A 115,343-nucleotide genomic window follows, 5' to 3' on the forward strand; every position below is an offset into this window, starting at 1 on the left:
TCTGTTTCCAAATACGGTACAGATCAAGGAACGTTCAACACCATTCGCGCCGAAAGCGACAACACTTTCATACAAGCCATCGTTGACGAAAATATAACAGGTTATGCCGATTCCCGCTTGCGAATACGGTTAATGGATGACCTATTGGTCGGCCCGCACGTGGTCAGGAAAGGCACACACGTCTTTGCAAAAATTTCGGGTTTTTCGGGACAACGGGTGCTGCTTACGATTACTTCCATTATGCAGGGGAACAATATATTGCCCGTCCAACTGGAAGTCTATGACAATGACGGCTCACCCGGACTGTACGTGCCCGCTTCGGCATTTAGGGAGTTTAGCCGGGAGCTCGGCGGTAACACCACACAGGGAATTACCCTGCAACAACAGGCCGAGAACAACAGCCAATTGGTCATGAGTGCCATCCAGCGGATGTTCCAATCCACAACGACAGCCGTGTCAAAGCATATTCGGAAGAACAGGGCCAAACTGAAATACAATACGATGGTGTACCTCATCGATCCGCAGGCACTCCGCCAAAGCCAACAGAATTACAAATAGTAAAACCATTTAAGATTTCACCATGAAAAAGAAACATCATTTTCTAATCCTTTTCCTTTTGTGCTGTATCGGATATTCCGCCCATAGTCAACAAGCTACGGAAACCCGGTTGGGAATACTTCCCGAATTAAGCCTGCACCGTGGCCATACGGTGCATATCCTTTCACCCGAACCTATCCAATACGTTGACATCGCTTCGCATCATGTATCGGGCGACCTACCCCTTGAAAATGTACTACGTATCAAATTGCACGAGGATACCACACAAACCGAATACCTCGATTACGAGCTTGGAACAGTTACCATTGTCGGCGATAAATTCGTGGCACAATACCGTCTGACGGCCCCATTGTGGATGAACGATACGAGTATTCCGGCGATGTTGGAAATCAAACCGGAGCACACCCGTCCTTTGGAAATTTCGGAGATCGGGTTGAGCCGTAGCCAGATGAAAAACCTTGCACTTGGTCTGCTTACAAAAAACGTCCATAAGCCTGTACGGAGTACGAGGGATTACGGTGTAGGTATTGCGCTTAACAGCATTAGTACATTGGGCGATTATATCTTTCTTGACGTATCGTTTACCAATACATCAAACCTTTCTTACAATGTAGACGAACTCCGGTTTTTCATTGAAGATAAGAAGATCACCAAAGCAACCAACGTGCAGACCGTTGAAATCAAACCCCTATGGCAATACCAGCCCCTTGCCGAATTTAAGAAAAGACACCGTAACGTGTTCGTGCTGAAAAAGGCAACTTTTCCCGGAAGTAAGGTACTTCGGGTAACACTTACCGAAAAACAGATTTCAGGCCGTACAATAAACCTAAAGATAAAGTACGGAGATATATTGAAAGCCGACACCTTTTAGGTCGGCTTTATCTAACCTCTAATAACAGATACTTATGGAAGAAACCAAAGAGCAACAGGGGCTTTACCGTTCCCTGCAATTTGGCATATACCTGTCCGTTGTCCTTGAAGTCTTTTTGTTTTTCTATGTAGACAGGTTTTTCTTGACGGGAACAGCCCCTAACAGTTTGCTACTGTTTGTGGAAAGACTTTCGAGAGTGCCATTTTATGACGAATTGATAAACAGCAAGCTGTTTACACTTGTGCTAATCTGTCTGGTCTCCGTCGGAACGTTAAGCCGAAAGAAAAAAGACCTCAATCCCAAGACCCAGATCGTATATCCTTTGGCATTGGGGATGCTTATCCTTTTTTCGGGCTTGTGGTTGCAAGGGCGTGAAGCCGTACCTATATGGGGACAAGTTAATTGGTATGACCTTGCCTATATCACGAGTGCTTTTGCCGGAGCCATTTTGGTACACGTTGCAATGGACAATGTGTCTAAGATTATCAGCTCCAACCTGGGTAAGGATCGCTGGAACGTCGAAGAAGAATCATTTATGCAACCAACCAAACCTGTGATAAATCCTTACTCGATAAACATCCCGACACTGTTCTATTATAAAGGGAAAGTCCGCAAAGGTTTTCTATCCATCGAAAACATTTTTAGGGGCCTAATTCTGTGCGGAGTTCCGGGAAGTGGAAAATCGTTTGGGGTCATTGCGCCAATCATCCGGCAAATGCTGGCCAATTCTTTCACGTTAGCACTTTATGATCTGAAATACCCCGATCTTGGCAAGATAGCCTATTACCATTATCTGCTTGCCAAGCAGAACGGTCGTTGCAGGGATTACCGTTTCCATGTTATCAATCTCAACGACCCCGCAAAGAGCAGACGGGTAAACCCATTGAAAAGGGCTTATCTCAACACCCTTGCCGATGCTTCGGAAACGGCCGAAGCACTTGTTGAAGCCTTGAAAAAGGGAGACAAAAGCGGTGGTAGTGACCAATTTTTTACGCAGTCCGCCATCAATTTCCTTGCCGCCTGCATCTTCTTTTTCAGTAGGTACAAAGATGGCCGTTATTCCAGCCTGCCCCATGTGCTTGCCTTTCTTAATCTGTCGTATGAACAGATTTTTACGGTGCTGTTCAGCAACGGAGAGCTTAGTTCCCTTTTATCGCCATTCATGTCCGCCTACAAAGCAAAGGCATTTGACCAACTTGAAGGACAAGTCGGAACGCTCAAAATCTTTATCAGCCGAATGGCCACCAAAGAAACGTTTTGGGTTTTCGGTGCGGATGATTTTGAGCTTCAAGTCAGTAACCCCAAGCACCCCGGTGTTTTGGTGCTCGCCAATGACCCCCGTACCCAGAGCATTAACTCCGCTTGCCTGTCAGTGGTACTTAATCGGGTTACGAAACTTATCAATACGAAAGGCAATTTACCTATCGGTTTAGTGGTGGATGAGGCCCCCAGCCTGTATATTCACCGTGTAGACCTACTCGTGGCACAGAGCAGATCAAATTTTTCTGGGGTCGTTTTGGGGCTTCAGGAGTTGCCTATGTTACGCCAACAATACGGCAAGGAAACAGCGGAGGTCATCACGTCCATCATGGGCAATGTACTGTCTGGTTCAGTCAGGAGCAAAGAAACTTTGGAGTGGTTGGAGCGTCTGTTTGGTAAAGTCAAACAGACGGGGGAAAGTCTAAGCATCGACCGTACGAGAACCTCGCTATCCTTGAATGAAAAACTCGAACCGCTGATTCCTGCCGGAAAGATAGCATCGCTAAAAGCTGGTGAAATTGTTGGCATCCTTGCCCGTGATACGGTAGACACCTATACGGGCAAATACCAGACTTCGGCGGTTAATTGTCGTGTCAATCTGGACATGGAAGCCATCAAAAAAGAAGAAGCGAATTATCGGGAACTACCAACCTATTATGACTTCAGTGATCGAAAAGAAGAAATCCTATTGGACAATTTTTTCCGCATCAACAGAGAAGTTGAGGAAATAGTTGAACAGTTTATTCCTGCCCAAGACAATGTTCAAATTCCCGTACCAACCGAGACGACGGAATACAGCAAAAGAAAATAGTCAATCGACTTTTTAAGGGAGTTAACTCCTACAAATCACAACATCATGAACAACACTCGACGTTCTGCATATCTGCGGATTAGATTTTTTTTCGGTTGGTTGGTGCTTATTCCCTTTATGCTTTGTGGACAAGGCATAGATTACAGTCCTCCATTAGACAAGCTAAAGGTCACATCGCCATTCGGATACCGTGTCCACCCGATCAGCGGTAAGGCTTCACACCACAGCGGTGTTGACTTTGCCGCCCGTTCCGATCCTGTATTTAATGTACTTAATGGTTATGTCAAAGCAACAGGAAGACATAAAGCACTCGGCAAGTACATACGGATAGTACACGGTGAAGTAGAAACCATTTACGGACACCTTTCCCATATACTCGTTTCATCGGGTGATACGGTAATAGCGGGGCAACCTATCGCTATAACCGGAAGCACGGGCAGGGTGACAGGAGAACACCTGCATTTTTCGGTGAAATTCAACGGTAAATTCCTTGACCCCTTGAAATTCCTACGCAGGTTAAGAGAACAATTAGACCAATCCTTAAACATGGAATAATATGGACTATCATTTAAGATCACTGCAGCAAAAACTAAGTGTTCTGGCCAGTGGTGAAGACATTGGTCTGACCCCAGCGGAAGCCGCCATTTATGGCGTGGAATACGCAGACGAATGGCCAGATGACGAATCCCCGGAGGTGGATGAAGATGAGCAGTAAAAATTCTAAATCCCTGCATGAAATAGTTGCGGAGAATATCATCAAGAAACTCGAACAAGGTACAGCACCGTGGCAGAAGCCGTGGAATAGCAATAGCCCAGCTTTTGAATTACCATATAATGCAATTACGGGCAACCGTTACAAAGGTATCAACAGCCTGTCGCTGTTATCGTCAGATCGAGAAGACCCGCGTTGGATGACGTTCAATCAGGCTTCGACAAACGGTTGGAAAGTACGAAAGGGAGAAAAAGCATCCCTGATCCAATTTGTCAAGCCCCATGAACTTGTGACCAAAAGAGACGAGCAGGGCAAACCAATTTTGGACGAACAGGGTAAGCCCGTAAAAGCTAAGGTAGGTCTTGACAGGGCAATCATCACCACTGCTTGGGTGTTCAATGCGGAACAGATCAATGGCATCGAACCTTTGGTGAAATCCGAAGCAAAGCAATTCCAATGGGATTCTATCCAAAGAGCAGAAAACATCATTCAGGCTTCGGGAGCAGATATAACCCATAAAACAGGTAACCGAGCGTATTACAGTCCGGCACTCGACAGTATCACCATGCCTTTGCGTGAACAATTCGATGCACCAGATAAGTATTATTCCACCGTGCTCCATGAGCTCGGTCACTGGACGGGCCATAAAGACCGTCTGGACAGAAGCATGGTTGACAGTTTTGGAACAGAGGGCTATGCCCGCGAAGAACTTCGTGCCGAAATCGCTTCGATGCTTATCGGTCAGGAACTCAACATTGGCCATGATCCCGTCCAGCACATTGCCTACGTGGACAGTTGGATACAGATATTGCGTGACACACCTTTTGAAATACACGCTGCCGCCGCCGATGCGGAAAAAATTCTTAATTATCTATTGGCATTTGAGCAAAAAAGAGAGATCAAGGCCGCTGCCAATGTTCAGGCAGAGGTACAGGGCGAAGCAAGACCACAAAGGACAAAAGAAAGCCGCCTTTCTATAGGTGATGAAATTGCCTATAACAATACCGTCTACAAAGTGCAAGGTCATCTGAAACGTGGCCGTATGCGTGTGGAAGACCTGACTACCGGAAATATTTTCCCACTATCGAGAACTGACGGGCTGTATGGTTCCCTGCTACACGCCAAGCAGAACCCTAACAGTATCAAGCCAAGTGAAGACCTGCACCGCCCGGTACAAGCCGAAATTGAGGCTGTTGCCGCCTATGGCATCAGAAGATAAAAATTATAAAACTTAACAACAATTACATCATGAAATATCCTATCAACGAAAACGAAATGCCCCTAAACGAACTTGAAAAATTGGGGCTTTACAAAGACGGAGGGTTCAGCATCAATCCGGAGAATATCGATGCCCTGCTTGCAGGGAGAAGAACCGATATGTTGAGCATGGCAGGTCTGAACATCGATGGGTTTGCCATCCGTCAATTGGATGCAAAGTTATCCCTTAGCCGAAATACAGATGGCACAGTACAGCTAAACATACATCCCATATATCGTGAACCACAATGGCATCCATTGTTGAGTGATGACGAGGAAAAAGCCCTGATCGCAGGAGAAAAACACGTGGTAAGCAAGGAACAGGAGATTGACGGAAACAAAAAGAAGAAAGTCATCATTGAATATGACGACTTGACAAGGGAGTTTGTGGCGTATGAACCCGACGAAGTGCAGGCCCCCATCCGAGTAAATGGCGAAGAACTTTCGGAAAAGCAACAGGAGGCTTTCCGTAACGGTGAAGTAGTGGAACTCAAAGACGGAACCAAAATCCAACATTCGACAACAGACAATAAGGGTATCCGTTCAGACCGGAAACGGCTTATCCTATCCGTGCTATTAGACGGTGGTATATCTTACTTAGTTTTCCGAGGTATCAATAACCTAAAAGGTAGGATTGAACCGCAGAGCGAGGGATATAGCGAGGGATATAACCGTGCATTGACCGACATGATGATGGCCGATAAAAAACAAAAACACGGTAACGAGAAAACCGTTCAAGACCTTGTGCAAAATCTTCGTGATAAGCAAGAAAGCAGAGGTTACGGACGTACCGTTGCGAGGTAGTGGTATTTCTCCAATTAAAGCCCGAAGTACGGAACTTCTTTGCACCTTATATCCACGTTGTCGAGGATAAAATTCTGTTTCCTTATACATTGGAAAATCAGATTATAGCCCAAGAGCATTGGAGTGAAAACGGTGTCCGTATTCCGGTCTGTAAAGGTATGTGGTTGGTGACGGACAGCTTGCCTATATCTGTCACCCATCTTTTTATCGGTCATTCTGCAAGCGATATATTGTGCTTTTGCCATTATTACCCTAATTGGGTTAATTCACCTTGTTTGAGCGCATTTGTTTCATTGGGTTTGTTGCCAACAAAAGAACAGTTTACGTGGCTAAAATCCCTTTTCACCAATGCAAAAATACATACTGTATTTGATGGGGGAATAAGCGGGCGTGTAGCCGATTGTAAAGTGGCAACGTGGCAGATCGGCAAGAGTGCAAGGTTTAGTCTTGCTGGTGACCACGGAGAATTTTATTACAACAAAAAGAAGTACCGTATTCCGGTCAATATTTTTTCATTGAGCCGTTTTGAAAAATTATCCGGTATCCGTTCGGGTATCCGAACACATAAACCAAAAGCGCCATTTGAAACGTTCTATCAATCCTTTACGAACGTGGGCTAATCTCAACCAGCCCACCGAAACCCCTGATCCTTTATTGGGTCAGGGGTTTTTGTCGTATTTAATCTATTTGTTATAAAAACATATCATTTTCGGAGATATTTTTATAATAAAATGGTATTTTAGCCCCAAATCTTTGCAGTAATGAACCGCATCAAAGAAGTATTGGAAGAGAAGGGCATCAAACAAACGTGGTTGGCAGAACAACTTGGGAAAAGTTATAATATGGTGAATAGCTATGTGCAAAATCGCAAACAACCTAAATTGGAAGTTCTGTATGAAATAGCCCGAATACTTAATGTTGAAGCTAAGGAGTTACTTGTTGACATAAAAAACACATAGGCTTATGTTTATTAAAAGTGTACACATTAAGAAATTTAGAGGGTTCAATAATGTAAGTTTTCATTTAGGTAATAACCTAACAGTTATTGCTGGACAAAACGGTACTCAAAAAACAACCTTGTTAGGTATTTTAAGCCAACCTTTTACTATTACTGATAAGGAAAATCCTCTTTACGGTGAAAAACCTCTTTGTGGAGGCAATTACAAGTCTCTATTTAGTGAAAAATTTAAGCTATCCGATGCATTCGATGTACCTCAAAGCCATGAGTGGACACTTCATATAAATAATGAAGAAGACCCAGAGTTTACTATCGAAAGTATTAAGAGAGATTCTTCGGGTTCCACAGGGATACGCTTTTGGAAGAAGGGAGACCGCTCAAAAGGTTCCGGGTATATCCAGTTACCCGTCATTTATTTGAGCTTATCCAGACTTTTTCCGATAGGAGAAGACTCAGGAATAAATGCAAGTGATGAAATAGTATTAACTGATGATGAGTTTAACTTTTATAAAGATTGGCATAACAAAATCCTAATTATACCCGATGTGGAAATGACCGCAGTTGACTACTTGGTTAGTAAACAAAAAAACACGTTGGGGGTCAATACTGATTTTTATGACTGGAAGATGAACTCAGCTGGGCAGGACAATATCGGCAAGATTCTGCTTGCAATATTATCTTTTAAACGACTTAAAGCTGTTCATGGTGTCGCATATAAGGGAGGAATTCTTGTTATTGACGAATTGGATGCTACTCTATATCCCGCATCTCAAATAAAACTTATCGAAGCGTTGAGGAAATTTTCATCTCAACTGAACATACAGGTCATTTTTACAACACATTCCTTAAGTATTTTGGAAAGAACTTGTGATCTACAACAAGACGAAAATTTAATAAGGCAAGTAAAAGTAATCTATCTTCAAAAGTCCGACGGAAAGGTTAAAGCTCTTGAAAATGTTTCTTTTGATGTGATAAGAAACAAGCTAAACGTTGCATTGGCAATTCAACCACCAACGAAGAAAATTCCTGTATTCACAGAGGATAATGAAGGTGAGATTTTCTTTAGGGCAATTATCAAAAGAAAAAGTTCGGATTTGGAATTCATAAACTGCACTTTGGGTTGTGATAATTTAATTGAGTTATCTCGAAAAAGAATCAAAGGCTTCAAATTTCCTGAATCATTGATAGTACTTGATGGTGATGTTAAATCTGAAGCCTCTAAAATGAGGCGTATAAATCAACTTGACAATATCGTTATATTACCTGGACAAAAATCCCCGGAAAGACTACTGGCCGAATTTCTTTACGGACTTTCTGATGAATCGTCTGTCTGGGACAATATTCAAAACGGCTATAGCAAACAACATGTTTTTCAAGATTTTACATTAAGGGAAATACAGACAAATAGAGATAAAGCTAAAAAATGGTTTAATTCTCAAAAGCAATATTGGGGTAGAAATTGTGCCAATGTGATAAATCCGTGGATAGAAAACAACCGTTCGGATGTCGAAAGTTTTATTATTGAATACGACAAAATATTGGCTAAATATAAAAAACTGTTAATTACCTAAGCCACTATGGAACAAAAAGTTGAGTATATAAATATTAAGGATTTGGTTCTCTGGACAGAAAACCCTCGAGATCCTATTGATGCGAATGCGAAAGATCAAGAGATTGTCGATCGTGCGATTGAAGATAAGTCTCTCAAGTGGTCATTATCCAAATTAGCTAAAGAAATGGGAGATTATTATGATTTTAGCGAACTTCCAACAGTTGTCTATCACGGAAAAAAACCTATAGTTTATGATGGCAATAGAAGAATAGTGCTTGGTAAAATAAAGCACGGATGTGTAACTATTCCGAAAGGAACAGTTATCCAAATTCCGAATTTTCCGGAAAATATTCCGTGTAACGTATGCACAAAAAAAATCGCACTAAATAACGTTTATAGAAAGCATAGCGATTCAGGCTCTTGGCAGCCTTTAGAAAGAGATATATTCGTACACAAATTCATGGGAGAAGAAAAAAGCCCATTTTTGATATTAGAAGAGGATACCGCTATTATAAGTAACAATCCCCATTTAAACCAACGCTTTGTAAAAGATGAAATCTTCAAAGAAGACTCTTTAAAATCTATCGGCTTTTTTATAAAAAATGGACGATTAAATAGTGTACATGATGATAATGATGCACGTGCCATTTTAACTGATATATCAAATAAAGTAAAGTCGAAAACAATAAGTACCAGAGAAAATCGTGGTAAAGTATTAGAGGTCTTGGATCCTTCCTCTCAACAAATTATAGATCGGAATAGAGAGAGTAAAATTCATTTATCAAAAATCCGTTTTGACGAGACAAAGGAAAAACAAAAAGCACCTCGACAAGCCAAACGCGTAGCAAAGAAAGGAATTGAATTGTTTGGTGGAAAGCTTTACTTAAAAATTGGAGAGGTCAGCAATTTATATAGAGATATAACAGATTTATATACATTTTATACCTCGCGAAAAGATGAACTGTCTAACTCCTTTCTGGGTTTAATTCGTATGTCCTTGCGCTTACTTTCTGAAACAGCAGCAAATGGTGTCAAGAAAAAATTTGATGACTATTTGAAAGACAATTTTGATGAGGCAAAAAAAGAATTAGATCAAGATATCAAAACTCTACTTTCAAATCAAAACGTGAAGAAAGAAAGCATTGTACAACTGTTGCATACTGGTGCCCATAACTATCAATCAACCTCGAATATAGAGCAAACGCTTGCTATTTCGATTATTATTGGATCTATTTTATCATTAACATATGGAAAAGAGGGTTAAATCTAATCATTACTCTCCACTAAGATACCCAGGAGGGAAAAACTGTATATTTTCATTTGTATCAAAATTGTTCTACGAAAATAATCTTATTGGATCCAGCTATGCTGAACCGTATGCGGGGGGAGCAGGATTGGCATTGAGATTATTGTTTGAAGGCTATGTTAACCATGTTTACATAAATGACCTTGACCGCTCAATATATTCGTTTTGGTCAACAATATTAAACAGATCAACGGAGTTTTGTAACTGGCTAAATGAAGTTGAAATTTCAATAGAAAACTGGAATTTGTATAAAGGTCTTCAGCGACGATCATACGAGTTAGATGAATTTGAACTTGCTAAGTCAACCTTTTTTCTAAATAGAACAAATGTATCAGGCGTTATAAAAGGTGGAGTAATTGGCGGGCAAGAACAAAAAGGAAAATACAAAATTAATGCTCGCTTTAACAAAGCTGATTTAATTGAACGTATCAAAAAAATAGCAGAACTAAAAGACCGAATAACGTTGTCCTGTATGGATGGTCTCGTCTTTATTGAAAAAATGAATAAAATCAAAGAAGAAGTATTCATTTATCTTGATCCCCCTTATTATCAGAAAGGGGCAGACTTGTATATGAACTTCTATTCCAACAATGATCATAAGAAACTATCAAAGCACGTTCTAAAAATGAAAAAAAGATGGATGGTATCGTATGACCATCATGATTTTATATTAAACCTATACGCTCAGGAAAGGAAAATTGTTTATAAGCTTTCACAAGCCGCGTCGAATCGAATCGGTGATGAAATTATTGTGTTTTCAAAAGACATAGAATTTGGCGAATCGATGAAAGCATTGAAGTCACCTGTTATATTGACTTCCTAATATGGACAGTGCTGAAATAGAGAAATCGTAACAAATACGTAACGGAAGAAAATTTTGCGATTTCAAAAATTGTTCATATATTGCCTCTGTAAAGCAGAAATGGCATTTTTCAACCATTTCCAAGATATATGACCATCAGACTCATAATCTTTTGGTCACTGGTTCGAGCCCAGTTGGGAGCACGGAAACAATCCTCACAGAAATGGAGGGCACTGAAAAAGTCTCAACTTTTTAATGAGATTTAAAGAAATGACTGAGTACAGGATTTACCTTACTCGGTCATTTTTGTTTAAAGGATTTCTGAAAGTGTGTTTTTTAATGGCCTTATTGAAGGTTTAGCCGACTAGGCTTGCTGTTTGAGATTTTAGTATCCCAATTGCCCTGTTTTTGAGGTAATACCTTTCCTTTTTAGATCAATTTCAGGATTCTTTTCAAGTTTACCGTAAAGATGGCCATTGCACCCTGCATTTCCATGTTATGGATACCATAGGAATCGGCCCTGCCATAACCATGGACATTCTTGAGCTCACTATTCTTGGCCTCAATCTTATATCTTTCCCTGGACTTTCTCCGATAATAATCTGATTCTTGAAAAGCCATCTGATCTTTGTAAAGATCGGTTTTTATGGAGATGGAATAGGACTTGGTTCTAGCCCCTTCCTTGTAACATCCTTCTCTAAGTGGGCAAACCTTACACTTCTCTACATTAAAGAAATAGCTATCAACTTGATTGCTCACTCCGTTCTTTTTTCCTCCCCGAACTTTTCTGATAGCCAAATGTCCTGCCGGACAGACAAACATCCCTGCGTCCTTGTTAAAGTGGAAGTGTTCTCCCTCTTTCCTGCATCCCTGGCTAACTGCTGGATTCAATTTAGCGATGATATCAATGTTCTGTTCTTTTGCCAGTTGAAGGTTGTCCTTTCCAGAATATGCAGCATCACCTATTATAGTATCCACTTCCATTCCATTCTGCCTACTGATCTCCAATAACCGGGGCAGTTCCGGACCATCACCTTTTTCGCCCGTAGTAACGACCGCTGCTGTGATGATGCGTTCCTCGGTCATCGCCAGATGTGTTTTATAACCAAAGAAACTACTGTCTACAGATTTATATCCAAGCCTGGCTTCATCATCTTTAGAGAGCAGAAAGTATTCCTTTGTGTCCTCGATGGTTTCCTTCAACAGGTTCAGCTTTTCCTTTACAGCCGGTATTTCACTGATGGATTGATCCTGATCCAGCACTCTCTGTAATTCCCTGCAGTAGGTAAGTTCTTGGTCCAGGTCGTTGGACTCGTTCTTTTGTGGCAGACGCCCTTTGTAGTCCTCATCTATCTGATATATCGCTTTCCTTAACAGCTTGGAACGCTCCTTGAGGACTTCCAATGCTGAATAGGGGTTAGATCTGGAATGGGTATGGGTCGCGTCTACGATGATGGACCTTGATTTTATAATACCCTTTTCGAGAGCGATCGTTACGGTCTTGTTGATCAACAGGTTCAATAGATCCATGTCCTTTAATCGTAGTTTACGGAATTTAGTGAGCGAACTTGGATTGATCACATCCTCCTCAGGGGCCATTTCGAGAAAGTATTTAAAGGACATATCATATCTGGAACGCTCAACGACATCAACATCTGAAACGGTGTAGATCGTTTTTAAAAGAAGGTACTTGAACATCTTGATAGGGCTCTCAGCGGTACGACCATTGGTATGGCAGTACTTTTCCAGAAGCTCGTCATGTATAAAACTGAAATCGATAAGATCGTTGATTTTGCGAAGTAGATTGTCTTTTGGAACAATGATATCGTACAATCCCGAATAGGAACTGAACTGTATTTTTTGTTGGGTAGAAAGCATCCTGATGTCCGTTAAAGCCTACTTTAAGATACGAAAAAAGGAGCAGAAAACTGTTGTTTTCCACTCCTTTTTTTAGCCCAATCTAAAAGAGGACTTTTTCAGTGCCCTACAGAAATGTGGGGATTTTTTGTTTGTAAACCTCTCCTATTCAGATATTTAACCCTAATTAACAAGAAGTGAACCTGTAAACACTCTGTTAATTAATCAAAGCTAATTTTACAAAAAAATAATAAAAAACCCTTTGTTTTGGTTCAATCTTGGTTCACTTTTAGATAAAACATAGAAATATTTGGACTTTATACTTTACATCTATACCCCCTGTAAATTTTCGTGTCCAAATTGTTTATATTTGATTAAGAGCTTTAGTAGTAAATTATGCAATTAGACGAAGACCTAAAATTTGAAATTAATGATGATGGACAGTTCATCAGAATCACTCCAATAGGCAAAATGAATGATGGTTCAGATTGGGATAAAAATTGGATAAAAACTCAAATTGAACTAAAATCAGGAGGTTTTATTGGCTCTTATGAAGCAGATTTAACAACTTTTGACTTTAAAATTCTAAAAGAAGGCTTAAGTCGGTTATATAATAACTTAAATGACAAAATGACTTTTAATGACTTAGAAGGTTATTTGGAACTTATAATTCAGGGTGATAATACAGGAAACTTTACAATTCAAATTACTTGTAATGACAAACCAGGAATATATTCAACACAACTTCAATTTGAAATGCATTTTGACCAGACTTATATAATGCCCCTAGTTAAAAGATTAGAAAATATTACAAATCGATTCCAAATAATTGGGGATTTTAACACTTAAGTTAAATAAGTTCACTCGCCGTCCTGCGAGTTGAGCGAAGGTCGTTGAAGAGAAATGCGCAAGCATGATTCAACATTAACTATGAAATAGATGAAGACTGTTGGCGGTATTTTTGTATCAAAAAAAGTGACAACATTATAGCCTGACCGAGCCGCAGATTAGCCAAACTCTAAAAGCGGTTGGATTTTGATCAGGTATGGTAGTACTTTGTCTAGCTTCAAAAACAACTATTAATTTATTTAAATAGAATATCGGGATTAATCTTCCTAAATAACGATCTACTCGGGGAGTATATATCGCATCCTCTATCATCATAAATATTTACAATTATAGGCTCTACAAAATCAATAAAATAACAGGTTATATTAGCTGATGGAGAATAAGCAAGGTCAAAGTTTATAATTGACAAACATATAGGTAATATCTTTTGAAAAGAGTACTGTTTATAATTAAGGCCTAAAAAATTATTATCATCCTCTTTCCATTCAAGTTTATTATCTGCATAATCAGGATTGATACCTGCAGTTTTTAATGCTATCAAGGCATCATTATCCCACAAAATAATCTGCAACCATATTTCCTTACCTTTAAAACAGAAATCCAAAACCGCTTTGCTCCTTTTTAAAGCTTGGTTTACCCTAGATTTTCCATCCAGATCTTCACCCAGATTAATTCTAATTCTATTTTTCTTGATATTACTCAAAGTTATTTTGCTAATATCCCCGAACCTATCTAGAAACATAGTGTCAAAATCCGATTTATCCTTTATTTCCATTATCCTACCTGCTACAAACTAAAAACCTTTAATACAACTTATTTCACCTATTCTTAGACCTTAAAAGCTATCCTGTCTATTGCTTCGAGGACCACTTAAGCAAATCCGTATAAATGTTCCTTATCTTTGGAAAATCATTCTGATTATAAAGACGAACAAGTTCTTCATTAAATTCTTTTGATTTAGGGAAGCCTTTTAACTTCATCCTGTCATCAATATTTTCTCTGACTTTCGATAGAAGAATTTGATTTTTGGGTTCGGTATCCATGATGTACAAAATGAACAATCCCCAGGTTAAATACTCATCAAAAACTTTAATAGGATTGGGATAATGATTGGTTGATTTGTTCGTTGAATCCACCCAAATTGATCTCCTATCAAAAATAGTATCGATATGGTTCTTAAACGTTGAACTTAGTGGACCTACATAATTATGATCAATTTCTGTAAAAATCACCCTACTGTTCAAAGCCCTATTAAAATCTTGATCTATATCTGCTTGATGTTTGATTACCGGTAAATACAAGAGCATTTCCTTAAAATTATTATCTTCAAAAGTATGTGTTGCATTTATGCCACCTATAAGTCCCGAGGTCAAAACCCGATAACTATTGATTTTATAATCAAATTTACTTTCTAGCCATTTCTTTTGTTTATCTATTGCCGCATATTTGATATAATCATCTATAATAGTTTGATAATAAGGCTTATGAGATTGATAAAATTTCCTAAATCCTGATTTCTTGGCGAAATCCTCAATTTCTTTCCGATATAATACTATTGGATCTTCATGAATCTCCACTGTTCCTACCCCCTTTCCAGGAAATGTATACACATTTGTCCTAATCAAACTGTCGCCATCAAATTGGAATCCATAGGAATTGGAAGATATCAAAATGTAATAAATAAGGCTTTTCTGCAATAATGAATCACATATCTTAATTGCCTTATGGTCTTTGAATTTACTGAAATGACTTAGGACCTCTTGATGGTAACTGTTTTTGTGATTGACCATATTGGAGTCCTTAAGTCCATGATCTGTAATCGCCATCATGATTAAAGTCAACTCCTGTACCTCCGGTATCTCAATATTTACCTTATTATCGTTGAGTTTAATGTAAGCTTCGTTAAACCTGACAGCATTATCTTGTCCATACAAACAAACAAAACTAAAAGTGGATAGGACGATTATTAAAAATATTCTCATGTGTAGACAGAATTATAAAATTAGCTAGTGTTTTTTCTTAAATGAGATATTTCATAGGATATCAAATAATGAAATACCATATTCAAATATACCATGCTCATAAAAATAAACAAGCCAACCTAGGTAATTATATTATTAAATAGAGGTTTTCAATAATTTAAACTAGATACCGCATCATTGTAGCAGAAATAATCCTTTACTCGTTAGCTAAATATTAACGAATTAAAAACCATTTTATTTACAAAGCCCAATTATGTATAATATCCTGTTTAAAAACAAATTCAATCCATTTTTTAAGTTCAGCATTCTGCTTTTACTCGCCATTACCACTTCCCTTTTCCCTAGCTGTAAAAATTCCTTATTCGATACAGATGGAAATGATGCTGAACTGAATTACCATTTACAATTCGGAAGTTCCATTCAAGTAATAAATGGGAACATCCTAATCAGTGGCGTAAAAGCAAAAAACAGAGAAATAAGTTCCAAATTTTGGGTGAATGGAAAATCTACAGAAAAATCAGCTTTCATGAACCAGATTAAAAATCAAAGCGGTTTCCGGGAGGCAATTAATAACCAAAGCAGAATTGTTTATAATTACAAAGATAACCAAGGAAACATACAAGAATTTCAATTTTTCCAATCCGCTTTCAGAGAGAAAGAACTTATGCCCTATTTCCTCAATGGCAAGGAGATAAAACTATCGTCTGATAGTACGGGAACCATTTCAGCAGTAAGCTTTTACCATAATAAACCGATTTTTGCTGGAACCTATGGTAAATTTGTCGGAACAGAAATTGGATCTGCCTTTGCTCCCAAATCGGCTTTCTTTTGGGAAGAAAACAGTGGCTTTACCGAATTGATCATTCCAAAAGAATCCCAAGTATTCAATGGTATCACATCAATATATAGGCATTCTCCAGAAGAGACCTATGTGGCAGGATTGTGTGGAATCCCCATGTACTGGAAAAATACCGAGGCAATTGTATTGAATAAAAACCTACATGGCGAAGTCCATCAAATCATCAAAAACGGCAATGACCTTTATGCTGTGGGGCTGATCAATAAAAGGAATTCAAACAGTACCGGCCATACAGCCTGCTACTGGAAGAACGGAGAAATCCATGAGCTGGAAGATAATGCACAGGCCTATGGAATATTCGTCGATGGTACAGATGTCTATATAACAGGTGCAACTGGCGTTGTTCCAACAGCCTACAAACCCTGCTATTGGAAGAATGGAAAACGAATAGACCTGGAAATGTAATCCCAGGTCTATCCAAATCATCTCAAGAAAGTCTTGATGATTATTTATAAAATTATTTCTTCTTTAATTTCTGTAAACGGTCGGTTGCTGTAGGAATAATATCATCATCACCTTCATAATTTTCGATCACACTTTCCAAGGTACTTCTTGCCTGAACATTATCCCCTTTGCGGGAATAAGTATCTGCAAGGAGGATAAAGCTCTTCGCCACCCAGTAATCATGCGAATCCATATTCTCGATCACATCAAAAGCTGATTTTTGGGCTATGTCGTATTCCTTGTTATCATATTGCATCAATCCCACACGATACCTCGCCTCAGCACTCACAGCCCCTTGGCTCTTCAATGCCGCCAGATTAAACTCTTTTAAAGCATTTTCTTTGTTTTCCTGCTTTAAACTGGCCTTAGCCGCATACAGATGCGCCGTAGCAATTTCCTCTTCCGTAGCCTTTTCATAGCCCTGAACCAACTTCGCATACTTATTCATCTGTTCGTAATCGCCTAATTCAAAATAACAGATCATCAGATTCGTGACCGCATAACCATAATTTTCCTTATAGTCATTATTCAGCTCCAACTTTTTAAGATGCACAATCGCCTCGTTGTATTCCTTTAGACTCAGGTAAAGTGCCGCAGCAGTCATTAAGGTTTTCTCGGTATAAGGGCTGGTCCAATCGTTCAGAATGATATTCAGATCATGCAGGGCTTCCTGGGGCTTATTGGTATGGTATAAGCTCACTCCACGGATATAACGCGCATGTTTCTCTTGTCTAGGTTTTGGAAACTTATCAAAATAAGCATTGATCGCCTCAACAGCTGGTCCATACTGTCCTCTCGCAAACAAGGTTCTTCCTGCTTGGAATGCCATGTTATCCTGCTCTGCCTCACTCAGGTTACTGATATTGTTATTGATGGCATATTCAATATAACTCGGCGCATCGCCTTGATCCAGATAAATACTTTCAATGGAAGCCATGGCCTGTGCGGCCTCTGAAGTTGTACTGAAATCCTTCACCACTTTTTGGAAGGTAGCCATAGCTGCTTCCGTTTCATCCTTATTGTATTGAACCAAACCAATGGTTACTAAGGCTCTAGGCACATAACTACTTCGAGGATATTGCTTGACCATCTTCTGAAGCCCTTCTATTGCAGCATCATACTCACCCATCGTAAAATACATGTATGGGATCTCAAAGGCCACATCATCTGCATAGTTGGATCCTGGATATTTTTCTACAACAGATAGCAAGGTTTGTAATTTTCCTTCATTATTTCCCTGCAAGCCTTGTATAATTCCCTGTTGAAACAAGGCATAATCTTGGTTCGGTGCCTTCTCGCTGATCAATTGATCATAAAAACCTTTAGCTTTTTCATAATTACGCATGGTGAGGTAGGAATCTCCCAATCGAGCCATCACATCGTATTTCACCTTCTTATCTAAAGAGCTTCCCTCCGATGCTAAAAACCGCTCGAAATAATCGGCAGCCACGCTGTACCTATTGATGCGGAATGCCGCATAGGCCAAAGCGTAATTTGCATAATTATATACAGAGGTATTTTTCGCTGCTGGTAGACGAAGGAATCTGCTGAAGTTGTCGACTGCTTCGCTGAATTTGCGGACTTCGTACATGGCTTCTGCTTTCCAATAGGTTGCCAATGCTGCCATTTCGGGATTTAAGGTAGATTTTTCGGCCCGCATGAACATGGAAATACTGTTTTCGAACGCACGTTCGTTATAGAACTCCAAACCTCGATAATAGGTAATCTTCTGGTAGACCTCTTCTGCTTTCTGATCTCGATTACTGAAGGATTCCAACAGATAAACGGCAGTCTCAAAATTGCTACTTCCGGAGAGGATCTCCGCCATTCGCGATTCCGTGGTTTCCTTTTGGTTGGCGCTTAAATCTACGCCCTCAAATCGCAGGGCAAGATAATCCTTTAAAGGTTGTAAGGATACCTGCACCGAATCCAATTCATTTAGCATCTTCGCATAGTTGTATAAGGCATCGGCTTTCAATTCCTTATCGAAACTCAGTTGGGATGCTTTGTAGAATGCATTCCTGGCATTTACTTTATCGCCATTTTCCTGTGCAATCTTTCCTAGGGCGATGATGGAACTCTGATAAAAAGCATCTCCCGGCTCCACCTTCTTCAGGATGGAACTGGCACGTTCATATTCTTTACCCCGATAGGCCATGATACCTATCCGGTTATTATCAATATTATTTCGGGAAGCATTGGGGTATCTTTCCGGCAAAGGACTATGGAAGGGTTCGCGGAAATCGTAGCGGGAATAGAACATGCCGGCAGCGATCTGCCGCAATTCTACTTCCAATGCTTTCCGATCGATGTCCATATCCGGAGTACGCCTGATTTTGACCACATCCGCTAGCATCGGACGGTAATCCCTTACTATTTCTATGGAATCCAAAGTAGCAGGTTCCTGCTTTTCTTTCTCTTGCGCCTGTCCAGCTAATAATAATATAGAAAAGAAACCAGTAAGGATATGTTTCTGGTATCCGGTAAATATATTTTTCTGATAATTCGTATTGAAACCTAGTTTAAGTGTCATCTCTTCTTTTGCTGAGCTTTTCCAATAATAAATTACCTCCCTACAATTTATAAGCCAAGACGTCAATATCCCTCTTAAAAATGACAATAGAGATGTATTATTTTCGCTTTATATGGATATCTGTTTGTGGAAATGGTATCTCTATGCTTGCTGAATCCAAGGCTTCCTTGCAGCTGATGATGAGTTGTTCCTGCATAGCCCAGAAATGTTCATTGCTGGTCGTTACACGTACGGAAAGATTGATTGCGCTGTCTCCCAAACTGGTAACCACCACATCTGGTGCAGGATCGTTAAAGGCATATTCATTTTTGCGGATACACTCCAATAGAATGGATTTTGCCAAACGTAGGTCTGCATCATAGGATACCCCTATATCAAACCAAGTCCTGCGGGTACCCAATTCCGTAAAGTTGGTGATATTACTGTTTGATAATTCCCCGTTTGGAATAATAACCAATTGATTCTGCGGGGTTACCAATCGGGTGTTGAAGATATCGATCACCCTAACAGTGCCGTCCACACCACTAGAGGAAGAAATATAATCTCCCACACGGAATGGTTTAAAGAGTAGGATAAGTACTCCACCGGCAAAATTTGATAGGGAGCCTTGCAGGGAAAGACCAATAGCCAACCCGGCTGCACCGATTACAGCAATAAATGTAGAGGTCTGTACGCCCAACTGACTTACAACCACAATAAACAACATTACCTTTAATATCCAATTGATCAGGTTGCCAAGAAAGGTACGGATGCTTGGATCGACCTCCCGTTTGATGAAGATCTTATCTACAAGCCTTCTAACCATTCGGATCAACCAAAGTCCCAGAAATAAGACTAATGCAGCCGATAAAATGGAACTGATCAAGATCGGCGCATAGGCTATCGCACTATCTATAAATTTTTCTATTTTCCCTTCAACGTTTTCTAACTGTTCTACTTGCATTTTTATATTTTGTTTATACGCTTAATTCATCTGAACTTTCCAATTCCCTCACAAAATCCTTTCCCCAGTAATGGATATCGTAATGTCTGATTTGCTGGAGCGACCTTCTGATCCTGATCCGGGCTTCCTCCTCTTCCATGGTCAATGCTTGGTGTAAAGACTCGATCATGCTCAACTGATCGTAAGGATTTGTTGGAACGCAATAAGGAAGTTCCACTGATGCGCCGGCAAATTCGGATAAAACCAGAACCCCCGCCTGTTTTAGTACTCCTTGCGTAGCAACAAATTCTTTGGAAACCAGGTTCAATCCATCCCTTAATGGGGTGATCCAAGCAACATCCGACAAAGCATACTGGATAAGAACTTCCTCAAACGGTAATGCCTGGTAGAAATACTGTATAGGGGTCCAATCTAAAGTGGCGTATTTACCATTGATCTCCCCAACGGCCTGGTTTACTTGGTCACGAATCTTATCGTATATCCGCATCCCTTTGGAGGGTGGGGTGCATACATTGATCAATTCCACTTTACCCTGAAATTCAGGATGTTGTTTCAAGAATTCTCCAAAAGCCTGTACCTTTTCCAAAGGCCCTTTGACATAGTCCATCCGTTCGATGGAAACGATACGTTTTATACCCGTTTTTGCTGCTTCTGCTTTATACCCTTCAATTCGCTTCTGTATGGATTCCTGGGATAGGATCCTTTCGATCAACTCGAAATTTACTCCAACTGGCTGCGCCCCTAAGCGAATGGTACGACCTTCTACCGAAATGATTTTGGTCATATGCTCCACCCCTAACGCCATGCTATAGGTCAGAAACTGATTGGAAACATTTACTGTTTTTTCTATTTCGAACGGCGTATGGCTCCTTAAAACATCAATAAAATTCTCTACATACCTCGGTATGTGGAAACTGATGAAATCACACATCAAAAGGCTTCCGATGATTTCCCGTCGCCATGGAATGGTATTGAAGATATCGGCGGCTGGGAATGCTGTATGGTGGAAAAATCCAATCTTCAGGTCGGGGCGCAACATTTTTAGGAAAGAGGGTACCATCCACAGGTTATACTCATGAATCCAGACCAGGGCTTCTCGGTCTGCTTCTCTTGCGATCCTTTCTGCAAACAACCTGTTGATCTTCAAATAATGGTCCCAATCTTTGTGATTGAATTTCGCTTTATCGACGAAGGAAAATATCGTTGGCCAAAAGGCTTCCTTTGAAAATACCCGATAGAACTGATCGATATCTTTTTGGGAAAGTGTTATAGCGGATACATCTAAATGGGGATATTTTTCTACATCTACTTTTTGCTTTTCTGTGCTCTGGTTCTCACCGAGATCGACCTCCTCACCTATCCAGACGCCAGGTCTTCCCTGTTCGAAAAGTCCCAATAACGATGGGATAATGCCATTTGGACTTTGAGGAGCCACCTGTTTGAGTTCACCATCTACCATTTTGCGTTCATAGGGTAATCGATGGTATACCATGATCAGCTGTTTGTTTTCTGAAGAATCCAGGAGCATGGGTTCAGATGGTATATTGGAAACGTAGGCCCGAAATCTTTCATGCCTTTCCATACTTTCCAGGATACCTGCAGCCCCAGCATCTTCCGCTTGGTAGACATTGGAAAGTCCCTTGGTAGCTTCTAATAGGGCCTCTTCGGAATCCCCAACCGCAACACCTTCGAACCCGGTTTGAAATAAAGAAAGGTCATTCAGGGTATCGCCAGCTACGAGCACCTGCTCGTATGGGATTTCCAATAGGTCAACAAGTTTTTTTAGTGTATTACCCTTATTGACTCCTTTGGGCATAATATCTAAATATTTATTCACCGATGTGATCACATCACAACCCATTTCATCCGCAATTTCTTGAACCGTTTCAAGATCGGTTTCCGAATCGTAATAATAGGAACAACGTCGCTGTTGGGGTACATTTTGGTACACCAATCCGGGAATATCGGCATAGGCCTCCTGCAGTTCATAAACAGAAGGCCAATTTATTTCTATTTCATGTTGTATCGGGTCGATTGCCGCCAAGGAGTTACCATCAAAAATTGTAGATCCCACATCTGCAATGACATAATCTGGTGTTGGAATGGTGGGGTCGTTCAATAAGGGAATGACCGATTCCATACCCCTGCCTGTAACAAAGACCAGTTGTATATTCTTATTTTCTTTTATGATCTGATAGAGACGTAATCGTTCTTCCATCTGTCCTCCTAGGAAGGTCCCATCTAAATCAGTTGCTAATAACATGTTTTTCATTTCTCTAATTGTTTTTACTTAGGTTTTAAAGCAATAAATAGCCGATGTATTGGTTGACCAATAACATGTATTTCAATCAAACTTTACGGCTTTAATGCAGAATAAAGGTTTAGATTCTGCTGTTCAATTCAATAATTAATGATTACAAATATAGAGAAAATTAAACTAATAAGCAAATTTTAGTGGGTTTTCTTGCTGTACTTTCAGGAGGAAGGAGATCTACGGGAAAGAATTAGGAATTATAATTTTAAATCAATGTGTATCATTTTGCGCTTTTCATCAATGATGATGCTTCTAGGTATGGATTCAATGTTATAGAGGTTCTGAACGATCGGCCCTTTCCATCCCTGAAGTTCAGAAATATGAATGGCCCAATCGAATTTATGATTTTTTATAGCTTTTAACCAATTATTCCGATCATGGTCCAAAGAAATGGCCAATACGGTAAAATTCTCTCTTTCAGCATATTCTTTTAGTTTAGGAAGATTTTCGATACAGGGAACACACCAACTTGCCCAAAAATCCAAGAGTACTTTTTTACCCCTAAAATCACTTAATTTTATGGTCTTTCCATGCATATCTTTCATGGAAAAATCTGGAGCCATCATGCCTACATTTATATGCTTTTTGGCGTTGATAATCTTTTGAAGTCGTTTGCCTTCTTCGCTTTGCCTCAAGCTTTCATCCAACCCATTGAAGAGTTGTTCCAATTTTCCAACATCTTTGTTCAATAGGTTTGGCCGATAATAACTTAATAGATATAGGGAAGTATAATTTGAAGGGTTCTCTTCTATCAATGTGATTAGGTAAGGGTTTTTTTTGTCCAGATAATGAAAGGAAGAATCCATCAATTGATCCTGAATTGTCTCTTCCTTGCTGGAATTGGAAAGCTCCCTAAATTTATCGATCTCCTCCACATACAGATCATATAACTTATCGGTGATCTCCATTAATCGGAACCTTTCGTCTCCTGGGATAGTGAATGAACTGCTTATTCCTAAGGGCTTCCCGCTTTTTGGATTGAAATTTGGCTTGGATAAAACGGCATGGCTGGTACCAGAACTTAACATAAACCATTTCTCAGAGCCATCCTTTTTACTGATCAAACGGGTGTATACCGCTGGCGTATTCATTGTTCCTTGGAAAACAAATTGATGATTCATAACCTGTACCGAGTCATGGACCATAGGATTTATATCACCATTGTTGATATGCTTTAAATAAAAAATTTCATTTTCAAGGTGAAGGGAACTATCGACCTTACAGATTAAAGTATATGCTGATTGAGCATATAACTTTGAAATGCTGAATAAAAAAACAATAAGGAGGAATTGTTTAAACATTTGAATAAATATAAGCATTTATTTAATTATGGTTTAAAAATTTCTATCAACTATACTGTTTTTTGATTGTTCTTAAGGAATGAAACGCCCTAAATTTTTTGATTCTTGGACCGATAGGCAGTATGCTGCTTTTAAATGGTTCTTTTTATATCCAATGGGAATCATCTTACTGGGAAGATTGATTATTTATTTGGTGCTTATTTTGGATAAAAATCAATAGGTTTTTACTTAATTTATAAAGACCGTTTTTAACCAATTTAATGAAAAAATATTTTCACCTTTTCCTATAAATCTTACTGATTGTCTTAATCTTATATTAGAAACATAGCTACAGAAGTTGGAGTTAATAAAGCTATAGCACAGAGATAAAAAAATCTTTTTGATTTGGTCAGGATTGGTTGGGTAGCACCAGCCGATGGTCGGAAACTTTTACCCTTTTATGGAAGTATAGCTTTCACGCATAAATTTTAAGAATTCTACCATTGAAAAACATAATTTTTAATTTCCCTTGTATAACAACAAGGGAAATTTTATATTTCCACTGATTTTCAAACACATACCACATATTTCTATAAAATAAACTACACATACCACATTTTCCCAAACCATGAAAAAAACGGAGCTCTTTATTTTTGCGATCAAAATCATTGGAATCATCCTCTTCTTATGGAGTATCAATTCCCTCAAGGAATTAAGCATGTTCTTTTTTACCATACAAATGGCAAGAGAAACAGTAGTCATTTTGCCTTCATTAATAATTTTCCTGCTTATTCAATGGATCCTGGCTTATTTTCTACTTTTCAGAACAGAAATAATCATTAATCTATTAAAATTAAAGGATGAAAATCAACAAGAAATCCTTCAAAACAGCCAATTCAATTATGAAAAGATATTTCAGATCGCTTTGCTTATTCTTGGACTTGCCATCATCATCCTAAATATTCCAGATTTTATTTTGTCTGTAATAAAAAACATGCTTCTCCTTCGGAAGGATGAACCTTATCAAAAATTCCTATGGAATAATTTCGATATACATGGGCTTAAAATAATCCTGGGTGTCCTTTTAATCTTTAATAGTAAAAAAATTAGTAATTATTCAAAGCTTAATACATAGTTTAAATAAAAGAGCAGGTAAATTTAAAAGATTATATTATTTTTAAATCAATATCAAATTTACCTGATCAAATGAAAAAACTTAAAATTAGCGCTATTCTACTTTTTACCATCCTTTTAAATACCCAAATGGCTTCTGCCCAATTCGGGGATTTATTGAATAAAGCAGGAAAAGCTGTTACCTCCAAAGGTGCACAGGCATTAGGGCTTGATAAAATTTTAAAGGAACCCGAAGCCATTAGCACCAGCTTTGACGATGTGGATCAAGAAGGCAAAGAAATGCCAGAGTTTGAAAGTAGTGCCAAATACTTGCCATTTTCAACATTGGCAAAAAATGGCGATGATGGCTATGTCCTGCAATCTGGACATTTTGAAATGATCAACAAAAGCTATTGCCTAAAAGCAGGAACCTACGCTCCGTCTGCTGGGGATGGATATATGTATGCGCCTATACTTGGTAAGAAAAAGGATATTGTAACCGCTATCCTCAAAAGTGCAGAGAAACATCCTGAAGTGCAACAAACGGATATTCAAATGCTTCTTTGGACCATTATTGCCAAAACAAAGTTCATTGATTACAGTGGACCGGTAAAAGAAACTGCATTACGTCTATTGACTGCAAAACAGATCCTGCAATTGGAAGGCGGTGCCTTGGGCATCCTCCCAATTGACGTCATGGCGAAAGCCAAATCGAGCATGCCACCTGCTATCCAAAAGATTTTCGAAGCTGAAAACAACATCCGCCAATTGGTTTCCTCCGGAAATTACACCTATGCCGAGTTCGAAAAATATGCGATCATGGCAGGAATGGCGCCAGTAAGAGCAGATATTCCGAGTGGAATCTGGACCTTACATCCCGATGGATATTATATCCGATATTACCCTTCAGGATATTCGCAAACCAAAGTGCAAATCTATGTTCCGGAAACATTAATTAAAGATAGAGGATCAAAAAAATTGATCTATGATGCAACGGATGATATTGCTTGCCCTGCAAATACAGGCTCCCAAAGACTAGCCCAAACCAATGAACCGATTAAATAATCGGTTCATTAGTTCCATTTCCATACCGAAGAACTTAAAAATAAGATAATTAAACCCATAAACACTTCCTTAATCATTTGTTAATCTTATTTTAAAGCTGTTTCTTTACTTTTGAAAGAAATAAAAATATAATATAAGATAAATGAAAAATTTATATTGGTCATTAATCGCCTGTATGATGACCGGATCGGTCTTCGCACAAGACCTAGCCAAAGGAACCGTATTTAACGACTTAAATGGAAATGGAAAACAAGACCGTAGAGAAAATGGGATTGAAGGTGTTGCCATCAGTAATGGAAAAGATGTTGTACTAACCAACAACAAAGGGAAATATGAAATCCCTGTCCAAAACGACAACATCATTTTTGTCATCAAACCTACCGGTTATGAATTGCCTGTTGATCAGGACAACCACCCAAAATTCTATTACATCCACAAGCCTAATGGATCACCACAATTGAAATATCAAGGTGTTGCTCCAACTGGTCCATTACCCAAATCGATCGACTTCGCCTTAAAAGCTAAACCGGAATCCAATCAATTTTCGGCATTCGTATTCGGAGACCCTCAAGCGTATACTGAAGAAGAAATCCAATACTTCAGCAAAGGCTTGATCGATGAGGCAAAAGAAAGAAAAGGTCCTTTGTTTGGTATCAGTTTAGGGGATTTAGTAGGTGATAATCTAACCTTACACTCTTCTTATAAAACAGCAGTTGGCAAAATGGGACTTCCATGGTTCAATGTGATGGGAAACCATGACATGAATTATGATGTGACTCAAGATTCCTTAGCTGATGAAGGTTTCGAACGTACTTTCGGTCCTAATAATTATTCATTCAATGTTGGAAATGCACACTTCATCATTTTGGATAATATCATTTATCCACATCCGGAGACAGGAAAGAGCTACCAAGGTGGTTTGAGAGCCGATCAGTTGGAATTCATTGCAAACGATTTGAAATTTGTTCCGAAGGATAAGTTGATCGTACTTGCTTTCCATATCCCATTGAACCCTGAAAACAACAAATCCTTCCGTAAAAAAGACAGAAAAAGATTGTTTGAGCTATTGAAAGATTACCCAAACACCCTTTCTCTTTCGGCACATACCCATTATCAGCAGCAGAACTTCTACACCCAGGAACACGATTGGTTGGGTGCAAAACCTCATCATGAATATAATGTGGGAACAACTTCTGGCGACTGGTACTCTGGTCAGATGAATGAAAAAGGTGTCCCTGCGTCTACGATGCGTGATGGTACGCCTAAAGGTTATGCCATCTTGAATATCGATGGAAACCAATATAACTTCGATTATAAAGTAGCTGGAAAAGCAGATGATTATACCATTGGTCTATTTGGCCCTTCGGTAGTCAAAGAGAAATATGCTGGCCGTTATCATGTCTATGCCAACTTCTTCCTAGGGTCGGCAACAGATAAGGTTACTTACCGTATCGATCAAGGAGAATGGAAAAACATGGAAAAAACAGAAGGTTTCGATCCTGCCTACATGAAGGAATTATTAGCCTATGATGGTGCAAATTCATTGATCCAAGGCCGCAGACCTAGCGATCCTTCCAATTCAGCACACGTGTGGCGATTGAAACTTCCAAAATTAAAAGCCGGTAAACATTCTATTGAAATCCAAGCCGTAGATATGTTCGGAAGAACGCATAATGCAACAAAAGAAATTGATGTAATCAACTAAACAACCGAACCTCAAGGTAAAGCCCGACAACTCTTTGTCGGGCTTTACCTTTTTTAATATATGGGTATTTCATTATAAAAACTTAATTTCGTCTGCATAAAATTTTCAAAAAGAATGAAAAAACTCTTGTTATTGCTCCTTTTGAGTTCAAGCTACGCTTATGGACAAAGGAATTTAACTATTGACGAAACAGTATTTGGCCCTGGAAAATTCGCTGCAAAAAGCCTTCCTGCCGCAAAATGGATCAAAAATACGGATGCCTTTTCCAGCTTGGACAGCACCTACCAGAACTTGGTTTCTTTCGATGTAAAGAACAATTGGAAACCGCAGCAGATCGCTAGCCTATCCGATCTACAATCGGCCATTAAAACCGTACTCCCTAATGAAAAAATAAACCTTCGTAATTTCCCAACCAGCTACCAATGGGAAGACAACAAAAGGATCTCCTTCCAAGTTGCTGGGGAAAACAACACCTATGGTTTGGTTTACGATCTAGCTACCAAAACCGCGCAGGTCAAAAACACCTTGCCTAAGGAACGTGAAGGAGAAGAAATCGGATCATTAAATACACAATCAGCTTATTTGGTTGGTAATAACATCGAAATCAACCAAGCTGATGGCCAGAAGTTGCAGGTAACCCAAGATACCATCGATGGCATTGTCAATGGAACTTCGGTGATCCATAGAAATGAATTTGGGATCGATAAGGGTATGTGGTGGTCTGCGGATAATAAAAAGTTATTGTATTATCGCAAAGACGAAACCATGGTGAGCAATTATCCATTGCCACAATGGGATACCCGGGTAGCTAGCATCAAAGATATCCGTTATCCAATGGCAGGTATGAAAAGTGAGGAAGTTGTCCTAAAAATCTATGACACCGAGACGAAACAGACCATCACTTTACAGACTGGGGAACCGAAGGAACAATACCTGACGATAGTAACCTGGGATCCTACCGGGGAATTCGTGTTTGTTGGTGTCCTCAACCGTGGTCAGGACCATTTAAAACTGAATAAATACAAAGCCTCTACAGGCGAGTTCGTTCAAACTTTGTTTGAAGAAAAATCAGACTCTTGGGTTGAACCTCAACATGCATTGGCATTCTTACCGAATAATCCTAAACAATTCATCTATCAAACGGATAAGGATGGATATAACCAACTTTATCTATATGATACTTCCGGAAAATTGATCCGCCAATTAGGCTATAAGGATGTATTGGTGACCAATTTCCAAGGCTTTGATGAGAAAGGTTCGAAAGCCTATTATATTGGTGCTACCAACAATGGTATGGAGCGTCATCTTTTTGAAGTTGAATTAAAGAATGGAAAAACTACCCAACTGACCAAAACCAATGGGGTACACAATTCCAGCATTAGTAACAGTGGTAAATATGTATTGGATCAGTACAGCAATCTGAACACTCCAAACATCGTTCAGGTCATTGCAACGAAAGACGGCAAAGCAACGCCTATATTGCATGCTACGAATCCTTTTACGGGCAAAATCAACCTTCCTAAAATCGAATTTAAATCATTCGTATCGGCAGATGGTAAAACACCTTTGAATGCCCGCATAACTTATCCGACCAATTTTGATCCAAACAAAAAATACCCGGTCATGGTGTACCTATATGGTGGGTCACACGCTCAAATGGTAACCGATAGATGGTTAGGAGGATTAGGCTACTTCGATATGTACATGGCACAAAATGGTTACATCGTATTCACCTTAGACAACCGTGGCTCGGATGCTCGTGGCCGTGATTTCACACGAGTAACCCACCGCAACCTGGGTGAAGCCGAAATGGCCGATCAATTAGTGGGCATTGACTACCTAAAATCGCAACCATATGTTGATGCAGCTAATATGGGAATCTTTGGCTGGAGTTATGGCGGATTCATGACAAGCTCCTTAATGACGAAGCATAATGATATTTTCAAGGCTGCTGTGGCCGGTGGGCCGGTTATGGACTGGAAATTCTATGAAGTGATGTATGGTGAACGTTATATGGATACCCCAGAAGAAAATCCGGAAGGCTATGAAAAGACCTCTCTATTGAACAAAGCCGATAAACTGAAAGGGAACCTACTGATCATCCATGGAGCGCAGGATCCGGTGGTGGTACAACAACACAGTATGGAGTTTATCCAAAAATGTATTGAAGCCGGTAAACAAGTAGATTATTTCTTATACCCTACCCATGAACACAATGTTTCAGGCAAGGATAGGATTCATATGTACGATAAAATCGCTAAATACTTTGATAATTACCTAAAAAAATAGGGCTAAGGAGTCAATTGAGTCAATAAACCTATTAACGCATAACCAGATGGTTATGCGTTATTTTTTTACCATGATAAAAGAACAATTCCAAGTATAAACTGTTCATTCTATAGAGATAGGTCATTAAATTACTGGCGGACTCTTAGAATTCTATAGAGGATTTAAACAAAATATTATGATACAGACAAAATACCAGGAATGCATAGAAGCATGCAACGAATGCGTGGTGATGTGTAATCAATGTGCAATGGCATGTTTGAATGAGGAAAATGTGGAGCATTTAAGAAAATGTATTCAATTGAATTTGGAATGTGTAGCTATTTGTGAAGCATCCGTAACGAGCATGAGTTTGGATGGCAAGTTCAGCAAAGATATTTGTACACTATGTGCTGAAATATGTGATGCATGTGCGGAGGAATGTGAGAAACATGCTTCCATGGGAATGGACCATTGTAAGGAATGTGCGGAAGCATGTAGGAAATGTGCAGATGCATGTAGACAAATGATGAATGCAGCCTAATCAGGCTGCATTTCTTTATGAAATTTCTGGTGCTTTTGGATCCTTCAATTTATCGATGGATTCGAAAGCACCACTTTTTTTGAGCAACCACATGCCTAACTTTTCTTCCGCAATACCAGGAACGATCTTATAGGTGAAAATAGGCAAGCCCTCAGGGTCACTTTCGATATTCATCTTAAAGAAATCCACCGTATTTATTTTCTTCAATTCTTCCGATAGTTCAGTGATGTGGGAAGATACAATCACAAATGGCCCATCCACTTCTGCCAGGTTCTTCATGACCTTCAGAATCGCATTGGAAGCATCGCTATGATTGGTTCCCTTGAAAAGCTCATCCAATATCATCAACGCATTGGAATGTGGTTCCAATTGATCCACGATATCCTTCAAACGCATGGCTTCCACATAAAAATGGCTATAGCCCATTTCCAGGTTATCCTGCAGATTGATACTGGTAAATAAACCGTCAATAAGATCGGTCTTTATCTGATCTGCGGGGACTGGAAAACCAATATGGGTGAGGTATAAGGCAGAGGATATAGTTTTGATGATAGAGGATTTCCCGGCCATATTTGCCCCAGTCAGGAACCATAACTTTTTATCCTTCGAAATTTTTAGATCGTTTTTTACAGGCGATTTATGGAAAATGTGATAAACACCTTCCATATAAATCTCTCCCGTTTGGTTTTTGGGATATACTTCGGGATAGCAGAATGATCTTGCTTCCGAAACTTTAGCGACAGCGAAATAGGCATCTATTTCATAGAAAAAACTGATAGCTCTCTTTATTCTGCTGGAAAGTTCGAAACGGATCAATCGATCGAATTTATCGATATTGAAAATATTGATTTTGATCTTTTCGGGATCTCTGGGTTTACCATCAAAAATCCTCGCTAAACAGGAATCAATGGTATCGATCATTTCTTTCAGATCCTCATCGGGGGTATGGTCATAGATCTTTTGATAGAACTTCTGGGAGTCCATCAGGAAATCACAGACCTCAAAAATATTTCGTTTTTTATAGTAATATGCGGGTGTCCGGATGCCAAAGATATCCATGAGACCGTTGGAGGTGCTCCCGCCGGAATGCCTGGTTTTAATAAACTTTTCAATGTCTTTGAGGATGACACGGTAGAATGGGAAAACCTCATGGGCTACCGCTTCTAAACGACGTATTTTGGATTGCCTGTTTTTTATGATGTCGATATCCAATACGGGATCGTAGAATACGGAAAGGAAGAATTCTTGGCCGCCTTCGGTTATGACAGCCTCTTCGTAAAAACTGAAAATGGTACGATTGCTAAAATCACGTAGTTGGAGATCCCGGAGGGTCTGTTCATCAATTAAAAACTTCTCGGCCATAGTGTTAAATATACTAATTTGTATGTTGGTATAATGGATTTAATCTTAGGTATATGAATAAAGATTATTTTTTGAGAAATTTCCATAAAAAAATGTCATGTTGAGGGGAGTTGAAGGATCTGTGGGATGGTGATCGTACAGATGCTTCGACTGCGCTCAGCATGACATTTTTGAAGATTGCTTCGTCGTACCTCCTCGCAATGACAGGGAAACCTCCTCGCAATGACGTTTAATCGCAATGACGCTTAATCGCAAGGACGCTTAATCGCAAGGGCGGGATGAATACTAACCTAGGAAGTTAACCCAGTCGGCGTTGTCGGTATAATCCACCAGAGGATCAGCTTCATTCTTAGCATTCAATTGCCCTAAGAACATGGTTAGATCCATAAGCATATGCTTTCTGGTGATTTCCACCAAAGCAGGGTTAAACCCTTGCATTTTCAATACAAATTGGAAACTGATCACCCTTGCAATCATTCTACCGATCGTCACCAAGTCTCTTTGCTTCAAATTACCCTCTACCGAGAAATCCAATTGCGATTTAAAATAATCCGCACTGATATCCGCGGATTTATAAGTTTTTAAGAAATTATAAAGATTAGTCTCCTTGCTCTTACGCATCAATTTCAAAATACCTTCTGCAATCTGGCTATACAGCATCTCATTCGATCCTTCAAAAATCATGAATGGTCTGCTATCCACCACTGCCCTACCGGCAATATGATCCAAACGATATCCATTTGCCCCGGCCAATTGCAAGCTGATCTGAGCAGATTCCTGCATCAAATCGGTAACCAATGCTTTCAAGGTATTAGCTTCTACACTTAAAGTCGCCAAATCATGCTCTATCCCACTCTGTCCAACACTATATGCACACATTCCAGAACAAATCGTATATGCCGCTTGAATTCTTGCCACCTGATACTTAACCGCATCAATCTGCAACAATGGGGCGCCGCCTACGATCCTTTCTTGACAATGCTGTAAGGTCTCGTCCAATAGACGCTTAATGAAACCCATTCCCATCCCTGGGAATTGCAACCTACTGCGGTGCAACATATCTAACATCAATTTGATACCGGTACTTTCAGGAGTCAATTTCTGCTCCTCAGGAACCACCACATCAATTTCATTGATTCCATAAGGAATTGCATATAAACCCAGGTTATTATAACGATGAACCATTGGAATATGCTCTTCCGGTTTATTATTATCTGTTACAAAGAAATCAATATCCCTTGCCAATTCACCATTCGCGCCAAATTTTCGTGCTGTAACCAACCAAAAATCAGCTGCACCACTTAATCCCTGCCAATGTTTCTGCCCTTTGATATGGTATGATCCTTCAACCTGCTGATAAGCTGTCTTCATATTCAAGGCATCACTACCATACGCTTTCTCGGTAATCATTAATCCACCCATCGCATTTTTTTCCAAAAACTGGCTAAAAATCCGCTCCTGTACAGGAAACTGTCCATATTTCGCTAAAGGCTCCAAGAATAAAGCAATATTGATCCCGAACATCAAGGATAAAGGAAGAGATTCATAAGAAGCAGCAGCAAGAACACTTAAACATTCTTTTACGGAAACTCCTCTTCCTCCATGAATTTTTGGAATGGCCACCGCCAAAGGCTTATGCGCCATGATCTTGTTCAAAAACTCCTTCGGAAGATCACGATTCAAACTTAGTTGATTGATATCGTTATCCTCACGGAATAATTGTTTCAGCTCTTTACTGAAGGTATTGATATAAGTATTAAAATCTATTTGTGCTACTACTTCGCTCATTTCCTTTTTCTTTCTTGGTTATTTTCAATGTTGTTAATGCCTGTTTACTAAAAATTTGACAGAAACAAGCAATACAAAATTAATTAATAAGGAAATGCTATACTATGAGAAATAAGATAATAATTAGGACAAATCGTGCATAACCCAAATTTACTTTACACCCTTCCGATATTCACTCGGAGAGATACCTACAATCTTTTTAAAGAGCCTTGTAAAATAAGATGGATCCGCAAAATCAAGTTCATAGGCTATGCTAGCCACACTTTTGTTGGTTTCTAGCAGCAATAATTGACTATGGATAATCGCTACTTCCAGGATTAATTCTTTGGATGATTTATTGAAAACAGAAGATACGCACCTGTTTAAATAATTGATGGAAACCGCCAGTTTATCTGCATAAAAATCCACGGTCTTGTGCTTATTGAAATGTAAATGAACCAATTGCTTAAATGCTAGCGCAATTTCCTGCTTCCTTTCCAAAGACTTATTAGCATTGGAAAGTTTAATGATTTTTAAGGCTACGGTTTTGAAAATACTCTCATACAGTTCCTTATAGGGTTTATCCGTATAGATCTCCCGGTATAACAAATCGAGCATATTGTTCAATTCCTGACTATCTTCCTTACTTAGGTTTAATAAGGGGGCAATATTAAAGATATGGAGGATCTCCTGTTCTCTAAACATAGAGGTCATCGCCTGTTCTTTAATTAGTACACAATAACCCTGGGCTGATTTATCCACCGAATGGATAGCCGAAATATGCCCATAATTACAGATCACCACTGCCGGAGCATTCACCATAAAGGTGGTAGATTCAATCTGTTGGTTAAAATATCCTTCAGTTATATGGATCAACAGATTGTAGCCAAAGAAGATGGGTGGAACTGGAGTTTTAAGGTAGGGCGCAATATCCCTTAATGGAAAAATTTTAATCGGCGTTTGGATATAGGTCAGATGCTTTAAACTCCCATCCATAAATTTGGACACAAACTCATCGGCATTGATCTGATTTTTTTCCATAGCTTACTGTTTATATCAAAGATAAGAATTGCGGTTTGAAACAGAATTAGAAATAATATATTGCTATTATTTTGTCATTAAACCTATTTTTCCAAGAATAAAAAATTAATATTCTTTCTTTTACAATTAAATATCTTACCTTCGTAATGTTACTTGACAAGTCTATAGGCAATAGGTATGTTCATTTGACCTATTGAAGTTATCACAATATTTTCGGCATAGTTTTTTCTATTCAATACATTGTAAAGCTTTAATTGAAAGCAAGGCGCTTTTTGGCCTTAAAAAAACAAAATAATTTATCAATAAAATAATAATACAATGCAAGAAGGAACTATTAAATTCTTTAACGAGACTAAAGGATTCGGATTTATCACTCCATCTAACGGTGGTGCTGATGTTTTTGTTCACACTACAGGTCTTAAAGGTCCAGTGCGTGAGAACGACAGAGTATCTTATGAAGTAGAAAATGGAAAAAAAGGATTAAACGCAGTAAACGTTCGCGTTATCGGTTAATTCCTCACTTTATTAAAAAAGAAAAGCAGCAATCATTCGATTGCTGCTTTTTCATTATTAAAAAAGAGTAGTATTTATAGGACTTCGACCTCCGTAATCTGATTCCCTTGTTTCGTACGTGTGTACTTGTATTTCACAGCCTGATTCAATGAAAGTGATTTACCCGCCAATTTATCATTGAAATAAACGGTCTCACGGCTTTCATTATCACGGATAAATCCATAATTACCGGTTTCATTGTAATAAGACACTTTCCCGAACAAGAATTCATCTTCCTGATCCTGCGGACGCAATAGATCCTCTTCCTTGAATTTGTACTGTTGGGTCGGTGGCGTGCTGGAAATATTTCCAAATTCATCTACATAAGCAAACATCTCTTCCAATGACTTTCCTTTGTCATTGTTCATTTTGTTCTGCTCACGTCTTTCTTGTTTTTCTAATTTCTTTAATTGTTTCTTTTTTGCAGTTTCTTTTTTCTTGAATGTAAGTTGAGTTTTTGACATTAAATACCTTTATGATTAAATAATAATGAGAGATTTGATTTTCTTTTGCAGAATGCAGAATGGAAAAAAATGGAGGTCTCTTTTGAATGTGTACAAATATACAAAAATAAACCATATTTCCGAGAGTTCTTTAGTGTAGACCAAAATAGTCTATTTGAAAATAAAATGGTATAAAACAATGCTTATACCGTAATCTATTCAAGCTTTCTTATTTTTACGCAAAATCTAAACAACGTGAAAAAATACTACCTCCTATTCTGCCTGTTCTTTACCCTTTTTAATCTTCAAGCACAGCAAAATATCCTGTCTGGGCGGGTGGTCGATTCCTTAAGCAACCAAGGAATTCCATACGCCTCTATTTCCATTTTGGATGCGCAACAAAAAGTGTTGGACGGAATGATTTCTGATAGTGTGGGGAAATTTGAATTTAATAAACTGAAGCAGGGCAATTATCAACTACAGATAAAGTCCATCGGCTATAAACAATACGCCAGCAAAATCAACATGACACGAAATGGTCGTATGGATTTGGGCGAAATCCTATTGACTCCAGCAGTCAACCAGATCGGACAGATAAGCATATCTGCCGGACAAACGCCACAAAAACACAGTGCAGATAGGCAAACTTACCAAGCCAGCCAATATAAGAATGCCGTCGGTGGTACTGCTTTAGACATCGTAAAGAATCTTCCTGCGGTAGCTTTAGATGGCCAAGGAAATTTAAGTGTTCGTGGAAATGCTGGCTTAATGGTATTGATCAATGGAAAACCGAGCTTAGTAGATCCTACGAGTATATTGAACCAGATAGCGGCCAACGATGTTTCGGAAGTGGAATTCATCAGCAGCCCATCTGCACAATTCGACCCAGATGGTAAGGCAGGGATCATTAATATCAAAACGAAAAAGAACATCACAAGTGGCTTTTCATGGATCATGAACCTTCAAGGCGGTTTACCAAGCATAGATGACTATGACAATGTTAAGAAACAGCAGCGTTATGGAGCCGACATCGCTTTTCAATTCAAACAGGAAAAGCTAGAGCTCAATGGTTCTGCCAATTACCTCCGAAACGATAATGCAGGATTCAGGGATGGCGATGTCAACACCATCATTGGAGATAGACAGACTTTTTTCCCATCCAAAGGCGAAAGAAGCTTCGATAAATACAATTATGGATTACGACTAAATGGTTCCTATGAATTTAATGACCAAAACAACATCAGCATCGGTTTGTTGGCGTCTAAAAAATACCAAGACCGAATTGCCGACATTCATTATACCAATAGAACCGTAAAACCTTCTACCGGAGAGTTATTGGGCACTTCTAACTATTTCAATCCCAACCTACAGAATAAACAAGGGGAATTCTATTTGGTCGATCTAACCTATCTGTTCAAAGTCAATCCACAACATGCTTTTACTTTAGGTGCTATTTATGAACATGCCAATATCCATGGTTCCACCAAAAACGCCAATATTGAAAACGGAATGGATACCGTTCAATATACCGATAACCGATATACGAATCCGCTGAATGGGCTAAGGCTGCAATTTAACCACCAATGGAAAATGAAGGCTGGTGAATTGTTATCGGGTTATCAATTGCGATCAGACAAGCAGCGAGGAAACTTTGAATATTGGGAATCGAGCAGTGGCAACAATAATTTGCAGTTGATCCCTGAATTTACAGGAAAATTAAAAGCAACTAATCTGGTGCATGCCTTTTATTCCCAATTCGATAGAAAACTGGAAAGAACGCAATATTCCTTAGGGCTTCGTTATGAATATTACCAAAGAGATGTCCTTTTGCTGGATAGAAATGAGGAATTCCCCTACTCCATCCATCAATTGTATCCATCCTTTAACCTGATGCATGATCTAGGAAACAATCTATCCTGGAAAATTGCAGCAGCCAGAAGGGTACAACGAAATAATAATTTTGAATTGAACCCTATTCCAGAAAGGGAACATTCCGAAACTTTGGAGCAGGGAGATCCCGAACTCCTACCCGAATTCATTACTAATGCGGAGACCGGATTGGTCAAAAAACTCAAAAACGGAACCGTATTCTTGAATGCTTATTTCCAACATAGTAAAAACCCGATTCAACGGGTCAATTCAGTCTATGCGGATACCATCCTACACCGGGTATTTACCAATGCAGATTATTCAAAACGTTTTGGTGCAGAACTTGGCGCCAATGGAAAGGTTTTTCCTTGGCTGACCCTGAACTTGGGTATCAATGCATACCATTATTCCATTTCCGGAAAAGTATTGGATTACGAGGATACGAAAACGAATAGTGATTGGGTATACAACATCAATTCAGGCCTACAGGCTTCTCTTGGTAAGAACTGGAGCACGGGTTTACAGGTAAACTATCTTTCTGAAAGACCAACGGTTCAAGGCGTTGATTCCCGCTTTTTAACACCGCATTTTAACCTGAGCAAATCATTCTTAAAAGGTGCAATGACTGCCCAATTGCAATGGCAAAATATAGAATTGGGAGATTGGGGCGTCAATGAGCAACGAATCAGCACTTGGGATAAAGATTTCTATACCACCACCAATTACATCTATGAGAAGAATATCCTCTTGTTGAACCTCAACATCAATCTTCAGCGGTTGAATCAACTGATAAAACTTCCAAAAAGTGAATTTGGCGAAAAAGAATTCTAAGCTTGCTGCATGCGGAAATCCTTCGCACGGATGCCAAGGTTCCGCTTAAAGTATTTGGAAAAATGAGATTTATCGGAAAATCCCAATGCATAAGCAATTTCCGAAATGCTCTTTCCGGTATATAATAAGAGCCTTTGCGCTTCCTTAAGAATATGTTCCGAAAGCACTTCCGAAGCTGTTTTCCCAGACCTTTTCTTACAGGAAGCATTTAGATTCTGAGGGCTGGTATTCAGTAATTCCGCATAATGGGCAACATGGTTCACAATAGGTCGACTTTGCCCAATGAGCTCCACAAATCGATCAAAAAGATTATTATTTCTCGGAAGGCTTAATTCTGGTTTGGGTAGATTTTCCAATGTTTTAAGCAGAACCGCTTTAAAAAGTGCTTCCTGAATCATTGGACTTTCTTCTTCGGCTAATAGGGCCAATAGTTGGTAAATGGATGCATCGTCCTTTAAATGAATTTGATCAAAGTCACTGATCTGTTCGATCAATTTTAGAAATCCCTGATCTAAGCTACTTTCCACAAACGCACTTTTTAATAGAACCACATAACCTTCCACAGGGCGTTCCAATTCCCAGAAATGCACATTGTCCTGTCGGATTACCAATAAACAAGGTGCCTTGACCAAAATTTCCCGCGTATCGATGGTATGTTTACCAGCAGTACGCGACAAGTACACCAATTCCAGATAACCATTATGCTTATGGGGTTTTGTGTTTGTTTTCTCTTGGTCAAATAAGGCTACCTTGAGAAGGCGTTTAGGCTCAAGTTTATCCTTGATAATGATTTCCTTCTTATCCATTGGCTAAATATACTAAAAAGTAAAACCCCCAGCAATTGCCAGAGGTTTAGCATTATTCACTATTAACTATAAAAAATTAAATTGATTTGATGGTCTTATTTAAAATCTGAGGATTTAGAATCTGAAGGATAAAAACACCCTTGGTCCAGAAAGTTTGTATTTATGCGAGACTTTTTCTTCCTGCTCCTCTTCCATATCCTCCACATCCAAGCTAAAATTATGTTTGGCGGTTCCCCAACGCTGTTCTACTCCTATTCCAAAAGCGGAATAATTTATACTTATACCAGCGACATTTAAGCCTGCATATCCACCAGAAAATTCCGAATCCGCAAACATCATGGAATAACTTGGCGCATAACGGTAATAGGTGGAGAAAGTCAATCCATCGATTGGAGCAATATGTACCGAAGGTCCTACCTGCATGCCTGCTTCTGCTTTATGCGTTACGAAGCTTTCTTCCTCATCAACCACCTCTTCCTTATATTGCACATAATTTAGATCAATATAAGTCCAATCAATCCCGAAATAGATCATCTTGGCCACAGGTCTGTTCAGGATATAGAATGTTCTTCCGCTGTTGAACGTTCCTCCTATTTTACTTTTTAATTCGAATGCATCGTTATCATCTGCAAAACTTAAGGTTTGTGAGGAATAACCTACATTGATGTACTTTCCTCCGGGTCTGTTCTGTGCCAGTAAGGCAATTGAAAAGAACATGGGCACTAGCATTAATAGAAACTTTTTCATTTTGATTAATTATGTTGGTTTTATATTACCAGCAAAATTATCACCTACATCAATAGAAATAAATACCCCATATAGGGTAATTTTATTATTATTGCTAATAAATTCATAAAGTATTATGCAAAAGCCAACCAATTACCTTCTCACTATCATAAGCTTACTTTTTTTATTCCAAATCGCATATGGCCAAGAAGAACTTGATATCCAAATAATTCCTAAATGGGAAAAAGGCGATTCATTAAACTATATCATTCATAAAGAAAAAACTGAAACAGTTAATGGAGAATTGGTCAAGTCCAATAAAGGTAGCCTAATGGCAAAATTTAAAGTTTTGGATGTTGCTGAGAATGGTTATAAAATTCAGTGGCTATATCAAACTGATTTTGAATCTTTAGGAATCCCAGAAAAATACCATGATGCATTAAAGGATTTTTCGCAGATCAATGTTGTTTATCGTACCGATCAAAATGGAGTCTTTCAGGAAGTCCTCAATACAGCGGAATTGATGACTAACTTGGAACAATCTCTTAAAAAATTCTTTTCCATACTTAAAAAAGAAGAACCTGAAATGGCAGACGATATGGATTTCGCCATGAGCCAAACAATCGAGTTGTTCAAGGACAAGCAATTAATAGAATCCATTGCATTTAAAGAAATCAAACTATTGCATGGCCTTTACGGGAACTATTTTACCTCTAAGGAGAAGGAAACATATCAGGAAGATGCACCGAATATTCTTGGCAGTATTCCATTATCTATTAAAAGCAGCATTTGGTTAGACAATATTCAAGCCGATCAGGTTGCCATCATCAAAAAAGAATCGGAAATAGATGAAGAAGAACTCAAGCAATTAATAGGAAAAATTCAAAGTCAATTTGACTTGAAGAACAAGGAAGATTTGAATTCCGTTAATATAAAATTGAAGGATCGATATGAAATGCATTTTGATCTAAAAACAGGAAACATATTAAAAGCGGCCTCAGAAAGGATTGTTGATGGTCAAGATGTTAAAGGCAAAACTTTAGTAAAAGAGCTGGTAAGCATTGAGCTTGTTAAATAGACTTAGACTTTATTAATTTTTTTCTAAAATATAGGATTTTTAGAAATAAATTAACTAATTTTATGCTAAGCGATAAGGATATAACCAACCGTATCGAACGTATCATTAACCTTTTTTATGAATACCTTCAGCATCATTACTATACTTGTTGTATTGTTTGTGATCTTCATGCTATTAAAAACCGTAAATAGCAAAGGAGATGTATCTCCTATTCAACAGTTCAATGAAGAGGATTTTATCAAAAAAAACAATGATAAAGTGATTCGTGTTAAAGGTCCAATCTTCAACGACGTTAAAAACCACTGCAAAGCGTTCTGTGATCAATTCAATGAGCAGAAATTCCAGGTCATCATCAACCTGACCCGCTTAGATGCCCAAACGAATCTATTGACTTTTCCTTACGATATCGATATGAAGCATTTCTGCTACCTGATCAATTACCTGCATCATGTAAAGGAATGGAATCCCAATGTCCAGGTGACCGGTTGGCACAGTTGCAAAGAAAAAGATTCCTGGGCAATTGATCCGTTATTTCATAAACAGTTAATGATTTCTCTGCCGCAAAATGAAACGCATACAGATTATGTGTATGCTGTTAGTGAAGATAAATTAGGTTACAAACTCCTTTTTAACTTTGATAAAGAGACTATCCCTTTGGACCGCCCGCCATTTGAATTTGAAAAATGTTGCGAAAACCTAGAAGATTATAGCTTCGGAAAAGGAATTATTGTCAGTTAATTTTTGTTTTCCCCTTATTTTAAATGACAAACAGGCAGTATTGTCAGATTTCATTCCATAACAACACCCTATCCCCTTCCAATAACCCATCAAAATGCACTTATTTAGCTTAAAACAAGTTGGGTTACTCCTTGTTAACTAGTTACCTACAAGTAAGTCCAACACTTTTTTTGGCCTTATGGACTACTGTTTGATGATATCAAGGAAAACAAAAAAAAGGAAATATCATGAAAGTAAAAAACATAAGCAAAGTAGAAGGAAGATTACCATTACGCGATCCGTTTATTATGGGAGCTTACCATTATGAACTTTATCCGGAAGGAAATGGAAAATTAGGTCCGAAGGCATCATTGGCAGGAAGAAACATCGGTAACGACTTTGATCGTAGCAATCCTTGGCGGATGTACCATGGACAGCAAATCCCAGGTTTCCCTCATCACCCACACCGGGGCTTTGAGATCATCACCATTGTTTCTGAAGGATACGCAGACCACTTTGATTCCAAAGGTTCCAAAGGAAGATATGGGGATGGCGATGTACAGTTGATGAGTGCAGGCGAAGGTGTTCTTCATGCGGAGATGTTCCCATTGATCCATGAAGATAAGCCAAATCCATTACGTTTATTCCAAATCTGGGTAAATATGGCCGGAAAGGATAAATTGACGGAACCAGATTATAAGATGTTATGGAAAGAGATCATTCCGGAAGCAGTTTTGGATCAAGAAGGAAAGAAAGTAAGCATTAAAGTTATCCATGGCGAATATTATGGTGTGAAATCCTTGGGTGCATTGAAACACTCTTGGGCTCGCGACCCTGAGCATCATATGGGTGCGGCGTTAATAGAGATGGAACCAGGAACAGCAATCAACCTAGATGCAGTTTCCAAAACCATGAACCGTTTTGTGCTATATTATGATGGGCAGGATCCTGTGGAAATGGCGGATTATAAGGTTCAGCCAAACCACATGGCTGATTTGGGAGGTGATGAAGAAATCTGGATCAAAAATACAGGATCTGGCATTGCGAAGTTGTTGATCTTAGAAGGTGAACCTATTGGTGAGCCGGTTGCAGCCTATGGGCCATTTGTTATGAATACTGAAAAAGAATTGCAGGAAGCTTTTAATCAATACCGCAGAACAGAATTTGGCGGTTGGCCATGGGGCGGTGAAGAGCAAGATTTAGTACACGCGAAAGATACAGGACGCTTTGCAAGTTATGATTTTGATAAGGTGATTGATAAGCCTGAGGAGGTTAAATAAAGCTTTTTAATGGTGGATTGCCATGAAATTGTCAGTAAAGAGGATTTTTTATTAAAATTTTAGTTAAGTATGTTTTTCGGCACAGAACTTGAAATATACTTATCAAATTTCATAATTTAGGTTAATAATTGGTTAGTTAAGACTCCTGGAGCTCCCCGCTTCAGGAGTTTTTTTATGGTTTGCTTCGTGGTGAAAGCATAGTGAAAGTATACTTAAAGTATGTAAAATGTATGCTTCATATAGTTTCTTGTTACTTTACCCTTGCTTTAAACATGCTTAAAGGGCGATTCTAACCCAAATTCAAACTTATTTTGAAGGGTCAGGTGGGATACGAGGTCGAGGAAATGGTTAATTTATGTTAAGATTGGATGGTTAGTGGGCTGATTTTGAATTGTATGTGTAATTATAAATACTTTGGCACGAAGATTGAAATATGTTTTGCTCATAATTTAGGTTAATAATTGGTTAGTTAAAAACTCCTGGAGCTCCCCGCTTCAGGAGTTTTTTTTATATTCATGGCCAGAATCAATTACCATATCTAAAAAAAATGAATATATACGATCCAGCATTTGTCAAAAAGCTTTTCAATCAAATGTCTTCTTCCTATGAAAGAATGAATTATATTACTTCATTCGGATTTAGTATTCGTTGGAGAAAACAATTTATAAATGTGTTAGCTGAAAACAATGACCCTATCCAAGTAATTGATATCTTATCTGGTTTAGGTGAAAACTGGAACTTATTGTTGAAAAAATATCCTAACGCCACTTTTTATGCATTGGATTTTTCAGAAGAAATGCAAAGGAAAGCAAAAGCTAAGGGAGATAAACTTTTCTCCGGAAAATTAAAGACATTTACGGAAGATGTACTTAACAATTCGCTGCCCGCAAACAGTTTTGATATTCTTACCTGTGCATATGGCCTAAAAACATTCAATAAAGATCAACTGAACCAATTGGCCTTAGAGGTCTCCCGAATCTTAAAGCCAGGAGGAAAATTTAGTTTTGTGGAAGTTTCCAAACCATCTAACCCTGTTTTGAACTTTTTCTATGGATTTTATTTGGGAAAATTAATTCCAATCCTTGGTAAATTATTCCTCGGCAATCCCAGTGATTACCGTATGCTGTGGATTTACAGTAAGAACTTCGGCGATTGTAAATTTGTTCAAGAAATATTCCTACACCATGGATTAGAGGTAAACCTCAATAACTATTTTTACGGTTGTGCTTCAGGCATCTCAGGTACTAAAAAATATTCCCAAATCTTTCCAGAATTAAGCGCTTAACTTGCCAAAGTATTCACCTTGGTTTTAAAAAAGAATAACATACCTTTAAAAAATGAAGATCCTGATCATAGAAGATGAAATAGACCTACTTCAAAACAGTAAAGAGTTTTTGGAAGCGGAGAATTTTTTGGTAGAAACGGCCATGGATTATCCATCTGGCCTTGAGAAAGTAATGAACTACCAATACGATTGTATCTTACTGGACATCATGATCCCTGGCGGATCAGGATTGGATATCCTTAAACAAATGAAAGCGGCAAATCGCAAACAGGCCGTACTCATACTATCTGCAAAAGACTCCGTAGCAGATAAAGTGCTGGGATTAGAGATCGGGGCGGATGATTACCTGGCAAAACCCTTCCATTTTGCAGAGCTACTGGCAAGGATCAAATCCATTATCCGCAGAAATGCGCAGGAAGGTTCTTCCCTACTTACCTATAAGAACATTACGGTGGATCCTGAAAACCGGATTGTTCGTATTGCCGACAAGACACTATCATTCAACAGAAAAGAATTTGATATGTTATATTACTTTCTGTTGAGGCCAAATAAATTATTAGAAAAAACCACCTTGGCAGAAGCCGTCTGGGGTGATCATGCAGATCAGGCAGATAATTTGGATTTCATCTATTCCCAGATAAAAAATATTAGAAAAAAATTAAAGGATGCCGATGCCGAAGCTGATATCCAAGCGGTCTACGGTGTAGGTTATAAACTCGTATAATGGCAATATCCGTTAAAAATTACACGAATCGATACCTGGTTCTAGCCATTTTGGTCATTATGGCCATTTGGGCTTTATTGTTCTATGCCCTCCTCATGGATGAGGTATATGACAATGTAGATGATGGACTGAAGAATCAAAAAATCGAGATCATTCGGGAAGCTTTTAAAGATCCTTCGGTAATAACGGATAATAAAACCTATGGCATCAATCAATTTATCATCCGGGAGGTAGCGCCAAGGGAAGATTTGGACAAAAATCATTTTTCCAGAAAATTGATCTACATGCCCTATGATGAAGAAGATGAACCTTATCGCATCCTAAGTACCGGATTTTTCAGCAAAGATGGGAAAGCTTATGAGCTGGAAATACGCACATCTACTGTAGAAGAAGACGATTTCCTGATCAATTTAGCGATTTCTTTATCCGTATTATATATAGTGATTGTCTTAAGCATAATCATCATCAACCATTTTGTCCTGCGGAATGCCTGGAAACCGTTTAAAGAAACGCTCCGCAACCTGAGTCAATACCGTTTTGGGGAATCAAAAAGTTTTCAACCGGTAAAAAGCCAGGTTAAGGAATTCGAAGAGCTCAATCTGCAGATCGCCAAAATGATCGATCGGAATGAAATGGTCTTTGAAGATCAGAAAAGGTTTCTGGAAAATGCCTCCCATGAGCTACAGACCCCTTTGGCAGTGAGTATTGGTAAAATGGAGCTTTTATTGCAGGATGAAGCATTCAACGAATCCCAATTGAAAAAATTAGCTGAAGCGAAGCAATCCCTTCATCGGATGGTAGGTTTGAACAAATCCTTATTAATGCTTTCCAGAATTGAAAACCACCAATATAATCAAACCGAAAAAATAGATTTCAATGCATTAACGAAGAATCTGCTGGAAGAACTGGAAGATATTTATACGTACAAGGAAGTCCAGGTTTCCTTGGAAGATAAGGGTATATTTTTAGCGGATTGTAACCCGGAACTAGCACAAATATTGATCGGCAATCTGCTCAGAAATGCGATCAAATACAATAAACCCCAGGGACAAATTCAGGTTGTTTTTTCGGAAAGGACTATCCGTATTGCTAATGATAGCCTGGGAGAAGCACTAAATCCGAAATACATTTTCGAACGATTCCATAAAGGCACACAGGATAGTACCTCCAATGGATTAGGTTTATCCATCGTGCAATCCATCTTGGAGAAATATCCATATTTAACGATTCAATATCAGTTTATTCACAATCAACATGTTTTTGATTTAATAAAAAATTAAAAATTATTTCATTTTACTTCCGTATTCCCAATTCTTTCCCAAATTGATATAGACCTTTGATTCAAATCATAAGAACAAAGACATGAAATCAATAACAAAAATCAGTATGATCGCAGCAATGCTTGTTGCATCATTTAGTGCATCGGCACAGAAAAAAGTATTGGAATTTAATCAACTACCAAAAACGGCTCAATCATTTGTGAATACACATTATAATAAGGGTCAAATTTCCTTGGTGAGTTCTGAAAAAGAAATGCTTTCGGGTATGGAATACAAAGTTGTCCTACAAAATGGGACAGAGATTGAGTTTGATCAAAAAGGAAACTGGACAGAAGTGGATGCAAAACAAAAATCAGTTCCGCAGGCTATTATTCCAGCTTCTATAATGAATTATGTTCGCAAAAGTTTTCCAAATAATGAGGTTGTTCAATTGAAAAAGGAAAGGAATGGATTTGAGGTGGAATTGACCAGCGGATTGGACCTGGAGTTCAATAAAAAAGGAGAATTTGTAAGAATCGATGACTAATAATTCATCGTTAGAAATTAAAAAATTGATAATAAAAAATTAAACATAACATGAAAAAATTACTATTTACATTAACTGCTATATTGAGTTTTGGGATTTTGTTTATTTCCTGTGATAAGGAGGAAGTTATTCAAGCGGACCAATTACCGAAAGAGGCCAATACCTTTTTAAATACGCACTTTAATGGGGTGAAAATCCTTCAAGTGGAGAAAGAAAAAGAAGCTTTATCAGGAACAGAGTATAAAGCAATTTTGGCAACTGGTGTTCAGGTGAAGTTTGATAAGAATGGAGATTGGACAGAAGTGGAATCCAATAATAACACGGCAATCAGTACAGGTTTTATCCTTGCGCCGATTGTAAGTTATATTAATGAGAATTATGCGAATTCTGGAATCAAGAGCATTGAAAAGGAAAAGCATGGATTTGATGTGGAATTGGTGAATGATATCGATTTGGTATTCGATAAAGAAGGTAAGTTTTTAAGAGTAGATTTATAAGAGCCTCTGCGTCATTGCGAGGAGGTACGACGAAGCAATCTGTCCGCATGTCATGCTGAGCGTAGTCGAAGCATCTGTTCGTAAGTAGTATTGCAGATCCTTCGACGCTGCTCAGGATGACAATGTTCAAAGATCGCTTCGTTCCTCGCAATGACGTTTGGATTGCTTCGTCGTACCTCCTCGCAATGACGTATGGATCGCAATGACGTATGTATCACAATGACATAACCCATAAAAAAGGCTGTATCAGATATTCTGATACAGCCTTTTAAATATTAAGATTTTAAATAAAAATTCTTACAATCCAGAGGTATCTGCTGCAGATGCATCCGCATCAGAGGTTTCTGGTGCCTGATCAATCAGCTCCATAAATTGATCCAATTTAGGCGTAATTATGATCTGCGTTCTACGGTTTCTCGCTTTACCATCAGCCGAATCATTGCTTGCAATCGGGTTATATTCTCCACGACCACCAGCAGTCAGACGCTTAGGATCTACACCATAGGTATTCTGTAATGCCTGTACAACAGAAGATGCACGTAAAGTACTTAGATCCCAGTTATTTCTAATATTGGTTTTCGAAATAGGATCTGTATCGGTATTACCTTCGATCAACACATCATACTCTCTGTAATCCTGGATGATCTTAGCAATTTTGGATAAGGTCTCCCCTGCACGATCAGAAATTTCATAACTTCCTGATTTGTACAACATATTATCCGACAAGGAAATATAAACCACACCTTTCAATACTTTCACATCCACATCGCGTAATTCTTCACGGCTTAATGAACGGGTCAAATTATTCGTCAACACCAGATTAAGGGAATCACTTTTGTTTTTGGTGTTCACCAAATGCTGGATATATTTATTGGAAGCGTTGATTTCATCCACCAATTTGGAAATATTGACATTTCCCTGAGTGTTTTGGTTGATACTATTATCCAAAGTGGATTGCAGTTTTGCCAATGCCTCCCGAAGACCTGCATTGGTTTTACGCTCCTGTTCCAACTGTTCTTCTAAACTGGTAACACGGGCTCTACTTTCGGCAAGCTCCACTTGACTTTTTTGATATTGCGCACTCAAGTCATTATACTGAGCATCCAATGCCTGGTATGTTTTTTTACTTACCCCACAGGAGGAAATAAAAATAAGCGACATGAGGAATAAGGGGATACTGATTCTTTTTATCATAACACGTAATTTAATTATAAAATTCAATAGCTCCTACAAGATAAGCAAAAGCGGTGCCTTTATCTGTTAAGTTAATTTTAAAAATAAAAATTAAGCCAATTCTATTAATAAAAAAACTCCTGAAGCGGGGAGCTCCAGGAGTTTTAACTAACCAATTATTAACCTAAATTATGAGCTAAATAGTATTCAATCTCCGTGCCGAAAATGAAATGACCTCTCCTTTGTTAACATTATTTAACGAATATCCCCTGCCTATCCAATAAATTATGATAATTTTGCAGCATGCAACAGGAAAAATCATATATCGATAGATTAGGAATAGAGGCGCTGAACCCCATGCAGGAGGCTGTAGTGAGTCAATTTGACGACACACGAGATTTTATTCTGCTCTCCCCTACAGGTTCTGGAAAAACGTTGGCCTTCTCCTTAATCCTGATGCAATTGCTGAAAAAATACCCTATCCAGGCTTCTTCGGCGCTGATTGTAGTACCTACCAGAGAACTGGCACTTCAGATCGAATCGGTTATCCGAAAGATGGATAATACTCTTTCCTTGGTTTGTTTATACGGTGGAAATGATAACCGTATGGAGAAAAACAAGCTTAAGGAAGGTCCTTCCCTGATCATAGCTACTCCTGGTCGATTGATCTACCACTTGGAAAGAAGACCTGATCTGTTAGAAAACTGCCATACCCTGATCCTGGATGAGTTTGATAAATCCTTGGAATTAGGATTTTCTGAGCAGATTTCTTACATCATCAACAGCTGTAGGAACATCAAGCACCAAGTGATGACATCGGCGACCGATGTAACCGACAAGCCTAATTTCATCCAGCTTAATGATCCCATTAAATTGGATTTCTTGAACAAGGAGGCATTAATCCCGAGTTTGGATTACCATAAGGTGGAGGTGTCCAGCAAAATGAAATTGGAAGGTCTCTTTAAATTGATCTGTAAGATTGGTGCTGAGCGGATCTTGGTTTTCTGTAACCATCGCGAAGCCGCAGAACATATTTCTGAACTATTGGAAAGCAAAGGAATCGATAGCATCCCTTATCATGGTGGATTAGATCAATTTTTCCGTGAGCTAGCTATATTAAAAATTAAGAATGGTAGCCAATTGATATTGGTAACTACGGATTTGGCCTCTAGAGGTCTTGATATTCCGGATATGAACCATGTGGTGCATTATCAGTTCCCACCTAAGGAAGAGGATTTTATCCATAGAAATGGTCGCGCTGGGAGAAACCAACAGGAAGGACATGTTTATGGGGTATTAACGACGGAGGAAAGAGTACCGGTTTATTTTCAGGATGTTCCGGTGATGGAGTTGAATGAGTTCTACCCAATCCCAGAACCTCCGAAATACCAAACTATTCGTATAACGGCCGGAAAACGCCAAAAAGTAAATAAGATTGATATCGTTGGTTTTATTCTGAACCTGGGAGATTTTAAAAAGGAAGACCTTGGAATGATCGATGTAAAACCCAATGAATCTTATGTAGCTGTTAGTAGAGCTATTGCAAGAGAGGTTATTAAGCTAGGATCTAATGGTAGGATCAAAGGCCAGAAGGTAAGGTTGAATTTAATTTAAGGAGTTTATTTCCGCGTCATTGCGAGGTCTCCGTCATTGCGAGGTCTCCGTCATTGCGAGGCCTTCGTCATTGCGAGGAACGAAGCAATCTTTCGATAAGTGTAAAGATTGCTTCGTCGTACCTCCTCGCAATGACGCCAAAAATCTATCATCTATCATCTATAATCTATCATCTATCATCTAAAATAAACCCAAACACCTCCTCCGGAACCAACCCTCTAATATCCCCTTTATTCTTCCAGATATCCCTAACAATCGTAGACGATATATGCGCTTTCCCTGATCTACTCACCAAAAAATAAGTCTCCACCTCCGGTGCCAAAATCAAATTGTTCTGCGCAATGATATTCTCATAATCCAGATCCGTATTATTACGTACTCCCCTTAAAATAACAGTCGCTCCAACCTCCCTACAAAAATCTACAGTCAATCCCTGATAAAAACCCACCACAATTTTCTCATTTCCAGCATAAAGCTTAGAAATGGCTGCTTTGCGGGTTTCCACATCCATCATGCCCACTTTGGAACTATTGATCCCAATGGCTACATAAATCTTATCAAATAACGGTAATGCACGTTCGATCAGATCGTGGTGTGCAATAGTATAAGGATCAAAAGACCCTGGAAAAACTGCGATTCTCATTATGCTAGGCTATTTATAATAAGTTTTTTATACTAGGCTATAAAAACTAAATGACGAGTTTCCGTATTGCCGTTGCTCCACAAAATTGGGATGGGCGGCCATTTTTCTACTCGTTGGGTGTTCAACAATCAATAATCCCCCTGAATTTAACAAATTGTTTTCAAAAACATAAGTAGGGAGCATCGGCAACTGACCAATATCATAAGGTGGATCCGCAAAAATCAGATCATAAGTACCCTTCGCTGATTTGATGAATTTAAATACATCTGCTTTCCGAGCTTTGATCTGTGTTAGATCCAATTTCTTCGCCGTATCCGTTATGTACATCACACATTTACCATGCAGATCAATCGCATCAACCGACTTTACCCCTCTCGACGCTAATTCAAAAGAAATATTTCCAGTTCCAGCAAAAAGATCGAGACAATCCAAGTCGTCAAAATCCAGTTTATTGTTCAGGATATTGAATAAGGCTTCCTTGGCTAGATCTGTAGTCGGACGAACCGGTAAATTCTGTGGTGGATTTAAACGTAATCCTGCAGCCTTTCCTCCTATAATGCGCATTTTGGTAATTCTAAAAGGTAACTATCTGCCAACCCGGAAGGTAATTCATCCAATAAAGATAATGCCTGCTGCGAACTAATACCCTTTACCTGATGGCCATATTCTGCCAATTTTCCAATATATGGGCTTTCAGCGTTCATACTGCTGTACAGAACCTTGCTCACCTTTCCATCGATGCCAAATACTTGGAAAAGATGAAGCACATAATAACTGAGATCTTCTTCAGAATATACTTCAAAACTATTATATAGCTTGAACTGCCCATTGATGAACAAAAACAAATCCACCACTTGTTCATGGAATACAACACCCAATACCTCGCCTTGTAGCGGAATATGAGGTCTTGCCTGCATCAGGTTCAATTTAAATTCCGGGATAAATTGGGCTTGCGGGAACAAGGATCTCCAACGTTGCTCCAACAACACATCATATTGATAAAAAGCCTGTGCTTGAAGGAAATCCAAGGAAACCGATTCAGCTTTTCTTCCTGGATGTTCCATAAAATCCTGGTATTTCTCTACATCCTCCATATCATAGAGATCATTCGGAATGAATGTCAGGTTATTATGCGGGATACTCACATAGACCTTCTGAAAAGGAAGACTCAAAATCTTTAAAGCCTCTTCGCTGGGACTATTGCTTTCATACTTCATGTAAACCAACAATTGTCCTTCGTAATCAACCACATATAATATGTCATGGTTAAAATTCGCCTGAACGATTAATTGATATTTAGCAATATATTGTAAGTGAAATTGTGACGACGTATAAATCATGCTTTTGCAGATGCTTTAATCACAAAAATAGTTTTTAAAATTGGTTTGACCAACCTTTTGAATAACTTTGGATGTGCAAGTGAAAAATCACCTCTTACAGCAATTCCATCATCAACCGACAAAACAACAGGAAGAAGTTTTCGGCTTGTTGGCTGATTTTTTGCATACCTTTTCCTCCGACGCCTGCTTTATTCTAAAAGGATATGCCGGTACGGGAAAAACATCCATCATCTCGGCATTGGTCAAAATATTGCCAAAAATACAGAAGCGATCGGTATTGCTGGCTCCTACAGGTCGGGCGGCAAAAGTAATGAGTGCTTATTCCGGCAGAACAGCCTTGACCATCCATAAAAAAATCTACCGCAAGAAAAACGCAGCAAGTATTGACCTTAATTTCGGCTTAGGTGATAATACACATGAAAACACATTATTCATTGTGGACGAAGCATCTATGATCAGCAATGAAGGAGCAAGTATGTTCTCTTCCGGACTGCTTCATGACCTCATACAATATGTGCAATCGGGGGAAAACTGCAGTTTGATGTTGGTTGGAGATACCGCTCAGCTCCCTCCCGTTGGATTGGAAGAAAGCCCTGCACTAAATCCCGAATACATGAATGGGGAATTTGGATTGGGTATTTTCACCTACGAACTAACTGATGTCGTTAGACAGGATAAAAATTCGGGAATCCTTTTCAATGCTACCCGGATCCGGAATGAAATCCGCTTGGACGAGGAGTTTGTGGAGTACAGTTACCCACAATTTGTGACCAAATCTTTTAAGGACATTTACAGGATGAATGGTGAAAGGCTGATCGAAGGCCTACATTATGCCTATGATAAATATGGCATTGAGCAATGCATGGTCATCTGCCGATCCAACAAATCCGCCAATCTATATAATCAACACATACGCAACCAGATCCTTTTTCGGGATGAGGAGATCACGGGTGGGGATCAGATCATGGTGGTTCGCAACAATTATTATTGGCTGCAGGAGAATGATGAAAAGAGCCAAGGATTCATCGCCAATGGCGATATGGCGATCATCAAAAAAGTAAGTAATGTACATGAAATGCATGGTTTTAGGTTTGCTGACCTCTACTTGGAGTTCATGGACAACAATGAAGGCGACGCCATCCGATGCAGGGTCCTGCTGGATAGTCTCTATGTGGATTCCCCTAATCTTCCCTACGATCAGCAGCAAAAACTTTACGAAAGCATCTCCAAAGATTACGAAGATATACCAGTCAAAAAATACCGGATGGAGGCGATCAAAAAAGACCCCTACTACAATGCCTTACAGATTAAATTTGCCTATGCCATTACCTGTCATAAAGCCCAAGGGGGGCAATGGCCTTTGGTATTCGTGGATCAAGGCTATATGACCGATGAAATGTTGACAACCGAGTTTATGCGCTGGCTGTACACGGCTTTGACCCGGGCAACGAAAGAATTGTTCCTCGTGAATTTCAACGAAAAATTCTACGAAGAATAGCAAAAATAATACAGAATATACTTCCTTATCCCCTTAGAAAGCAATATTTTCGCTGAAACCAAATAATTTCCATTAATATAAAATGAAAAAATCATTATTAGGCTTTTTGATGCTCTGTTCCGTATGGACTTTCGCTCAGGAAAAAAGCACCTTGGCCAAACCAAATTACCAATTGGCGGCAAAATACTCTCCTTCCCGATTGAGTACCATGATCTACTCCACAGAAGTAAATCCTAACTGGATTAATTTCGGTGAAAAATTCTGGTACGAATACCGTACTTCCGCTGGAAAAAAATGGTACTTGGTGGAACCTGCCTCCAGACGCAAACAGGAACTATTTGATGGATCTGAAATGGCTGCTAAGATCACTTCTATCGTTAGAAACCCTTTCGATGCACAACACTTAGATATTAGAAACCTGCGCTTTATGGAAAAGGACGAGAACCTGATCCGTTTTGAGGTACAGAGCACATTAGATACCGTAAAATCCAAAGAGGAAATCAAGAAACTGACCAATAAAAGCGATACCATAAAGAAAAAGCTTTTCCACTTTGAATATAACATCAACACCAAAAACCTGAAGGAAATCAGTGATACGACCAAAGAAAAAGGACGTGTTTTCTGGGCGAATTTCAATCCGGATACCACCAAGGTTTTCTATGCCAAGAACTTCAACCTATACTGGATGGATTATGCGAACTACCTAAAAGCCCAAAAGGATGAAAAAGATAGTACCATAGTAGAGCATCAGATCACCACGGATGGTGTACAATACTATGCTTGGGGTGGAGATGAATATTCCGTAACCAGCGGCGATAAGAAATCCGAAGACGAGGAAAAGAAAAAAAGAAAACCAGTTTGGATCAATTGGTCCCCTGATGGCCGTTATTTTACTTTAACCCGTAAGGATAATAGAGAATACAACGCATTGTGGGTGATCAATAATGTAGGTGGCAAACGCCCTACCCTGGAGACCTATAAATACCTGATGCCAGGAGAAACGGATTCTACCGAAGTAGAACTTTACCTTTTTGATGCAGCTAGCTTGAAACCTAGACAGATCAATGTGGCTAAATTCAAGAACCAGACGATCAGCACCTGGAGCAAGGACCGTTCGAAAGCAAACTATAAAGGAAAGCATTACATCAACTACTGGTTGGGAACGAATGAGGAATTCTACATTGCACGTTCTAGCCGCGACTTAAAACGTATTGATCTGGTGGCTGTCAACGTGAATGGTTCGACAAGAACCTTGGTGGAAGAACGCTCTAATGTGTATTTGGACATCAAAAAACCACAGTTCATCAATAATTACAGCCAGTTTATCCATTGGTCTCAACGCGATGGATGGGGTCACTTCTACCTATACGACAATCAGGGGAAATTGATCAATCAGATCACCAAAGGAGATTTCCATTGTGATGAATTGACCAGCTATAATGAAAATACAGGAACCCTATTCTTCAAAGCGAACGGTGTGGATAAGAAATTAGATCCTTATTATACCCATTACTATTCGGTGAACAAAAACGGGTCTGCATTCAAATTATTGACTCCTGGAGATTTTGACCATCAAGTATTAGCTTCCGAAAGCGGAAATTACTTTGTAGACAACTTTTCGAGAGTCAATACGGCTCCTGTTTCCAACCTATACAGTGCATCGGGTCAATTTATCATGAAATTAGAGGACGCTGACCTTTCCCAATTGATGGCATCGGGCTACAAATTCCCGGAACCCTTCAAGGTAAAGGCTGGGGATGGCATCACAGACCTATATGGGGTGATGTACAAGCCTTTTGATTTCGATTCGACCAAGACCTACCCGATCATTGAATATGTGTACCCAGGGCCTCAAACAGAGGCTGTGAACAAAAGCTTCGGCAGAAGTATGGACCGTGTAGACCGTTTGGCGCAGATGGGATTCATCGTGATCTCCGTTGGAAACCGTGGAGGACACCCTTCCCGCTCAAAATGGTACCACACCTATGGCTACGGAAACCTTCGTGATTATGGATTGGAGGATAAAAAAGTGGTGGCGGAGCAATTGGCCAATAAATATTCCTTCATCGATATAGACCGTGTTGGAATTACCGGTCACTCTGGTGGTGGATTTATGTCTACGGCAGCCATGTTGGTTTACCCGGATTTCTTCAAGGTAGCCGTTTCTGGAGCTGGAAACCATGAGAACAACATCTACAACCGTTGGTGGAGCGAAAGACACCATGGAATCACTGAAAAAGTGAACAGTAAAGGTGATACGTCTTTCAATTACCAGATCGATCGCAACTCGGATCTAGCGAAAAACCTAAAAGGTAAATTATTGATCGTTACGGGTGATATCGATAACAACGTGCATCCGGCAAACTCCATTCGCATGGTTGATGCCTTGATCAAAGCCAATAAGCGTTTCGATTTCTTATTGTTACCTGGACAGCGCCATGGTTTTGGGGATATGACGGAATACTTCTTCTGGAGGATGGCAGATTATTTCAGCCAACACCTATTGGGTGAGTCCAAAATGAATGAAGTGGATATGACCGAAATGAATCGAGATAAACCCATCAAAAGATAATTGATGTTTACCCAAAAACATCAACGGCAATCGGAGGCACTATTACAGTATGGTGCCTCTGATTTCTCTTTAGCCTTATTGAAAGAGATTCCCTTTCTGGATCTTGCCCAGCTCAGTGTAAATTTGGATCATCCTAAAGTAGCCTTTCGCGCGGCTTGGGCGTTGGAACATATCGTATTGAAGAACACTTACCTGATCGAGGAGCACCAGGGATTACTTATTCAAAATTATTGCTTTTCTAACAACTGGAGTGTGTTAAGGAGTTATTCCAAGATCATGATGTGGATGACCTCCAAGGCCAACCAATCCTTTGATTTAACGGAAGTAGAAGAGGAAAGTATCATTGAAAAGACCTTTCAGATCGTAGAAGATGCCTCCTGCCCTGTAGCTGTCCTGGTCAACGCCTTTGATATCCTATTCCAATGCATCCCCAATCATCCCTGGCTAGCGCAGGAACTTAAGCTGCAAATAGAACTACAATTGGAAAAAGAAGCATCAGCTGCCTTGAAAAGCCGAGGAAATAAGCTTTTGAAAGCATTGAGCAAAATAAAGTAGTAGTTTTCTAAGCGATTAAAAAAGAGTATTTCCTTTTGGGTAATTGGTTTTTCCCAAATGACGGAAAGCCAGTTCCGTACATTCCCTTCCCCGCGAAGTACGCATCAGGTATCCTTCCTGGATCAAGAAAGGTTCATAAACCTCCTCAATAGTACCTTCATCTTCCCCAACAGCAGTTGCAATGGTCTTCAAGCCTACCGGACCTCCTTTGAATTTATCAATGATGGTCATCAGGATCCGATTATCCATTTCATCCAAACCATGCTCATCCACATTTAGGGCATTCAAGGCAAACTGGGCAATGGCTTTATCAATGGAACCATTTCCTTTGATCTGGGCAAAATCCCGGGTTCTTCGCAGCAGTGCATTGGCAATACGAGGGGTACCCCTACTCCTACGTGCAATTTCATAAGCTCCTTCTTCGGAGATTGGAACTTTAAGGATGATGGCTGATCGCATCACGATATCCGTCAATAATTTGGAATCATAGTATTGTAAGCGGGAATTGATACCGAAACGCGCGCGTAATGGGGCGGTAAGCAATCCCGAACGGGTGGTTGCACCGACTAAAGTAAATGGATTCAAGGAAATCTGCACGGAACGCGCATTGGGCCCTGTTTCCAGCATGATATCGATTTTGAAGTCCTCCATGGCAGAATATAAATATTCTTCCACCAAGGGGCTTAAACGGTGTATCTCGTCGATGAATAGAATGTCTCCCTCATCCAAACCGGTTAATAGTCCGGCAAGATCCCCGGGTTTATCCAATACCGGACCGGAAGTTATCTTGATGCCCACCCCCATTTCATTGGCGATGATATGGGATAAGGTGGTTTTTCCAAGTCCTGGAGGGCCATGTAGCAATACATGGTCCAATGCCTCCCCACGAAGCTTGGCTGCCTTCACAAAGATCGACAGATTTTCCAATATCTTAGCCTGACCAGTGAAATCATCAAAGGTTTGGGGGCGCAGTACGCGCTCCAGATCTTTGTCGGTCGTTGATAGACGCTCCGGATTTGGGTCAAGATTCTCGTTCATGCTATTGTTTATAATCTTTAAAAAATGAATTGACCTTCATTTGAATCACGCCGAAGAATGCTTCTTTAAAGATCTTAGTACTCATTTTTGAGGTGCCTAAGGTACGGTCTGTAAAGATGATCGGAATTTCGACCACATTAAAACCATACTTGATCGCCGTAAATTTCATCTCGATCTGGAAGGCATAGCCTACAAATTTCACTTTGTCCAGCGGGATGGTCTCCAACACTTTCCTGCGGAAACAAACAAACCCTGCGGTCGCATCCTGGATGTTGATGCGGGTAATGAGACGCACATAGGCTGATGCAAAATAGGACATCAAGACCCTGTTCATGGGCCAGTTGACTACATTTACGCCTTTGATATAACGCGAACCTATCGCCATGTCGGCTCCCCCATGCATGCAGGCTTCCCGCAAGCGGATCAGATCATCAGGATTATGGCTGAAGTCGGCATCCATCTCAAAAATGAATTCATAGCTTCGCTGTAGAGACCATTTGAAACCATGTATATAGGCTGTACCTAATCCTAATTTACCTTTTCGCTCTTCCATGAAGAGCTTACCGGCAAATTCGGATTCTTGTAATTTCCTGACGATGTCGGCTGTTCCATCCGGCGAACCATCATCTACGATCAATACATGGAAGTCTACCTCTAGCGAGAATACTTTTCGAATAATACGTTCAATATTTTCCTTCTCGTTATAGGTAGGAATGATTACTATGCTATCTGACACAAGCTAATTTTTGATGGTGTAAAGTTAAGCAAAATATTAATTAACCCCGTGCATCAATTTCTTGATCATAGGCGACAATAAGATCAATATGACCCCTGCAATTAACGCATATAATCCCAATTGTTTATAGCCATCTGTATAAGTAATCAATTTATCCATTAAGGAATCTCCTTCTCTAGCTTCTGCCATGTTCGCTCCGATCAAACCGGCCACATACTGTCCATAGGCACTCGCCAAGAACCACATCCCCATCATGATTCCCTGTAATTTTGCAGGCGATAATTTCGTCATGATGGATAGTCCGATTGGCGATAGACATAATTCCCCTATGGTAATCACCAATAAGGCTAAAGTAAAGATATCCAAGGAAGTCATTCCTTCTACCGCAAAGAACCTGGTTGCATACAGCACATAAAAGCCTAAACCAAGGAATACAAATCCCAATCCGAATTTGATGATGGTATTGGGTTCAATCTTGCGGGCAGCCAAATAAAGCCATAGCATCCCAAATAAAGGTGCCAGGAAGATGATAAATAGTGCTCCTCCGGAGTTATTTACCCCATTTGGATCTAAGGTCACTGTTCCGCCAAGGATGGTATCGTTCAGATTATGAGCCGCAAAAATACTTAGGGAACCCCCACTCTGCTCATAGATTCCCCAGAAAATTACCGAGAATAGGATAAAGATCAAGGCAGCGATCAACTTGTGTCGCTCGATCTTATCCACTTTCGACATTTCGTAGAACAGGTAGATCAAAGTCAATGGACCAATGATGTACATGAAATAATCGGTGTATTCCGTTTTGGAGACCATGATCTGGATCAATGGCACAAAGATCAAGGTACTTGCATAGACCGCATATTCCACCCATTTTGGTAATGGTTTAGATTTCACGATGGCATCGGGATGTCCAGGTTGAAGACCGATCGGCCCCAATTGTTTTTTGGTGAAGTGGAAATTGATCAAACTGATCAACATCCCTACCGCTGCCAATCCGAAAGCTACATTCCAACGGTGGGCCACATCGATGACCGAACTAAGCATATAGCCTTTCCCGATTGCGACACAGATATAGCCGCCCAAGAAAGCGCCTAAATTGATTCCCGCATAGAATAAAGAAAAACCACCATCGCGCCTATTATCACCGTCTTTGTACAGTTCACCCACCATGGTAGAAATATTCGGTTTGAAGAAGCCGGTTCCGATGATGATGAAAGCCAATCCGAAAAAGAAGAACTGATGCGTATCGATCGATAAAAGAACGGATCCGATGATCATCAAGATCCCGCCAAACACCAGCGATTTACGGAATCCTAGGATCTTATCGGCAAACAAACCACCGATAAAGGTAAAAGCGTAGACGAAAGCCTGGGTAGCCCCATATTGTAGATTGGCCTCTTTTTCCGCAAAATTCAGTTGGGTGATCATAAAGAAAACCAACATACCGCGCATCCCATAAAAACAAAATCTTTCCCACATCTCGGAAAAGAATAAGCTCCAGATCTGTTTTGGATACTTGCCTTCGAAGTTCTGGATTTCCTCCAGTGTTTTTTGTCCTTCTGTATTCATTGTATGATATTAAAATGGGGCTTATTGCTAAGCCCCTTATTATTTTTTATTTCACTCCGTGCATCAGTTTTTTCAGGACTGGATTCAGTGAGATCACGATTAATCCGGCCACGATAGGCACGATGGTAAAGATCAAGAAAAATGTACTCAAAGAGTATTGTTTGGTAATCACCTCAATTTGTCCACCAAGGATGGCTGCCAATTTATTACCAATGGCAATGGCCAGGTACCACATACCGAACATAAATCCGATCATGCGCGCTGGTGCTAATTTGGACACATAGGATAATCCTACCGGCGATAAACAAAGCTCGCCCAGGGTATGGAACATATACGCCAATACCAACCAGATCATGGATACTTTAACACCTTCTTGGATTCCATTGGCACCGAATGCCAATAGACCAAAACCGATTGCCATGATGATCAATCCCAAACCATATTTCACCGCTGCCGGTGGATTGTATTTGGAATCCCACACTTTAGAAACAAAGTTGGCAAAAGTAATGATGAAGAAAGAGTTCAGAATAGAGAACCAAGAAACGGTAATTTCTGAAGCTTCCGCAGTATATTCACGGTACAACATCCAGATCGCAATACCCCAAACTCCTGCGAAACAGATAAACTGAACCACATTGGATAGCAGTGCTTTTCCGAAGGTTTGTTTCGTCAATTTAGCGACCACATAGGTGATCAGGATTAATGGAACAACGGTCAATAAAGTATTTACGGTATTGAAGATGGTCAATGAATTACCTGATAATGCCCTATCTACATTATCTCTGGCGAAAATCACCAAAGAAGAAGCACCTTGTTCAAAGGACATCCAGAAGAAGATGACGAAGAAAGCAAAGATGATTACAGCAATCAATCGATCACGAACTACTCGTGTATAGCGCGATAAACGGGAAATCACCACAAATAAGAATAACACCAACGCCGAGATGATGGCAACGTTCTGTCCGGCAAAATCACCGATCTGAAGGCTGGAGAACACATCGAATCCTGCGATTTTGGAAAGCGGGTCATTGATGGCATATCCTAAACCTAAAATGGTCATAACAACGATCAGAATGGTATCCAGTTTGGTGAATGGATTAGGTTTATCATCAGGATTGGTACTTTCAGCAGTTAATTTTTTAGCAGCTTCTTTTTGTTCTGCTGTAGGCGGATCTCCTACTTTACCAAAGATGGGTTTGGCGAACCAGAACTGTAAAGTTCCTAGGAACATAAAGATTCCTGCAAGACCAAAACCCCAGTGCCAACCTATTTTTTCTGCCAAATAACCACAAAGCATCATTCCGAAAAAGGCTCCTGAGTTTACCCCCATGTAAAAAATGGTATAGGCACCATCTTTTTTCTGCGGGAACTTCTTGTACATTTCCGAAAGAATGGAAGTCATGTTCGGTTTAAAGAAGCCTGTACCCAATACCAAGGCCCCAAGACCTAAATAAAGGAATAAAGGGGTATCAAAAGCCATGAACAAGTGTCCAAGGGTCATGATGGCGGCACCAATAACCACAGCCATCCGATAGCCTAAATATTTATCGGCCAAGATACCTCCAAAAATTGGAGAGATATACAATAACATGGCGTAGGTACCATAAAGTGCACCCGCTTGAACTGGATCCCAACCCCATCCTGAGAATGGACTTCCGGATATAATGGCACTTGTTAAGAAGTTGATCAATAAGACGCGCATTCCATAAAAGGAAAAACGCTCCCACATCTCCGTGAAGAATAGAACAAATAATCCTGATGGATGGCCTAAAACCAGGCTCCCATCAATGCCTTCTTTTTCTAACTCTTCCGAAAATGAAGCTTCTGAAATATTACTCATATTTGGTTATTATTTTTTTAAGACCCGTAAAATTAAAATAAAAAGCCGAATAGTAAAACTATTCGGCTTTGTATAATTGTTTATACAATTAAATCTATTTAATTGATGCCATGCATCATTTTCTTCAGTTTACCATTGAAAATCAATAATAATAAGGCTACTGCAACTGGAAGAGCCGCAATAATCAGGAAGAAGGTAGACATGGAATATTTTTCTACGATATGGTCGATGTACGATCCGGTTTTACCAGCGATAAAGTTGGCAATTGCCGAAGCGGTGAACCAAAGACCGAATAATAGACCTGCAAATTTCTTAGGAGAAAGCTTACTTACATAAGATAAACCTACTGGAGAAACACATAATTCACCGGTAGTATGGAAGAAATAGGCTAAGATCAACCAGATCATGCTCACAGAAGCTGTTTTTGCTCCTTGTGGGATGGACATCGATCCGTATGCCAAGGCCACGAAACCAACGGCTACCAAAATCAATCCGAAGGCAAATTTAACGGGTCCTGATGGATTCCAAACCTTTTCCCATAGTTTAGAGAAGGATGATGCCAACGTAATGATGAAGAAGGAATTCAGGATCTGGAACCAGGAAACAGTTACTTCTGTTTGCGCTAGGTTAAATTCTCTATATACTTTCCAGAAACCTAATGCCCAGATAATGGCAAAGGAAATTGCTGTAGCAATTACGGTCATCGGATACCGATCATAGATCTTTTGCGAAAGCTTGAACAATACCCAAGTAACGATCAGGATTGGGAAAATGGTTAATGCCGCATCTACCCATTTGAATATTTCGCCTGCATTACCATCCAATAAACGTTGGGTATAGTCTTTCGCGAAGATGGTCATGGAACCACCAGCTTGCTCAAAAGCAAAGAAAAAGAATACCGAAGCAAGCATTAAAACTGCAACAACCACCAAGCGGTCACGAACGATGTTCTTAGGCGTCTCTTCTTCCTCGATAGCTTCCAATTTCTCTTCTACATGTACTGTACCTGGTTTTTCGCCGATCTTACCGAAGATCTTCTGCGCAAAATAGAACTGAACCATACCAAAGAACATGAAAACACCCGCTAATCCAAAGCCATAGTGCCATCCTACTTTTTCTCCGATATAACCACATAATAACATCCCTAAGAAGGCTCCACAGTTGATTCCCATGTAGAAAATGGTATAACCAGCATCTTTTTTCATACTGGTATCTGGATATAATTGCCCTACCATGGAAGAGATATTTGGTTTGAACATACCATTACCTAGTATCATTAATACCAGACCCAGGTAAAAGAAATTGGCAGAGATATGTTCAAAGGCCATTGCGGCATGACCTAAGGTCATGATCAATGCACCTATAAGGATCGCTTTGCGATATCCTGTTAATTTATCGGCGATCATACCACCGACTAACGGTGTAAGATAAACAAGACCTGTGTACCATCCGTAAAGCTCCATGGCTTCTTGGTTAGTCCATCCCCATCCTTGTTTGGCGACTTCGGTAATTAAAAAGACAGTTAATAATGCCCGCATTCCGTAATAACTGAAACGCTCCCACATTTCGGTGAAGAAAAGGACAAATAAACTGGCTGGGTGTCCCATAACCATCTTATCGTCAACCCCTTGCTTGGAAAGGTGCTGGACCAATGCTACATCGTTCTCTTGATTCATTTGTTCAAACTAATTTGTGTAAATATTAGATTATTAAAAGATTATTATTTTTAAATACTTGATTATGTTTTTACTGTATTCTTGAATATGATTTTATGTTATTCTCGAATATGTTCATTGTATTCTTGAATCTGTTATTGATTAAATTCTTGAATATTAAAACAAAATAATTTGTTGGTAATAGCTTATTAAAAGAATATAATCGGAATATTATTTTATTCAATAAGCAAATAAACAAATTTTTATTCAAAATTTGAAGACTAGCTAAAAAAGAAAAGGTCCAATTTTAGCATTGGTAATCGCATTTTTACGTAGGACGCTGGAGGATTGGGAAAGTTTAAACGGGATGGTTGATTAGGTGGTAATTTGCTAAGGGAATGAGGGTTAAAATAGGAATTTGGAAATTCGTCATTGCGAGGATTTCCGTCATTGCGAGGAACGAAGCAATCTCTTTAACGTCATTGCGAATCTTTAATCGTCATTGCGAGGAACGAAGCAATCTTTCTTTTTAGCGATGCTATCTTTCTTCCTGTCATCCTGAGCGTAGTCGAAGGATCGTTACGGTTGTATACGAACAGATGGTTCGACTGCGCTCACCATGACATGGGTAAAGATTGCTTCGTCGTACCTCCTCGCAATGACGGGGGTTCCTATTTAAACCGCTCTAATAAAGCTTTAGTCTTCTTAATCCCTTCATCTTCCGAAATCTTATCTCCTTCAAACTCAATACCTACCCAGCCTTTAAATCCTGATTTCTTCACGATATCCATCATTCTTTTATAATCAATACCTGTATCATTACCCTGCTCATCAAAGAAATGCGATTTCGCACTCACTCCTTTTGCATACGGCATCAAATCCGCCACACCCTGATAACGATCATATTCATAGAAATTACCAAAATCAGGTAAACTTCCACAGTTCTTCTTACCAACGGTCTTCAACACATCCGATAACCAATCACCATGCGATGAAATCCCGCCATGGTTTTCCACAATAACCGAAATCTTACCTTTTTTACCATAATCCGCCAAAGAAGACAAACTTTTCACCACCTGCGCTTTCACCTCTTCTTTTGTACCCTGACCCGCCGCATTAACACGAACTGCATGGCATCCCAAGAAATGCGCAGCATCGATCCACTTATGGTGATTCTCAACAGCCGCTAAACGCTTCGTTTCATCACGGTCTCCCAAGTTTCCTTCGCCATCGATCATAATCAACACATTCTTCACACCATTATCTTTTGCACGGTTATTCAAATCCTTTAAGTAAGTCATATCCTTTGCTTTATCCTTAAAGAACTGATTTACATATTCAACTCCGTAGATACCAAAATTCTTCGCTGTATACTCTGGAAAATCAATATTTTTCAAATCACCTTTATTGATCTTACGGTGAAGTGACCACTCTGCTAATGAAATGTTGAACCAATCTTTTTTGGCTGCAAATAAATCCAAACTTGGCGCCATGGTAATACCTGCTGCTGCCAGTCCTAGATTTCTTAAAAACTCTCTTCTTGAATTCATAGTCATAATATAATAATGTTTCTTTTAAATATTTGCCCAGCCTGATGTGAGCACATCCACCAAATGCATGGTCTTTATGGGCAAATTATGTTTTTCGATATAGGCTTGAAGTTGTAATAAACAAGATGAATCTGTAGATATGATATACTCGGCTTTTACGGCCATCGCATTCTGCACCTTCTGCTCTGCCATCGCGGAAGAAATACCATCAAACTTCACTGCAAAAGTACCTCCAAATCCGCAACATGTTTCCTGATCGCGCATTTCCACGATCTCCAACCCGCCAACATGGCTTAATAAGCGACGAGGTTCCTCCTTGATCTTGCACTCCCGCAAGGCCGAACAAGAATCATGGTAAACGGCTGTCCCAATCAGTTCAGCACCGAAATACTCCTTCTTCAACACATTGACCAAGAAATCCGATATCTCAAAGATATTACGTTGGATGGACCGGCAACGGTTATGTTCCATGGAATTGGTGAATAGGTCATCATATCCTCCCCTTACCATTCCCGTACAGGAGGCAGATGGGGATACAATGGGATATTCGTCCTGGAAATCCTTCAGAAACTTCTGACCGATAATCTTCGCATCGTCCCAAAAACCTGCATTATAAGCAGGTTGACCACAACAGGTCTGTTCAGTGTTGTACATCACCTCGCAGCCTGCTTTTTCCAATAATTTAACGGTATTAAATGCTGTTTCTGGGTATAGTTGATCGATGAAACAGGGTATAAACAATTCTACCTTATTCATTTATTTTTTTATAATCTGTAATTTATTAAATTTTAGAACAGGAAACAACAAGAAAAACCCGATTAAGAAGAAAACCCCTAATGAAAGGGCAGAATAACGGATATTATTGGTGATCTGTTCAATTATGCCAAAGCTCAATAGACCGATGACGATAGCAAATTTCTCCGCCACATCATAAAAACTGAAGAAGGAAGTGGTATCCTCGATATCTGTTGGGATAAGCTTCGAATATGTGGACCTGGAGAGCGACTGTATCCCACCCATCAGCAATCCGACCATAAAGGCCATCATATAGAAATGGTATTCATTGGCCATGAAATAGGAAGCACCACAGATCAGGATCCATAAGAATACGACCACCATCAGTACCTTGATGTTTCCAAATTTCTTTGCAAAAACCGACATGATATAGGCGCCACCAATGGCAACGATCTGGATCAAAAGAATCGAAGCGATCAATTTATCAGCTCCCAGGTTCAGTTCCTTTTGGCCAAAGGCTGCCGCCACAATAACCAAGGTCTGAATACCCATGGCATAGAAAAAATAAGCCGGCAAAAACTTCTTGATGGCAGGGATTTGTTTGATCTGCGCTAATACACCTGTAAATTCTGTCTTGACCTTTTGGAAAAACGGCATTCTCTCCTTTCCGACCGAAGGCCGATTTCTTGGCAAGAACCGAAATGGAATCTGCGAGAAAAGTACCCACCACAATCCAACCAACAGGAAGGATAATCGTGCAGGAAGCGATGGATCGGTAATTCCGAACCATTCAGGTTTAAAAATAAAGACAAAACAGATGATCTGCAGGGTTACACAGCCCACATAGCCATAAGCAAAACCTTGTGCGCTGACCCTATCTTGTTGATCTGGCGTGGCAATGATCGGTAAATAGGAGTTATTGAAAGCTACTCCGCCAATATAGCCCATTGCGGCCAAGGAAAAGCAGATGATCCCCCATTCCAGGGTATCGATCTTGAAAAAGAATAGCCCCATACAGGCAAATGCGCCCAGATAGGTAAACAGCTTCATGAAGAACTTACGTTTTCCGGCAGCATCCGAATAAGCTGAAATAAAAGGTAAACTCAAGGCCATGATCAGATAGGAAACCGATAAGGCAAAATTGGATAAAGCGGTATTCACGAATTCAAAGCCAAAAAAAGAAACGGTTGTACTACCCGTTTCTGCATTTTTAGTTATCGTGGTGTAATAGACTGGAAAGATGGTGGAATTGATCACCAAATTATATGCTGAGTTTGCCCAATCAAACATGGACCAGGAGCGGATCAGCCTTTTGTCGTTCTTTTTAAAGATCTTCATATTTTTTCCATCGCTAATATACCAAATAGATTTTTAGGGATTAATAATTTTCATAGATATAGCTGATCACACGTACCATCTCCTTACGAACCGGAGAAGCCGAACCCATATAATTATTGTTCAGGAAAGAATAGGCCAAACGCTTACCCTTCTTGGTTTTAATAAATCCACTCTGGCAATGTACGCTGTTGATGGTTCCTGTTTTTGCCCAAACGAAAGGCACACCTCCCGGAGTCGGATACACGCCTTTTAAAGTCCCTTCCACACCACCGGCCGGAAACAGGAACAATTTGGCAGCATCGTCCTTTACCGCATCGGTTACCAATAAAAGTAACTCCACCATACTTCTCGGTGTTACTTTATTATAGGTAGAAAGCCCGCTCCCATCCCTTAGTTCAATCTGATCCTGAAATAAGGAGTAATAGGTAGTCTGCATATATTTCCGGAGTTCCTCCGTTTGGAATTTGCGATATTTTACAAAAGAAGCCACCATGTTCAATTGTTCCGCCAGGAAATTGTCACTTGGCAGCATCATTTCTCGCAACACCTCTCTTGTTCCGATGGAATAAACGATTTTGGCATCACTAGGCATCGCCAGATTGACATAACCTACCTCTCTTTTCAGCGTATCCTGCAAAAGGTTTAGGAAAAGGGAATCGCTGGTCTTAAATGGTTTTTCGTTTACATATTTAGCAGGCAACGGAAAATTGTTGACCTCGAATTTATTGTTTTCCAATGGGCGATGTATCCTATACCTTGTCACAGTATCCGACAGATGCTGGACATGCTGTTCAAAATAGCTCGGAAACAATCTCAATTGCTTGCCCACCTCCCGAAACTGCACCACATTTCCATAGATCGGAAACACCGTAAGTTCTGGTTGATAATAAAACTCGTAATCTTCTATGCTCCAACCATTTCTATAAGTAGGCTCTTGTACTGGAGATTGACTATAAAACAATTTCTTAGCACTGTTTTTCAGGAATTCGAGAACCTTGCCCCGATCCAATTTACTATGCAGGAAAGTAGGATCTCCCGTACCCCAGAAAACCAAGGAATCTCCACGCTCCACATAGGCTAAACCAGGAATGGAATCCCCGATCAGTTTCAGCGACGTGAACAAGGTAAATACTTTGGTATTGCTGGCAGGTGTAAAATGACGATCCTCCTGATGGCCAAACACAAACTTATGCTCATCCAGATCATACAGGGATACCCCATAATAATGTTTGTTGAGGACTGGCGATAATTGCAATTGGGTGCTAATCGGGGAATAATCTTGGGCTTTGAGGCCAAAACTGATCAGTAGACCAAAAAGGAACAGCAGCTTTCTCATAATCGATTCTTTAGGGTTTTCTATTTACCCATCACATATTTCAACCCACCAATGAGTTGCTTTTGGAAATTCAGGTCGTCAAAAGATTCCTCGGTATGCCCCAATCCGGTATAAAACATACGATAGCCTTTGAATTCCTGAAACCAGGCAATGGGATGGAATTTTCCCATTTTGCCACCTTTATAGGAGGTTTCATCGAGCATCATCAAAATATTGATACCAGGCTTCACATCCTTAAAATCGTACCATTCATCTTTATGCATCCAGATCTTCTGTAAATGTCTGGTGGCTAAATGTTTTCTATTGACCACATCAATCTTTGCTTCCTGAACTGCAGGATGACTGGCAAAGTAGGCCCCTACCAGGTTCGCATACCATGGCCATTCGTATTCCGTATCGGCAGCCGCATGAATTCCCATGAACCCTCTGCCAGATTCAATAAACTTTTGAAAAGCTATTTTTTGTTCAGCATTCAGGATCGTACCGGTCGTGCTGAAAAAAATCACGGCCTGAAAGGATTGCAGGGAGTCTGCTAAGAAAACATTCGCATCCTCGGTATGGGATACTGCAATACCTTCCTTCGAAAATATGTTTTTTAATACGGTTACTCCCTTTTCAATATTGGCATGCCTAAAACCGGTAGTTTTTGTAAACACCAGCACCTTCTTTGGTGAAGCATCTGCCCAAGCTTGACTACATGACAACAGCATTGCCATGAATAAAAGTAGAATAACCGAATTTTTCATGTTGTTGGTTTATTTGATTACCTGATTGTAATAATCCAAACTTTCCACGATCATATCCTCTTCTGCATATTTGTTGAAATCACAATCGCCAATGCTTCTTAAAAGGGCAAATCCCAATTGATTGCTCTCATTCTTTTTATCGTTGCGCATCAGTTCGATCAAAGTCGGATAGATCGCTTGATCGATCGGATAAGCCGGATAGATTCCTTTAATATAATTTACAATGGTTTCCAACTCGGATTCAGGTAGGTTGTTTTCTCGGTAAGAAATAAATGCTTCACAGATCATTCCTATCGCGATGGCTTCCCCATGCAATAAAGGCTCTTGATCATGGTATAGGCTATAGCCTTCGATGGCATGCCCAATCGTATGACCAAAATTCAGGATTTTACGCAATCCTTTTTCGGTAGGATCTTCCAAAACCACTTCATTCTTGATCATAACCGAATCATAAACCATCTCTTCCGGTAAAACAGGCAATTTAACGTTCATACAACGTTCAAAAAGCTGTTTATCTTTGATAAGGCCATGTTTAATCACTTCCGCAAATCCAGAACGGATCTGTCTATCATCCAACGTTTCCAAAAACTTATTGGAAATAAAGACCGCTTTGGGCTGCGTAAATGTTCCGATGATGTTTTTAATATTATCCAGGTCGATTCCGGTCTTGCCGCCTACCGATGCATCCACTTGGGATAATAAAGTGGTAGGTACATGGATAAAATCGATCCCTCTCTTATAGGTTGAAGCTGCAAAACCGCCCATATCCGTCACCACTCCTCCACCAAGGTTCAACATCAAGGATTTCCGATCCGCGCCGAAATCCAGCATGGTCTTCCAAACCCCAATACAGAAATCGATGTTCTTATTTTCTTCGCCAGGATCTACTTCGATAATATCATAATCTACGATATCAGGAATAAAGGCCTGAAGTTGTGGTAAACAATGATCGTTGGTATTTCTATCGACTAGTATTAATAGTTGTGAATAGTCATGATCAATAAGAAAGGATTGCAATTCATCCAGTTCATTATCGAATACGACTTCGTATCCTAAGCTGTTGATCTTTTTCATAATATAATTCAGGTTAAAGATAGACAATTTCTGAATCTACAAGAACAACAAATTTGTAATAACTCTGTTTTAAATTATCTTTACCTTGTTCCCATCAAATTCCACCAAATCTCCTACCCTAACCTTCAATCTTTTACGGTAATCCACTTCCCCATTATACTTCACCAATCCTTCTTCTACGACCCATTGAGCCATCGCGCCGTGTTCTACCCAGTTCATCACTTTCAATAATTGGATGAGCTGAATGTATTCCCCATTTAATGTAAACGTTTGCATAAACAAAAATAAATTTAATATGAACTATTACAATTGAATGTTTGAATTTATTTACAATTAATACCTAATTTTGTGAATCAAAAAAAATAGAATATGGATACAATTTCCCCCATAAAGCTAGACTTTAATAATACGGAAATCGCCTTCAGAGGCAAAAGTGATAAAGATCTGAATAAAGCATACTGGTTATTTAAAATGGTAGCAAGTAATGCACTGATCAAAATAGGTACTCCCATTACAAATTTCTCCTTAAATATAGGCTTACCCATCCAGGGAATCATCAAGAATACCATCTACAGACAGTTCTGTGGTGGCGAAAGTATTGCCGACTGTAACCGTGCGATCCAGGAATTGGGTCAGGGTAATGTAACGACCATCTTGGATTATTCGGTAGAGGGTGAAGATTCGGAAGAAAGCTTTGAGGAATGTTGCGCTGAGATCCTACGTACAGTAGAAACTGCTAAACAAAATCCGTTGATCTCTTTTTGTGTATTCAAGCCTACAGGATTAGGAAGATTTGATCTATTGGCGAAAATCGATGCAAAAGAAACCTTGACGGAAGCGGAAAAAGCGGAATACCAACGTTTATGGGATAGATGTGATCGTATCTGCCGTGCTTGTCACGAAGCAGGAATTCGTGTATTGGTGGATGCTGAACATTCTTGGATCCAAGATACCATTGATGATATCGCTCGTGAAATGATGGAAAAATACAACCGTGAAAAACCGATTGTATACAATACTTATCAATTATACCGTGCTGATAAATTGGCTTCATTAAAAGCTGATTTTGCGTATGCTAAAACTGCTGGCTTCCATCTAGGGGCGAAAATTGTTCGCGGTGCTTACATGGAGATCGAAAGGGAAAGAGCAAAGGAAAATGGATACCCTTCCCCTATCCAACCTAATAAACAGGCTTCGGATACGGATTATAACCAAGCGATCCATTTCTGTTTGGACCATATCGACCAGATCGGTTTGATGGCCGGAACGCATAACGAACAGAGTTGCCGCATCCTGGCGGAGGAAATGGAAAACCGTAACATCCCACATAACTTGCCAAATGTTTTCTTTGCGCAGTTATTAGGCATGTCTGATAACCTTTCTTTCAACCTTGCAGCAGCTGGTTATAACGTGGCTAAATACATGCCATATGGCCCAGTGAAAGCGGTTATGCCTTATTTGTTCCGTCGTGCGCAGGAGAATACTTCCGTAGGTGGACAAACTGGCCGCGAGCTTTCTTTGATCATTAAAGAATTGAAAAGAAGAAAATCCGTAAGGAAATAAGTTTTGAGATTTTAGCATTCCATTTAAGGAAACAAGAAACTTCAAAATAACTTAATAAAGATAAAACCATGGAATTCTCCTCATCGAGGAGAATTTCGTATTTTTGCGGCATGACAGATGCAGCCTACCAAAAGTATTTAAAGTTAAATTCCCTTGCCTCTTCCTATAAAGCGTTATTGTTCGATGTAGACGGCACCCTTGCCGATAATATTGATGCACATAAAGCTGCTTATGTTGCCGTATCTGCGGAACATGGCGTTGATTTGGATCCTGATCTTATTGATGAGACTGCAGGTTGGCCAACCATCGCTGTCGCAAAGGAAATTTCCATTCGCTATAACGTGGAACTGGATATCGAATCCTTCTCCAAAAGAAAGTCTGCAATTTTTATCGAGCGCTTTATCCAAGCCACCCAACCTGTAGATTATGTAAGGCAGGTATTGTTCGACAATGTGGATACCCATAAAATTGGAATAGTATCCGGCGGAACCAGATCAACGTTGGCGATTACCCTTTCGGTGATCGATGTGGCCGGGAAATATGAGTCTTTAGTCTGTGCGGGTGATACCCCAAAAGGAAAACCCTCCCCACAACCTTTTTTATTGGCTGCAGAGCAGTTAGAGGTCGATCCTGCTGATTGCTTGGTATTCGAAGATGGAGATCCGGGTGTTCAAGGCGCTATCGCCGCTGGTATGGGCTGGGTGCGGGTGGACCAGCTTTAGATGATAGATATTAGACATTAGATGATAGACCTTTTGCGTCATTGCGAGGAGGCACGACGAAGCAATCTTTCTTTTTGTGTCATCCTGAGCAGCGTCGAAGGATCTGTACGGGTACCACATGTAGATGCTTCGACTTCGCTCAGCATGACATGCGTAAAGATTGCTTCGTTCCTCGCAATGACGATAAACTCCTCGCAATGACGGCAAAGTCTATAATCTATCATCTCTCATCTATAATCTAAACCCCTAGAAATTCGTTATAATCCTCAAACCGCCATTCGTATAATTCATATCTGCGGATTTAAAATTCCCAACGGGTAATTTCATATAAGGTTCTACAGAAATAGAAAAACCTCTGTTCATTTTCATTTCCTTACCAATAGATAGGTTTACAAATCCACCAAATCCATTGGCCTTAACATTCTGATCTTCCGTTTTTATAGCTTTGGATACCTGTTTGAATCCAGCTTCCAAATCCTTTTGGTTTTTAGGAAGACCATCCGGAAAAACCTCGGCCCCACTGTTTTCGATGTAATGTGTAAAGCGTTCCTGTTCGGTTACTTTAGCATAGGTCAATCCTGAAGATGCATAGAAACCACTTTTCGATTTATATTTCACATCCAATGGAACTTCCAACGCCTGTACAGATCCTGAAACCGCATTTACATTCGGCAGAATCACAGCATTGCTCATTGTATAAGCAGTCAAGCTATTGGTATTATTCTTTTCGAGCATTTCGCGACTTGCAGAAACTGCGACATCCTGATTGGCAACCGGATTACGCATGGCTCCTACCTCATAGCGGTTATAAGCAAGTCCGGTACGTACAGACAGGTTTTTGGTTACATTGTACGCAACTAGCACTCCTCCACCAAAATTGAACTTTTCACTGGTGGAATTTGGCGACACGAACAATCCAAGGTCAAAACGCTCATTAAAATTGAACTTCTTGGATTTTAAATCCGGCTCACGACCAGCATTCGCCTTATTAGCCATATCTTGATTCGCCAAGATCACGGCAGATCCTAAATCTGATGTAGTTTTTATCTGAGGCTCATCAGGAGCTAATTGTAAGTTCTTTGTTCTTAGGTCCAATGATGATCCTGACAATTGCTGTGGAGCGTGGATATTTTTGGGGGCATAACGAATCCCATTATTCCAATCACTATAAGCAAGCATATTGTTCGATCTATCAGTTTCCTGCATATTCAAGAAATTTCCTTTATAAGAAGCAACAACTTCACTTCTGCCGGAAATTCGGTGATCAGCTCCTCCTGTGGAGATTCCTCCAACCGTTGAACCTATTCCATCGGTTGAAATTCCACCAGTGGTTGTACCTATTCCATCGGTTGCAACCCTTCCATCAGTAGGCAACGAACCATCTTGTTGAAACTGTTCTGCCAACTGAGATCCTTCTTCACTTTGAGACTGTCCATTAGCCCCTTGATGTTGGGCAATAGTCATATCCTCCAAGTTTTTCGGATCCTGGGAAACAAATTGTTTAACCGCAAATGCGCCTACCAAAAGAATGGCGGCAGCACTGGCGGCCCAGTAATAGCTTCTGTTTTTGCGAACCGGCATCGAACCATGTTGTTGCTGAAATCGTTCCCAAGCTCCATCTTTATAAGGAAGCTCGTCGGAAGCTTTCAGCTTATCAACGATATGGTCAATGAGGTCTTTTTTGTTATGCTCTTCCATCTTTATAAAAATCAGGATTGTATATTTTCTAAATTGTGGAGCTCACCATATAGCTTTCTCAGCTTCTGTTTTGCTCTTGTTAAATATGTTCTGGAGGTACTTTCGGGAATCTCCAACTTTTTGCCGATCTCTTCGTGCGAGAATCCTTCGATTTCGTAGAGGTTGAAAATGGAACGTTGGATATCGGGCAACTGTTGGATCAGGGCGATGATATCCTGATATTCCAAGCGGCTGTCGTTCTGCACGGAATAATGCAGGTTGTCTGAACCATTAAGGTCATCCAACATCAGCACCTGTTTTCTCACCCTTAGTGCGTCAATGGCGGTATTTACAGCGATCTTGCCCATCCAAGAACGGAAAGTCTTCTCGAGCACGGCATCTTCCTCGTGGATGGAGAAGCTGCTCACCTTATTGAAAACTTTCACAAAACACTCATTGGTAATCTCTTCGGATTCCATTTCATGTTTCATGTAGCGGATTACAATGGCCATGATATAGCCGTAATATTTCTTATAGATAAAAGCTTTGCTCTTTTCCGAACCGGACATAGCACAGGACTCCAACGCAGTTCTTAAACTCCATGGTTTTGCAGTACCTAGGTATTTCTGAATGATTCCCACCCTATGTCTTTACGTTATCTAGTTAATTATACAAATTTAATAACTAGATTAAAGTTTTGACGCATGTAAACTTTCCTCCTATATTTTTTGTATATTATATACGGTCTATGTTATTAAAATGCTACAGGTTTTTAAAAAATTTTCTTCAATAGGCTAAAACGTAGCAAGCAAAAAAACCTTGCATAAGATTGACATAAACTACCTAAAATAATGACCAATATCATGGAGCAATTGGACATTTAATTGTTAAATTTAAGGAAACACTTAATGAAAGATTATGAGAGCCATATTATTTCCCACCGATTTTTCAGAAACTGCTACTAATGCCTTTCTGTACGCCCTAAATATAGCCAAATCTATTGACGCTAAAATTTATGTGCTTTATACCTACCTGGAACCCGTTTTATCGGCTACCCATGGCGGACAACCGGAGCTTTTGGGCGAGGTTTACCAAACAATTGAACTGAATCAGTTTGAGATATACAAAAAGAAGACACAGGTGCTGCACGATATGGCCGAAGAGCAAGGAATAAACGATGTGGAATTGGTTTTCCTATTTGAAGAGGGACCTGTTGCTTCGGTGGTGAAAAAAATCGTCGAACGCGAAAAGATCCATTTGGTGGTGATGGGTACCCATGGGGAATCGGGATTCCTTTCGAAGGTAATCGGCACCAACACGGTAAATGTGATTCGAACCATCCAAAATCCTGTTTTGGCAATTCCTCCGCATGCTAAATACAAGGAAATAAAACGTACGGTATTTACTTCGCTTTTCCGCGAGAAGGATAAATCTGCATTGAAAGAAATGTTGATCATGGCCAAGGCCATTGGCGCGAAAATCGATATCCTTCATATTTTACATAACCAGAATGTTTCTGATGTGATGCTTCATACTGAAAACTGGCGACATGAATTTCCTCAGGAGGAGATTGAATATATTTTATTGGATGAGGTGGAAAGTATTGAAACAACGATATTGAACTATATCATTGAGAATAATGTAGATATATTGGGGATAGTGAAAAGGAACAGGAGTTTCTTCGATAGGTTGTTCAGTAGCAGTGTGAGCAATAACTTAGCTTTTCACTCAAAAGTACCTATCTTAGTGTTCCATGAAGAAAAATAGGCTGTTTTTTGTGGTATAAATAAGGATGTTTGTACTGGTATAAATCAAGCTATTTGTACTAAAAATTTAGGCTAATCTTCATTTAAAAAAGATCATCATGCAACAGGTCATCAAAAAACTGGAGTCTTTAGGAAAGATCAACCAAATGGCGGAAAAATACACCCAAATCACCGATGAAAATCTGGAGGAGCATGGGGTGCTGTTTTTTATTCCTTTGGAAAAATATGAGGTGAAGGTGCTGATACCAGCGCCTTATCATAAGGAGCTATTGGCAAAGGGAAATCCGACTTACAAGCAGATCTTGAACCATAAAGAAGCGATGTTGCTTAGGTGATGATTTATTAACTTTGCGACGCTGTCTTTGCGAAGAACTGTGCGTGTCATTGCGAGGAGGCACGACAAAGCAATCTTCCCGCATGTCATCCTGAGCGCAGTCGAAGGATCTGTACGGTAGGCGGTTAGTATACGAACAGATCCTTCGACGATGCTCAGGATGACAAAGTCCAAAGATTGCTTCGTTCCTCGCAATGACGCGAAAAAAATTACAAATCGATAAAAAACAAAAAAAGGGCTGCGAATGCAGCCCTTTCCTCAATAGTCTAAAATCTATTGTCTAATATCTATTATCTAATATCTCCTCTACGACGCCTGTCCAGCTCTGATAATATTCAAAGCACCACCAGCCTTAAACCACTCAATCTGTTGTTGGTTATACGTATGGTTAGCTAAGATTTCCTCAGAACTACCATCTTCATGGTGAAGAACAAGAGTTAAAGGTTTATTCGGAGCGAACTCAGTCAATCCAATGATATCGATCGTATCGTTTTCTTGGATTTTATCGTAGTCCTCTTTGTTATCAAATGTAAGACCCAACATACCTTGTTTCTTAAGGTTTGTTTCATGGATACGAGCGAAAGATTTCACCAATACCGCACGAACGCCTAAATGGCGAGGCTCCATTGCTGCATGCTCACGAGAAGATCCTTCACCGTAGTTTTCATCACCTACCACGATAGAACCGATTCCTTGCGCTTTGTAATCACGTTGCGTTGCAGGAACAGCACCATATTCACCAGTCAACTGGTTTTTCACGTTATCTGTTTTCTCGTTGAAGTAGTTCACCGCACCGATCAGCATGTTGTTGGAGATATTATCCAAGTGACCACGGTATTTCAACCAAGGACCAGCCATCGAAATATGGTCAGTTGTACATTTACCTTTCGCTTTGATCAATAATTTCAAGCCTTTCAAGTCTGTACCTTCCCAAGGAGCGAATGGCTCTAACAATTGCAGACGATCAGAAGTTGGGGAAACCTCCACAACCACGTTTGATCCATCTTCTGCAGGAGCTTGGTATCCTGGATCATCCACCGCGAAACCTTTAGTAGGTAATTCATCACCTGTAGGCGGATCCAATTTCACTTGCTCACCATCTTTGTTGGTCAAGGTATCCGTAAGCGGGTTGAAGCCCAAATCACCGGAGATAGCGATTGCTGCTACCATTTCAGGTGAAGTTACGAATGCATAAGTATTCGGGTTACCATCCGCACGTTTCGCGAAGTTACGGTTGAACGAGTGAACGATTGTGTTTTTTTCTTGTTTGTCGGCACCTGCACGATCCCACATACCGATACATGGACCACATGCATTGGTAAAGATCGTTGCGTTCAAGTCCTCGAAGTTTTTCAACAAACCATCACGGTCAGCTGTAAAACGAACTTGTTCAGAACCTGGGTTGATACCAAATTCCGCTTTGGTTACCAAACCTTTTTCGATCGCTTGGCGAGCGATGGAAGCAGCGCGAGACAAATCCTCGTAAGAAGAGTTTGTACAAGAACCGATCAATCCCCACTCTACTTTCGTAGGCCATCCGTTTTTACCAGCTTCTTCGCGCATGCGAGAAATTGGTGTGTATAAATCTGGCGTAAAAGGACCGTTCAACGAAGGCTCCAATTCCGATAGATTGATTTCGATCAATTGATCGAAGTATTGTTCAGGATTTGCATACACCTCTGCATCCGCAGTAAGGTGTTGTTTGATGGCATTGGCAGCATCCGCAACATCCGCACGGTCTGTAGCGCGTAAATAACGCTCCATAGACTCATCGTAACCGAATGTAGACGTAGTAGCACCAATTTCAGCACCCATGTTACAGATCGTACCTTTACCTGTACAAGATAAAGATTCTGCACCTTCACCGAAGTATTCAACGATAGCACCGGTACCACCTTTTACTGTAAGGATACCAGCAACTTTCAAGATCACATCTTTCGGAGCAGCCCAACCAGAAAGTTTTCCGGTCAATTTCACACCGATCAATTTCGGGAATTTCAGCTCCCAAGGTAATCCAGCCATTACGTCACAGGCATCAGCACCACCAACACCGATAGCGACCATACCCAATCCACCCGCATTCACGGTGTGGGAGTCTGTACCGATCATCATACCACCTGGGAAAGCATAGTTCTCCAATACCACTTGGTGAATAATACCTGCACCCGGTTTCCAGAAACCGATACCATATTTATTAGAAACAGAACTTAAGAAGTTGAACACTTCTGAGCTTTCTTGTTTTGCACGCGTTAAATCTTGCTCCGCACCATCACGAGCTTGGATCAAGTGGTCACAGTGAACGGTTGAAGGCACTGCAGCTTTCGCACGACCAGCTTGCATGAACTGCAATAAGGCCATCTGTGCAGTAGCATCTTGCATTGCTACGCGATCCGGTGCAAAATCCACGTAAGATTTTCCACGTTCGTATGCTTCAGTCGCGTTTCCGTCCCAAAGGTGAGCATACAGAATTTTCTCAGATAAAGTCAATGGTTTATTAACAATCTGACGAGCTGCATTGATGCGCTCATCATATTGTGCATAAACCTTCTTAATCATGTCTATATCAAAAGCCATTTATTTTTATTTTAATTAGATTTTAACTCTACTACTAATCATTTCCTCAAATTGTTTGAGTACATTAGCAAAAATACCAAAAAAAACCATGTTTAGTTGCAATTCTGCCATTCCAAGCTAATTTGGAAATATTCTAAACAAAAGCCTAAACGTATTTCAAACTTGGGTCTACCGCCTTCAGGGTTTTTACGGTTTCCATCGGATTTTCAGAGCTGAACACAAAACTTCCAGCCACCAATACATCCGCTCCAGCCGCCAATAATTGTCCAGCATTGCTGGTGCCCACTCCCCCATCAATCTCGATCAAAAGATCGGTATTGTTTTCTACCGCCAATGCACGCAGTTCCTTGATCTTATCGTAGGTGCGTTCGATAAATTTCTGTCCTCCAAATCCTGGGTTCACCGACATCAAACAAACCAGGTCGATATCCTGGATGATATCCTTCAGCAAACTTACCGGTGTATGCGGGTTTAACGCAACTCCAGCTTTACAGCCTAACTCTTTAATAGCCGCGATGGTACGGTGTAGATGCGTACATGCTTCATAATGCACGGTGATGATTTCCGCACCGGAATCTTTACAAACTTTCAGATAGCGATCTGGATCAACGATCATCAAATGCACGTCCAAAGGTTTTTGGGCATGCTTGGCGATGGCCTGCATCACTGGGAAACCAAAAGAGATGTTTGGAACGAAAACCCCATCCATAATATCAATATGAAACCAATCTGCTTCACTTTCATTGACCATTTGGATATCTTTTTTCAAATCAGCAAAATCCGCAGCTAAGATGGAAGGTGCTATTAAATGTTTTTGTGAGGACATGTTGTTATTTTTTTGCAAAGATAACAAGTAATCAGCGTTATTCCGAATATAGTTAAAGTGTTTAGGAGGTTTATTGACATCGCGAGGGTTCGCGTCATTGCGAGGGTTCGCGTCATTGCGAGGAGGTACGAGGAAGCAATCTTTGAACTTTGTCATCCTGAGCAGCGTCTTTGTCATCCTGAGCGGAGTCGAAGGATCTGTACGTGTACCAAATGTAAATGCTTCGACTGCGCTCAGCATGACATGCGGGAAGATTGCTTCGTTCCTCGCAATGACGTAATGATTGCTTCCTCGTACCTCCTCGCAATGAACTGTGTATATATCCAAATAATAAATTAAATTTTCTCCAAATAATATTCTGATTAGGCCGCTTTTGCGATGTAGCCCTTTCCAGATTTTGCGATGGCGAATGCCTGTTTGATCAGTTTGTTCACCACTGCTATGATTGCGACCTTGTAGGGTTTTCCCTTTTCCATCAACCTCCCATAAAGCCCGCTGCAGGCGGTGTTGCTCCTGATGGCGGATATTGCCGCCATGTACAGCACCTTTCTGACCTGGCCCATCCCCATCTTGCAGATATGTCCCTTTCCCCTTACACTGCTGCCGGACTCGAATATCCTGGGCGCCAGTCCGAAATAGGATATCAGCTGCCTGTGCCCCTCGAACCGACTGAAACCGTCCGTCAGGATGATAAGCAGTGCTGCGCTGCGTGGCCCTATTCCGGGTATGCTCCGCAGGTTCGCATTGAGTTCCCCGTAATTCTCCATGATGATCTGCTGGACCTGCCTTTCATGTTCATTGATGTCCTGATCATAACGTTTGATCCCTTCCTCTATGGTCTTCCTGAGCGTGGGTTCCAGTGTTCCCGCATGTTCATATGCATGGAGCCTGTTCGTTAGCATGGTCCTGCATTCCTTCTGTCCCTTGATATAGCCTTCCAGGTTCCTGATCCTCAGCACATGTTCCTCCGGCAGCCTCCATTGGGCAGGTTCCGTCATGCTGGTGAACTTGGCGATGAGCTGGGCATCCTTCCTGTCGGTCTTGGTCCTGGCCAGGGTCATCTGGGAAAAACGCCTGATGACAAGGGGGTTGATGACCGAGACCCGTTCATCCCTCTCCCAGAGGAACTTTGCCAGCCGGAAGTAATAGGGACCGGTGGCCTCCATCGCTATATGGCTGCCGTGCATGTGGCCCAGGGCCTCCACAAAACCCGCTTCGTCGTTACTGAAACGACCCTTAAAAACCTCTTTCTGTCCCGATTGGACAGAAATGTCAAAATAATCCTTTGAACAATCAATACCTGTTACCATCTTTGTATACCATTTTTGTGGATTACAGCAGCTCTTATCATAACTTATCAATCGTAAAAACAGGCTCCGGGCCTAATGAACTGTCCAAGTTTATGATAGGAATAAGAGAGGGGGATTAACATTGCGAAGGGTCTCTCAAGGACCAATGACGATTAAAAATCTTACTCCCTCTCTCGCTGTATCCTAAATGAAATACAAAATTATATTCTGTTTCTTTAATTCCTATAACTTCCCTACAAACTTACGATGACGTAATGATTGCTTCCTCATGCCTTCTCGCAATGACGTAATGATTGCTTCCTCGTACCTCCTCGCAATGACGCAGCCAAAAAAAAATCCTGAGACTGGGAGTCTCAGGATTTTACCAAACCAATTATTAACCTAAATTATGAAATTTTTACTCTATTACTCTTTATTTGTTTAACACTATCATTAACGCAAGAGCTGTGCCGATATTTTAATCAAAACATCCTTTAACGTTTTTTAACATTAATAAAAGGGCTTTTCATCAGGTACCAGAAACTTTGCTTCCTATCCCCTTCAAATTCTTCCAGGCCATATTTCATTTGGGATACAGGCATGGTCTTAAAGGTGCCGAAAATCCGATCCCACAGGATAAAGATATCCGCAAAATTACTATCTGTATAAAACTGCTCCTGTTGATGATGAACACGATGGTGGTCTGGCATGACAAAGATCTTCCCCAGGGTCTTATTGATCCAGTTCGGGTAATGTAGATTGGCATGTTCCAGAAAGAGAAAGATGTTGAGAATAAAATAATACAGCGCCATGGAGAAGACGTCGGTTCCGAAGATTCCGGCAGTGATCACATTTCCGACCTGATAGACCAGGATCATTTCCAGAGGATGGAAACGGAAGGTGGTGCTAGAGTCCATGCTGGTATCACTATGATGAACACGATGCAATCTCCACATGATAGGCACCTTATGGGCTGCTTGGTGGATCCAATAAGTCGTGAGATCATACAGCATCACACTAACGATCAATTTGAGCCATAAAGGTAATTCCAACCAGAATAACATCCCGATTTTTTGGGCATTCAACCAGTCGATAGCTTTCACTTGCAGGACAATAACAAAGATATTCAATAAGGTTAGGGTGATCTGGAAGAGGATGTTTTGGAAGAGGTGCTTCCCTCGCTTTCGAAAAGCGAAAGGGTTGGCAAATAACTGTTCCATCAAAAAGAAGATGGTCAATAATCCGATTACGATGTAATTGGAATTAATGTTCAGGAGTTTTTCTAGAAAGTCCATGACAATTTATTTAGGTAAAGAAATTAACAATTGGAAAAAGTCTTCGGCAGTGGAGAAAGGGAAAGGCAGATATGCTTGATTCAGATCAGCAATTCAATTAAAATATTAAATTATAAAGATTATTTTAAATTTCAAAGGAATTATTTGAATCTAAATGTTTAATAATAAAATCTAGACAAGAAAAAGATCAGGAAATCTTCGAAGTTCAAGTGAGTTGTAAGTGACATGTAAGTGAGTTGTAAGTGCTAAAAGGCACTTACAACGCACTTACACCCTGCCTACATTTTGCTTCCTCCAAGAAGTCAATTTAGACAGTTTCTTTGTAACATTCCCAGTAGGTTTTTTTGTGAATCAAAATTTATCCCTGTAAAAGAATAATAATGCAAAATTAATATCGTAATATTGCGATATTAAATCAATTCATCAAATGGGAATCACCAAGAGCGAAATTTTCAGTGCAGAGCAGAATAACTTAGCCAAGCTTTTCAAGGTTTTGGGGCATCCAGCTCGACTTGCTATCCTGCAATATATCATCGATCAGCCAAGTTGTATCTGTAATGATCTTGTTGATGAACTCGGATTAGCCCAAGCGACCATATCCCAACATTTGAAAGAATTGAAGAATGCTGGCATCATTACAGGTTCCATTGAGGGAAAGTCGATCTGTTACTGTATCGATGAGAAGATATGGAATAGCATAAAAAATGATGTTTCGGATTTCCTAGATCAGGATATCCAAACAAAAACCTGTTGTTAAGTTTTTTTTGAACTATAACATCGTAATATTACGATACTTGTTTGTCTTTAAATAAATTTAAAATGAAATTATCAGCAATTAAAGAAATCCTTCCTACCCTTTCGGAAGTATCCTTTCAACTCGAGGATGGCAGTTTTGTTCCAACCCATTTCCATGTAACAGAAGTTGGACAAGTTAATAAAAATTATATTGATTGTGGCGGGACGATCCGTCATGATAAAACTGTCAGTTTCCAATTATGGCACTCACATGATGTTGACCATCGACTATATCCAGATAAATTATTGAATATTATTAACCTGTCGGAAAAGCAATTAGGAATCGAGGACGCGGAAATTGAAGTAGAATTCCAACAGCAGACCATTGGTAAGTTTGACCTGGATTTCAATGGCCAGCATTTTCTTTTGAAGAATAAACAAACGGCCTGTTTGGCAGAAGATGCATGCGGTATTCCAACCGAAAAACCAAAAATCAAATTTATTGAGTTAAATCAGCATTCGAACAATTCTTGTTCTCCTGGTTCCGGCTGTTGCTAAGAGACATGATGAACCATACTATTCAACAAACTATCGGAAATATCCTTAGTGATTTGGATATTTCCGATGATAGAAAAGTTTTGCTTGCACCTTTGGTTACTTATATCCAGGAACAGGTGAAGCATTCCAATCCTGTAAATCTTCAATTTATATGCACCCATAATTCTCGGCGCAGTATTTTGGCACAGGTCTGGACATCAATTGCAGCGGATCATTTTAGGATACCATTGATCAAATGTTTTTCAGGAGGAACTGAAGAAACAGCCGTTTATCCCAAAATTGTGGAAACGCTAAGGAATCAAGGTCTTTTGTTGAAAAAAAACGAAGATGAGGTTAATCCCATTTATGAATTGGATTTACCAGAAAAAAAGGTACAACTCAAACTTTTTTCAAAAGTTTATAACCATCCTTTAAACCCAAAGACAAATTTCGCCGCCATCATGACTTGTTCCCAAGCTGATGCCGGCTGTCCATTTATCCCAGGTGCTGATACCCGAATTCCTATTACATATGCTGATCCAAAATCATCAGATGGAACGGATATTCAGGATACCGTTTATTGGGAAAAAAGCCTAGAAATTGCGCAGGAAATGTTTTACGTTTTTTCTAAGGTCGTAGACTGCTATGAATTGATGCATCAAAAGACCTAATCCATCAATATAGTCCAATCGGACAATCTTATTGCAATTGACTTGAATAACAAAAGGACAAAAAATACTCCCATATCGACTTTCAATAATTTAAAAATAAATCAAACTTTTTGATAATTCAAGGTTTCGATTTATGAGAGCTGATTCTAGACAAAGCCTCTTTAAATTCCCTGCATTGCAGCAAGGAAAGAAATAAAGAAACGTTATGAAAAGAAACAATTCAAGCAGAGGAAAATCAAGGCAATCTTCTTCTTCGAACCAACAACATTCCATGGAGGATATCTATCAGTTAGGCTATAGCCATGGATTTCGTGATGCATCCAACGATGAGGATTACGATGATGATTTTGACGAAGAGGATTATTATGATAATGAGGACGATTATGAGGAGGATTACGACTCCGAATATGATAATGACCAAGATGAAGACGATTACGATGATGGAAGATCGAATAGAAGAAGGGACAGTGATGGAAGATATACTTCCGATCGTTCCAGTTCATCCGGTCGTAGAAGATCATCCCAAAGCGGTAATAATTTAGGATCTAGATCAACCAGTTCCAATAGAGGCAGTCAGGGACGAACTTCCAGTTCATCCAGTACTCGAAGCTCCAGAAGTTCGGGCACCAATTCAGGTAAACGTGGTTTTGCAGCGATGAGTCCAGAAGAACGCACAAGAATTGCCCGAATGGGTGGACAGGCATCACATGGAGGCAGTAGAAGTTCAGGTAGATCTGGTTATGGTGGCCGAAGATCTTCTTAAGATCTCCCCACTTATTATTACCAATAGTAAATTAAATGTCTCCTTTCATTAGGAGGCATTTAATCTTTAAAACAAATTTTATGGCAAAGCAAGATAAAGAAGCAACGGAAAACAAATCCAATGCTAAAAATACGAATGGCAAAGCTGCTAACAATAGGAAAAACGGCAATGATTCGGAGGATACAAATAATACTTCCATGAAGAACCAAAACGAAGAACAATACGAAGGTAGTGATCAGAAGGATAGCCCTTTGTATAAATTTTTCCTTTCCGGTTTAAAGGATATGCTCTATGCAGAGAATAAACTGGTGGATGCCTTGGTGGAAATGGAAGAGGCAGCTACCACGGAGGAATTGAAGGATGCGTTTGAAGACCATCACCTGGTGACCAAAAAACATGTGAGTCGATTGAAAAAGGTGTTTGCCCTTTTGAATGAAAAGGAAGAGGAAAAAGAATGTAAAGCGATTTTGGGATTATTGGATGAAGCCAAGGAAATCATCAAATCAACCGAAGAAGGAACAGTGACGCGGGATGTAGCCTTGATCATTGCGGCCCAAAAGTTGGAGCATTATGAAATTGCTTCCTATGGTGGATTAGCGCAACTGGCCATTACCATGGATATGGATAAAGTGGCGGATCTTTTGGAAAGGACATTGGAAGAAGAGGAAGCTACGGATGTTTATCTAACGGAAATCGCTGAAGGAAGCATCAATATGGAAGCGGACGAAGAGGATTATTAAGGGAAGAGGATCTCCACGATCCTCTTTTTTAATGAATATATACCTACCCTTCTAAAACCAATTTTATTTAAAAGACTTTTCCTTAATTTTACCAAAACGACAAACAAAAAATTGATGAGTGAGCTTTTAAAAAATCAATTTAAAAAAATCATTGAAATTACGGATGATGAATATGATTATATTTTAAGTCATTTTATTACGAAAAAATTTAAAAAACATCAATTTTTAGTTCAGGAAGATCAAGTTGTTGTTTATGATTATTTTGTGCTTTCAGGTTGCATAAAATCATATTATACGGATGAAAACGACAAAATGCATATTCTGCTTTTTGGCACGCAGGATTGGTGGATTTCAGATTATGAAGCTTATTACTTTAAGAAAAAAGCAAGGGTAAATATAGATTGTTTAGAAGAAACAGAAGTCCTTTGCCTAAGTCTTGAAAACAGGGAAAAATTGTGTAAGGAATTCCATCGAATAGAGCATTTCTTTAGAAAAAAAACTAATCGTAGAAATGTAGCACTACAAAACAGAATTTTAACGTTACTAAGTAGTAGTGCTAAAGAACGGTATGAAAAATTTATCCAGGACTACCCATCATTGGTCCAAAAATTACCTAAGCATATTTTAGCCTCTTACTTGGGCGTAACTCGCGAAACTTTAAGCCGCTTATATTCCACTAAATAACTTGATCTATCTCACATTTTATTTGTGATATACATCCTTCGATTTCGTTTTTTATTACTTGAATTTTGTGTTGTAACATTTTAAAAAATAATACAATGACAACATTCAGCATTCAAACAAAAAGTAGTTTAGTCAATTGGACTGGAAAAAAAATATTAGGATTACATACCGGAACCATTAATATCAAGAATGGTTTTCTAAGTTTTGAAAACGAAGAATTAATAGCGGGCGAGATCATTATTGATATGACATCAATCGTCATAACTGATATAGCGGATAGATCCATCTACAAAGAATTTTTTGATCACTTAAATCATGAAGATTTTTTTGCTGTGGACATTTTTAAGACTGCCATATTTAAGTTAAATAAAGCTATAAAGGAAAACAATCATTATCAAATATTTGGAGACCTAACCATAAAGGATATTACACATCCTATTTCTTTTCCCGCTACAATCGAAATTTTCACGGATTTTCTTCATGCATTAGGAGAGATAAAGGTTGATAGAACATTATATAATATCAAATATGGATCCGGTAAATTTATTCCCAATCTGGGCAATAAATTGATTTATGATGAATTTGTATTACAATTCAAATTAGTTGGACAAAAATAAACATACAATTATGTGGTCAGATACAAAATTTACTAGATTACTGGGTTTGGATTTACCCATAGTTCAAGGACCTTTCGGAGGAAAGGTTTCCTCTATAGAATTGACCTCTGTAGTATCTAATTTAGGTGGGATAGGATCATACGGATGTCAACCATTCTATGCCAATGAAATTGTAGAAATTTCGAACAACATCAAAAAGCAAACGGACAAACCCTTCAATCTTAATCTTTGGGTTAAAGATAAAGATGATCATATCCAGGATTTTGACAGCAAAGCATTTGATAAAGTAATAGAAATATTCCATCCATATTTTGAGCAAGTTGGCGTCGAACCTCCAACTTTTCCTTTGCCAGAAAGTCCTACTTTCGATAATCAAATAGAAGCTATTTTTGAGGTCAAACCTGATGTATTTAGCTTTGTTTTCGGTATTCCCTCCAAGGATATTTTAGAAAAATGTAGACAACTTAATATCAAAACGATAGGAACAGCAACAACTTTAGATGAGGCCATAGCCATTGAAAATGCAGGAGTAGATGCCGTTGTAGCAACAGGTTTTGATGCTGGTGGACATCGTGTTTCATTTTTAGACCATGCGGAAGAAAGCTTGATTGGAACCTTTTCTTTAATTCCTCAAGTTGCAGATCATGTGAAAATTCCAGTCATTGCTGCCGGAGGAATCGCTGATTATCGGGGCGTTAAAGCGGCTTTGGCGCTCGGAGCAGATGCCGTTCAAATTGGCACAGCATTTTTAGCTACCAAAGAATCTGGGACAAGCAACATCCATCGTGAAAAATTATTTTCAAAAGATGCTCGTTATACCACATTAACAAAAGTATTTACAGGCAGGTTGTCCCGTGGAATTAAAAATAGGCTTACGGAAGAATTAAAAGAGTTTCAACATCATCTCGCTCCGTATCCCTTACAAGGAAAAATTGTGGGTAAACTTGGCGCATATCCGGCTAATACGGAAAGTAATCCTGAGTTGAAAGCTTTTTGGGCCGGCCAAGCCGCTCCCATTTTGAAATATCATCAAGCAAAAGAGTTGATTGATAATATAATCAAACAAATGAATTAAGAATCACAAAACCCCACTGATTTTCAGTGGGGTTTCATGTTTATCCTCAGAAAGAATAAATTCTTCAAGAGAAATGTTCTAAGGAAATCATTTGGCCTTAATAATAAGAAACATTCGTCGTAAGGACTTTTCCAGTTGAAACACCACTTTCCTTTACTACTTTACCATCCACTAAAATCTGTGCTTTCAATGTGGAGTTGTCGTTTGGTCCAATTGCATTCGCTGAAATAGTGGGAGTTTTTGAAGAAATATTTGCTTCGCTCGTCCACTCACTTCCGAAATTTCCGGTTTTGCTTACTGGATTATCCCCATCGTAATATACAATGACAGAAATATTCACACCAGTGGATCCAATCAATTTGTACTGTACTTTCTTCGTTCCTGTCCCAGGTGTATCATCATCATCCTTACTGCATGATGAAAAAACGAAAGTTAATGTTAATAATAGCAGGGAAAAAATTTTTAGATTTTTCATAGTTTTTTGGGTTTTATGTGTTTAATAATAGTGTGCTATGAATCTACAAATTTTTAAACAAATAATAACAAGGATGGGAAAGAAATTAATCTCAAATAAAATACGTTATATTTATATTTAATACCAGTAGCTAACAATATAGATCAACAGAAAACATGAAACTCAAGATTATTACACTTTTTTTCAGCATGATGCTGTTACTTTCAGCAAATCTATATGCTCAGCTTGATACCTTGAATATTTTCAAACAAACAGATCATATTGTGGAATTGATCCTTAAGAAGGATACAAAGAAACTAGCCTCATTATCCAGCAATACGATCTATTGTTCCTTGTGCTTTAAGTTTGAGGATAGTCAACCAAGAAATTACCTGATCTCCAAACAGACATTTTTTAATAAACATTTTTCAGATATTTTCCAGAAGGATCTGCTGGATAGATTAGAAAGAAAGGAGAAAATTTTATTTGCTGAGTATTCCGATCACGCAGATTATATCGTTTGGTATACCATCTACCGAAAGGATGAATTAACGGAAGGCCATGAAGGTGGACAATTTGGGATATGGTTCAAAAAAGGCAAAAATGGTTTGCTTTTTTCGGGTGTTGAAACCATTCCTTAACCCTCTATAAAACTTAATCATATGCAGATAAATAAGCTTTTCTTTTTCTCAGCGTTACTAGGCTGTTATTGGGTATTGCTTGCCTGCAATCGATCTGATACTACGAAGATCGACATTGACCTACCTAAATATCCGCCGAATGCCGGTGTTGGTCTTATACATTTCAATACGCAGCACGCCATTCCTTTGTTCAAAAATCCAACAGAAAAAGATGCTTACAATAGCATTCAATTTAAAGTGGAAGAAAAAGGCGAAGATAAAGGGATTACACATATCTACATTCCAAATCAGAAAAACCTACTGCAACCTTATGATTTAAATGTTGGTGATTCGGAAAAGGAAGGAAAGGAAAATCAGCAAATGGGATTATTCCGTTTTGCGCCAAAGCTCAGCTTTCGGGTTATGGAGAAATTATCGGATGGGGTGATTGTACTCCTGAATGAGAAAACCAGAGAAACCAGTTTTATAAAATTGGATCCTAAGAATGATTACCGGAATGGTAAAGAGCATCCTGAATTTTTTGACCCCAACTTTGTGGACACAAAAATCAGTAATTGGTATTATTATGAAAGTTGGGAACAGGCACTGAAACGTGCTTATATGGTTACCGTTCCATCTGGCACTCTGATCTACGACAAACCCAATGGGACAGGGTCTCACCTTTCCAATATCCAGAATTTATATTTTAAGGTTACAGAAGTGGATGGGGATTGGGCGCAGGTTAGTACCCGAGGAAATGTGTTAGCGGGTGATAAAGAGGTTTTAGGATGGGTGATTTGGAAAGCAAATGAGGAGATTAAAGTGAATATATTGTTGAATGGAGGGTATGATTAAATTGCATTATTTATGATAAAGGCAAAAATGGTTATGCAATACTGATGGGTTGAAGAAATTATTAAATCCCTTACCAAATTAGTCCTTAATCTTAACCAGCAATTATTTTAGGTTTTCAAAATGCTCAATCCTCTTTAACATTGTTTTTTCTGTTTGAAGGATATCCATAATGATCATTTTCAATGTTTGCTTAACATTTTTATCTTTCTCATTGATGTTGGAATAAAGAAAACTCATTAGGAAGTCACTTTTTTTATTCAACAGTTCCTTTTCATTTTCAATGTTTGAAAGGGAGGTGATTTTTTCGTAATCTATTAGATCAATTTTAGCATTTGAAACAGATTTCCATGCATTTGATTTTACCTGCGGAATATTTATCCCCATGGCATTCTTCACTACTTCTAAAATGGAAATATTTGAGTCATTTTCATAAAACTCCAATGAATCAATTAAAGCTTCATGTTGTGGAATTATTGTTCTGATATCCTCTTTTGAATCCTTTAGTTCACTGTTGATGGTCGTAAGAACTTGATTGATATAAATTTTATCTTTTCGTTGGGAATTCCAATTATCTATGAAAAGCGCTATTAAAATCCCCGCAATAACTGGAATAATTTCTTTAATAAAATGAATGCTATAATTTTTTAATTGATTCTTCATCTACTTTTTTGGATTAGATTTTAAATCCTAGCTATATAATCAGTATTTTTTAGTTTGTGTAATTCCCTGCAAAGATAATGGTATGGTATTCATTTCAAGAGAAATCTTGAAATTATCCCTAAACATATCCTTACACTGTATAATTGAAGATAATGGCCGATAAAAAAAACAGAATTATCGAGATCATATTTTTATGAAGGTTGGACTTAGAAAGCACAAATGACACTAGAATGAGATTTGCTGTAAAATTTGTTTTCCAATACAAAAAAAATACATTTTATTTGTAAAAAAAATACCAATTGGTATGTAATATGAAGAAAGCAGAAATTACCCGACTGACTATTTTAGAACAGGCATTTGACCTCATCTATACAAAGGGTTATCAAACAACGAGTATTGATGATATCCTTGCAAAAACAAAGGTTACTAAAGGTGCATTTTATTACCATTTTAAGAATAAGGATGAAATGGGCATAGCTATTATACAGGAATTAATAAAGCCCAATTTTGAACATTATTTCATAAAGCCCTTATTGCAGGAAAAAGATCCTTCGACAATACTCTATCAGATGATGCATGATGCTTTATTGAAAAACGAATTCTTAAAAGTTGAATATGGCTGTCCTGCATCGAATTTGACGACAGAAATGGCTCCTTGGAACACAAATTTCACTAAAGTATTGAACGAACTGGCACTCAAATGGAAAATGTGCCTGGAAATATGTCTTCAAAAAGGAATCGAACAAAATTTAATTCGAAAAGATATAGATACGGAACAGGTAGCCATTTTTATCATGTCCGGATATTGGGGCATTCGAAATCTTGGAAAACTAGTTAACTCCACGAAGGTATATAAAGATTACCTGAAACAGTTTGAAGCTTATCTGAATCTCTTAAAATAATTTTTTTTGCCCTATAACATACCGATTAGTATGTTATTAAATCTTAAAATAAAGAATAAAACTTTCAATATGTATCATTATCTATTAATAGCGCATACCTACATGCGCTGGCTCGTCCTCATCGGTTTGCTTTTTACCTTAACAAGATTTACCATTCGATTATTCCAAAGGAAAAAATTCACCAACCTGGATAATCTTTTCAGACATGGCACGGCCACCATAATCCATCTCCAGCTTCTCATTGGAATTGTTCTATTTATTCAGGCACCATTACGTCAAGTTTTCTGGAAATCAGATAAGCTGCCATTTGGAAACATGGAACTCACCTTCTATAATATTTTGCATCCATTCACCATGATATTGGCCACAGTAGTCATAAGCATAGGATCGGCACTGGCTAAGCGAAAGTCAGATGACGGGGATAAATACAGAACTACTGTCCTTTTCTTTGCCATAGGGTTGATTCTTATTTTTCTAGCTATTCCTTGGCCATTTTCACCATTTGCAATTAGACCATTAACACGATAATTTATGTCCATTTCACTTAAAACAAATGTAGGAAGGCTAAGACTATTGGCTATATTGGAAGGTATTTCCCTTTTGCTACTCGTCTTTGTCGCTGTTCCACTCAAGTATCTTTTCGATTTCCCAGATATGGTTAAGGCCCTCGGTCCTATCCATGGAGTATTATTTGTGCTTTTTATTTTAAATACGATCAACGTAGGTATTGCGCAAAGGTGGGAATTCAAATCAACTACTTGGAAAGTATTGTTGGCTTGCCTGATTCCTTTTGGAACCTTTTACATCGATCACAGAATTTTAAGTAAAATAGAGAAATGATATGCAATGTCTAATAATAGGAAATGACGAAAAAGGATGGGCATTAGGCCTCGAAGCAGCTGACTATTTGTGGAATTCGGGCAATAAGATCTACTTAAGATCGTATTGCCATCAGATAGATAATGTAGAAAAAGAAAGAGAGTTGTTAAAAAACATTGATGTAATTTTCATATTTGAAATCGATAATCCAGCAGAAAATAGATCAAATAATTATCTCGACATTCTAACCTCGTTTGAAGTAGTTAGTGGATTAGGCTCGTTTTTAAACGATCGGTACAGCCATTGTCAACCTGATGATGATAGCTCATCGAATCCAATGGATAAAAAGATTATTTTATGCTGCAGTGAAGGTGTTTTTGTCAATTTTTTCATAGGGATTAGAAAGATATGGCTACAACCTGTTGTCAATTGGGATTCTTTCCAAAATTTTATCGATAGATTCAAGATAATTGGAAAGGTTTTTTAAGCACATATTGTATAATTACTTCCCGTTATTTGTGATATCATAGCTTTATCCTTTTTGTATGCAGGATTAAATCTGATTTTTCCTTAATTCTCTCTGTCTTTTGAAATTCTTTAATGCATTTTTCTGTGCTACTTTACTTTTCGAACAATTTGCTGTAAACATTGATTAATGTTTTTTAGATTTATAGAGAAATCCTTCTGACAGGATTTGAGAACAGTATCATTCTTGTTTGTTTTAACACCAATTTACATGAGATATCTATTTTATTTAATATTAATTCTATCCTTAAGTTCTTGTACATCCACCCGAAAATTAAGCAAGAAGTTTTCGACCAAAACGGCTTCTGTCAGCGGAAATTTTAAAAGTGAATTATATTCAAATAAGGCCGTTAATAGAGCAAAACCATACCAAAAAAATAGTATAAGTTTATGGAGACTGTTATCGACATTCAGGGTCGATAAAGATAGTATTATGGAAGGTGGAGAAGATATGCAAGTCAGATTGACACTTTTAAATACGGATGAATTAAAAGTGGATGCTGTTGATTCAGGACAACAAATAGCTACCTTTCGAATTCCTGTAACCCCAAAAAATAATTATCTCATCCTAGAAAAGAAAAGAAACCTAATTCCCCTCCCATTTATCTATTTTAAAGTCAAAGAAGAGATAAGTATTCTTTCAGCACTACAGAACGGAAGGATTGGATATAGCAGCCATCAGGAGCACTCTTTGTGGATTTTGTTTTTCGGTGCGAGTAATATCAGTGGAATTCAAGAAGAATACGTACGAATAAAACAATAATATGCCAATCATTCACCTCGAAACCCACATTAATGCACCTGTAAATCGAGTATTCGATCTGGCAAGAAACATCGATTTGCATCAGTATTCTACCAAACAGACTAATGAAAGAGCTATAGCTGGTCGAACATCAGGACTCATGGAATTAGGGGAGACCGTTACGTGGCGAGCAAAGCATTTCGGAGTGTATCAAAATCTGACAGTCAAGTTGACTAAGATGGAGAAACCACATTTTTTCGAGGATGAAATGATTCAGGGTGCCTTTGCCTCCATGAAACATAGACATGAATTTGTAGCAACAATTAATGGTACTAAAATGATTGATCGATTTGAATTTACCTCTCCATTGGGTTTACTAGGTCGCTTAGCGAACCAACTGTTTCTGAAAAACTATATGCGGAAGTTTTTATTAATTAGGAATCAAGAGTTGAAAGATATTGCGGAGGGACAAGCTTGGAAGGAATGATTCAAAAGCGTTCATTGAATTGAATTGTCAATATTGCTTTTTTTAAAGTCTTAATTGGTAATTTTTGAATGATTACTAGGTGAAAATCCAGATTCCCAGTCTCAGGATTTTGTATTGATTTGTTGGCCGATAAACTTATTATTTAATACCAATTTGTTAAATGATGGTAAACAATGTTGAATTTGTTATGAACTATTATATATAAGCAATACATTCGTATTATCATCACCCAAAGGGCGAAGGACTTTGCTTGGCTTAATTGCTACAATCGTATTGCCTTAAGTTACGTATCCCACTCACGAAGTGGGGTTTTTCATGAGTAAAATTCGTCATAAAATCTTTTGTATCTATTTTTCACCTTAAAATCAATGAAAAATGCAATCACGAGCATTAGGTTTATTGTAATTTGACGGTTTATTATCACAAAATTCTTTTCCTTAAACCAATAATATCGTTGATTTTTCTCAATTGCATGGACTTTAAAAAATGGCTTAAATCCATAAAAAAAGCCTTATCTGGTGATAAGGCTGTTATCTTTGCGGAGAGGGCGGGATTCGAACCCGCGGTACCGTTTCCAGTACGACAGTTTAGCAAACTGTTCCTTTCGGCCACTCAGGCACCTCTCCGGGTTTCGACAGTGCAAACATAAAGTAATTAATTCACTCTTCAAAGCCGTTTACACACATTTTTTAACTTTTTCCCCGCCAAAATCCCAACCTTCTGAATCTCAATATATTTTTTCTACCTCCCACTTAATCTCAATATATTTTTTCCACCTCCTCCTGAATCTCAAAATAAATAATCCACCCCCATCTGAATCTCAATATATTTTTTATCCCTCCTTCTTCTTCGTCAGATCATAATCAATCCTAACATGATAAATACTCTTCAACATCGCCTTAAAAATCTTCGATGCCTCCGTAATATCCCGCATCGTAATATTCGCATTCGCAAACTGCCTTTGCATCAACTTATGCTCAATGATCTTGTCCACCAGATTATTGATAGACTCCTCCGTAGGTTCCTTTAATGCCCTGGAAGCCGCCTCCACCGAGTCCGCCATCATCAAGACCGCCGTCTCCTTCGAAAAAGGAACCGGGCCAGGATACTTAAAGATAGACTCATCGATCACCTTATCCGGGTTATCCTTCACCGCCAAATTATAGAAATAATCCACCTTCGTCGTACCATGGTGCGTACGGATAAAATCAATCACCACCTCCGGCATCTGATGCTTCCGCGCCATCTCGATCCCCTTCAGCACATGCGAAATAATGATCTGTGCCGATTGCTCCGGCGTCAGCTCCTCATGCGGATTATCATTCGTCTTCTGGTTCTCGATAAAATACAATGGATTGATCATCTTCCCGATATCATGGTACAAAGCACCCGCACGAACCAATAAAGGGTTCCCCCCTATCTTATAGATCGCTGCCTCCGCCAGGTTCGCCACCTGCAAAGAATGCTGGAAAGTGCCCGGTGCCTTCAAGGAAAGCTCCCGCAACAAGCGCGAGTTCGAGTTCGTCAGCTCCATCAAGGTCAGATCCGACACAATGCCGAACAACTTCTCAAACGCATAGATCAATGGATAGGCCAATAAGGTCAAGCCTACACTCACCGTAAAAGGAAGGATATCCTGCCAATAGATGCTGCTAAAGGATCCGTTACGCGTCAATACCAGCCCCACATAGGCCATGATGTAGGTCGCCAGAATAATGACCGAGGAAACCAGGAATTGCTCCCTTTTCACCAAGGTCTTGATGCTATAGATGGCCACCATACCTGCCGTAAACTGCAGGAACACAAAGTCAAAACTATTCGGAACAAACAGTCCTGCCACCAGCACCATCAAGATATGTATATTCAATGCAATCCGCGTATCGAACAACAAGCGGAAGATAATAGGTACACTACAATACGGAATGTAATACAGGCTTGGGATCTTCATCTTGATCGCCCAGCTCAATACCCCCAGCATCACCAGGATCACCAGAAAGATAATGAACAACAGCCGGTTATTATTAAAGATATCGATCCGGAAGAAGTACAGGAAAACCATTAACAAGGTCATCGCCAGGGAGATCAGGATAAAATGTCCGAAGGTCACCAGGTTCTGCTCACCCGATATCCGCGATTCATCCTCAAAGACCTTCCGCAACGATTCCAGCTTCTGGTAACTGTCGTTGTTCACGATCTTGCCCTGCTCCGCGATCAGCTCATCCTTCTGCACCATCCCTCGCGTGGTCGAAATATTCGAAAGCGCCGTCTGCTCCACCTTATTCGTCTGGCTTTCATTAAAAACAAAATTGATCGTAATGTAACTCTTCAGGATCTCCGCCAACCAAGGCTTAAAGCTTATCTCCGTATTCCGCTCCAGTGCACTCCGGATATATTGGTTCGCCGTTTCGATCGTAAAACAATCCACCGTATTCTTCTGCTGCGCAATATTATCATGCACCAGCACAAAATTATACTCCATCGCCGTCGGATCATGCTTCAAGGAATCATCCCCCTTCACCTGAAACCGGTTATTCAAAGAGATCACCCCCCGACCATAAACATAATCCAAAAGCGCGGTCCCTACTGCTCGATATTTATTGATATCGGCTCCCTCCACGGAGTCCAACTGGCTGGATTGCCATTTCTCGTTCAGGTCCGTATTGAACTGGTCGATCTGCTCCTTGCTCACCACATCGTGCAGGTTGTAGATCGGCTGAACCGTCTTCAGGATATACTGCTTATCCCGCGCCAGCTCCTCCGGCGTCTTTAAGATCGCAAAGTTATAGGGAGATACCAGGTTCTCATGGTTCCAAGGTTTCCCCTTCTGGTACTCGTACCGAAATCGTGGTTGCTTAGGCAAAAATATACAGATCAGAATGATCGTCAATACCACCATCCCATACTTCCAAACCGTTGAATTGTTCTGCAATTTATCCTTAGGGTAATTTATCTTCAGTTTTGCCACGTTTCTTTTTGTTTTATCCTTCCTAACAAATGTAATTATTTTCTTTTTGTATATATTACTAATATTTCGTAGGTTTATTAAAAATTAATAAACCATGAAAAGATCGATCCTATTTTTTGCCGCTTTAGCCTTCAGCATAGGCCTTTCCGCACAGGAAAAACCAGTCGCCAAGGTACATTACCAGTTCAAACATATCAACGACACCAACCAAAGAACGAATCCCCGGCTGGATGAAGTCGTTACTTACCTTGGACAGAAAGGTTCCTATTATACTTCCTATTCTTCAGAGCGATTGAACCAGGAAGTGAAAAAACAGATGGAAAGCCCAAGTTTTGATGGTAATCTGGTGCTGAGCAAAAGCTCAACAGCCATAGACCGCAACTTTATCATTCAACCGGAAGAAAAGAAAATCTTGGAGATTGCCCGATTTGGAGGGAATACTTTTTTGATGGATAATGCCTACGATGTACCGGAATGGGAGATCCATGACGAAACCAAGACCATTGGAGGCTATACCTGCCAAAAAGCGACAACCAACTACAAGGGCAGACAATACACCGCCTGGTTCACCACCGACTTGCCTTTTTCCTTCGGTCCTTGGAAATTACATGGCCTTCCAGGCTTGATCCTATCGGCAGAAGACCTCAAAAAAGAAGTGGTTTTTGAATATGCCGGCTTCGATAAATTGGATGAAACCAACAACGTCCTGATAGAAGCTCCGGATTATGCGATCAAATCTACCCCAGCGGAGGTTAAAAAACAAGAAGAGGGATACCGGGCAAATCCGATGGCCTATATGCAGGCAAAAACGGGAGGCAGTTCCACGACGATCAGCAGTGGTAGTTCAGGAGGAAGAGGTGGCATGACTATCGTTAGTGGAAGGCCCTCAGGCTCTTCCTCTTCATCGGCTATTTCTGGTTCCATGGATCCAAGTAAGATTAAATCTCTTACGGTGAAAAGCGATAACAGCAATTACAAACCATCGCCTATTGTGAATAATCCCATTGAATTAAAACCATAAACAATTCACAAAACAGAAGATCTAAAACCAACCATGTTCCTACGTTATTTAACCTCGCTAATATTAGCCTGTTTGGCCTCCCTATGCTTTGCTCAAGGGCAAAGCATACAAGGCTACCTGATCGACAAGCAATCCGGAAAAGCCATTCCTTCCGCCAGTATCCTGCTGAAATCAGCAGAGAATAAGATCTTGGCCTTCAAACAGACCGATAGCAAGGGTTATTTTCAACTGCAGAACAATGCCGCAACAAAAGGAAGTCGGTTAGAGATCAACCACCTAGGCTATAAAAAATTTAGTATGTCCTTGTCGGAAGTAACACCTGCAGATCAATCCAAAGAACAACCTGACCTTAAAAATCTAAAAATAGAGCTGGAACAGAATACCACCCTCCTGGATTCCATCATGGTCAAATCCCGACCGGCGATCCAGCGTATCGGAGATACCATCAGCTACAACGTGGATAGCTTTGCCAACGAAATGGACCGTTCCATTGGGGATGTGCTCAAAAAATTGCCCGGTATGGAGGTTTCCGACAATGGAAACATCAAATTCCAAGGAAAGTCCATCTCCCACCTTTATATCGATGGAGATGATCTCCTGGAAGACCGGTACAACATCGGAACCCGCACCATTCCATACAAAATGGTCAAGGACATCCAGGTATTGCAGAACCATGAACACCTCAAGGTCCTAAAAAACAAGAAATTTACGGATGCTGTAGCCCTTAATCTGGTCATCAAGGATGAAGCGAAAATGAAGATGACCGGCGAAGTGAAATTAGGGGCTGGAATTCCCAAACAATACGATGCCGAACTCAACAGCATCCTTTTCAACAAGAAATTTAAGGTGCTCAATGTGCTACAAGGGAACAATGTAGGTCGCGATCTGGAACAGGATTTCACAGGCTTCAACAGCAATTCCATTATGGGAAAACTTGGCCGTACCGCCATCAACAACCTCCTCTCCCTGGGAACAGTAGGACCGCCAATGCTGGGAAAAGCCAATTACTTCCTGAACGACCATGCCAGCCTGAATGCCAATAACCTGGTCAACCTGAAAAACGACTGGCAGTTGAAATCCAATATCCAATTGATGTTGGGTCGCGATGAAAACCATTTCGAAGGTACCAATACCTACCTCACCGAAAATGAGCAGTTCGTTCTTCAAGAGGTCCAGGATAAGGATAACGAACAGTTTATCAGTTCCTTGAGGTTTACGGCCAGCATGAACAGTAAGGATAAATACATCAACAACATTTTGGCCCTCGAATACAGGCAGGATGAAGGTATGGCGGATATAATGGCCAATAACACGAACAACAGCGGTAGACTGAACGAAAAGATAAAAGGCTTTTCCAATCATTTCTTCTATATACCCCAAACCAAAAAAGATAATCTCATAGAATTGGAATGGTACCTGGATTATGGCAATAAACCGCAGACTCTTCGTTTAACCCCTGGTGTATTTGCCGATCGCTTAAACAATAACCTGCCCTACGACGCCAGCCTCCAATTTGTGGAAGTGCCCACCCTATTTTCCAGGGCAAATCTAGGCTACCGCATCCCAACCACCAAGATCCGACAGAGTTATAGACTGGGCGCTATCCTCGACAAACAGCAGTTCAATAGTCGATTAGAAAAGGAAATAGAAGGCAGCAGCATGGCTTTCCCACAGGATTCCCTAACTAACCAGATGGACTGGCAACGGTATAGCCTCTCTACAGAAGCGGGATACGATTGGGAAAAGAAACGTTTGGCAGTAACATTGACCTTACCCCTCATGCTGCAGTTCACCCACTTTGCCGACCCGAATTTTGATATCAACAATAAACAACAGCAGCTGCTTTTCCAGCCTTCGCTGAATGCCAAATTGCGGGTGGCGTCGGAGGATGAGCTGAGCTTAGGTATCCACCGTACCAAATCTTTTGGAAATATCGACAATGTATACCGGGGAATCGTCCTCCGCAATTACCGCAGCCTGTCCAATAACTTGGCCGGACTAGCCGAATATGAATCCCGGTCTGCCAATCTGAATTACAAGTTCAACAGAACATTGAAGATGTTCTTCATGAACGCAGGAATCAGCTATTCCCAGAATATCTCCTCCAACATCATATCCAACGAAGTGGGAGAAAACAGCACCAATACCCAATTGTTGGACCGAGAGAACCAAGTCAATTCCCTATCCACCAGCTTTGGGATCGATAAGTACATCTTCAAATGGGCAAGCTCCCTAAAAGTCAATGCCAACTGGAGCATGACCGACTACAACCAATTGTTCAATCAGGAGCTCCTCCCCTTTAAACAGTACAGCTATAGCTTGCGGACCCAGGTGGAAACCAAGATCTGGAAGAACCTGAACCTATCTTACTTCGGTTTGGCGAGCTGGTCGGATAATCAAGCTGGATCAGGCGATGGAAGCCTCGATCGAACCTCCTTTAATGTCAACCAATCCGTTGGATTGCCAGTATACCTCTTCAAGGGATTGACCCTGCGCATCACGGCGCGGCACCTATTTAATCAACAGGAAGGCTTAAAAGATATCAATTATGTGTTTTTGGATGGATTTGCAAGATATCGTTTTGCCAAATGGAAGACAGATCTGGAATTGAACATGACCAACCTCGCCAATGTCAAATCCTTTGAAACCTATTCCATCAGCGCTAATAGGCAGAGCCATAACCTGTATCAGCTCCGGGGTAGAATGGCGGTGCTAAAGGTGATCTTTAATTTCCTATAAAACCAAGTTAGAAAAGGATTCGGTTATTTGTTCAAAAAACGATTATTGATTATTGTTGGCCAAAAAGGAAATATCCTGAATCTCCAGCACATGTTTATTATACCCATGCAACGACACATTGATCATGGCACGGCCAACTTCCGCTAAGGTCAAAAAGTAGGTTTTATTGAATGGACGCAGGAATGGGTACAGAAATTCGATGACCTTAAAAGCGCCCTTTACATTCTTGGCCCCTTTGGTTGGGCCCATTATCCCAGGCCTAAAATTATACACCGCCCGAAATGGCAAACGCATCAGGTCATTTTCTGTTTTCCCCTTCACCTTCGCCCAATTCACCCTGCCCTGTTCCGAACTGTCTGTACCTCGGCCAGAAACATAACAGAAAACCATCTCCGGATTGATAGCTACCAAATCCTTGGCGAAATTCAAGGTCAATGTATAGGTCAGGCGGAAATACTCTTCCTTAGACATGACCACCGAGGAAACTCCTGCACAAAAGAAGCAGGCATCATACCCCATCAATTCCTCTTTGATGCTGCTTAGGTTATTAAAATCACTATGGATCAGTTCCTTCACCTGCGGATGATCGATACCATAAGGCTTCCGATTCAACAATAAAATTTGTTCTACATTTGGGTTCTGCAAGCATTCCAGCAGTACTCCGTCTCCAACCATTCCTGTTGAACCTGTTATAATTACCTTGATCTTCATCTAATCTCCTTAATCTTCCTCAAATTTCCATAATCTGCAGCCTAGGTATATACTACATAAATTGTTCCATTTATGTATCTACAGGCCTTTCCTTAAAACATAAAATATATCTCCAGCTTGGGAAAACAGATTTAAAAATTTAAACCTCGGCTTAAGCCTATCGAAAACATTAGTCATATCATAGCAAAGAGTGCATCATTTTTAACTTCCAACAGGTAAATTAACACCCAAAAGAATTTTTTATAAATTATTTTTTTATTTTTCTATGATAATTTTAGACAGCCTTTATCTTTGCTGAAAATTAGTAACCGTAATTTTGGAATTTAAACGTAAAAGAGATAAAATAAGCGACAATGTGGGTAAAACCATCATGATGTTGTTCGTGTTGGTTATTGTGGGATATATCTTCCCGTTTCGCTACGCCTTATATTGCCTCCCAATCAGTATAGTCATCATATTTATCCGAAACAATCTCCGATTCACTTTCTCCAAACTGATCTATATCAAGCTGTTCAGCACCTTTGTATTTGTCTACCTACTCTTTTTGCTCACGATAAGCATCTCCCCTTACCTCAAGATTCAGGAATTCAAATGGTCACATCCTAGCTGGAAAAAGAAAGAAGTGGAAATCCTAGACCTGGAACCCCATCATTTTAGAGGCTTCAAAAGCAATGGTCATGCTTTTGTGGAGATTTGTTTTCAGAGCAGGACCAATGGAAAAGAATATAACCATATCCAACAATATACCTTAAAACGATATTTCCCTTTCTGGGACAAGCGGAGTACCAGCCAAAAGAAACAGGAGACACTGCTGATTGCGGAAAAAATGTTGGTCGAGAAATCCTATAGCTGCTTGGTCAATTCAAAAAACCCAAACCAAGCGATATTATTCCTGCCCATTTCCTATATCGATCTGCGCAGCTCTGTTTTCTATCAGGTACTGAGCAGTTTTACCATCCTAGCCGCCCTTTTCTTTATCTTCGCATCCATCCTCATCTACCTGCTGACCATACGCATGGCCAAACACAAGGCTTCGGAAAAGCTCTATGAAAAGCTTTTACGGAAAAAAGAGATTTCTTAACATACATCAATGTGCAGCTTTTTTTCCTGCCCTATCTTTGTTGCAACAAACAAAATCAAAAGAAAAGTATTTATATCATTTAAAAAAGAAAATATTATGGCAACTTGGAACTTAGACCCAGCACACAGTGAAATTGAATTTAAAGTAAGACACATGATGATCTCTACCGTTAAAGGTCAGTTCACCAATTTCGACATTACCGTTGAAAATGATGGTGAAGGGCTTGAAAACGCAAAAATTTCGGTAGACATCAAAACTGATTCCGTAAGCACCAACAACGAACAACGCGATCAACACTTAAAAAGTGAAGATTTCTTCGGTGCTGCTTCCCATCCTTCGATCACGTTCGTTTCCACGAAAATCGTGAAAGAAGATGAAGAAGAGTATAAATTGACTGGTGATTTGACCATTAAAGGAAATACAAAATCTGTAACATTTGATGTGGAATTTGGTGGTACAAGCCAAGATCCTTGGGGCAACCAAAAAGCAGGTTATACTGTAACCGGAAAGATCAACAGAAATGATTTCGGTTTGACTTGGAATGCGGCTTTGGAAACTGGTGGTGTGATGGTAAGTGACGAGGTGAAGTTCCAAGCAGAAGTACAATTTATTTTAGCTAATTAATGATTTAAAATTGGCTGATCGACAATATCTACCATTAGCTGATTAATATCATTCAAAACTAAAAACAAAGGGGCTGTCCGATACGGATGGCCCCTTATTTTTTGGGTTGGCTTCGAAGTGAAACCATACTGAAAGTAATGTGAAAGTATGTTTTTACTATGTTTTATATACAAAAACATGCTTTATGGTTGCTTTAACCGTGTTTTTAGAGTGAAATTAACCTTGGTGGTTGGTGACTGTCTCATTTTTTTGATAATATACGTTTGTATAGTTGATAGGCTGATTGTTTAAACAACAAGTTAAACAAAATATCGCTTAAAGGAAATAAAATAACCTTATATATCTATTTTTTTATTAACATTGTACCATCTATTAATCGTACGTTATGAAACTAAAATCAATTACCTTAGCCTTAGCTGCCCTATGTTTGAGCAGTATGGCATTTGCACAAAATCCAAATACCCATGAAGAGGGTCCAAGAGCACAGACCATCTATTTTGAGGTTTTAGGACCTGGGATTACCTATTCCGTAAACTACGACACGCGTTTTCAGAACACACGTAATGGTTTTGGTGGCCGTATTGGGGTCAGTTATTTAAATATTGACGATGAAGGTGTATTTACATTGCCTGTAGGATTAAATTACCTATTGGGTAAGAACAAACATTACTTTGAGATGGGCGTAGGTGCTACTTATTATAATGTTTCCTGGGATGAGCAGAATGATCCGAACAATGAATTGTTATTTATTGAAGGAAATAGATCCAGTATGGTGGGGAATTTGACTTTCGGATATCGCCTTCAGCCGGTAGATGGCGGATTTAATTTCCGCGCAGGTTTTACTCCGACGTTTGGTAAAGGTTTCTTTATGCCTTATTTTCCGCATTTGAGTTTAGGGTATACTTTTTAAAAAATTTCCCGTCATTGCGAGGAGTTTTCGTCATTGCGAGGAGGTACGACGAAGCAATCTTTCGATTAGTTCAAAGATTGCTTCGTTCCTCGCAATGACGTATGGCTAAAACCTCACCGCATCCAAGCCCTTATCCACCAATATCCCATCCAGCATCTTCAAATTAAATTTCAAAGCTCGTTTGGCTTTCAACTTAATAACAAAAATATCCCCTGAATCAACCTTCAGCGTCTCCTGATTTCCTACATTCACAAAAGTCGGATATAACGCCTTCTGACCATTCGTATGCAATCGATCATTCGTCATATTATCCATCTGCTTCACTAGCATATTCTCAATCCCCACATACTCATAATCCTGCGAACTATAAGGGAGTGCAAAGCTCAACGCATTAACCCCAACAAGCTTATTCCCTTTCACATGGATCTCCACGATTTCATCCTTCGCATAATTCACTTTATCCGTACTGATACTAATAGAACCACCTAATTTCTCTTCCGAATTAATCTCTACTCCCCCATCCAAACGCGTTGCCACATTCGAAATATCATAAGCATCGATCAAGCCATTCTTATTGATATCCCCATTGCTCACATAACCTTCAAAATCCGCATCACCTTGTCTCAAACCTGTATAGTTAAGATAAGAAGTCAAATCATTCCGATCGATCAAACGGTCATTATTAATATCCCCCGGACGGTAACTCTCTGTTCCAGGAACTTTGAACACATACAATTCCCTACCCGATCCAAATCCGCCAACCGCATCGCTGATTGCCAATTTGATAAACCTTGCATTCGGTTTTTCCGAGAACACAAACTGCTTTTCGCTATCATTGTTTTCCCAGTTGATATCCCCTGCTTCCGTCCAATTCTTCTTATCCGAACTGTAATACACCTTTCCTTTCAACAGAATTCCATTTCCACGGCCAGATCTCGGCAAATAATGGAACTTATCCAATTGATTAAAGGAGTTCAGATCAATGATCATATCAAATGGAACCGCTTTCTGACCCCACTTAGTATGCCACATGTTCCCCTCATCAAAATCGAACAACCTGTTCACCCCTTCTGACCCCTGGTTAGGCACAGAAGTACTCGCCGTAATACCAGTAATCGCAAATTGCAATGGATTCGCTTTGGTTTTCTTTTGGAAATCCTTCCAATCCGAAACCCCATCCTTATTCACCGAACGGATCTTAAATTGATAATCCGTTTCCGCTTTCAGCCCATCAAACAACAAGGTACTGTCCTGAATATGTGAATACAACATATCCTGAAAACTGATCTCGTAATAATCTGCGTTATTCACCAAATCCCAGGTTGGGCTCAGCGTATAAGCTTTGGTATTTGCCTCGCTGACCTGCACACGGGCAGGTGCCGCAACAGCACCGGTAGATTTCAGGAAGGTATTCATAGGTTGAAAAACATACCCTTGGATCTCCGTAGAAACTGCCTCCTCTTGCGTATTCACCTTCTCCACTTTCACATGGATCAATGGATTCTTGATGATGGCCACTTTTTCAAATTCACTTCCTTTGGTCGCAAATTGATTCAGATTCGGACGCTCCTCATAAAAATAAACATTCGTACCGCTACTGAAATCCTCCAAGTTGTTCACTTCCGTTAATTTCACCCTTTTTTTGCCAATAAAAGCCAAAACTCTTTTCGGTTTAGCCGTAGCATTTACCCTAAATTCCGTCGATCTCTCTGCAACAAAATCCGGATATTCACCAACCGTCGGGTGTACAGTGATCTTGGCCTTGCCCTTATCATCCAGCTCCGAATCGATACAGGTGGTCACCCCTTGTCCATACAGATATGCCTGCGTTGCCCCATCATCATCGTACTCGTTGAAGATGGTTTTGCCGAATGGATAGACTTCATAGATCCGATGATCTTTCTTGATCTCCTTGACATTATTGTTCGGATTGGTCAATGGAATAATGGCGCCACGCTTCACAAAAACAGGCAATTTCCAGATCGGTGCCTGGTAATTGTTCACAATACGATTCCCTGCAAACGTTTCACCAGAGAAATAATCCACCCATTCCCCTTCCGGCAGGTAAATCCCGTTCCGGATGTCATTCCCCAAGGTATCTGCCTTGGTCTCCTGATAGATCGGAGCCACCAAAATATTTGGTCCGTAAAGGAATTGATATTGGGTAGATGTTCCTAAGGTATATGGATTAGGATAATCCAGGAACATGGCGCGGATCATGGGTTTTCCGTCCAAAGCTTCTTTGGCAATACTATAAGCATAAGGCATAAGTTCCGATTTCCATTTCAGGTAATGCCTATTGATGGAAGCTACCGGTTCGCCCAAGGCATGCGGATATTTCTCATTGGATCCCCAACCGTCCATATTCAATTCCATTGGGGTAAAGGTTTTCCATTGGAAGTCGCGGGTATTGACGGTTTTATTTTTCCCGCCGAAGATACCATCCATATCCGAAGTAATATTCGGCTGTCCGGATAAACCGGAACCAATATAGGTTGGAATATGGAAACGGATGTATTCCCACACCCCGCCAGTCTGGTCACCGGACCAGATTCCGGCATAACGTTGGGTTCCGGCCCAGCCATCCAAGGAGATGATAAATGGTCGGGCATCATTGCCATAATAAGGCATGATATGCCCCACATCGGCCACACCATTCAATCCGAAGGAATATCCAGCTCCAACCCAGGCCACATCCGTTTTCAGGACGCGAACACCGGCATCACGCACCTCTTTCACGATATCACGCTGCAATAAGGCTCCAATGGAATCCTTTGGATGTAGATCCGATTGGGTCCAAAGACCGATCTCCACCCCATGCTGACGTGCATAATCCCCAAATTCTTTCAGGTTTTGGATATTACCATCCAAGGTTTCGGTCTGCCCATAACCCGCTCCATAACCATCGTTCGGAAGTACCCAACCCAATGGCATATCATGGTTCTTATAGCGATCAATCACCGCTCGCGCAGAAAATTGATAATTGTTCTTTTCTCCATTCAAGGACTCTTTCGTTCCGCCCTCATTCTTGGAACTCTCCTTATACCGTTTACCATCTTCAAAAAGAATCCCTTTTTCATCTTCCTTCCAAAAATCGCGGTTATACGCATTCAGATGGCCTTGGTAGAATCCAAACTTTGGAATCAAAACCGGATGGCCAGTCAATTGATAGAAATCGTTCAATAAACCGATCGGTGAATCACTCACCGTAATGAACGCATCCAGGTAATTGGTTTCATGGGATAGGTTGACAACGGCTTTCTCTTTGTTCCCGAAGTCGTATTTTCCCTTTTTGAAGGTGTACCACATAAAGCCATAGCCTTTGGTTGACCAATAGAAAGGTGTTGGCGAAGCAACTCCCCCATCTGTCCAGCTGTTGGTGTTTTCGATCAGAATGGTCTTTCCTTTATGGGAGAACCTGCCGTTCTGCACCCCACCCCCATAAAAATATTCATCCGGGTTTTCCTTGAATTTCAAGACCACCTGCTTCTTATCGAAAGCGAAAGCGGCAAGGGATTCCAAGACCAATTGATTGTTCTTTTTATTATAAACTTTAAAGGTGGTTGTTTTTTTATCGACCTCAATCTTCAGTTCTGCTGTTTCGATGCTCGCTACGTTGGCATCAGATGATACTTGGAGTTGGTTCACGGATTTCCTAGGATTATCGACCAGGATCTGGGCTTCAGGTTTTGCCTGCGGATCGCGAAGGATTCCGCCATGGTTGTCCTGAAAGATCCGAAAGATGTTGTTCCCATAAAAATCCAAAGCAATACGCTGCTTATTGGATAATAATAGCTCTACCGTTGTTGGGTTTATCTTACTGATGGAAACAACCGACACGCTATCCTGCTGTTGGATATGTTGGGCTATAGGTTCTGAAAATGTAGTCGCCATGGATGGACCAGCAAAAAGCAAGGAGATTGCCAATGCCCAGTACATCTTTGAATGTTTGTTATGCATATAATACGATCAATATTTTAATTCTGTCTGCTGTTTATGTTTAATCGTATGTTTTAAAAAAGGTTTTTAAAGGTAGCAAATTCGGGATAAAAACAATTCAAGCCTATTAAGAAGTTACAAAAACTTTGTGGATTAATTTTTGTGTTAGAGAAAGGAGCTAATTATGGAGAACCAAGAAAACGAAAAGAGATATAAAGCATTTATTAGCTACAGTCATGCAAACAATCAGGGGGAAGGGCGCAAATGGGCAGACTGGCTACATCATGCTTTAGAGACCTATGAAATCCCGGAGGATCTCATCGGTAAGAAAAATAAGGCCGGACAGGAAATTCCGCGGCAGATCTACCCTGTTTTTCAGGATGAAAAGGAACTTTCAGCAAGTTCCAGTTTGAGCAATTCCTTGACCTCTGCCCTGGACAATTCCGAATTTCTGATCTACCTCAGCTCACCCCGCTCGGCGAAATCCACGTATGTAAGGGATGAGATCCGCTATTTCAAGCAAACGGGAAAATCCAAACAGGTTATGGCATTGATCATCAGTGGAGAACCCGAATACGGAGAGGTTCAGACCGATGCCCAATGTTTCCCGCCAGAATTGAGATTCCATGTGGATGCCGATGGGAAAGTGGATGAAACAAAACCGGAAGAGGTGTTGGCAGCGGATGTTCGCATCCCCCACAGCCAAGAAGAAGGTTTTACCTCCGCCGAGGCGCTAAGAAGGCAACTGCACGATAATAATGTTCCCCAACAGCAGATCAAAGCGGAAGTGGAGGAATACAAAAAGCGGTTGGATTTGGCCTTGTTGAAGATCATCTCCGGCATTTTAGGGGTTCCATTGGGCGAATTGACCAAGCGCGACCAGGCCTATCAGATGGAGAAGATGAAGCAAAAGAACCGCAACATCAAACGCATTGCTACAGCGATCTCGGCCTTGGCCATCATGGCTATCATTGCTGGGATATTTGCCTGGAACCAGCGAAATTCTGCCTTAAGGAATCTGGCGAAATCACTTTATACCTCTGGCATCAATAAATTGACCGAAAGCGAATATGGCGATGGAGCCGCATATATTGCTGAAGCAACCCGCCGTGGGGATGAAAGCGCCAAATTATTTGCCAATTCCATGCTGGCCGTACAAGAGGATCTGACCCTGATGCCCAATATGAACTATGGGAATCTGCGATTCAGCCCGAATGGTAAATGGCTCGTTGGATTTGCCAATGTAGGCGGGTTCAAAAATGTACTACAGGTTTGGGATGCCGTAAATAGAAAGTTCCATAAACAGGTGGATAGCATTTATATCAATCAAATCCGATATCCTTTGTTCGATGCGCAGCAACGGGTCTATGTTACAGCAAAAGATCGGAACAATATTGTTCGCTATGATATCGAAAAGGATAAGGAGGAATTACTCCGAGCGAATCAGGATTCTAGTTTTGTTTATAATTTAGCGGTTTCGCCAAATGGCAAATACGTTATTTTTATTGTTAAAACGGCATTCTATTTATTGGATACAGAAACCAAGTCGGAACAATTAATATGGAATATGCCACAGTATGGTGCCAACAGTGCTTATTTCTCCAGCAATTCTAAAAACTTTGTGTTAAGCCATACTCTAAACAGTGATTTAACAACGGTTAAATTCTTTGATATCCAAGCTGGGAATGCCAATGAGCTGACCGAAAAGCCCTTAAATTCCAGTATTGCAAAAGCAACCTTTTCAGACGACGGGAACCAGATTTTGGTCAATAACCTGGATGGATTATATGCCTATAATTTCAGCACTGGGGCTTCCTGGGCTAGTTTAAGGCCTATCAATGGCGCAGGTTATCAATATGCTGGTTTTGTAAACAAAGAGCTTTTTGCAGGGAGTGGAAATTCCATAAGCCGATTGGATCCCAACTCCGGTAGGGTATTGAAAAGCAGCCCCCTACCGGAAAACCTATTCTACCTTTCCAAATTGAATAAGATCATCGAAAATGACCCATCTAATCTGGATTTTACTTCTCCTGATTGGACCCAAACTTTGGTCAGCAATAATAAACAGACTTTTATTGAAAATGTAAAGGCATTGCCGTTGAACCTTGCCCAACTGTTTGGGCCAAAGGACATGAAGATTTTCATTCCTGGGCTGTTAGAAAATGAAGCCTTGATCTCCTATAAAAACAAAAAGCAGATCGATAAGATAAACTTGGACACCCAGGAAAAGACCGAAGGGTTTATCCGGATACCGGAAGTAATGGAAACCATGATGGTCCTTTATAAATCAAAACATATTTTGGTAAAGGGTTCCAGCGGAAAGACCTACATATTTGATGCAGCAACCGGTAAACAGAAAGGAACACCTTTTGCAACCCAGGCCAAACTTTATCTATTCAATGCCGATCAAAGTCAGGTGTTGACCCGAACTTCGCAAAACAGTTTCGCTGCTTGGGATGTAGCTACCGGAAAACAATTATTAACCTATGAAGAGAGTAAGCCTTTAGTTGGTTTTTCGGTTTCATCAGATTTTAGCAAAGCGATTATCGTAGAACCTGGGAAATGGAGAGTAATCGATATTGCCAGCAAAAAGGTGCTTAAGGAAGGTAAGGAAAATTTAAGTTCTGGGAAGTTCAATCCCGCAGGAAAACATTTGGTTCTGGTGGAAGGAAATGGTAATACCCAGGTGTTGGAAACCCAAAACTTCCAACCCATCCTTAAATTGAAAACGATTGAATTCCCATTTATCACGTTTAATAACAAAGGTAATGTCATGGCCATTTCGGAAGATGCCAATCATATGCGGTTATGGGATCTGGATAAAAAGAAATCCTTTGGCCAGAACATCCGGGTCAGCAAAACTTCCACGAATTTCCATTTCACCGAAGATGACCAACGTATCATCATTCAGGATGACACGGACAACCTGAACTATGTTGTAAAAGTCATAGATGCCAAAACGGGCAATATTTTGACCATGCCCTTTATCAACCAACGTTTTGATAGAATGTACATCATGCCAGGCGACAAGAAGATCATGACCTGGACCAGCCTGATGGAAGGCAATAGCATTAATATCTGGGAAATCCCTGGATTGGTCGATATCAACAAGGATAAACTGGCGAATGATTTGGAATTGTTCTATGGGAAGAAATACGATGAAGAAACCGGCTCTATCCTTCCTTATGTTGGCAATAAAGCCGATTTCAACACTTGGTATTTCGAGGATCCTTATACACGGACAGTTTCGCCAAACTCCAACAATAATATCTTGGATGTGCTTCGAAAGAACTACCCCATCAAGAACGATGCGAACCTGCAGATCTTAGGGGTGGCCTATAACCATCATCCCCTATCCCGAGCCATGCTGGCGGCACATTTTTCAAAGCATCCGGAACAGAAATACCTTGGAAAAAGATTGTTGGCCGTCACGGAAATCCAATTAGCAAAAATCAAGGATAAAGGCTTGAAGACCGAAGTGGAAAACCTGTTGAACGAAGCAAAACAGAACCTGAACAAATAGCAGCGAAAAAAAGATAACGACGCATGAAGTTAACCCGCAGACAGAAAGGCCTCCTAGGCATTTTATTTATCATAGCCATGATCATTTTGTCCTGGATAGGATTGGCGAAGTATTTTCCGGAGAGTAATGTGCTTCGGTATATACCGGACCGCATCTACCGCATCATCAAGATCGTTTTTGGTGGGGATCCCTCGGCAAGTTCCTTGGAACCAGATCATGTTCCCTGGGAGTTGATCCTAGTCAAGATCGGCAGTATTTTCATCCTATTGTTTGGGGCATACAAGATTATCCAAAAGGTCTTTTCGGAACAGCTGAATTTATTGAAGGCTTCTTTAAAAAACAGGCATACCATTTCGGTGGGGATTTCGAAAAAGGGAAAACAGTTATTGCATAGCGTGAAGAAAGACAAACAGGAAAAGGCAATCGCGATCGAAAAGGAATTGGAACATGTAAATAGCAGCAGCATCAAAAAGGAAGGACATCTGCTCATCAATGGGAATGCGGAAGATGAGCTGACCTTATTGGAGGCGGGCATCCGTAGAGCTTCCCGATTGATCGTTTTTCTGGAAAACGAACAGACGGTCATCGAAATCGTTCAAAAGGTGCAGGAAATCTTGAAGAAGAAACCTTCGGATCAGTTGTTGAAATGCTACATCCACCTTCGGAACCCGCGGTTGGTGGATCTGTTGAAGAATGCCGGCCTCCGGTTTGAACGCAGTAATATGGAGCTTCATTTTTTCAATATCCATAAGATGGTCGCTCGTTCATTTTTCAATCGAATTCCTCATTTGGTTCGGGAACAACAGCTGGAGTTGAACACCTTGAAGCAATTGGTTTTTATCGGTTATTCTGATTATGCCAAGGCTTTGATGATTCAGGCCTTCCGGATCTTGCACTTCGATCCCCAACAAGATTTTAGGATTTTGGTCTTTTCGAACAATACAGCAGCAGAGCAGCTCATTTTTGAAGAACAGTTCCCTAAGGCGCATCATATTTTTGATTATTCATTTGTTCCGTTCCAGGGATCGTTCAATAACGTCTTCCAGGAATCGGGATTATTGGAACAAGGGAATCGGAGTTTGGTTATCCATGCCGATGCGGATGATCAGACCAACCTCAACCTGGCATTGGAAATGTTGGATCGGACCAAAGGTCAGGACTTCCCTATTTTCTGTCTGAATACCGAGGGTGATGGCCTAAGGTCATTGATTGCGCAGGAAGAGGAACTGAAGCGGATTCAGTTTTTTGGAAATATGGAGGAGACCTGTCATATCGAATTTATTACCGGCGAAAAACAGGATCGATTGGCACAGGCCATCCATGATGATTACAGGAAATTATTGGCTGGCACCGAGTCGGAGAGTGCAAGTTATACTTCGGATTGGCTGACCTTATCGGAAGATGCGAAGGATGCCTCCAGGACGCAGGCTGATCATATCATCTATAAATTTTTGCTGACAGGTAAACCTTTGGTTGATCCAGATCCATCCAGATTGGATTTTGAAGGGGATGAGCTGGAAACTTTGGCCATGATCGAACATAACCGTTGGATGGCACATCGCTATATCCAGGGATGGGATTTTGGCGAAGTGCGGGATGATCAGTTGAAACTTCATCCCTCTATGATCCCTTGGGATATCCTATCGGAAAGTGAGCGGCAAAAGGATCGCGATACGGTGTTAAGGCTAAAAGAGTTGATGAAAGTTTAATATCTTTGGGAGCATGAAGGAGAAGACCAGAATATCTTTGGAAGCATGAAGGAAAAGACCAGCTTTCGGGTTCCTATCGTGTTGAGCATTGCAGGCTTTGATGGGTCTGCAGGTGCCGGCATTCAGGCCGACAATAAAACCATCGGTTCATTGGGCTGTTATGCTGTTAATGTCCTTTCGGCTTTACCCATCCAGAATAGCCTAGGTGTTAAATCGGTCTTCGCCTTACCCTCTGCTATTTTCCAACAACAGCTTATTTCGATAGTTGAAGATTGTTATCCGGATGTGATAAAAATCGGGATGTTGTATCAGGCGGATGATGTTGCTTTCTTAGCGGAATTTTTGCAGGATTATCAGGGTAAAGTGGTGATGGACCCGGTGATGATCAGCAGTAGTGGGCATAGGCTTATGGAGGAAGATTGTTTGATGCGTGTAAAGCAGGATATTTTTCCTTTAGTGGACCTGTTGACCCCGAACCTTCCCGAAATATCCTATTTGTTGGGAGAAACGGTTAAGGAGTTGGCCGACATGGAAAGTATTTCCTCTGCGGCCTTGGATTTGGGTGCTAAAGCAGTGCTATTGAAGGGGGGGCATCTGGATTCGGATGTGCTTAGTAGTATGTTGGTACAAAAGGATAAGGATGTGAAGATTTTTGAAACGGAAAGGATAGAAAGTCGGAATACGCATGGGACAGGTTGCACACTTTCATCGGCCATAGCTAGTTATTTGGCACTAGGCGAAGATTTGGAAACGGCTTGTGAAAAAGGGATTGTTTATACGCACAGGGCAATTGCTACAGCGGTAGACCTGGAGATCGGAAAGGGAAATGGCCCATTGAACCATGCCTTTGATCCGAAGAAATTAATAAAGATTTAACCTGTTTTTCTTATACAAGCTGATTTATAAGTTTATTTACTTCATTCACTACCTCTAACGTGTGGAAATTGTTAATTAATCATGATTTTTTTAGTAAGTATAGGTTTGGATTTCCTTTGTTACAATTGAATAATAAAACAGGAAATATCGATTATTTTACAATTTTGAACTAATAAATAATTTAATGGGCGCAAATTGAACACAATGTAGCTTTTTCATTATATTATAAGAAAAATTATGTAACAAACTCCTATATATTACATCTTAATCGAAGAATTTTAGTAAATTAGGTAAACTTTTAATAAAAGTATGAGAAACACATTTTTGGCAATGGGGGCCATTGCGTTGATTTCTTTTAGCGCTTGTACCTCCAATAATAAAAAGCAATTTGAAACGAAGGACACTTCGGAATTGGTATCTCCGGATACGACAGCCACTGCTCATGCAGATCATGCGCACAATTCGCAGAATTCCTTGGATTGGAATGGAACCTATAAAGGGGTTGTTCCTTGTGCGGATTGTCCGGGAATAGAGACGACCATTGTTTTGAATAATGATGAGACGTTTAGTTATACGGGTGTTTATCAGGAAAGAGATACCAAGGTGGAAGATACCGGGAAGTTTATGTGGCATGACAATGGAAGTGTGGTGCACCTGATGGGTAAGGAAGTGAACATGAAGTTGAGGGTCGGAGAAAACAGGTTGTTTTCTTTGGATCAGGATGGGAAGCCTATTGAGGGACCATTGAAGGATAAGTATATCCTGGAAAAACAATAAAGTCTTTTACACTAACAATTAATAATGAAAAAGCCGGAGTTCTCCGGCTTTTTTGGTTTTATTAGGCGTCAATGAGGATGTTTTTTGCGTCATTGC

Annotated in this window: 102 protein-coding genes and 1 tRNA gene (1 of these 103 cut by a window edge); 62 read left to right on the forward strand and 41 right to left on the reverse strand. The window is 39.9% G+C overall.

Annotation, left to right across the window (positions count from 1 at the left end; genetic code table 11):
• The 12 genes from traM to E3D81_RS05320 form a co-directional block, all read left to right on the forward strand.
• Positions 1-558 carry the final stretch of a conjugative transposon protein TraM gene (traM, locus tag E3D81_RS05270; protein ID WP_134776693.1) on the forward strand. The gene continues 603 nt to the left of window position 1, outside the view, so the window shows 558 of its 1,161 coding nt (coding positions 604-1,161); its start codon lies beyond the left edge, outside the window; the stop codon is at positions 556-558.
• Positions 559-580: 22 nt separating this feature from the next.
• The gene (traN, locus tag E3D81_RS05275) at positions 581-1,429 is read left to right on the forward strand and encodes a conjugative transposon protein TraN (protein ID WP_134776694.1); all 849 of its coding nucleotides are present in this window, start codon (positions 581-583) and stop codon (positions 1,427-1,429) included.
• Positions 1,430-1,463: 34 nt separating this feature from the next.
• Positions 1,464-3,500, forward strand: a complete 2,037-nt coding sequence (locus E3D81_RS05280) for a type IV secretion system DNA-binding domain-containing protein (protein ID WP_134776695.1) — start codon at positions 1,464-1,466, stop codon at positions 3,498-3,500.
• Positions 3,501-3,545: 45 nt separating this feature from the next.
• Complete coding sequence (locus tag E3D81_RS05285) at positions 3,546-4,055, forward strand: M23 family metallopeptidase (protein ID WP_134776696.1); 510 nt, start codon at positions 3,546-3,548, stop codon at positions 4,053-4,055.
• 1 nt (position 4,056) lies between these two features.
• Positions 4,057-4,215 carry a hypothetical protein gene (locus E3D81_RS17200; RefSeq protein ID WP_003005492.1) on the forward strand — a complete coding sequence of 53 codons (159 nt, stop codon included), beginning with the start codon at positions 4,057-4,059 and terminating at the stop codon, positions 4,213-4,215.
• On the forward strand, positions 4,178-5,431 hold the full coding sequence (locus E3D81_RS05290) for an ArdC family protein (protein WP_245153289.1): 1,254 nt from the start codon (positions 4,178-4,180) through the stop codon (positions 5,429-5,431). The genes E3D81_RS17200 and E3D81_RS05290 overlap by 38 nt, the downstream gene beginning before the upstream one ends.
• A gap of 29 nt (positions 5,432-5,460) precedes the next feature.
• On the forward strand, positions 5,461-6,273 hold the full coding sequence (locus tag E3D81_RS05295) for a DUF4099 domain-containing protein (protein ID WP_134776697.1): 813 nt from the start codon (positions 5,461-5,463) through the stop codon (positions 6,271-6,273).
• A gap of 89 nt (positions 6,274-6,362) precedes the next feature.
• Positions 6,363-6,893, forward strand: coding sequence for a hypothetical protein (locus E3D81_RS05300; RefSeq protein WP_134776698.1), 531 nt, complete (start codon positions 6,363-6,365; stop codon positions 6,891-6,893).
• Between the two features lie 141 nt (positions 6,894-7,034).
• Entirely contained in the window at positions 7,035-7,232 is a 198-nt protein-coding gene (locus tag E3D81_RS05305; protein ID WP_134776699.1) for a helix-turn-helix domain-containing protein, read from the forward strand.
• Positions 7,233-7,236: 4 nt separating this feature from the next.
• Positions 7,237-8,802 (forward strand): ATP-dependent nuclease, encoded by a 1,566-nt coding sequence (locus E3D81_RS05310; RefSeq protein WP_134776700.1) that lies wholly within the window; start codon positions 7,237-7,239, stop codon positions 8,800-8,802.
• Between the two features lie 6 nt (positions 8,803-8,808).
• Complete coding sequence (locus tag E3D81_RS05315; protein WP_134776701.1) at positions 8,809-10,047, forward strand: hypothetical protein; 1,239 nt, start codon at positions 8,809-8,811, stop codon at positions 10,045-10,047.
• The gene (locus tag E3D81_RS05320) at positions 10,031-10,912 is read left to right on the forward strand and encodes a DNA adenine methylase (RefSeq protein WP_134776702.1); all 882 of its coding nucleotides are present in this window, start codon (positions 10,031-10,033) and stop codon (positions 10,910-10,912) included. Before E3D81_RS05315 ends, E3D81_RS05320 begins: the two co-directional genes overlap by 17 nt.
• A gap of 408 nt (positions 10,913-11,320) precedes the next feature.
• Here E3D81_RS05320 and E3D81_RS05325 read toward each other — a convergent pair whose 3' ends face one another.
• A complete protein-coding gene (locus E3D81_RS05325; RefSeq protein WP_134776703.1) occupies positions 11,321-12,769 on the reverse strand; it encodes an IS1182 family transposase in 1,449 nt (482 codons plus the stop codon).
• 375 nt (positions 12,770-13,144) lie between these two features.
• On the opposite strand from E3D81_RS05325, the gene E3D81_RS05330 reads away from it, so the two are divergent.
• Positions 13,145-13,597, forward strand: a complete 453-nt coding sequence (locus tag E3D81_RS05330; RefSeq protein ID WP_134776704.1) for a hypothetical protein — start codon at positions 13,145-13,147, stop codon at positions 13,595-13,597.
• A gap of 235 nt (positions 13,598-13,832) precedes the next feature.
• Here the strand turns inward: E3D81_RS05330 and E3D81_RS05335 are convergent, their stop codons facing one another.
• The gene (locus tag E3D81_RS05335) at positions 13,833-14,300 is read right to left on the reverse strand and encodes a hypothetical protein (protein WP_167554241.1); all 468 of its coding nucleotides are present in this window, start codon (positions 14,298-14,300) and stop codon (positions 13,833-13,835) included.
• A 148-nt stretch (positions 14,301-14,448) separates the two neighbouring features.
• Complete coding sequence (locus E3D81_RS05340; RefSeq protein ID WP_134776706.1) at positions 14,449-15,579, reverse strand: DUF4932 domain-containing protein; 1,131 nt, start codon at positions 15,577-15,579, stop codon at positions 14,449-14,451.
• A 253-nt stretch (positions 15,580-15,832) separates the two neighbouring features.
• Here E3D81_RS05340 and E3D81_RS05345 point away from each other — a divergent pair, with 253 nt between their 5' ends.
• Positions 15,833-16,843: a hypothetical protein gene (locus tag E3D81_RS05345; RefSeq protein WP_134776707.1), complete on the forward strand. Its 1,011-nt coding sequence runs from the start codon at positions 15,833-15,835 to the stop codon at positions 16,841-16,843.
• Between the two features lie 52 nt (positions 16,844-16,895).
• On the opposite strand, the gene E3D81_RS05350 is transcribed toward E3D81_RS05345, so the two are convergent.
• From E3D81_RS05350 to E3D81_RS05365, 4 genes are all read right to left on the reverse strand, one after another.
• Positions 16,896-19,415, reverse strand: a complete 2,520-nt coding sequence (locus tag E3D81_RS05350) for a tetratricopeptide repeat protein (protein WP_134776708.1) — start codon at positions 19,413-19,415, stop codon at positions 16,896-16,898.
• A gap of 97 nt (positions 19,416-19,512) precedes the next feature.
• Positions 19,513-20,358, reverse strand: coding sequence for a mechanosensitive ion channel family protein (locus E3D81_RS05355; protein WP_134776709.1), 846 nt, complete (start codon positions 20,356-20,358; stop codon positions 19,513-19,515).
• Positions 20,359-20,371: 13 nt separating this feature from the next.
• Positions 20,372-22,630, reverse strand: a complete 2,259-nt coding sequence (gene ggpS / locus E3D81_RS05360) for a glucosylglycerol-phosphate synthase (protein WP_245153290.1) — start codon at positions 22,628-22,630, stop codon at positions 20,372-20,374.
• Between the two features lie 239 nt (positions 22,631-22,869).
• Positions 22,870-23,991 (reverse strand): TlpA disulfide reductase family protein, encoded by a 1,122-nt coding sequence (locus E3D81_RS05365; protein WP_134776710.1) that lies wholly within the window; start codon positions 23,989-23,991, stop codon positions 22,870-22,872.
• Between the two features lie 589 nt (positions 23,992-24,580).
• Between E3D81_RS05365 and E3D81_RS05370 the strand changes: the two genes are divergently transcribed.
• The 5 genes from E3D81_RS05370 (at position 24,581) to E3D81_RS05390 (ending at position 30,644) form a co-directional block, all read left to right on the forward strand.
• Positions 24,581-25,087 (forward strand): hypothetical protein, encoded by a 507-nt coding sequence (locus E3D81_RS05370; RefSeq protein WP_134776711.1) that lies wholly within the window; start codon positions 24,581-24,583, stop codon positions 25,085-25,087.
• Positions 25,088-25,158: 71 nt separating this feature from the next.
• Complete coding sequence (locus E3D81_RS05375; RefSeq protein WP_134776712.1) at positions 25,159-26,130, forward strand: hypothetical protein; 972 nt, start codon at positions 25,159-25,161, stop codon at positions 26,128-26,130.
• A gap of 142 nt (positions 26,131-26,272) precedes the next feature.
• On the forward strand, positions 26,273-27,835 hold the full coding sequence (locus E3D81_RS05380) for a calcineurin-like phosphoesterase C-terminal domain-containing protein (protein WP_134776713.1): 1,563 nt from the start codon (positions 26,273-26,275) through the stop codon (positions 27,833-27,835).
• A 114-nt stretch (positions 27,836-27,949) separates the two neighbouring features.
• Positions 27,950-30,124: a S9 family peptidase gene (locus E3D81_RS05385; protein ID WP_134776714.1), complete on the forward strand. Its 2,175-nt coding sequence runs from the start codon at positions 27,950-27,952 to the stop codon at positions 30,122-30,124.
• Positions 30,125-30,299: 175 nt separating this feature from the next.
• A complete protein-coding gene (locus E3D81_RS05390; RefSeq protein ID WP_099366365.1) occupies positions 30,300-30,644 on the forward strand; it encodes a four-helix bundle copper-binding protein in 345 nt (114 codons plus the stop codon).
• 15 nt (positions 30,645-30,659) lie between these two features.
• Here E3D81_RS05390 and E3D81_RS05395 read toward each other — a convergent pair whose 3' ends face one another.
• From E3D81_RS05395 to E3D81_RS05405, 3 genes are all read right to left on the reverse strand, one after another.
• Positions 30,660-32,006: a MutS-related protein gene (locus tag E3D81_RS05395; protein WP_134776715.1), complete on the reverse strand. Its 1,347-nt coding sequence runs from the start codon at positions 32,004-32,006 to the stop codon at positions 30,660-30,662.
• Between the two features lie 285 nt (positions 32,007-32,291).
• On the reverse strand, positions 32,292-33,794 hold the full coding sequence (locus tag E3D81_RS05400; RefSeq protein ID WP_134776716.1) for an acyl-CoA dehydrogenase family protein: 1,503 nt from the start codon (positions 33,792-33,794) through the stop codon (positions 32,292-32,294).
• A gap of 150 nt (positions 33,795-33,944) precedes the next feature.
• A complete protein-coding gene (locus tag E3D81_RS05405; RefSeq protein ID WP_134776717.1) occupies positions 33,945-34,814 on the reverse strand; it encodes a helix-turn-helix domain-containing protein in 870 nt (289 codons plus the stop codon).
• A 318-nt stretch (positions 34,815-35,132) separates the two neighbouring features.
• Here E3D81_RS05405 and E3D81_RS05410 point away from each other — a divergent pair, with 318 nt between their 5' ends.
• Positions 35,133-35,327, forward strand: coding sequence for a cold-shock protein (locus tag E3D81_RS05410; protein WP_099366361.1), 195 nt, complete (start codon positions 35,133-35,135; stop codon positions 35,325-35,327).
• Between the two features lie 74 nt (positions 35,328-35,401).
• Here E3D81_RS05410 and E3D81_RS05415 read toward each other — a convergent pair whose 3' ends face one another.
• Positions 35,402-35,830: a cold-shock protein gene (locus tag E3D81_RS05415; protein WP_134776718.1), complete on the reverse strand. Its 429-nt coding sequence runs from the start codon at positions 35,828-35,830 to the stop codon at positions 35,402-35,404.
• Between the two features lie 234 nt (positions 35,831-36,064).
• Here E3D81_RS05415 and E3D81_RS05420 point away from each other — a divergent pair, with 234 nt between their 5' ends.
• Entirely contained in the window at positions 36,065-38,509 is a 2,445-nt protein-coding gene (locus E3D81_RS05420; RefSeq protein ID WP_134776719.1) for a TonB-dependent receptor domain-containing protein, read from the forward strand.
• On the opposite strand, the gene E3D81_RS05425 is transcribed toward E3D81_RS05420, so the two are convergent.
• The gene (locus E3D81_RS05425; RefSeq protein WP_134776720.1) at positions 38,506-39,315 is read right to left on the reverse strand and encodes an AraC family transcriptional regulator; all 810 of its coding nucleotides are present in this window, start codon (positions 39,313-39,315) and stop codon (positions 38,506-38,508) included. The two genes, E3D81_RS05420 and E3D81_RS05425, sit on opposite strands and share 4 nt — an antisense overlap.
• A 114-nt stretch (positions 39,316-39,429) precedes the next feature.
• Positions 39,430-40,062 carry a hypothetical protein gene (locus E3D81_RS05430; protein WP_134776721.1) on the reverse strand — a complete coding sequence of 211 codons (633 nt, stop codon included), beginning with the start codon at positions 40,060-40,062 and terminating at the stop codon, positions 39,430-39,432.
• Positions 40,063-40,177: 115 nt separating this feature from the next.
• Here E3D81_RS05430 and E3D81_RS05435 point away from each other — a divergent pair, with 115 nt between their 5' ends.
• The 8 genes from E3D81_RS05435 to E3D81_RS05470 all read left to right on the forward strand — a co-directional run bounded on the left by E3D81_RS05435 (position 40,178) and on the right by E3D81_RS05470 (position 47,428).
• Complete coding sequence (locus tag E3D81_RS05435; protein WP_134776722.1) at positions 40,178-41,119, forward strand: hypothetical protein; 942 nt, start codon at positions 40,178-40,180, stop codon at positions 41,117-41,119.
• 117 nt (positions 41,120-41,236) lie between these two features.
• A complete protein-coding gene (locus E3D81_RS05440) occupies positions 41,237-41,857 on the forward strand; it encodes a hypothetical protein (protein WP_134776723.1) in 621 nt (206 codons plus the stop codon).
• Positions 41,858-42,084: 227 nt separating this feature from the next.
• On the forward strand, positions 42,085-43,116 hold the full coding sequence (locus E3D81_RS05445; protein ID WP_134776724.1) for a pirin family protein: 1,032 nt from the start codon (positions 42,085-42,087) through the stop codon (positions 43,114-43,116).
• 547 nt (positions 43,117-43,663) lie between these two features.
• Positions 43,664-44,401, forward strand: coding sequence for a class I SAM-dependent methyltransferase (locus tag E3D81_RS05450; RefSeq protein WP_099366354.1), 738 nt, complete (start codon positions 43,664-43,666; stop codon positions 44,399-44,401).
• Between the two features lie 52 nt (positions 44,402-44,453).
• A complete protein-coding gene (locus tag E3D81_RS05455) occupies positions 44,454-45,125 on the forward strand; it encodes a response regulator transcription factor (protein ID WP_099366353.1) in 672 nt (223 codons plus the stop codon).
• Entirely contained in the window at positions 45,125-46,405 is a 1,281-nt protein-coding gene (locus tag E3D81_RS05460) for a sensor histidine kinase (protein WP_134776725.1), read from the forward strand. Before E3D81_RS05455 ends, E3D81_RS05460 begins: the two co-directional genes overlap by 1 nt.
• A gap of 82 nt (positions 46,406-46,487) precedes the next feature.
• Positions 46,488-46,931: a PepSY-like domain-containing protein gene (locus tag E3D81_RS05465; protein ID WP_134776726.1), complete on the forward strand. Its 444-nt coding sequence runs from the start codon at positions 46,488-46,490 to the stop codon at positions 46,929-46,931.
• Between the two features lie 50 nt (positions 46,932-46,981).
• On the forward strand, positions 46,982-47,428 hold the full coding sequence (locus E3D81_RS05470; RefSeq protein ID WP_099366350.1) for a PepSY-like domain-containing protein: 447 nt from the start codon (positions 46,982-46,984) through the stop codon (positions 47,426-47,428).
• Positions 47,429-47,725: 297 nt separating this feature from the next.
• On the opposite strand, the gene E3D81_RS05475 is transcribed toward E3D81_RS05470, so the two are convergent.
• The gene (locus tag E3D81_RS05475) at positions 47,726-48,622 is read right to left on the reverse strand and encodes a flagellar motor protein MotB (protein WP_099366349.1); all 897 of its coding nucleotides are present in this window, start codon (positions 48,620-48,622) and stop codon (positions 47,726-47,728) included.
• A gap of 282 nt (positions 48,623-48,904) precedes the next feature.
• Between E3D81_RS05475 and E3D81_RS05480 the strand changes: the two genes are divergently transcribed.
• On the forward strand, positions 48,905-50,215 hold the full coding sequence (locus E3D81_RS05480; protein ID WP_099366348.1) for a DEAD/DEAH box helicase: 1,311 nt from the start codon (positions 48,905-48,907) through the stop codon (positions 50,213-50,215).
• Positions 50,216-50,384: 169 nt separating this feature from the next.
• On the opposite strand, the gene coaD is transcribed toward E3D81_RS05480, so the two are convergent.
• The 3 genes from coaD to E3D81_RS05495 are packed head-to-tail and all read right to left on the reverse strand — an operon-like array spanning position 50,385 to position 52,198.
• Complete coding sequence (gene coaD, locus E3D81_RS05485) at positions 50,385-50,858, reverse strand: pantetheine-phosphate adenylyltransferase (protein ID WP_134776727.1); 474 nt, start codon at positions 50,856-50,858, stop codon at positions 50,385-50,387.
• A 27-nt stretch (positions 50,859-50,885) separates the two neighbouring features.
• On the reverse strand, positions 50,886-51,422 hold the full coding sequence (gene rsmD / locus E3D81_RS05490) for a 16S rRNA (guanine(966)-N(2))-methyltransferase RsmD (RefSeq protein ID WP_134776728.1): 537 nt from the start codon (positions 51,420-51,422) through the stop codon (positions 50,886-50,888).
• Complete coding sequence (locus tag E3D81_RS05495; RefSeq protein ID WP_134776729.1) at positions 51,410-52,198, reverse strand: DUF3822 family protein; 789 nt, start codon at positions 52,196-52,198, stop codon at positions 51,410-51,412. Before E3D81_RS05495 ends, rsmD begins: the two co-directional genes overlap by 13 nt.
• Before the next feature lie 73 nt (positions 52,199-52,271).
• Here E3D81_RS05495 and E3D81_RS05500 point away from each other — a divergent pair, with 73 nt between their 5' ends.
• The 3 genes from E3D81_RS05500 to E3D81_RS05510 all read left to right on the forward strand — a co-directional run bounded on the left by E3D81_RS05500 (position 52,272) and on the right by E3D81_RS05510 (position 56,823).
• Entirely contained in the window at positions 52,272-53,696 is a 1,425-nt protein-coding gene (locus E3D81_RS05500) for an ATP-dependent RecD-like DNA helicase (RefSeq protein WP_134776730.1), read from the forward strand.
• Positions 53,697-53,778: 82 nt separating this feature from the next.
• The gene (locus E3D81_RS05505) at positions 53,779-56,268 is read left to right on the forward strand and encodes a S9 family peptidase (RefSeq protein ID WP_134776731.1); all 2,490 of its coding nucleotides are present in this window, start codon (positions 53,779-53,781) and stop codon (positions 56,266-56,268) included.
• A 3-nt stretch (positions 56,269-56,271) separates the two neighbouring features.
• Complete coding sequence (locus E3D81_RS05510; RefSeq protein WP_134776732.1) at positions 56,272-56,823, forward strand: hypothetical protein; 552 nt, start codon at positions 56,272-56,274, stop codon at positions 56,821-56,823.
• A gap of 15 nt (positions 56,824-56,838) precedes the next feature.
• Here the strand turns inward: E3D81_RS05510 and ruvB are convergent, their stop codons facing one another.
• The 12 genes from ruvB to E3D81_RS05570 form a co-directional block, all read right to left on the reverse strand.
• Positions 56,839-57,861 carry a Holliday junction branch migration DNA helicase RuvB gene (gene ruvB, locus E3D81_RS05515; RefSeq protein ID WP_134776733.1) on the reverse strand — a complete coding sequence of 341 codons (1,023 nt, stop codon included), beginning with the start codon at positions 57,859-57,861 and terminating at the stop codon, positions 56,839-56,841.
• 1 nt (position 57,862) lies between these two features.
• Positions 57,863-58,597, reverse strand: coding sequence for a polyprenol monophosphomannose synthase (locus E3D81_RS05520; protein WP_099367272.1), 735 nt, complete (start codon positions 58,595-58,597; stop codon positions 57,863-57,865).
• Between the two features lie 36 nt (positions 58,598-58,633).
• Positions 58,634-60,166, reverse strand: a complete 1,533-nt coding sequence (locus E3D81_RS05525) for a peptide MFS transporter (protein WP_134776734.1) — start codon at positions 60,164-60,166, stop codon at positions 58,634-58,636.
• Between the two features lie 46 nt (positions 60,167-60,212).
• Entirely contained in the window at positions 60,213-62,006 is a 1,794-nt protein-coding gene (locus E3D81_RS05530) for a peptide MFS transporter (RefSeq protein WP_134776735.1), read from the reverse strand.
• A 98-nt stretch (positions 62,007-62,104) separates the two neighbouring features.
• Complete coding sequence (locus E3D81_RS05535) at positions 62,105-63,682, reverse strand: peptide MFS transporter (protein ID WP_134776736.1); 1,578 nt, start codon at positions 63,680-63,682, stop codon at positions 62,105-62,107.
• Between the two features lie 650 nt (positions 63,683-64,332).
• Positions 64,333-65,211 carry a sugar phosphate isomerase/epimerase family protein gene (locus E3D81_RS05540; RefSeq protein WP_134776737.1) on the reverse strand — a complete coding sequence of 293 codons (879 nt, stop codon included), beginning with the start codon at positions 65,209-65,211 and terminating at the stop codon, positions 64,333-64,335.
• Between the two features lie 24 nt (positions 65,212-65,235).
• Positions 65,236-65,967 carry a (Fe-S)-binding protein gene (locus E3D81_RS05545; protein WP_134776738.1) on the reverse strand — a complete coding sequence of 244 codons (732 nt, stop codon included), beginning with the start codon at positions 65,965-65,967 and terminating at the stop codon, positions 65,236-65,238.
• Complete coding sequence (locus E3D81_RS05550) at positions 65,968-67,284, reverse strand: MFS transporter (RefSeq protein ID WP_134776739.1); 1,317 nt, start codon at positions 67,282-67,284, stop codon at positions 65,968-65,970. It abuts the gene before it with no gap.
• A 40-nt stretch (positions 67,285-67,324) separates the two neighbouring features.
• A complete protein-coding gene (locus E3D81_RS05555) occupies positions 67,325-68,620 on the reverse strand; it encodes a D-alanyl-D-alanine carboxypeptidase (RefSeq protein WP_134776740.1) in 1,296 nt (431 codons plus the stop codon).
• Between the two features lie 20 nt (positions 68,621-68,640).
• The gene (locus E3D81_RS05560) at positions 68,641-69,366 is read right to left on the reverse strand and encodes a ThuA domain-containing protein (RefSeq protein WP_134776741.1); all 726 of its coding nucleotides are present in this window, start codon (positions 69,364-69,366) and stop codon (positions 68,641-68,643) included.
• A gap of 9 nt (positions 69,367-69,375) precedes the next feature.
• Positions 69,376-70,440 carry a 3-dehydroquinate synthase gene (gene aroB, locus E3D81_RS05565; protein ID WP_099367285.1) on the reverse strand — a complete coding sequence of 355 codons (1,065 nt, stop codon included), beginning with the start codon at positions 70,438-70,440 and terminating at the stop codon, positions 69,376-69,378.
• 69 nt (positions 70,441-70,509) lie between these two features.
• Positions 70,510-70,716, reverse strand: coding sequence for an RNA-binding S4 domain-containing protein (locus E3D81_RS05570; protein WP_099367281.1), 207 nt, complete (start codon positions 70,714-70,716; stop codon positions 70,510-70,512).
• A 93-nt stretch (positions 70,717-70,809) separates the two neighbouring features.
• On the opposite strand from E3D81_RS05570, the gene E3D81_RS05575 reads away from it, so the two are divergent.
• Entirely contained in the window at positions 70,810-72,003 is a 1,194-nt protein-coding gene (locus E3D81_RS05575) for a proline dehydrogenase family protein (protein ID WP_134776742.1), read from the forward strand.
• Between the two features lie 110 nt (positions 72,004-72,113).
• Positions 72,114-72,725: an HAD family hydrolase gene (locus E3D81_RS05580; RefSeq protein ID WP_134778387.1), complete on the forward strand. Its 612-nt coding sequence runs from the start codon at positions 72,114-72,116 to the stop codon at positions 72,723-72,725.
• Between the two features lie 246 nt (positions 72,726-72,971).
• On the opposite strand, the gene E3D81_RS05585 is transcribed toward E3D81_RS05580, so the two are convergent.
• Both E3D81_RS05585 and E3D81_RS05590 read right to left on the reverse strand, forming a co-directional pair.
• Positions 72,972-74,423, reverse strand: coding sequence for a hypothetical protein (locus E3D81_RS05585; protein WP_134776743.1), 1,452 nt, complete (start codon positions 74,421-74,423; stop codon positions 72,972-72,974).
• Positions 74,424-74,434: 11 nt separating this feature from the next.
• The gene (locus E3D81_RS05590) at positions 74,435-75,043 is read right to left on the reverse strand and encodes an RNA polymerase sigma factor (protein ID WP_099367686.1); all 609 of its coding nucleotides are present in this window, start codon (positions 75,041-75,043) and stop codon (positions 74,435-74,437) included.
• Between the two features lie 277 nt (positions 75,044-75,320).
• On the opposite strand from E3D81_RS05590, the gene E3D81_RS05595 reads away from it, so the two are divergent.
• Both E3D81_RS05595 and E3D81_RS05600 read left to right on the forward strand, forming a co-directional pair.
• Positions 75,321-76,169, forward strand: coding sequence for a universal stress protein (locus tag E3D81_RS05595; protein ID WP_134776744.1), 849 nt, complete (start codon positions 75,321-75,323; stop codon positions 76,167-76,169).
• A gap of 97 nt (positions 76,170-76,266) precedes the next feature.
• Positions 76,267-76,503 (forward strand): hypothetical protein, encoded by a 237-nt coding sequence (locus tag E3D81_RS05600; RefSeq protein WP_099367684.1) that lies wholly within the window; start codon positions 76,267-76,269, stop codon positions 76,501-76,503.
• A gap of 305 nt (positions 76,504-76,808) precedes the next feature.
• On the opposite strand, the gene E3D81_RS05605 is transcribed toward E3D81_RS05600, so the two are convergent.
• The 4 genes from E3D81_RS05605 to E3D81_RS05620 form a co-directional block, all read right to left on the reverse strand.
• A complete protein-coding gene (locus tag E3D81_RS05605) occupies positions 76,809-79,076 on the reverse strand; it encodes an aconitate hydratase (RefSeq protein WP_134776745.1) in 2,268 nt (755 codons plus the stop codon).
• A 145-nt stretch (positions 79,077-79,221) separates the two neighbouring features.
• Positions 79,222-79,902 (reverse strand): ribulose-phosphate 3-epimerase, encoded by a 681-nt coding sequence (rpe, locus tag E3D81_RS05610; protein ID WP_134776746.1) that lies wholly within the window; start codon positions 79,900-79,902, stop codon positions 79,222-79,224.
• A gap of 362 nt (positions 79,903-80,264) precedes the next feature.
• Positions 80,265-81,212, reverse strand: coding sequence for an IS110 family transposase (locus tag E3D81_RS05615; protein WP_134776418.1), 948 nt, complete (start codon positions 81,210-81,212; stop codon positions 80,265-80,267).
• Positions 81,213-81,685: 473 nt separating this feature from the next.
• Positions 81,686-82,486, reverse strand: a complete 801-nt coding sequence (locus E3D81_RS05620; protein WP_134776747.1) for a sterol desaturase family protein — start codon at positions 82,484-82,486, stop codon at positions 81,686-81,688.
• A gap of 427 nt (positions 82,487-82,913) precedes the next feature.
• Between E3D81_RS05620 and E3D81_RS05625 the strand changes: the two genes are divergently transcribed.
• The 8 genes from E3D81_RS05625 to E3D81_RS05660 all read left to right on the forward strand — a co-directional run bounded on the left by E3D81_RS05625 (position 82,914) and on the right by E3D81_RS05660 (position 88,308).
• On the forward strand, positions 82,914-83,243 hold the full coding sequence (locus E3D81_RS05625) for an ArsR/SmtB family transcription factor (RefSeq protein ID WP_134776748.1): 330 nt from the start codon (positions 82,914-82,916) through the stop codon (positions 83,241-83,243).
• A 62-nt stretch (positions 83,244-83,305) separates the two neighbouring features.
• A complete protein-coding gene (locus E3D81_RS05630) occupies positions 83,306-83,779 on the forward strand; it encodes a DUF6428 family protein (RefSeq protein ID WP_134776749.1) in 474 nt (157 codons plus the stop codon).
• 5 nt (positions 83,780-83,784) lie between these two features.
• On the forward strand, positions 83,785-84,429 hold the full coding sequence (locus E3D81_RS05635; RefSeq protein ID WP_245153291.1) for a protein-tyrosine-phosphatase: 645 nt from the start codon (positions 83,785-83,787) through the stop codon (positions 84,427-84,429).
• A gap of 205 nt (positions 84,430-84,634) precedes the next feature.
• Positions 84,635-85,192 (forward strand): KGG domain-containing protein, encoded by a 558-nt coding sequence (locus E3D81_RS05640; protein ID WP_134776750.1) that lies wholly within the window; start codon positions 84,635-84,637, stop codon positions 85,190-85,192.
• An 80-nt stretch (positions 85,193-85,272) separates the two neighbouring features.
• A complete protein-coding gene (locus E3D81_RS05645) occupies positions 85,273-85,932 on the forward strand; it encodes a DUF892 family protein (RefSeq protein ID WP_245153292.1) in 660 nt (219 codons plus the stop codon).
• Between the two features lie 114 nt (positions 85,933-86,046).
• On the forward strand, positions 86,047-86,616 hold the full coding sequence (locus tag E3D81_RS05650; protein WP_134776751.1) for a Crp/Fnr family transcriptional regulator: 570 nt from the start codon (positions 86,047-86,049) through the stop codon (positions 86,614-86,616).
• Positions 86,617-86,711: 95 nt separating this feature from the next.
• Positions 86,712-87,233: a YceI family protein gene (locus tag E3D81_RS05655; protein ID WP_134776752.1), complete on the forward strand. Its 522-nt coding sequence runs from the start codon at positions 86,712-86,714 to the stop codon at positions 87,231-87,233.
• Between the two features lie 10 nt (positions 87,234-87,243).
• The gene (locus E3D81_RS05660; RefSeq protein ID WP_134776753.1) at positions 87,244-88,308 is read left to right on the forward strand and encodes an NAD(P)H-dependent flavin oxidoreductase; all 1,065 of its coding nucleotides are present in this window, start codon (positions 87,244-87,246) and stop codon (positions 88,306-88,308) included.
• A gap of 97 nt (positions 88,309-88,405) precedes the next feature.
• On the opposite strand, the gene E3D81_RS05665 is transcribed toward E3D81_RS05660, so the two are convergent.
• A complete protein-coding gene (locus E3D81_RS05665; RefSeq protein ID WP_134776754.1) occupies positions 88,406-88,783 on the reverse strand; it encodes an MmpS family transport accessory protein in 378 nt (125 codons plus the stop codon).
• A 155-nt stretch (positions 88,784-88,938) separates the two neighbouring features.
• Between E3D81_RS05665 and E3D81_RS05670 the strand changes: the two genes are divergently transcribed.
• Together E3D81_RS05670 and E3D81_RS05675 are read left to right on the forward strand one after the other, a co-directional pair.
• On the forward strand, positions 88,939-89,403 hold the full coding sequence (locus E3D81_RS05670; RefSeq protein ID WP_134776755.1) for a hypothetical protein: 465 nt from the start codon (positions 88,939-88,941) through the stop codon (positions 89,401-89,403).
• A 21-nt stretch (positions 89,404-89,424) separates the two neighbouring features.
• Positions 89,425-90,237, forward strand: coding sequence for a hypothetical protein (locus E3D81_RS05675; protein ID WP_134776756.1), 813 nt, complete (start codon positions 89,425-89,427; stop codon positions 90,235-90,237).
• Positions 90,238-90,339: 102 nt separating this feature from the next.
• Here the strand turns inward: E3D81_RS05675 and E3D81_RS05680 are convergent, their stop codons facing one another.
• The gene (locus E3D81_RS05680) at positions 90,340-90,897 is read right to left on the reverse strand and encodes a hypothetical protein (protein WP_134776757.1); all 558 of its coding nucleotides are present in this window, start codon (positions 90,895-90,897) and stop codon (positions 90,340-90,342) included.
• A 311-nt stretch (positions 90,898-91,208) separates the two neighbouring features.
• Here E3D81_RS05680 and E3D81_RS05685 point away from each other — a divergent pair, with 311 nt between their 5' ends.
• The 6 genes from E3D81_RS05685 to E3D81_RS05710 all read left to right on the forward strand — a co-directional run bounded on the left by E3D81_RS05685 (position 91,209) and on the right by E3D81_RS05710 (position 94,372).
• Entirely contained in the window at positions 91,209-91,799 is a 591-nt protein-coding gene (locus tag E3D81_RS05685; RefSeq protein ID WP_134776758.1) for a TetR/AcrR family transcriptional regulator, read from the forward strand.
• A 69-nt stretch (positions 91,800-91,868) separates the two neighbouring features.
• Positions 91,869-92,327 (forward strand): hypothetical protein, encoded by a 459-nt coding sequence (locus E3D81_RS05690; RefSeq protein WP_134776759.1) that lies wholly within the window; start codon positions 91,869-91,871, stop codon positions 92,325-92,327.
• A 3-nt stretch (positions 92,328-92,330) separates the two neighbouring features.
• A complete protein-coding gene (locus tag E3D81_RS05695) occupies positions 92,331-92,639 on the forward strand; it encodes a DUF3817 domain-containing protein (RefSeq protein WP_134776760.1) in 309 nt (102 codons plus the stop codon).
• Between the two features lies 1 nt (position 92,640).
• Complete coding sequence (locus tag E3D81_RS05700) at positions 92,641-93,105, forward strand: hypothetical protein (RefSeq protein ID WP_134776761.1); 465 nt, start codon at positions 92,641-92,643, stop codon at positions 93,103-93,105.
• A gap of 471 nt (positions 93,106-93,576) precedes the next feature.
• Positions 93,577-93,906, forward strand: a complete 330-nt coding sequence (locus tag E3D81_RS05705) for a hypothetical protein (protein ID WP_134776762.1) — start codon at positions 93,577-93,579, stop codon at positions 93,904-93,906.
• Between the two features lies 1 nt (position 93,907).
• Positions 93,908-94,372, forward strand: a complete 465-nt coding sequence (locus E3D81_RS05710; RefSeq protein ID WP_134776763.1) for an SRPBCC family protein — start codon at positions 93,908-93,910, stop codon at positions 94,370-94,372.
• Between the two features lie 539 nt (positions 94,373-94,911).
• Here the strand turns inward: E3D81_RS05710 and E3D81_RS05715 are convergent.
• Both E3D81_RS05715 and E3D81_RS05720 read right to left on the reverse strand, forming a co-directional pair.
• Positions 94,912-94,998 (reverse strand) — tRNA-Ser (locus E3D81_RS05715).
• A gap of 206 nt (positions 94,999-95,204) precedes the next feature.
• Positions 95,205-97,337 (reverse strand): HD family phosphohydrolase, encoded by a 2,133-nt coding sequence (locus tag E3D81_RS05720; RefSeq protein ID WP_134776764.1) that lies wholly within the window; start codon positions 97,335-97,337, stop codon positions 95,205-95,207.
• 94 nt (positions 97,338-97,431) lie between these two features.
• Here E3D81_RS05720 and E3D81_RS05725 point away from each other — a divergent pair, with 94 nt between their 5' ends.
• The gene (locus E3D81_RS05725; RefSeq protein ID WP_134776765.1) at positions 97,432-98,358 is read left to right on the forward strand and encodes a GLPGLI family protein; all 927 of its coding nucleotides are present in this window, start codon (positions 97,432-97,434) and stop codon (positions 98,356-98,358) included.
• A gap of 33 nt (positions 98,359-98,391) precedes the next feature.
• Complete coding sequence (locus tag E3D81_RS05730) at positions 98,392-101,097, forward strand: carboxypeptidase-like regulatory domain-containing protein (RefSeq protein ID WP_134776766.1); 2,706 nt, start codon at positions 98,392-98,394, stop codon at positions 101,095-101,097.
• 42 nt (positions 101,098-101,139) lie between these two features.
• On the opposite strand, the gene E3D81_RS05735 is transcribed toward E3D81_RS05730, so the two are convergent.
• Positions 101,140-101,808 (reverse strand): NAD-dependent epimerase/dehydratase family protein, encoded by a 669-nt coding sequence (locus tag E3D81_RS05735; protein ID WP_134776767.1) that lies wholly within the window; start codon positions 101,806-101,808, stop codon positions 101,140-101,142.
• A gap of 316 nt (positions 101,809-102,124) precedes the next feature.
• On the opposite strand from E3D81_RS05735, the gene E3D81_RS05740 reads away from it, so the two are divergent.
• From E3D81_RS05740 to E3D81_RS05750, 3 genes are all read left to right on the forward strand, one after another.
• The gene (locus tag E3D81_RS05740; RefSeq protein WP_099367668.1) at positions 102,125-102,889 is read left to right on the forward strand and encodes a hypothetical protein; all 765 of its coding nucleotides are present in this window, start codon (positions 102,125-102,127) and stop codon (positions 102,887-102,889) included.
• A 96-nt stretch (positions 102,890-102,985) separates the two neighbouring features.
• Entirely contained in the window at positions 102,986-103,513 is a 528-nt protein-coding gene (locus E3D81_RS05745; RefSeq protein ID WP_099367669.1) for a YceI family protein, read from the forward strand.
• 385 nt (positions 103,514-103,898) lie between these two features.
• Positions 103,899-104,423, forward strand: a complete 525-nt coding sequence (locus E3D81_RS05750) for a hypothetical protein (RefSeq protein WP_099367670.1) — start codon at positions 103,899-103,901, stop codon at positions 104,421-104,423.
• Positions 104,424-104,528: 105 nt separating this feature from the next.
• Here E3D81_RS05750 and E3D81_RS05755 read toward each other — a convergent pair whose 3' ends face one another.
• On the reverse strand, positions 104,529-108,383 hold the full coding sequence (locus tag E3D81_RS05755; protein WP_134776768.1) for a TIM-barrel domain-containing protein: 3,855 nt from the start codon (positions 108,381-108,383) through the stop codon (positions 104,529-104,531).
• A gap of 163 nt (positions 108,384-108,546) precedes the next feature.
• Between E3D81_RS05755 and E3D81_RS05760 the strand changes: the two genes are divergently transcribed.
• From E3D81_RS05760 to E3D81_RS05775, 4 genes are all read left to right on the forward strand, one after another.
• Positions 108,547-111,885, forward strand: coding sequence for a toll/interleukin-1 receptor domain-containing protein (locus E3D81_RS05760; protein ID WP_134776769.1), 3,339 nt, complete (start codon positions 108,547-108,549; stop codon positions 111,883-111,885).
• A gap of 77 nt (positions 111,886-111,962) precedes the next feature.
• Positions 111,963-113,594 (forward strand): RyR domain-containing protein, encoded by a 1,632-nt coding sequence (locus tag E3D81_RS05765; RefSeq protein ID WP_167554243.1) that lies wholly within the window; start codon positions 111,963-111,965, stop codon positions 113,592-113,594.
• Between the two features lie 45 nt (positions 113,595-113,639).
• Positions 113,640-114,470, forward strand: a complete 831-nt coding sequence (gene thiD, locus E3D81_RS05770; protein ID WP_134776771.1) for a bifunctional hydroxymethylpyrimidine kinase/phosphomethylpyrimidine kinase — start codon at positions 113,640-113,642, stop codon at positions 114,468-114,470.
• A gap of 309 nt (positions 114,471-114,779) precedes the next feature.
• On the forward strand, positions 114,780-115,247 hold the full coding sequence (locus tag E3D81_RS05775; protein ID WP_134776772.1) for a copper resistance protein NlpE: 468 nt from the start codon (positions 114,780-114,782) through the stop codon (positions 115,245-115,247).
• The last annotated feature ends 96 nt before the right edge of the window (positions 115,248-115,343 follow it).

The organism is Sphingobacterium sp. CZ-2 (assembly GCF_004526235.1).
Lineage (GTDB): Bacteria > Bacteroidota > Bacteroidia > Sphingobacteriales > Sphingobacteriaceae > Sphingobacterium > Sphingobacterium tenebrionis.

Excerpts from the sequence above, each read along its gene's own strand:
- E3D81_RS05350 (WP_134776708.1), bottom strand. The coding sequence starts at position 19,415 with ATGACACTTAAACTAGGTTTCAATACGAATTATCAGAAAAATATATTT.
- rsmD (WP_134776728.1), bottom strand. The coding sequence starts at position 51,422 with ATGCGCATTATAGGAGGAAAGGCTGCAGGATTACGTTTAAATCCACCA.
- E3D81_RS05725 (WP_134776765.1), top strand. The coding sequence starts at position 97,432 with ATGAAAAGATCGATCCTATTTTTTGCCGCTTTAGCCTTCAGCATAGGC.
- E3D81_RS05285 (WP_134776696.1), top strand. The coding sequence starts at position 3,546 with ATGAACAACACTCGACGTTCTGCATATCTGCGGATTAGATTTTTTTTC.
- E3D81_RS05315 (WP_134776701.1), top strand. The coding sequence starts at position 8,809 with ATGGAACAAAAAGTTGAGTATATAAATATTAAGGATTTGGTTCTCTGG.
- E3D81_RS05545 (WP_134776738.1), bottom strand. The coding sequence starts at position 65,967 with ATGAATAAGGTAGAATTGTTTATACCCTGTTTCATCGATCAACTATAC.
- E3D81_RS05585 (WP_134776743.1), bottom strand. The coding sequence starts at position 74,423 with ATGGAAGAGCATAACAAAAAAGACCTCATTGACCATATCGTTGATAAG.
- E3D81_RS05705 (WP_134776762.1), top strand. The coding sequence starts at position 93,577 with ATGGAAGGTGGAGAAGATATGCAAGTCAGATTGACACTTTTAAATACG.
- E3D81_RS05640 (WP_134776750.1), top strand. The coding sequence starts at position 84,635 with ATGAAAAGAAACAATTCAAGCAGAGGAAAATCAAGGCAATCTTCTTCT.
- E3D81_RS05635 (WP_245153291.1), top strand. The coding sequence starts at position 83,785 with ATGATGAACCATACTATTCAACAAACTATCGGAAATATCCTTAGTGAT.
- E3D81_RS05380 (WP_134776713.1), top strand. The coding sequence starts at position 26,273 with ATGAAAAATTTATATTGGTCATTAATCGCCTGTATGATGACCGGATCG.
- ggpS (WP_245153290.1), bottom strand. The coding sequence starts at position 22,630 with ATGAAAAACATGTTATTAGCAACTGATTTAGATGGGACCTTCCTAGGA.
- E3D81_RS05410 (WP_099366361.1), top strand. The coding sequence starts at position 35,133 with ATGCAAGAAGGAACTATTAAATTCTTTAACGAGACTAAAGGATTCGGA.
- E3D81_RS05400 (WP_134776716.1), bottom strand. The coding sequence starts at position 33,794 with ATGAGCGAAGTAGTAGCACAAATAGATTTTAATACTTATATCAATACC.
- E3D81_RS05530 (WP_134776735.1), bottom strand. The coding sequence starts at position 62,006 with ATGAGTAATATTTCAGAAGCTTCATTTTCGGAAGAGTTAGAAAAAGAA.
- E3D81_RS05525 (WP_134776734.1), bottom strand. The coding sequence starts at position 60,166 with ATGAATACAGAAGGACAAAAAACACTGGAGGAAATCCAGAACTTCGAA.
- coaD (WP_134776727.1), bottom strand. The coding sequence starts at position 50,858 with ATGAGAATCGCAGTTTTTCCAGGGTCTTTTGATCCTTATACTATTGCA.
- E3D81_RS05305 (WP_134776699.1), top strand. The coding sequence starts at position 7,035 with ATGAACCGCATCAAAGAAGTATTGGAAGAGAAGGGCATCAAACAAACG.
- E3D81_RS05495 (WP_134776729.1), bottom strand. The coding sequence starts at position 52,198 with ATGATTTATACGTCGTCACAATTTCACTTACAATATATTGCTAAATAT.
- E3D81_RS05320 (WP_134776702.1), top strand. The coding sequence starts at position 10,031 with ATGGAAAAGAGGGTTAAATCTAATCATTACTCTCCACTAAGATACCCA.
- E3D81_RS05370 (WP_134776711.1), top strand. The coding sequence starts at position 24,581 with ATGAAAAAAACGGAGCTCTTTATTTTTGCGATCAAAATCATTGGAATC.
- E3D81_RS05475 (WP_099366349.1), bottom strand. The coding sequence starts at position 48,622 with ATGATAAAAAGAATCAGTATCCCCTTATTCCTCATGTCGCTTATTTTT.
- E3D81_RS05325 (WP_134776703.1), bottom strand. The coding sequence starts at position 12,769 with ATGCTTTCTACCCAACAAAAAATACAGTTCAGTTCCTATTCGGGATTG.
- E3D81_RS05645 (WP_245153292.1), top strand. The coding sequence starts at position 85,273 with ATGGCAAAGCAAGATAAAGAAGCAACGGAAAACAAATCCAATGCTAAA.
- E3D81_RS05650 (WP_134776751.1), top strand. The coding sequence starts at position 86,047 with ATGAGTGAGCTTTTAAAAAATCAATTTAAAAAAATCATTGAAATTACG.
- E3D81_RS05560 (WP_134776741.1), bottom strand. The coding sequence starts at position 69,366 with ATGAAAAATTCGGTTATTCTACTTTTATTCATGGCAATGCTGTTGTCA.
- E3D81_RS05675 (WP_134776756.1), top strand. The coding sequence starts at position 89,425 with ATGCAGATAAATAAGCTTTTCTTTTTCTCAGCGTTACTAGGCTGTTAT.
- E3D81_RS05455 (WP_099366353.1), top strand. The coding sequence starts at position 44,454 with ATGAAGATCCTGATCATAGAAGATGAAATAGACCTACTTCAAAACAGT.
- E3D81_RS05665 (WP_134776754.1), bottom strand. The coding sequence starts at position 88,783 with ATGAAAAATCTAAAAATTTTTTCCCTGCTATTATTAACATTAACTTTC.
- E3D81_RS05750 (WP_099367670.1), top strand. The coding sequence starts at position 103,899 with ATGAAACTAAAATCAATTACCTTAGCCTTAGCTGCCCTATGTTTGAGC.
- E3D81_RS05695 (WP_134776760.1), top strand. The coding sequence starts at position 92,331 with ATGTCCATTTCACTTAAAACAAATGTAGGAAGGCTAAGACTATTGGCT.
- E3D81_RS05625 (WP_134776748.1), top strand. The coding sequence starts at position 82,914 with ATGGGAATCACCAAGAGCGAAATTTTCAGTGCAGAGCAGAATAACTTA.
- E3D81_RS05405 (WP_134776717.1), bottom strand. The coding sequence starts at position 34,814 with ATGGAAAAAAATCAGATCAATGCCGATGAGTTTGTGTCCAAATTTATG.
- E3D81_RS05375 (WP_134776712.1), top strand. The coding sequence starts at position 25,159 with ATGAAAAAACTTAAAATTAGCGCTATTCTACTTTTTACCATCCTTTTA.
- E3D81_RS05550 (WP_134776739.1), bottom strand. The coding sequence starts at position 67,284 with ATGAAGATCTTTAAAAAGAACGACAAAAGGCTGATCCGCTCCTGGTCC.
- E3D81_RS05280 (WP_134776695.1), top strand. The coding sequence starts at position 1,464 with ATGGAAGAAACCAAAGAGCAACAGGGGCTTTACCGTTCCCTGCAATTT.
- E3D81_RS05425 (WP_134776720.1), bottom strand. The coding sequence starts at position 39,315 with ATGGATAAGAAGGAAATCATTATCAAGGATAAACTTGAGCCTAAACGC.
- E3D81_RS05600 (WP_099367684.1), top strand. The coding sequence starts at position 76,267 with ATGCAACAGGTCATCAAAAAACTGGAGTCTTTAGGAAAGATCAACCAA.
- E3D81_RS05680 (WP_134776757.1), bottom strand. The coding sequence starts at position 90,897 with ATGAAGAATCAATTAAAAAATTATAGCATTCATTTTATTAAAGAAATT.
- E3D81_RS05330 (WP_134776704.1), top strand. The coding sequence starts at position 13,145 with ATGCAATTAGACGAAGACCTAAAATTTGAAATTAATGATGATGGACAG.
- E3D81_RS05755 (WP_134776768.1), bottom strand. The coding sequence starts at position 108,383 with ATGCATAACAAACATTCAAAGATGTACTGGGCATTGGCAATCTCCTTG.
- E3D81_RS05535 (WP_134776736.1), bottom strand. The coding sequence starts at position 63,682 with ATGAATCAAGAGAACGATGTAGCATTGGTCCAGCACCTTTCCAAGCAA.
- E3D81_RS05575 (WP_134776742.1), top strand. The coding sequence starts at position 70,810 with ATGGATACAATTTCCCCCATAAAGCTAGACTTTAATAATACGGAAATC.
- E3D81_RS05395 (WP_134776715.1), bottom strand. The coding sequence starts at position 32,006 with ATGGCCGAGAAGTTTTTAATTGATGAACAGACCCTCCGGGATCTCCAA.
- E3D81_RS05415 (WP_134776718.1), bottom strand. The coding sequence starts at position 35,830 with ATGTCAAAAACTCAACTTACATTCAAGAAAAAAGAAACTGCAAAAAAG.
- E3D81_RS05355 (WP_134776709.1), bottom strand. The coding sequence starts at position 20,358 with ATGCAAGTAGAACAGTTAGAAAACGTTGAAGGGAAAATAGAAAAATTT.
- E3D81_RS05735 (WP_134776767.1), bottom strand. The coding sequence starts at position 101,808 with ATGAAGATCAAGGTAATTATAACAGGTTCAACAGGAATGGTTGGAGAC.
- E3D81_RS05700 (WP_134776761.1), top strand. The coding sequence starts at position 92,641 with ATGCAATGTCTAATAATAGGAAATGACGAAAAAGGATGGGCATTAGGC.
- E3D81_RS05310 (WP_134776700.1), top strand. The coding sequence starts at position 7,237 with ATGTTTATTAAAAGTGTACACATTAAGAAATTTAGAGGGTTCAATAAT.
- E3D81_RS05450 (WP_099366354.1), top strand. The coding sequence starts at position 43,664 with ATGAATATATACGATCCAGCATTTGTCAAAAAGCTTTTCAATCAAATG.
- E3D81_RS05480 (WP_099366348.1), top strand. The coding sequence starts at position 48,905 with ATGCAACAGGAAAAATCATATATCGATAGATTAGGAATAGAGGCGCTG.
- E3D81_RS05505 (WP_134776731.1), top strand. The coding sequence starts at position 53,779 with ATGAAAAAATCATTATTAGGCTTTTTGATGCTCTGTTCCGTATGGACT.
- rpe (WP_134776746.1), bottom strand. The coding sequence starts at position 79,902 with ATGTCCTCACAAAAACATTTAATAGCACCTTCCATCTTAGCTGCGGAT.
- E3D81_RS05605 (WP_134776745.1), bottom strand. The coding sequence starts at position 79,076 with ATGGCTTTTGATATAGACATGATTAAGAAGGTTTATGCACAATATGAT.
- E3D81_RS05365 (WP_134776710.1), bottom strand. The coding sequence starts at position 23,991 with ATGCTTATATTTATTCAAATGTTTAAACAATTCCTCCTTATTGTTTTT.
- E3D81_RS05340 (WP_134776706.1), bottom strand. The coding sequence starts at position 15,579 with ATGAGAATATTTTTAATAATCGTCCTATCCACTTTTAGTTTTGTTTGT.
- E3D81_RS05390 (WP_099366365.1), top strand. The coding sequence starts at position 30,300 with ATGATACAGACAAAATACCAGGAATGCATAGAAGCATGCAACGAATGC.
- E3D81_RS05435 (WP_134776722.1), top strand. The coding sequence starts at position 40,178 with ATGCAAAAGCCAACCAATTACCTTCTCACTATCATAAGCTTACTTTTT.
- E3D81_RS05730 (WP_134776766.1), top strand. The coding sequence starts at position 98,392 with ATGTTCCTACGTTATTTAACCTCGCTAATATTAGCCTGTTTGGCCTCC.
- thiD (WP_134776771.1), top strand. The coding sequence starts at position 113,640 with ATGAAGGAAAAGACCAGCTTTCGGGTTCCTATCGTGTTGAGCATTGCA.
- E3D81_RS05510 (WP_134776732.1), top strand. The coding sequence starts at position 56,272 with ATGTTTACCCAAAAACATCAACGGCAATCGGAGGCACTATTACAGTAT.
- E3D81_RS05710 (WP_134776763.1), top strand. The coding sequence starts at position 93,908 with ATGCCAATCATTCACCTCGAAACCCACATTAATGCACCTGTAAATCGA.
- E3D81_RS05775 (WP_134776772.1), top strand. The coding sequence starts at position 114,780 with ATGAGAAACACATTTTTGGCAATGGGGGCCATTGCGTTGATTTCTTTT.
- E3D81_RS05290 (WP_245153289.1), top strand. The coding sequence starts at position 4,178 with ATGACGAATCCCCGGAGGTGGATGAAGATGAGCAGTAAAAATTCTAAA.
- E3D81_RS05430 (WP_134776721.1), bottom strand. The coding sequence starts at position 40,062 with ATGAAAAAGTTTCTATTAATGCTAGTGCCCATGTTCTTTTCAATTGCC.
- E3D81_RS17200 (WP_003005492.1), top strand. The coding sequence starts at position 4,057 with ATGGACTATCATTTAAGATCACTGCAGCAAAAACTAAGTGTTCTGGCC.
- E3D81_RS05540 (WP_134776737.1), bottom strand. The coding sequence starts at position 65,211 with ATGAATTCAAGAAGAGAGTTTTTAAGAAATCTAGGACTGGCAGCAGCA.
- E3D81_RS05670 (WP_134776755.1), top strand. The coding sequence starts at position 88,939 with ATGAAACTCAAGATTATTACACTTTTTTTCAGCATGATGCTGTTACTT.
- E3D81_RS05465 (WP_134776726.1), top strand. The coding sequence starts at position 46,488 with ATGAAATCAATAACAAAAATCAGTATGATCGCAGCAATGCTTGTTGCA.
- E3D81_RS05655 (WP_134776752.1), top strand. The coding sequence starts at position 86,712 with ATGACAACATTCAGCATTCAAACAAAAAGTAGTTTAGTCAATTGGACT.
- E3D81_RS05295 (WP_134776697.1), top strand. The coding sequence starts at position 5,461 with ATGAAATATCCTATCAACGAAAACGAAATGCCCCTAAACGAACTTGAA.
- E3D81_RS05345 (WP_134776707.1), top strand. The coding sequence starts at position 15,833 with ATGTATAATATCCTGTTTAAAAACAAATTCAATCCATTTTTTAAGTTC.
- E3D81_RS05440 (WP_134776723.1), top strand. The coding sequence starts at position 41,237 with ATGAATACCTTCAGCATCATTACTATACTTGTTGTATTGTTTGTGATC.
- E3D81_RS05595 (WP_134776744.1), top strand. The coding sequence starts at position 75,321 with ATGAGAGCCATATTATTTCCCACCGATTTTTCAGAAACTGCTACTAAT.
- E3D81_RS05445 (WP_134776724.1), top strand. The coding sequence starts at position 42,085 with ATGAAAGTAAAAAACATAAGCAAAGTAGAAGGAAGATTACCATTACGC.
- E3D81_RS05460 (WP_134776725.1), top strand. The coding sequence starts at position 45,125 with ATGGCAATATCCGTTAAAAATTACACGAATCGATACCTGGTTCTAGCC.
- aroB (WP_099367285.1), bottom strand. The coding sequence starts at position 70,440 with ATGAAAAAGATCAACAGCTTAGGATACGAAGTCGTATTCGATAATGAA.
- E3D81_RS05580 (WP_134778387.1), top strand. The coding sequence starts at position 72,114 with ATGACAGATGCAGCCTACCAAAAGTATTTAAAGTTAAATTCCCTTGCC.
- E3D81_RS05555 (WP_134776740.1), bottom strand. The coding sequence starts at position 68,620 with ATGAGAAAGCTGCTGTTCCTTTTTGGTCTACTGATCAGTTTTGGCCTC.
- E3D81_RS05615 (WP_134776418.1), bottom strand. The coding sequence starts at position 81,212 with ATGGTAACAGGTATTGATTGTTCAAAGGATTATTTTGACATTTCTGTC.
- traN (WP_134776694.1), top strand. The coding sequence starts at position 581 with ATGAAAAAGAAACATCATTTTCTAATCCTTTTCCTTTTGTGCTGTATC.
- E3D81_RS05470 (WP_099366350.1), top strand. The coding sequence starts at position 46,982 with ATGAAAAAATTACTATTTACATTAACTGCTATATTGAGTTTTGGGATT.
- E3D81_RS05690 (WP_134776759.1), top strand. The coding sequence starts at position 91,869 with ATGTATCATTATCTATTAATAGCGCATACCTACATGCGCTGGCTCGTC.
- E3D81_RS05660 (WP_134776753.1), top strand. The coding sequence starts at position 87,244 with ATGTGGTCAGATACAAAATTTACTAGATTACTGGGTTTGGATTTACCC.
- E3D81_RS05745 (WP_099367669.1), top strand. The coding sequence starts at position 102,986 with ATGGCAACTTGGAACTTAGACCCAGCACACAGTGAAATTGAATTTAAA.
- E3D81_RS05765 (WP_167554243.1), top strand. The coding sequence starts at position 111,963 with ATGATCATTTTGTCCTGGATAGGATTGGCGAAGTATTTTCCGGAGAGT.
- E3D81_RS05760 (WP_134776769.1), top strand. The coding sequence starts at position 108,547 with ATGGAGAACCAAGAAAACGAAAAGAGATATAAAGCATTTATTAGCTAC.
- E3D81_RS05685 (WP_134776758.1), top strand. The coding sequence starts at position 91,209 with ATGAAGAAAGCAGAAATTACCCGACTGACTATTTTAGAACAGGCATTT.
- E3D81_RS05630 (WP_134776749.1), top strand. The coding sequence starts at position 83,306 with ATGAAATTATCAGCAATTAAAGAAATCCTTCCTACCCTTTCGGAAGTA.
- E3D81_RS05570 (WP_099367281.1), bottom strand. The coding sequence starts at position 70,716 with ATGCAAACGTTTACATTAAATGGGGAATACATTCAGCTCATCCAATTA.
- E3D81_RS05385 (WP_134776714.1), top strand. The coding sequence starts at position 27,950 with ATGAAAAAACTCTTGTTATTGCTCCTTTTGAGTTCAAGCTACGCTTAT.
- ruvB (WP_134776733.1), bottom strand. The coding sequence starts at position 57,861 with ATGAACGAGAATCTTGACCCAAATCCGGAGCGTCTATCAACGACCGAC.
- E3D81_RS05620 (WP_134776747.1), bottom strand. The coding sequence starts at position 82,486 with ATGGACTTTCTAGAAAAACTCCTGAACATTAATTCCAATTACATCGTA.